Origin of the sequence: Microbispora cellulosiformans (assembly GCF_008728085.1) — a bacterium.
Classification (GTDB): Bacteria; Actinomycetota; Actinomycetes; order Streptosporangiales; family Streptosporangiaceae; genus Microbispora; species Microbispora amethystogenes.
Window position 1 is genome coordinate 343477 of sequence record NZ_VYTZ01000007.1, and the last position, 112487, is coordinate 455963.

104 protein-coding genes, 2 tRNA genes and 2 pseudogenes (2 of these 108 only partly in view) are annotated in these 112487 nt (G+C 71.6%); 49 read left to right on the forward strand and 59 right to left on the reverse strand.

Features of this window, described 5'->3' with window-relative positions:
- The 3 genes in view from F5972_RS21335 to F5972_RS21345 are tightly spaced (at most 7 nt apart) and all read right to left on the reverse strand, a layout consistent with a single transcriptional unit that may run on beyond the window.
- A protein-coding gene (locus F5972_RS21335; RefSeq protein ID WP_150935342.1) for an acyl-CoA dehydrogenase family protein crosses the window boundary here: on the reverse strand, nucleotides 1–1086 show its 5' portion. The gene continues 87 nt to the left of window position 1, outside the view; only the first 1086 of its 1173 coding nucleotides appear in the window; it begins with the start codon at nucleotides 1084–1086; its stop codon lies beyond the left edge, outside the window.
- A 7-nt stretch (nucleotides 1087–1093) separates the two neighbouring features.
- Nucleotides 1094–2311, reverse strand: a complete 1218-nt coding sequence (locus F5972_RS21340; RefSeq protein ID WP_150935343.1) for an acyl-CoA dehydrogenase family protein — start codon at nucleotides 2309–2311, stop codon at nucleotides 1094–1096.
- The gene (locus F5972_RS21345) at nucleotides 2312–3307 is read right to left on the reverse strand and encodes a phosphotransferase family protein (protein WP_150935344.1); all 996 of its coding nucleotides are present in this window, start codon (nucleotides 3305–3307) and stop codon (nucleotides 2312–2314) included.
- A 25-nt stretch (nucleotides 3308–3332) separates the two neighbouring features.
- Between F5972_RS21345 and F5972_RS38910 the strand changes: the two genes are divergently transcribed.
- Nucleotides 3333–4040: a GNAT family N-acetyltransferase gene (locus F5972_RS38910; RefSeq protein ID WP_263641847.1), complete on the forward strand. Its 708-nt coding sequence runs from the start codon at nucleotides 3333–3335 to the stop codon at nucleotides 4038–4040.
- Here F5972_RS38910 and F5972_RS21355 read toward each other — a convergent pair.
- Nucleotides 4015–4590, reverse strand: coding sequence for a TetR/AcrR family transcriptional regulator (locus F5972_RS21355; RefSeq protein ID WP_204284448.1), 576 nt, complete (start codon nucleotides 4588–4590; stop codon nucleotides 4015–4017). The genes F5972_RS38910 and F5972_RS21355 overlap by 26 nt on opposite strands.
- Before the next feature lie 70 nt (nucleotides 4591–4660).
- Between F5972_RS21355 and F5972_RS21360 the strand changes: the two genes are divergently transcribed.
- Entirely contained in the window at nucleotides 4661–5815 is a 1155-nt protein-coding gene (locus tag F5972_RS21360) for an FAD-dependent monooxygenase (protein WP_150935346.1), read from the forward strand.
- Between the two features lie 15 nt (nucleotides 5816–5830).
- Here F5972_RS21360 and F5972_RS21365 read toward each other — a convergent pair whose 3' ends face one another.
- The 3 genes from F5972_RS21365 to F5972_RS21375 form a co-directional block, all read right to left on the reverse strand.
- Nucleotides 5831–6724, reverse strand: coding sequence for a DMT family transporter (locus tag F5972_RS21365; protein ID WP_150935347.1), 894 nt, complete (start codon nucleotides 6722–6724; stop codon nucleotides 5831–5833).
- A gap of 161 nt (nucleotides 6725–6885) precedes the next feature.
- The gene (locus F5972_RS21370; protein ID WP_150935348.1) at nucleotides 6886–7806 is read right to left on the reverse strand and encodes a peptidase S1; all 921 of its coding nucleotides are present in this window, start codon (nucleotides 7804–7806) and stop codon (nucleotides 6886–6888) included.
- A gap of 149 nt (nucleotides 7807–7955) precedes the next feature.
- Complete coding sequence (locus F5972_RS21375) at nucleotides 7956–8312, reverse strand: VOC family protein (protein WP_150935349.1); 357 nt, start codon at nucleotides 8310–8312, stop codon at nucleotides 7956–7958.
- Between the two features lie 125 nt (nucleotides 8313–8437).
- Here F5972_RS21375 and secA2 point away from each other — a divergent pair, with 125 nt between their 5' ends.
- Complete coding sequence (secA2, locus tag F5972_RS21380) at nucleotides 8438–10720, forward strand: accessory Sec system translocase SecA2 (RefSeq protein WP_225311707.1); 2283 nt, start codon at nucleotides 8438–8440, stop codon at nucleotides 10718–10720.
- Nucleotides 10721–10744: 24 nt separating this feature from the next.
- Here secA2 and F5972_RS38275 read toward each other — a convergent pair whose 3' ends face one another.
- Together F5972_RS38275 and F5972_RS21390 are read right to left on the reverse strand one after the other, a co-directional pair.
- The gene (locus tag F5972_RS38275) at nucleotides 10745–11644 is read right to left on the reverse strand and encodes a hypothetical protein (protein ID WP_225311708.1); all 900 of its coding nucleotides are present in this window, start codon (nucleotides 11642–11644) and stop codon (nucleotides 10745–10747) included.
- 330 nt (nucleotides 11645–11974) lie between these two features.
- Nucleotides 11975–13525, reverse strand: a complete 1551-nt coding sequence (locus F5972_RS21390; RefSeq protein WP_150935351.1) for a cellulose binding domain-containing protein — start codon at nucleotides 13523–13525, stop codon at nucleotides 11975–11977.
- A 449-nt stretch (nucleotides 13526–13974) separates the two neighbouring features.
- On the opposite strand from F5972_RS21390, the gene F5972_RS21395 reads away from it, so the two are divergent.
- Complete coding sequence (locus F5972_RS21395; RefSeq protein WP_150935352.1) at nucleotides 13975–14859, forward strand: fructosamine kinase family protein; 885 nt, start codon at nucleotides 13975–13977, stop codon at nucleotides 14857–14859.
- Between the two features lie 2 nt (nucleotides 14860–14861).
- Here F5972_RS21395 and F5972_RS21400 read toward each other — a convergent pair whose 3' ends face one another.
- The gene (locus tag F5972_RS21400; RefSeq protein WP_150935353.1) at nucleotides 14862–16229 is read right to left on the reverse strand and encodes a lanthionine synthetase LanC family protein; all 1368 of its coding nucleotides are present in this window, start codon (nucleotides 16227–16229) and stop codon (nucleotides 14862–14864) included.
- 94 nt (nucleotides 16230–16323) lie between these two features.
- The gene (locus tag F5972_RS21405; protein WP_150935354.1) at nucleotides 16324–16728 is read right to left on the reverse strand and encodes a VOC family protein; all 405 of its coding nucleotides are present in this window, start codon (nucleotides 16726–16728) and stop codon (nucleotides 16324–16326) included.
- A gap of 332 nt (nucleotides 16729–17060) precedes the next feature.
- Between F5972_RS21405 and F5972_RS21410 the strand changes: the two genes are divergently transcribed.
- Both F5972_RS21410 and F5972_RS21415 read left to right on the forward strand, forming a co-directional pair.
- Nucleotides 17061–17486: a pyridoxamine 5'-phosphate oxidase family protein gene (locus F5972_RS21410; protein ID WP_150935355.1), complete on the forward strand. Its 426-nt coding sequence runs from the start codon at nucleotides 17061–17063 to the stop codon at nucleotides 17484–17486.
- A gap of 2 nt (nucleotides 17487–17488) precedes the next feature.
- Nucleotides 17489–18493 (forward strand): zinc-dependent alcohol dehydrogenase family protein, encoded by a 1005-nt coding sequence (locus F5972_RS21415; RefSeq protein ID WP_150935356.1) that lies wholly within the window; start codon nucleotides 17489–17491, stop codon nucleotides 18491–18493.
- On the opposite strand, the gene F5972_RS21420 is transcribed toward F5972_RS21415, so the two are convergent.
- Nucleotides 18480–19145, reverse strand: a complete 666-nt coding sequence (locus tag F5972_RS21420; protein WP_150935357.1) for a CBS domain-containing protein — start codon at nucleotides 19143–19145, stop codon at nucleotides 18480–18482. The genes F5972_RS21415 and F5972_RS21420 overlap by 14 nt on opposite strands.
- A 135-nt stretch (nucleotides 19146–19280) precedes the next feature.
- Here F5972_RS21420 and F5972_RS21425 point away from each other — a divergent pair, with 135 nt between their 5' ends.
- The 3 genes from F5972_RS21425 to F5972_RS21435 are packed head-to-tail and all read left to right on the forward strand — an operon-like array spanning nucleotide 19281 to nucleotide 23322.
- Entirely contained in the window at nucleotides 19281–20939 is a 1659-nt protein-coding gene (locus F5972_RS21425; protein ID WP_150935358.1) for an FAD-dependent oxidoreductase, read from the forward strand.
- Nucleotides 20936–22429, forward strand: coding sequence for an ATP-binding protein (locus F5972_RS21430; RefSeq protein ID WP_225311709.1), 1494 nt, complete (start codon nucleotides 20936–20938; stop codon nucleotides 22427–22429). The genes F5972_RS21425 and F5972_RS21430 overlap by 4 nt, the downstream gene beginning before the upstream one ends.
- 29 nt (nucleotides 22430–22458) lie before the next feature.
- Complete coding sequence (locus tag F5972_RS21435) at nucleotides 22459–23322, forward strand: NAD(+)/NADH kinase (RefSeq protein WP_191910251.1); 864 nt, start codon at nucleotides 22459–22461, stop codon at nucleotides 23320–23322.
- Here the strand turns inward: F5972_RS21435 and mgrA are convergent.
- From mgrA to F5972_RS21455, 4 genes are all read right to left on the reverse strand, one after another.
- Nucleotides 23319–24317 (reverse strand): L-glyceraldehyde 3-phosphate reductase, encoded by a 999-nt coding sequence (gene mgrA / locus F5972_RS21440; RefSeq protein WP_150935359.1) that lies wholly within the window; start codon nucleotides 24315–24317, stop codon nucleotides 23319–23321. The genes F5972_RS21435 and mgrA overlap by 4 nt on opposite strands.
- A 110-nt stretch (nucleotides 24318–24427) precedes the next feature.
- Nucleotides 24428–25204: an aminotransferase class IV gene (locus F5972_RS21445; RefSeq protein WP_225311710.1), complete on the reverse strand. Its 777-nt coding sequence runs from the start codon at nucleotides 25202–25204 to the stop codon at nucleotides 24428–24430.
- 46 nt (nucleotides 25205–25250) lie between these two features.
- Nucleotides 25251–25877, reverse strand: coding sequence for an alpha-ketoglutarate-dependent dioxygenase AlkB (locus F5972_RS21450; protein WP_150935361.1), 627 nt, complete (start codon nucleotides 25875–25877; stop codon nucleotides 25251–25253).
- A 29-nt stretch (nucleotides 25878–25906) separates the two neighbouring features.
- Nucleotides 25907–26539 carry a hypothetical protein gene (locus F5972_RS21455; RefSeq protein ID WP_150935362.1) on the reverse strand — a complete coding sequence of 211 codons (633 nt, stop codon included), beginning with the start codon at nucleotides 26537–26539 and terminating at the stop codon, nucleotides 25907–25909.
- 254 nt (nucleotides 26540–26793) lie between these two features.
- Between F5972_RS21455 and F5972_RS21460 the strand changes: the two genes are divergently transcribed.
- On the forward strand, nucleotides 26794–26997 hold the full coding sequence (locus F5972_RS21460; protein WP_150935363.1) for a hypothetical protein: 204 nt from the start codon (nucleotides 26794–26796) through the stop codon (nucleotides 26995–26997).
- Nucleotides 26998–27010: 13 nt separating this feature from the next.
- Here the strand turns inward: F5972_RS21460 and F5972_RS21465 are convergent, their stop codons facing one another.
- Complete coding sequence (locus F5972_RS21465) at nucleotides 27011–27259, reverse strand: hypothetical protein (RefSeq protein WP_150935364.1); 249 nt, start codon at nucleotides 27257–27259, stop codon at nucleotides 27011–27013.
- A 196-nt stretch (nucleotides 27260–27455) separates the two neighbouring features.
- Between F5972_RS21465 and F5972_RS21470 the strand changes: the two genes are divergently transcribed.
- The gene (locus F5972_RS21470; protein ID WP_150935365.1) at nucleotides 27456–28796 is read left to right on the forward strand and encodes a helix-turn-helix domain-containing protein; all 1341 of its coding nucleotides are present in this window, start codon (nucleotides 27456–27458) and stop codon (nucleotides 28794–28796) included.
- 22 nt (nucleotides 28797–28818) lie between these two features.
- Here F5972_RS21470 and F5972_RS21475 read toward each other — a convergent pair whose 3' ends face one another.
- The gene (locus tag F5972_RS21475; protein WP_150935366.1) at nucleotides 28819–29667 is read right to left on the reverse strand and encodes an oxidoreductase; all 849 of its coding nucleotides are present in this window, start codon (nucleotides 29665–29667) and stop codon (nucleotides 28819–28821) included.
- A gap of 98 nt (nucleotides 29668–29765) precedes the next feature.
- Between F5972_RS21475 and F5972_RS21480 the strand changes: the two genes are divergently transcribed.
- Complete coding sequence (locus F5972_RS21480) at nucleotides 29766–30668, forward strand: LysR family transcriptional regulator (RefSeq protein WP_150935367.1); 903 nt, start codon at nucleotides 29766–29768, stop codon at nucleotides 30666–30668.
- Nucleotides 30669–30672: 4 nt separating this feature from the next.
- Here the strand turns inward: F5972_RS21480 and F5972_RS21485 are convergent, their stop codons facing one another.
- Complete coding sequence (locus F5972_RS21485; RefSeq protein WP_150935368.1) at nucleotides 30673–31326, reverse strand: HAD family hydrolase; 654 nt, start codon at nucleotides 31324–31326, stop codon at nucleotides 30673–30675.
- Nucleotides 31327–31601: 275 nt separating this feature from the next.
- Between F5972_RS21485 and F5972_RS21490 the strand changes: the two genes are divergently transcribed.
- Nucleotides 31602–31799, forward strand: a complete 198-nt coding sequence (locus F5972_RS21490) for a hypothetical protein (RefSeq protein WP_150935369.1) — start codon at nucleotides 31602–31604, stop codon at nucleotides 31797–31799.
- Between the two features lie 55 nt (nucleotides 31800–31854).
- Here F5972_RS21490 and F5972_RS21495 read toward each other — a convergent pair whose 3' ends face one another.
- Nucleotides 31855–32475 carry a hypothetical protein gene (locus tag F5972_RS21495; RefSeq protein ID WP_150935370.1) on the reverse strand — a complete coding sequence of 207 codons (621 nt, stop codon included), beginning with the start codon at nucleotides 32473–32475 and terminating at the stop codon, nucleotides 31855–31857.
- 399 nt (nucleotides 32476–32874) lie between these two features.
- On the opposite strand from F5972_RS21495, the gene F5972_RS21500 reads away from it, so the two are divergent.
- From F5972_RS21500 to F5972_RS21520, 5 genes are read left to right on the forward strand one after another with little or no spacing between them, the layout of a single operon-like run.
- Entirely contained in the window at nucleotides 32875–33669 is a 795-nt protein-coding gene (locus F5972_RS21500; protein ID WP_150935371.1) for a hypothetical protein, read from the forward strand.
- 5 nt (nucleotides 33670–33674) lie between these two features.
- Nucleotides 33675–34397 carry a hypothetical protein gene (locus tag F5972_RS21505; protein WP_150935372.1) on the forward strand — a complete coding sequence of 241 codons (723 nt, stop codon included), beginning with the start codon at nucleotides 33675–33677 and terminating at the stop codon, nucleotides 34395–34397.
- Nucleotides 34398–34424: 27 nt separating this feature from the next.
- Entirely contained in the window at nucleotides 34425–35690 is a 1266-nt protein-coding gene (locus tag F5972_RS21510; RefSeq protein ID WP_150935373.1) for a hypothetical protein, read from the forward strand.
- A 10-nt stretch (nucleotides 35691–35700) separates the two neighbouring features.
- Nucleotides 35701–36261, forward strand: coding sequence for a TerD family protein (locus F5972_RS21515; RefSeq protein ID WP_150935374.1), 561 nt, complete (start codon nucleotides 35701–35703; stop codon nucleotides 36259–36261).
- Entirely contained in the window at nucleotides 36258–37307 is a 1050-nt protein-coding gene (locus tag F5972_RS21520) for a DUF475 domain-containing protein (RefSeq protein WP_150935375.1), read from the forward strand. The genes F5972_RS21515 and F5972_RS21520 overlap by 4 nt, the downstream gene beginning before the upstream one ends.
- On the opposite strand, the pseudogene F5972_RS21525 reads toward F5972_RS21520, so the two are convergent.
- Nucleotides 37294–38544, reverse strand: a pseudogene (locus F5972_RS21525) (RNA-guided endonuclease InsQ/TnpB family protein). The gene F5972_RS21520 and the pseudogene F5972_RS21525 sit on opposite strands and share 14 nt — an antisense overlap.
- 153 nt (nucleotides 38545–38697) lie before the next feature.
- On the opposite strand from F5972_RS21525, the gene F5972_RS21530 reads away from it, so the two are divergent.
- The 3 genes from F5972_RS21530 to F5972_RS21540 all read left to right on the forward strand — a co-directional run bounded on the left by F5972_RS21530 (nucleotide 38698) and on the right by F5972_RS21540 (nucleotide 41210).
- A complete protein-coding gene (locus F5972_RS21530; RefSeq protein WP_150935377.1) occupies nucleotides 38698–39300 on the forward strand; it encodes a tellurium resistance protein in 603 nt (200 codons plus the stop codon).
- A 129-nt stretch (nucleotides 39301–39429) separates the two neighbouring features.
- On the forward strand, nucleotides 39430–39984 hold the full coding sequence (locus tag F5972_RS21535) for a hypothetical protein (RefSeq protein WP_150935378.1): 555 nt from the start codon (nucleotides 39430–39432) through the stop codon (nucleotides 39982–39984).
- Nucleotides 39985–40040: 56 nt separating this feature from the next.
- Nucleotides 40041–41210 (forward strand): SGNH/GDSL hydrolase family protein, encoded by a 1170-nt coding sequence (locus tag F5972_RS21540; RefSeq protein WP_150935379.1) that lies wholly within the window; start codon nucleotides 40041–40043, stop codon nucleotides 41208–41210.
- 109 nt (nucleotides 41211–41319) lie between these two features.
- Here F5972_RS21540 and F5972_RS21545 read toward each other — a convergent pair whose 3' ends face one another.
- Genes F5972_RS21545 through F5972_RS21560 form a run of 4 tightly spaced genes read right to left on the reverse strand, consistent with a single transcriptional unit; the run spans nucleotide 41320 to nucleotide 47006 of the window.
- Entirely contained in the window at nucleotides 41320–42789 is a 1470-nt protein-coding gene (locus F5972_RS21545) for a hypothetical protein (RefSeq protein WP_150935380.1), read from the reverse strand.
- A gap of 20 nt (nucleotides 42790–42809) precedes the next feature.
- Nucleotides 42810–45737, reverse strand: coding sequence for a CHAT domain-containing protein (locus F5972_RS21550; protein WP_150935381.1), 2928 nt, complete (start codon nucleotides 45735–45737; stop codon nucleotides 42810–42812).
- Complete coding sequence (locus F5972_RS21555; RefSeq protein ID WP_150935382.1) at nucleotides 45734–46291, reverse strand: hypothetical protein; 558 nt, start codon at nucleotides 46289–46291, stop codon at nucleotides 45734–45736. Before F5972_RS21555 ends, F5972_RS21550 begins: the two co-directional genes overlap by 4 nt.
- A 40-nt stretch (nucleotides 46292–46331) precedes the next feature.
- Nucleotides 46332–47006: a Crp/Fnr family transcriptional regulator gene (locus tag F5972_RS21560; RefSeq protein ID WP_191910252.1), complete on the reverse strand. Its 675-nt coding sequence runs from the start codon at nucleotides 47004–47006 to the stop codon at nucleotides 46332–46334.
- A gap of 232 nt (nucleotides 47007–47238) precedes the next feature.
- Between F5972_RS21560 and F5972_RS21565 the strand changes: the two genes are divergently transcribed.
- Complete coding sequence (locus F5972_RS21565) at nucleotides 47239–49593, forward strand: M48 family metalloprotease (RefSeq protein ID WP_191910253.1); 2355 nt, start codon at nucleotides 47239–47241, stop codon at nucleotides 49591–49593.
- Between the two features lie 128 nt (nucleotides 49594–49721).
- Here F5972_RS21565 and F5972_RS21570 read toward each other — a convergent pair.
- Nucleotides 49722–49798 (reverse strand) — tRNA-Lys (locus F5972_RS21570).
- Between the two features lie 136 nt (nucleotides 49799–49934).
- On the opposite strand from F5972_RS21570, the gene F5972_RS21575 reads away from it, so the two are divergent.
- Nucleotides 49935–50297 (forward strand): PRC-barrel domain-containing protein, encoded by a 363-nt coding sequence (locus F5972_RS21575; RefSeq protein ID WP_150935385.1) that lies wholly within the window; start codon nucleotides 49935–49937, stop codon nucleotides 50295–50297.
- Nucleotides 50298–50425: 128 nt separating this feature from the next.
- Here the strand turns inward: F5972_RS21575 and F5972_RS21580 are convergent, their stop codons facing one another.
- A complete protein-coding gene (locus tag F5972_RS21580) occupies nucleotides 50426–51022 on the reverse strand; it encodes a nucleotidyltransferase (RefSeq protein WP_150935386.1) in 597 nt (198 codons plus the stop codon).
- Nucleotides 51023–51077: 55 nt separating this feature from the next.
- Here F5972_RS21580 and F5972_RS21585 point away from each other — a divergent pair, with 55 nt between their 5' ends.
- Together F5972_RS21585 and F5972_RS21590 are read left to right on the forward strand one after the other, a co-directional pair.
- Nucleotides 51078–51578, forward strand: coding sequence for a DUF1360 domain-containing protein (locus tag F5972_RS21585; protein ID WP_150935387.1), 501 nt, complete (start codon nucleotides 51078–51080; stop codon nucleotides 51576–51578).
- Between the two features lie 79 nt (nucleotides 51579–51657).
- Nucleotides 51658–52149 carry a DUF6328 family protein gene (locus F5972_RS21590; protein ID WP_150935388.1) on the forward strand — a complete coding sequence of 164 codons (492 nt, stop codon included), beginning with the start codon at nucleotides 51658–51660 and terminating at the stop codon, nucleotides 52147–52149.
- 437 nt (nucleotides 52150–52586) lie between these two features.
- Here the strand turns inward: F5972_RS21590 and F5972_RS21595 are convergent.
- Nucleotides 52587–52814: pseudogene (locus F5972_RS21595) on the reverse strand (LLM class flavin-dependent oxidoreductase); the annotation flags it as partial.
- Between the two features lie 120 nt (nucleotides 52815–52934).
- On the opposite strand from F5972_RS21595, the gene F5972_RS37405 reads away from it, so the two are divergent.
- Nucleotides 52935–53084, forward strand: coding sequence for a GPGG-motif small membrane protein (locus F5972_RS37405; RefSeq protein ID WP_165900798.1), 150 nt, complete (start codon nucleotides 52935–52937; stop codon nucleotides 53082–53084).
- A 136-nt stretch (nucleotides 53085–53220) separates the two neighbouring features.
- Here F5972_RS37405 and F5972_RS21600 read toward each other — a convergent pair whose 3' ends face one another.
- The gene (locus F5972_RS21600; protein WP_225311712.1) at nucleotides 53221–53949 is read right to left on the reverse strand and encodes a metallophosphoesterase family protein; all 729 of its coding nucleotides are present in this window, start codon (nucleotides 53947–53949) and stop codon (nucleotides 53221–53223) included.
- On the reverse strand, nucleotides 53946–54191 hold the full coding sequence (locus F5972_RS21605; RefSeq protein ID WP_150935389.1) for a BON domain-containing protein: 246 nt from the start codon (nucleotides 54189–54191) through the stop codon (nucleotides 53946–53948). Before F5972_RS21605 ends, F5972_RS21600 begins: the two co-directional genes overlap by 4 nt.
- A 482-nt stretch (nucleotides 54192–54673) precedes the next feature.
- Here F5972_RS21605 and F5972_RS21610 point away from each other — a divergent pair, with 482 nt between their 5' ends.
- Both F5972_RS21610 and F5972_RS21615 read left to right on the forward strand, forming a co-directional pair.
- Nucleotides 54674–55897, forward strand: coding sequence for a glycosyltransferase (locus F5972_RS21610; protein ID WP_225311713.1), 1224 nt, complete (start codon nucleotides 54674–54676; stop codon nucleotides 55895–55897).
- A 27-nt stretch (nucleotides 55898–55924) separates the two neighbouring features.
- Nucleotides 55925–56839, forward strand: a complete 915-nt coding sequence (locus tag F5972_RS21615) for a glycosyltransferase family 9 protein (protein WP_150935390.1) — start codon at nucleotides 55925–55927, stop codon at nucleotides 56837–56839.
- Between the two features lie 106 nt (nucleotides 56840–56945).
- Here F5972_RS21615 and F5972_RS21620 read toward each other — a convergent pair whose 3' ends face one another.
- Both F5972_RS21620 and F5972_RS21625 read right to left on the reverse strand, forming a co-directional pair.
- Nucleotides 56946–58064 carry a DNA topoisomerase IB gene (locus F5972_RS21620; RefSeq protein WP_150935391.1) on the reverse strand — a complete coding sequence of 373 codons (1119 nt, stop codon included), beginning with the start codon at nucleotides 58062–58064 and terminating at the stop codon, nucleotides 56946–56948.
- Entirely contained in the window at nucleotides 58061–59110 is a 1050-nt protein-coding gene (locus F5972_RS21625) for a glycosyltransferase family 9 protein (RefSeq protein ID WP_150935392.1), read from the reverse strand. The genes F5972_RS21620 and F5972_RS21625 overlap by 4 nt, the downstream gene beginning before the upstream one ends.
- A 204-nt stretch (nucleotides 59111–59314) precedes the next feature.
- Between F5972_RS21625 and rfaE2 the strand changes: the two genes are divergently transcribed.
- From rfaE2 to F5972_RS21645, 4 genes are all read left to right on the forward strand, one after another.
- The gene (gene rfaE2, locus F5972_RS21630; protein ID WP_150935393.1) at nucleotides 59315–60760 is read left to right on the forward strand and encodes a D-glycero-beta-D-manno-heptose 1-phosphate adenylyltransferase; all 1446 of its coding nucleotides are present in this window, start codon (nucleotides 59315–59317) and stop codon (nucleotides 60758–60760) included.
- A 10-nt stretch (nucleotides 60761–60770) separates the two neighbouring features.
- Nucleotides 60771–61019: a hypothetical protein gene (locus tag F5972_RS21635; protein ID WP_150935394.1), complete on the forward strand. Its 249-nt coding sequence runs from the start codon at nucleotides 60771–60773 to the stop codon at nucleotides 61017–61019.
- A gap of 10 nt (nucleotides 61020–61029) precedes the next feature.
- Complete coding sequence (locus F5972_RS21640; RefSeq protein ID WP_150935573.1) at nucleotides 61030–62022, forward strand: SDR family oxidoreductase; 993 nt, start codon at nucleotides 61030–61032, stop codon at nucleotides 62020–62022.
- A 74-nt stretch (nucleotides 62023–62096) separates the two neighbouring features.
- Nucleotides 62097–63926 carry a transketolase gene (locus tag F5972_RS21645; protein ID WP_150935395.1) on the forward strand — a complete coding sequence of 610 codons (1830 nt, stop codon included), beginning with the start codon at nucleotides 62097–62099 and terminating at the stop codon, nucleotides 63924–63926.
- A gap of 202 nt (nucleotides 63927–64128) precedes the next feature.
- Here F5972_RS21645 and F5972_RS21650 read toward each other — a convergent pair whose 3' ends face one another.
- Nucleotides 64129–64521 (reverse strand): ChaB family protein, encoded by a 393-nt coding sequence (locus F5972_RS21650; protein WP_150935396.1) that lies wholly within the window; start codon nucleotides 64519–64521, stop codon nucleotides 64129–64131.
- Nucleotides 64522–64575: 54 nt separating this feature from the next.
- A complete protein-coding gene (locus F5972_RS21655) occupies nucleotides 64576–64833 on the reverse strand; it encodes a DUF6458 family protein (protein WP_150935397.1) in 258 nt (85 codons plus the stop codon).
- An 85-nt stretch (nucleotides 64834–64918) separates the two neighbouring features.
- On the opposite strand from F5972_RS21655, the gene F5972_RS21660 reads away from it, so the two are divergent.
- Nucleotides 64919–65461, forward strand: a complete 543-nt coding sequence (locus F5972_RS21660) for a shikimate kinase (protein WP_204284402.1) — start codon at nucleotides 64919–64921, stop codon at nucleotides 65459–65461.
- 12 nt (nucleotides 65462–65473) lie between these two features.
- Here the strand turns inward: F5972_RS21660 and F5972_RS21665 are convergent, their stop codons facing one another.
- From F5972_RS21665 to F5972_RS21675, 3 genes are all read right to left on the reverse strand, one after another.
- Entirely contained in the window at nucleotides 65474–65941 is a 468-nt protein-coding gene (locus F5972_RS21665) for an ATP-binding protein (RefSeq protein WP_150935398.1), read from the reverse strand.
- Nucleotides 65942–66283: 342 nt separating this feature from the next.
- Nucleotides 66284–67282 carry an aldose 1-epimerase family protein gene (locus tag F5972_RS21670; protein ID WP_150935399.1) on the reverse strand — a complete coding sequence of 333 codons (999 nt, stop codon included), beginning with the start codon at nucleotides 67280–67282 and terminating at the stop codon, nucleotides 66284–66286.
- Between the two features lie 151 nt (nucleotides 67283–67433).
- On the reverse strand, nucleotides 67434–67673 hold the full coding sequence (locus F5972_RS21675) for a hypothetical protein (protein ID WP_150935400.1): 240 nt from the start codon (nucleotides 67671–67673) through the stop codon (nucleotides 67434–67436).
- Between the two features lie 370 nt (nucleotides 67674–68043).
- Here F5972_RS21675 and F5972_RS21680 point away from each other — a divergent pair, with 370 nt between their 5' ends.
- A complete protein-coding gene (locus F5972_RS21680) occupies nucleotides 68044–69219 on the forward strand; it encodes a cytochrome P450 (protein ID WP_150935401.1) in 1176 nt (391 codons plus the stop codon).
- A gap of 38 nt (nucleotides 69220–69257) precedes the next feature.
- Here F5972_RS21680 and nhaA read toward each other — a convergent pair whose 3' ends face one another.
- From nhaA to F5972_RS21715, 7 genes are all read right to left on the reverse strand, one after another.
- Nucleotides 69258–70607, reverse strand: coding sequence for a Na+/H+ antiporter NhaA (gene nhaA, locus F5972_RS21685; protein WP_225311714.1), 1350 nt, complete (start codon nucleotides 70605–70607; stop codon nucleotides 69258–69260).
- A 161-nt stretch (nucleotides 70608–70768) separates the two neighbouring features.
- Nucleotides 70769–70842: transfer RNA gene (locus F5972_RS21690), tRNA-Lys, on the reverse strand.
- A 73-nt stretch (nucleotides 70843–70915) separates the two neighbouring features.
- Nucleotides 70916–71488, reverse strand: a complete 573-nt coding sequence (locus F5972_RS21695; RefSeq protein WP_150935402.1) for a hypothetical protein — start codon at nucleotides 71486–71488, stop codon at nucleotides 70916–70918.
- A gap of 939 nt (nucleotides 71489–72427) precedes the next feature.
- On the reverse strand, nucleotides 72428–72814 hold the full coding sequence (locus F5972_RS21700) for an OsmC family protein (RefSeq protein WP_150935403.1): 387 nt from the start codon (nucleotides 72812–72814) through the stop codon (nucleotides 72428–72430).
- A gap of 4 nt (nucleotides 72815–72818) precedes the next feature.
- Complete coding sequence (locus F5972_RS21705) at nucleotides 72819–73883, reverse strand: HAMP domain-containing sensor histidine kinase (protein ID WP_150935404.1); 1065 nt, start codon at nucleotides 73881–73883, stop codon at nucleotides 72819–72821.
- Complete coding sequence (locus F5972_RS21710) at nucleotides 73880–74593, reverse strand: response regulator transcription factor (protein ID WP_150935405.1); 714 nt, start codon at nucleotides 74591–74593, stop codon at nucleotides 73880–73882. The genes F5972_RS21705 and F5972_RS21710 overlap by 4 nt, the downstream gene beginning before the upstream one ends.
- A 54-nt stretch (nucleotides 74594–74647) precedes the next feature.
- Entirely contained in the window at nucleotides 74648–74923 is a 276-nt protein-coding gene (locus F5972_RS21715) for a hypothetical protein (protein WP_150935406.1), read from the reverse strand.
- A 196-nt stretch (nucleotides 74924–75119) separates the two neighbouring features.
- Here F5972_RS21715 and F5972_RS21720 point away from each other — a divergent pair, with 196 nt between their 5' ends.
- On the forward strand, nucleotides 75120–75491 hold the full coding sequence (locus F5972_RS21720) for a phage holin family protein (RefSeq protein WP_150935407.1): 372 nt from the start codon (nucleotides 75120–75122) through the stop codon (nucleotides 75489–75491).
- A 101-nt stretch (nucleotides 75492–75592) separates the two neighbouring features.
- Entirely contained in the window at nucleotides 75593–76678 is a 1086-nt protein-coding gene (locus tag F5972_RS21725; protein ID WP_225311715.1) for a LacI family DNA-binding transcriptional regulator, read from the forward strand.
- A 3-nt stretch (nucleotides 76679–76681) separates the two neighbouring features.
- Here F5972_RS21725 and F5972_RS21730 read toward each other — a convergent pair whose 3' ends face one another.
- The 3 genes from F5972_RS21730 to F5972_RS21740 all read right to left on the reverse strand — a co-directional run bounded on the left by F5972_RS21730 (nucleotide 76682) and on the right by F5972_RS21740 (nucleotide 79879).
- Nucleotides 76682–77572 (reverse strand): carbohydrate ABC transporter permease, encoded by an 891-nt coding sequence (locus F5972_RS21730; protein WP_191910254.1) that lies wholly within the window; start codon nucleotides 77570–77572, stop codon nucleotides 76682–76684.
- Nucleotides 77569–78453 carry a carbohydrate ABC transporter permease gene (locus F5972_RS21735; RefSeq protein WP_225311716.1) on the reverse strand — a complete coding sequence of 295 codons (885 nt, stop codon included), beginning with the start codon at nucleotides 78451–78453 and terminating at the stop codon, nucleotides 77569–77571. Before F5972_RS21735 ends, F5972_RS21730 begins: the two co-directional genes overlap by 4 nt.
- 139 nt (nucleotides 78454–78592) lie before the next feature.
- Nucleotides 78593–79879: an ABC transporter substrate-binding protein gene (locus F5972_RS21740; protein WP_150935409.1), complete on the reverse strand. Its 1287-nt coding sequence runs from the start codon at nucleotides 79877–79879 to the stop codon at nucleotides 78593–78595.
- A gap of 230 nt (nucleotides 79880–80109) precedes the next feature.
- Between F5972_RS21740 and F5972_RS21745 the strand changes: the two genes are divergently transcribed.
- Nucleotides 80110–82011, forward strand: a complete 1902-nt coding sequence (locus F5972_RS21745) for an ABC transporter ATP-binding protein (protein WP_150935410.1) — start codon at nucleotides 80110–80112, stop codon at nucleotides 82009–82011.
- Nucleotides 82012–82135: 124 nt separating this feature from the next.
- Here the strand turns inward: F5972_RS21745 and F5972_RS21750 are convergent, their stop codons facing one another.
- Nucleotides 82136–82534, reverse strand: coding sequence for a MerR family transcriptional regulator (locus F5972_RS21750; protein WP_117408441.1), 399 nt, complete (start codon nucleotides 82532–82534; stop codon nucleotides 82136–82138).
- Nucleotides 82535–82732: 198 nt separating this feature from the next.
- Here F5972_RS21750 and F5972_RS21755 point away from each other — a divergent pair, with 198 nt between their 5' ends.
- From F5972_RS21755 to F5972_RS21770, 5 genes are all read left to right on the forward strand, one after another.
- Nucleotides 82733–84385 carry a pentapeptide repeat-containing protein gene (locus F5972_RS21755; RefSeq protein WP_191910255.1) on the forward strand — a complete coding sequence of 551 codons (1653 nt, stop codon included), beginning with the start codon at nucleotides 82733–82735 and terminating at the stop codon, nucleotides 84383–84385.
- A gap of 45 nt (nucleotides 84386–84430) precedes the next feature.
- Nucleotides 84431–85342 (forward strand): aldo/keto reductase, encoded by a 912-nt coding sequence (locus F5972_RS21760; RefSeq protein ID WP_150935412.1) that lies wholly within the window; start codon nucleotides 84431–84433, stop codon nucleotides 85340–85342.
- A gap of 104 nt (nucleotides 85343–85446) precedes the next feature.
- Nucleotides 85447–85581: a hypothetical protein gene (locus F5972_RS38915; protein WP_263641849.1), complete on the forward strand. Its 135-nt coding sequence runs from the start codon at nucleotides 85447–85449 to the stop codon at nucleotides 85579–85581.
- Between the two features lie 230 nt (nucleotides 85582–85811).
- Nucleotides 85812–87065, forward strand: a complete 1254-nt coding sequence (locus tag F5972_RS21765; protein WP_150935413.1) for an MFS transporter — start codon at nucleotides 85812–85814, stop codon at nucleotides 87063–87065.
- A 165-nt stretch (nucleotides 87066–87230) separates the two neighbouring features.
- A complete protein-coding gene (locus F5972_RS21770) occupies nucleotides 87231–91184 on the forward strand; it encodes a glycosyltransferase family 2 protein (protein ID WP_150935414.1) in 3954 nt (1317 codons plus the stop codon).
- Between the two features lie 1317 nt (nucleotides 91185–92501).
- Here F5972_RS21770 and F5972_RS21775 read toward each other — a convergent pair.
- Nucleotides 92502–93146, reverse strand: a complete 645-nt coding sequence (locus tag F5972_RS21775; RefSeq protein WP_150935415.1) for a TetR family transcriptional regulator — start codon at nucleotides 93144–93146, stop codon at nucleotides 92502–92504.
- Nucleotides 93147–93216: 70 nt separating this feature from the next.
- Here F5972_RS21775 and F5972_RS21780 point away from each other — a divergent pair, with 70 nt between their 5' ends.
- Nucleotides 93217–94497, forward strand: a complete 1281-nt coding sequence (locus tag F5972_RS21780) for a GH1 family beta-glucosidase (protein ID WP_150935416.1) — start codon at nucleotides 93217–93219, stop codon at nucleotides 94495–94497.
- On the opposite strand, the gene F5972_RS21785 is transcribed toward F5972_RS21780, so the two are convergent.
- The gene (locus F5972_RS21785) at nucleotides 94479–95375 is read right to left on the reverse strand and encodes a coiled-coil domain-containing protein (RefSeq protein WP_150935417.1); all 897 of its coding nucleotides are present in this window, start codon (nucleotides 95373–95375) and stop codon (nucleotides 94479–94481) included. The genes F5972_RS21780 and F5972_RS21785 overlap by 19 nt on opposite strands.
- A gap of 213 nt (nucleotides 95376–95588) precedes the next feature.
- On the opposite strand from F5972_RS21785, the gene F5972_RS21790 reads away from it, so the two are divergent.
- Nucleotides 95589–98678 (forward strand): M14 family metallopeptidase, encoded by a 3090-nt coding sequence (locus F5972_RS21790; RefSeq protein ID WP_150935418.1) that lies wholly within the window; start codon nucleotides 95589–95591, stop codon nucleotides 98676–98678.
- A gap of 160 nt (nucleotides 98679–98838) precedes the next feature.
- Entirely contained in the window at nucleotides 98839–100275 is a 1437-nt protein-coding gene (locus F5972_RS21795) for an aldehyde dehydrogenase (RefSeq protein ID WP_150935419.1), read from the forward strand.
- 234 nt (nucleotides 100276–100509) lie between these two features.
- On the opposite strand, the gene F5972_RS21800 is transcribed toward F5972_RS21795, so the two are convergent.
- The 4 genes from F5972_RS21800 to F5972_RS21815 all read right to left on the reverse strand — a co-directional run bounded on the left by F5972_RS21800 (nucleotide 100510) and on the right by F5972_RS21815 (nucleotide 103879).
- Nucleotides 100510–101265, reverse strand: coding sequence for an alpha/beta hydrolase (locus F5972_RS21800; RefSeq protein ID WP_225311717.1), 756 nt, complete (start codon nucleotides 101263–101265; stop codon nucleotides 100510–100512).
- A gap of 66 nt (nucleotides 101266–101331) precedes the next feature.
- Entirely contained in the window at nucleotides 101332–102186 is an 855-nt protein-coding gene (locus tag F5972_RS37410; RefSeq protein WP_191910256.1) for a hypothetical protein, read from the reverse strand.
- Between the two features lie 29 nt (nucleotides 102187–102215).
- Nucleotides 102216–103439 (reverse strand): NRAMP family divalent metal transporter, encoded by a 1224-nt coding sequence (locus tag F5972_RS21810; protein ID WP_150935420.1) that lies wholly within the window; start codon nucleotides 103437–103439, stop codon nucleotides 102216–102218.
- Nucleotides 103436–103879 (reverse strand): hypothetical protein, encoded by a 444-nt coding sequence (locus F5972_RS21815; RefSeq protein ID WP_150935421.1) that lies wholly within the window; start codon nucleotides 103877–103879, stop codon nucleotides 103436–103438. Before F5972_RS21815 ends, F5972_RS21810 begins: the two co-directional genes overlap by 4 nt.
- 302 nt (nucleotides 103880–104181) lie before the next feature.
- Here F5972_RS21815 and typA point away from each other — a divergent pair, with 302 nt between their 5' ends.
- Together typA and F5972_RS21825 are read left to right on the forward strand one after the other, a co-directional pair.
- Nucleotides 104182–106035: a translational GTPase TypA gene (typA, locus tag F5972_RS21820; RefSeq protein WP_150935422.1), complete on the forward strand. Its 1854-nt coding sequence runs from the start codon at nucleotides 104182–104184 to the stop codon at nucleotides 106033–106035.
- Nucleotides 106036–106172: 137 nt separating this feature from the next.
- Complete coding sequence (locus tag F5972_RS21825; RefSeq protein ID WP_150935423.1) at nucleotides 106173–106838, forward strand: superoxide dismutase family protein; 666 nt, start codon at nucleotides 106173–106175, stop codon at nucleotides 106836–106838.
- Between the two features lie 31 nt (nucleotides 106839–106869).
- On the opposite strand, the gene F5972_RS21830 is transcribed toward F5972_RS21825, so the two are convergent.
- From F5972_RS21830 to F5972_RS21840, 3 genes are all read right to left on the reverse strand, one after another.
- The gene (locus tag F5972_RS21830; RefSeq protein WP_150935424.1) at nucleotides 106870–107706 is read right to left on the reverse strand and encodes a polysaccharide deacetylase family protein; all 837 of its coding nucleotides are present in this window, start codon (nucleotides 107704–107706) and stop codon (nucleotides 106870–106872) included.
- A 34-nt stretch (nucleotides 107707–107740) separates the two neighbouring features.
- On the reverse strand, nucleotides 107741–108046 hold the full coding sequence (locus F5972_RS21835) for a hypothetical protein (protein WP_117408427.1): 306 nt from the start codon (nucleotides 108044–108046) through the stop codon (nucleotides 107741–107743).
- Nucleotides 108047–108193: 147 nt separating this feature from the next.
- Entirely contained in the window at nucleotides 108194–108769 is a 576-nt protein-coding gene (locus F5972_RS21840; RefSeq protein ID WP_150935425.1) for a helix-turn-helix domain-containing protein, read from the reverse strand.
- Between the two features lie 68 nt (nucleotides 108770–108837).
- Between F5972_RS21840 and F5972_RS21845 the strand changes: the two genes are divergently transcribed.
- Nucleotides 108838–109674, forward strand: a complete 837-nt coding sequence (locus F5972_RS21845; protein ID WP_150935426.1) for a DMT family transporter — start codon at nucleotides 108838–108840, stop codon at nucleotides 109672–109674.
- Nucleotides 109675–109745: 71 nt separating this feature from the next.
- On the opposite strand, the gene F5972_RS21850 is transcribed toward F5972_RS21845, so the two are convergent.
- A complete protein-coding gene (locus F5972_RS21850; RefSeq protein WP_117408425.1) occupies nucleotides 109746–110339 on the reverse strand; it encodes a sigma-70 family RNA polymerase sigma factor in 594 nt (197 codons plus the stop codon).
- Between the two features lie 290 nt (nucleotides 110340–110629).
- Between F5972_RS21850 and F5972_RS21855 the strand changes: the two genes are divergently transcribed.
- Nucleotides 110630–111700: a PLP-dependent cysteine synthase family protein gene (locus F5972_RS21855; RefSeq protein WP_150935427.1), complete on the forward strand. Its 1071-nt coding sequence runs from the start codon at nucleotides 110630–110632 to the stop codon at nucleotides 111698–111700.
- 25 nt (nucleotides 111701–111725) lie between these two features.
- On the opposite strand, the gene F5972_RS21860 is transcribed toward F5972_RS21855, so the two are convergent.
- Nucleotides 111726–112487, reverse strand: the 3' portion of a protein-coding gene (locus F5972_RS21860; RefSeq protein ID WP_150935428.1) for an MFS transporter. Its footprint extends 489 nt past the window's final position; the window shows 762 of its 1251 coding nt (coding positions 490–1251); its start codon lies beyond the right edge, outside the window; its stop codon occupies nucleotides 111726–111728.

Genomic DNA, 112487 nt, shown 5'->3' on the forward strand with positions numbered 1-112487 from the left:
CAGGATCTCCGAGGTGCCGCCCTCGATCGAGTTGCCCTTGGCCCGCAGGTAGCGGTAGCCCGCCTCCCGGCCGAGGAAGTCGACCGCCTCGGGGCGGCGGAAGGTCCAGTCGTCGTAGGCGAGGCCGTCCTCGCGGAGCAGCTCGACCTCCAGGCCGGAGAGCTCCTGGTGCAGCCGGGCGAAGGCGAGCTTCATCCCCGAGCCCTCCGGCCCCGGATGCCCGGCGGCGAGCTGCTCGCGCAGCCGCGCGGCCGTCAGGCGCATGACCTCCGACTCCACCCAGAGCCGCAGCAGCCGCTGGTGCAGGTCGTGGGTGCGCAGATCGGGCCGGGAGCGCCAGGTGTCGGCGACGACCTCCATCATGGTGCGGCGGACCGGCATGCCGCCGATGGCGACCCGCTCGTTCATCAGCGTGGCCTGCGCGACCCGCCAGCCGTCTCCGGCCTCGCCCAGCCGCAGCGCCTCGGGCAGGCGGACCCCGGTGAGGAAGACCTCGTTGAACTCGGCCTCGCCGGTGATCTGGCGCAGCGGGCGCACCTCGACGCCCGGCGCGTGCATGTCGCAGACGAAGTAGGTCAGCCCGCGGTGCTTGGGCACGCCGGGGTCGGTGCGGGCCAGCAGGAGACCCCAGCGGGCGGTGTGCGCGCTCGACGTCCACACCTTCTGGCCGTCCACGACCCACTCGTCGCCCTCGCGTACGGCGCGGGTGGCCAGGGTGGCGAGGTCGGAACCGGCGCCCGGCTCGCTGAAGAGCTGGCACCACACCTCCTCGCCGGTCCAGAGGGGACGCAGGAAGCGCCTCTTCTGCTCCTCGGTGCCGAAGGCGAGGATCGTGGGGGCGGCCATGCCGAGGCCGATGCCGATGCGGCCCGGCTGGTTGTCGGGCGTGCCCCTCAGCTCCCGGTCGGCCACCGCCTGCAGCTCCCGTGGCGCGCCGAGGCCGCCGAGTCCCTCGGGGAAGTGCACCCAGGCGAGCCCCGCGTCGAACCGGGCGCGCAGGAACTCCAGGCGGTCCACGGTCGCCGGGTCGTGCTCCGCGAGGAAGGCCGCGGCGCGCCGGGCGACCGACGCCTCATCCCATGTCACCAGAAGATCACCCCATGTGTCTCTTGAGCTCGCGGCTGGCCAGCGACCGCTTGTGGACCTCGTCGGGGCCGTCGGCGAACCGCAGGGCCCGTGCCCCGGCCCACAGCGCGGCGAGGGGATAGTCCTGGCTCAGCCCGGCGGCGCCGTGGGCCTGGATCGCCTTGTCCAGGATCCACTCCACGGTCGCGGGTGCGGCGATCTTGATGGCCTGGATCTCGGTGTGCGCGCCCCGGTTGCCGGCGGTGTCCATCAGCCAGGCGGTCTTGAGCACCAGCAGGCGCAGCTGCTCGATGCGCACCCGCGACTCGGCGATCCAGTCCTGGACCACCCCCTGCCGGGCCAGCGGCCCACCGAACGCCTCGCGCGACAGCACCCGGCGGCAGGTCAGCTCCACCGCCCGCTCGGCCATGCCGACGAGCCGCATGCAGTGGTGGATCCGGCCCGGCCCGAGCCGCGCCTGGGCGATGGCGAAGCCGCCGCCCTCCTCGCCGACCAGGTTGCCCACGGGCACGCGTACGTCCTCGAACACCACCTCGGCGTGGCCGCCGTGGTCGGCGTCGTCGTACCCGAAGACGGTCATGCCGCGACGTACGGTGAGACCGGGAGTGTCACGCGGGACGAGCACCATGCTCTGCTGCCGGTGCCGGGGCGCCTCGGGGTCGGTCTTGCCCATCACGACGAAGACCCGGCAGTTTGGGTTCATCGCGCCGGTGATGTACCACTTGCGGCCGTTTATGACGTACTCGTCGCCGTCCCTCCTGATGGAGGTCGCGATGTTCGTCGCGTCGGAGGATGCCACCTCGGGCTCGGTCATCGCGAAGGCCGACCTGATCTCCCCGGCCAGCAGCGGCTCCAGGTACTCCGCGCGCTGCCGCTCGCTGCCGAACTCCGCCAGCAGTTCCATGTTGCCGGTGTCGGGGGCGGCGCAGTTGGTCGCGGGCGGCGCGATGGCCGGTGACCTGCCCATGATCTCGGCGAGCGGCGCGTACTGGAGGTTGGTCAGGCCCGCGCCCCGCTCTCCGGGCAGGAAGAGGTTCCACAGGCCGCGCGCGCGGGCCTCGGCCTTCAGGTCCTCCAGCAGCGGCGGCGGACCCCAGCCGCCCGCCGCCCGGACCTGGGCCGCCTGCTCGTGGAAGGCGTGCTCGGCCGGGTGGACGCACTCGTCCATGAAGGCGAGCAGCCTGGCCCGCAGCTCCTCCGTCCTCTCGTCGAACGCGAAGTGCATTCAGACCTCCATGAGCCCGCGGGCGACGAGCGGGGCGACCTGCTCGCCGATCCCGGCGAAGCCCTCCCCCACCGTGAGGCCCATCGCATGACGGAAGTGGATGCCCTCGGCGATCACCGCGAGCTTGAAGCAGGCGAGGCCGGTGTACCAGCCGAACCGGGACAGGTCGCGCCCGGACGCCTCCCCGTAGTGGGCGGCGAGCTCGGCCCCCGCTTCGATCGGCAGGGGTGGCGCCTCACCTCCGGCCTCGCTCACCGCGCCGACGGCGCGGCCCGCGGCGGGGTCGAGCGCGGCGACCTCGCCGTACAGGAGGAACAGCGCCAGGTCGGTGAGCGGGTCGCCGAGTGTGGACATCTCCCAGTCGAGCACGGCCCGCACCTCGCCGCCGGCGACCAGCGTGTTGCCGAGCTTGAAGTCGCCGTGCAGGATCGCCGAACCACCCTGAGGGGGTACGTCGCGGATGAGGCGTTCGTACAGGTCGTCGAAGCCGGGGACGTCCCGGCTGCGGGAGGCGTCGAGCTGCCGCTTCCACCGGGCGGCCTGCCGCTCCAGGAAGCCCTCCGGCCTGCCGAAGTCGCCGAGCCCCACGCTCCCGGGAGCGATCGAGTGCAGCGCGGCCAGCACGTCCACCAGCGCGTGGGCGAGGGCGGGGGTCAGCGGCGGCTGCCCGCCCTCGACGTGCTCCATCACGAAGAAGGGCGCGCCGATCACCTCGGCGTCCCGGCACAGATGGAACATGAGCGGCACGGGGACCGCGGTGTCGCGCAGTGCGCTCATCACCTGGTGCTCCCGCGCCATGTCGTGGGCCGTGGCCAGAACATGGCCGAGCGGCGGCCGGCGCACGACGTACGTCCGCTCGGCGTCGCGGACGACGTAAGTGAGGTTGGACCTCCCGCCGACGATCAGCTCGGCGGTGAGCGGCCCCTCGGTCAGGCCCGCGCGCTGGAGGTGCCCGGCGAGGCGGGCGAGATCGAGGCCGGGCGGGTCGGCGTCCACCCCGTGAGCGTACCGACCAGCCGGTATGCGTGTCGACACGGCGCCGCGCAAGTGGTCCTCGCCGACGCCGCCGAAGTGGCCGTTCTCCGCGCCGTACGCCCTCGGTAGCGTCGGCCGCATGACCGCGAAGATGCCCGCGCCCGTCGTGCTCGACGGCCGCGTCGTACGGCTGGAGCCTCTCGCCCTCGGCCACGTCCCCGACCTGTACGCCGCCGGCCGGGACGACACGGAGGTGTGGCGGTTCAGCCCGCGGGTCTTCCCGGCTTCCGAGGAGGGGATGCACCGCCACGTGGCGGGCCTCCTCGCCAGGCCGCTGACCACCCAGTTCGCCGTGATCCTCAAGGCGACCGGGCGGGCGGTCGGCTCGACCGCCTACTGGGACGTCGCGGGCTTCGACGAGAGCGTGGAGGTGGGGTCCACCTGGTACGCCAGGGCCCACTGGCGCACGGGCGTGAACACCGACTGCAAGATCCTGCTGCTCGACCACGCCTTCGCTCTCGGGTTCAACCGCGTCGTGCTGCGGACCGACATCCGCAACCTGCGGTCGCAGGCCGCCATCGAGCGCATCGGCGGGGTGCGGGAGGGCGTGCTCCGCCGGCAGTTGCGCCGCCCCGACGGGACCTGGCGCGACAGCCCGCTGTACTCCGTCCTGGACGACGAGTGGCCGTCCCATCGCGCCCGCCTGGAGGGCCGGTTCGCGACGTTGCTCAGCTCCGGAGGAACAGGCTCATGAGGTCCTCGCAGGCCGCGCGCAGGTCCTCCGGGGACGGGGTGCCGCCCGCGCCCGCCACCGCGTCGAACAGCAGGCCCTCGACGTAGGCCACCATCTGCCCGCCCCGGCGTACGGGGTCGGGCGAGCCCGCGGCGGCCAGCATGGCGACGGCGGGCTCCCGGATGCGGCGGCCCAGCTCGTCGTACAGCCCGCGCAGCTCCGGCCGGCGGGTCGCCTCCAGCGCCAGTTCGTACCGGGCGACCGTGGTCTCCCGGTGCTCGGTCATCGCCGCGTACGCGAAGGCGGCGAGCAGGTCCGTCAGGTCGCCGGCGCCCCCCTCGCCGAACGGGAGGCCGGACACGACCGTGGAGAGCGCCGCCGCCTCGCGCTCCGACAGCCGGGCCAGCGTCAGCTCCAGCAGCGCCGCACGCGTGCGGGCGCAGTTCGACGTGGACCCGGGAGGGAGACCGGCGGCCTCGTCGACCGCCCGGTGCGTCAGCCCCCGCATGCCGCGCTCGGCCAGGATCGCGATGGCCGCGTCCGCGACGAGGACCGCCCGCTGACTGTTCACGGCCCCCATCGTACGGGCGCACTACAGGCGTAGTAGCCTCTAACTACATCTGTAGTGAGGGAGGCCGGACATGGCGCACGCGGTGGTGGCCGGCGCGGGCATCGGCGGGCTGACGGCGGCATTGGCCCTGGCGCGGAACGGCTGGCAGGTGACGGTGCTGGAGCAGGCGGCCTCGATCGAGCCGGTCGGCGCGGGGCTCGCGGTCGCGCCCAACGCGCTGCGGGCCCTGGACGTGATCGGGCTCGGGGACGAGGTCAGGAAGCTGTCGGCGATCCAGGGCGAGGCGGGCCTCCGGCGGCCGTCCGGCCGCTGGCTGTCGCGGACCACCGCCGAGGACGCCGCCGCCCGCTACGGCGACTCGACCGTGCTGCTCACCCGGTCGGCGCTGGTCGGCATCCTCGCCGCGCGCCTGCCGGAAGACGCCCTGCGGCTGGGCACCAGGGCCGAGTCGGCCGACCCCGGGACGGGCCTGGTCACCCTCACCATCCCCACAGGCGGCACAGAGACGATCCGGGCCGATCTCGTCGTGGCGGCGGACGGGATCCGGTCGCGGACCCGCGCGGCGCTGTTCCCCGGCCACCCTGAGCCCGTCTACACGGGCGTGACGAGCTGGCGGGCGATCGTCCCCTGCCCCGGAGCGGTCGGCGCGTCGGAGACCTGGGGGGCGGGCCTGGTCTTCGGGGTCATGCCGCTGGCGGGCGGCCAGGTCTACTGCTACGCCACCGCGCCGGTCGCCGCGGGCCTGCGCGCGGAGAGCGAGAAGGACGAGCTGATCCGCCTGTTCGGCCGCTGGCACGACCCGATCCCCGCGCTGCTGGCCGCCGCCGACCCGGACGCGGTGCTGCGCCACGACATCTACGCGCTCGACACCCCGCTGCCCGCGTTCCACTCCGGGCGGATCGCGCTGCTGGGTGACGCGGCGCATCCCATGACGCCCAACCTCGGGCAGGGCGCCTGCCAGGCGATCGAGGACGCGGTCGTGCTCGCCCGGCACGTCTCGCCGGGCAGCCCCACCCAGATCACTGGGGGGCTCGCCGCGTACAGCCGGGAACGGCTGGCCCGGACGACGCCGATCGTGCGGCGGTCGCGGCTGATCGGGCGGATCAGCGGCTGGCGCGATCCGCTGGCGGTCGCCCTGCGCGACGGCGCGATGCGTGCGGCGGGCCTGCTCGGCCCCGCGGTCGCGGTGCGCCAGTTCGACAGCGTCTTCCGCTGGCCCGCCTGAGAACTTCCCGAGGGGTCAGGCCGCCTCGGGCGTCACCGCGCTCACCGGCTCCTCGCGCGGGCCCGGCTCGCCGCGTACGACGGCGGGTTTGGAGTGGTCGGGGGCCAGGCGGCCCAGGGTGACCGTCCCGGCGATCAGCAGGGCGGCGGCCAGCAGCGCGGGAACCACCTTGTCGGGCCCGGTGGGCAGCGACTCGCCCAGCAGCAGGGCCCCCGCCGCCACCGACGTGAGGGGATCGACCACCTGCACTCCGGCGTAGGCGATCCCGAAGTAGCCCACGGCGTACGACTTCTGCAGCAGCACGATGGCGCAGACCAGCAGCACCGGGATGGCCAGGGTGAACCAGTGGACCAGCCGCCCGAGGTCCCCGTGGAGCCCGCCGCCGACCACCCGGACGAACGTGGACACGGTCGCGGTCACCGCGCCCGCGCCGACCGACATCAGCAGTGCCTTCAGCGGTCCCCGCAGCAGGCGCGCGGCGGTGAAGGTGACGGCGGCGACCAGGGCGACGCAGCCGATCAGCGCGAGGGCACCTCCGTCCGACAGCACGGGGGTCACGTTGTGCGCCGGGACCAGCAGCATCAGGCCGAGCAGGCCCACCGCCACCGCGATCGACCCGGCGATCTCGGCCCGCCGGGGGCGCCTGCCGTGCAGCGTGGCGGCGAGCGGCACCGCGAAGACCAGCGTCGCCACGCTCACCGGCTGCACGACGACGAGCGGGGCCACGCTGAGCGCCACGGCGTGCAGGGACGCGCCCGCGAAGCCGATCACCCCGCCGATCAGCCAGCGGGGCCTTCGCACGAGCGCGAGCGTCGCCCCGTCGCGCACGGCTTCGAACTGCTGCAGCGCCGCGCCCAGCGCGTACCCGAGCGCCCCGACGAGGGCGATCGCCACTCCCGCCCAGATCATGCGTGCCGGCCGGGGTGCCGGGAGCCGACGGTGTGTCCAGATATCACCACGCAAGTTTAGGGGGAGTGGGTCCGCGCCACGGGAACCCGCGACTCTCAGGACCGTGCCGGGCCCACTCTTCAAGCCCCCGTGCGTGCGGACCCCGGGAAGGCGCGGTGTCCTCAGTCGGTGCCGCTGGACAGGGCGAGGTCGACGACCTCGGTGTTCTCGGTCACCCAGGTGGCGGACAGCCCTCCCTCCTTGACCAGAGCCTCGCCGGTGGCCTTGAGGACTCCGATCCGATTGCCCGCGAGCGCGAGTTCGAGGACGTTCAGGTTCTCGGTGACCCAGGTCGCCGACAGGCCCCCCTCCTTCACCAGCGCCGTGCCGTCACCGCGGACGACGCCGATGCGGTCGCCGGCCAGGACGAGCTGCTTCACGGCCGTGTGCTCGGTCACCCAGGTGGCGGACAGCCCGCCCGCCTTGACCAGCGCGGCACCGCCCGCCCGGACCACGCCGACGCGGTCGCCCGACAGCGCGAGCTGCCTGACGTCGTCGTGCTCCAGCACCCAGCTCGCCGACAGGCCGCCCTCCTTCACCCAGGCCCTCCCATCGCCCCTCAGGACGCCGATGCGGTCGCCCGACAGCGCGAGCTGCTTGACGTCGTCGTGCTCCAGCACCCAGTTGGTCGACAGGCCGCCCTCCTTCACCCAGGCCCTCCCATCGCCCCTCAGGACGCCGATGCGGTCGCCCGACAGCGCCAGTTGCTTGACGTTGTCGTGCTCCAGCACCCAGTTGGTCGACAGGCCCCCCTCCTTCACCCAGGCCCTCCCGTCCCCGGTGAGGACGCCGATACGGTCACCCGCGAGCGCGATCTGGACGACTCCGTCGTGTTCCAGCACCCAGCTCGCCGACAGACCACCCTCCTTGACCAGGGCCTCGCCGCCGCCCTTGAGCACGCCGATCCGGGGCAGGGCGCCGGCCGCGCGCGACTGGGCACTCGCCGCGGTCGTGCCCAATCCGGCCGGTAGCAGGCCCGCCGCACAGGCGAGAGTCGCCCCGAGGAGAACCAGGCCGGAGCGGGTCGCCGAACGAGTTGTCATGAATGCCTCCGCATCGCATCGGGCGGGCCCCTCGCCCGCCAGGAACCGATCACGGAGAGACTAGATATGATCACGCGATGTAATCACGCTTCTTGCATCGTCAGGAGAGTCGGCCACACTGCGCCCGCTTCAGGACCACTGGGCCCGCTTCAGGACCTTTCGGGACAGACGCAGAAAAGGTGTCCCTCGGGGTCGGCGAGCACGACCCAGTCGCCCGGCTGGAACTCGGGCTTGGTCGCCCCGAGCGCGACGTACTCCTCCACGGCCCTGGCCACGTCGGGCACCCGGAAGTCGAGGTGGAACTGCTTGTCCGCGCCGGGCCAGGACGGCGCCTTCCAGTCGGGCACCCGCTGGAAGTAGACGGCCGTCGTGTCGTCGCCGATGCCGGCGTACTCGTCTTCGGCATACTGCACCGGCAGCCCGGTGATCTGGGAGTAGAAGTCGGCGAGCCTCTTCGGCTCGGCGCAGTCCATGGTCACGGCGATGAGCTTCGCGATCGTTGTCATACGGCCATGCTGCCGCGCGTACCTGTCAGGGAGTGTCAGGTACGCTCACCTGTCGCGCGCCCCGATAGTGGGACCATGAACCGGGCATGTGGAACCAGTCGGACCCAAGAGTCGTTGGAGCGGATGTGACGCGGGTAGGTCGATGGATCAGGCGGTTCCTGGAGAAGCCGGGAAGCGTCGATCTCGCCCCCTTCCAGCGGATCGCGGCGGAGGCGGCCGGGCGTGAGGCCGAGGCCGGCCGGCGCGACGAACTGCGCCCCGCCGTCGTCGACCCGGCCTGGGTCGGCACGGCCGACTTCTGCGCGGTGATGCGGGAGGCGGCCCGCCGCGCGCTCGGCCAGCGGCCGTACGACGTGCAGCTCGCGGGCATGCTGGCGCTGCTGGAGGGCCACGTCGCGCAGATGGCCACCGGCGAGGGGAAGACGCTGGTCGGGGCCATGGCGGCGGCCGGGTACGCGCTGCGCGGCGCCCGCGTCCACGTGGTCTCGGTCAACGACTACCTCGCCCGCCGCGACGCCGAGTGGATGGGCCCGCTCTACGAGACACTGGGCCTGACGGCCGGATGGGTCGCCGAGACCTCCACGCCGGAGGAGCGCAGGAAGGCGTACGCGTGCGACGTCACGTACGCGGCGGTGAGCGAGCTCGGCTTCGACGTGCTGCGCGACCGGCTGTGCACCGACCCGGCCGAGCTGGTCGTGCCGGCCCCGGAGGTCGCGCTCGTGGACGAGGCCGACTCGGTGCTGGTGGACGAGGCCCGGGTGCCCCTGGTGCTGGCCGGCGCGGCCGACGCGGGCACGGCCCTGCCCGAGATGGCGGCCCTCGTACGGCGGCTGTCGCGCGGCTACCATTACACGATCGACGAGGAGGGCCGGGCCGTCTTCCTCACCCCCAAGGGCATCGACACGGTCGAGAAGGCCCTCGGCGTCGACATCTACGAGCACCCCGGCGTGGTCACGCAGGTCAACCTCGCGCTGCACGCCCACACGCTGCTCACCCGGGACGTCGACTACATCGTCAGGGACGGCAAGGTCGAGCTCGTCAACACCTCGCGCGGCCGGGTCGCGGCGCTGCAGCGCTGGCCGGACGGGCTGCAGGCCGCCGTGGAGGCCAAGGAGCACCTGCAGGCGTCGGAGACCGGCGAGATCCTCGACTCGATCACCGTGCAGGGTCTCATCCACCGCTATCCCCGCGTGTGCGGCATGACCGGCACCGCCGTCGCCGTGGGCGAGCAGCTCCGCGAGTTCTACGACCTCTCCGTCGTGGTCGTCCCGCCCAACCGGCCCTGCGTACGGGTGGACGAGCCCGATCGGATCTTCGCGACCGCGGAGGACAAGGAGGGGGCGCTGCTGGACGAGATCGAGACCCGGCACGCCACCGGGCAGCCGATCCTCGTCGGCACGCTCGACGTCGCCGAGTCCGAGCGCCTGGCCGGGGCCCTGGCCGCCAGAGGCCTCTCCGCGACCGTCCTGAACGCGAAGAACGACGCCGAGGAGGCGCAGATCATCGCGCGGGCCGGACGGCGCGGGGCCCTCACGGTCTCCACCCAGATGGCCGGGCGCGGCACCGACATCCGGCTCGGCGCGGCCGGCCCGGGCGAGGAGGACCCCGGCGAGGAGGACGAGGTCGCCTCGCTGGGCGGCCTCTACGTCATCGGCACCGGCAGGCACGACAGCAGCAGGCTGGACGACCAGCTCCGGGGCCGGGCCGGGCGGCAGGGCGACCCGGGCGGCTCGGTGTTCTTCGTCAGCGGCCAGGACCCGCTCCTGACGGTCTACGCGCCGGACCAGTCGCTGCCGCCCGCCGACGCCGACGGCGCCGTACGGAAACCGGAGGCGCACGCGCTCGTGGCGCACGCCCAGCGGGTGGCCGAGGGCGTGAACCTGGAGATCCACCGCAACACGTGGCGGTACACCCGGCTGCTGGAGCGCCAGCGGGCGGAGGTGCTCGAACAGCGCGACCGGGTGCTGCGCGGCGACACCGGGGCGCGGGCGCTCGAGTCGGCCTGCCCGGAGCGTTACCGCGAGCTGTGCGAGACGGCGGGCGAGGAGGTGGTCGAGCGGGCCGCCCGGCAGATCGTGCTCTACCACCTCGACCAGTGCTGGACCGAGCACCTCGGCTTCCTGTCCGACCTGCGCGAGGGCATCCACCTGCGCGCGCTCGGGCGGCTCAACCCGCTCGACGAGTTCAACCGCGAGTCCGTCCCCGCCTACCGGGCGATGCTGGACGAGGTCGAACGGCTCTCCCGGGAGACCTTCGAGAAGGCCGACGTCACCCGCGATCTCGCGGACCAGGGCCTGAAGCGGCCCACGGCGACCTGGACCTATCTCGTGCAGGACAACCCGTTCGGCTCCGAGTGGGACCGGGTGTTCAACCGGGTGGCGGGAGCGCTCCGGGGCCGTAAAAGGTAGACCCCGCCCCTCCCGCCCCGGTCCCTATCGGGCCTCGTCGCCGCTCGACCGGCGGGTGACCCGGCTGTGCACCACTTTCGCGCTCACCGCGACGAGCGCGCACACGACGATCGCGGCGGAGACGGCCGGAGCGGCGTCGTCGCGGCCGGACGGATCGCCGGTGGCGGACACGGGCGTGACCGACTGGACCGACGCCGTACCGGTCGTGGCGGCGGCCGCCGGGGTCTCGGCTCCGTCCGCCCGTGCCGCCGGGGCCGCGCCGCCCGCCGCGTCCTGCCCGCCGGCGAAGGGGGCCATCGCCGCCGCGGCGGCCTCGGCCTGGGCGGCGGGAGAAGCCGGCCCCTGAGCCGACTCCTGAGCCGACTCCTGAGCCGGCTTCTGCGCCGGGGCCTCCTTGGCAGCCTGCGTGGAGGCGGTCGTCTGCGACTCCCCGGAGGTCCCGGAGGCGGCGTCGGATGCCTCGGAAGGGGCGGGGGCCGCGGTCGGGCACGGAGGCGGCGGCGCGGCCTTGTCCCGCACGCCGTACGCGCCGGTGGAGAACGGCTTTGGCGCGCCCGTCTTGCCGCGTCCCTCGCCCCATTCGGTGATGACGTACTTCACGGGGATGTGGCCGAGCCCGCCCGCGCCCTCGACGGTGAGCGAGCCACTGTCCCAGGTGCCGCCGGTGAGGTCGGCGAACGTCTTGCCGTCGAGGTCGAGCATCACCCCGCTGCTGGAGGGGACGCCGGGGCCGCGGTCGCCGACGAAGAAGTCGGCTTTCTTGCCCTGGTAGATCACATAGCCCTTGGTGCCCATGGGCCAGCTCGGGCTGGCCGCGAGGCCCTTCTGCATCGGCTCGCCCGAGGCGGGGGCTCCGGTGTCGCCGTTGATGCCCGAGCCGTCGTCCCAGAAGTAGGACGCGGTCGTCTTGCCGGTGTACAGCACCGTCCGGCCGTCGGCCGTGGGACAGCCGACCTCGGGGACGGCCGGAGCTTCGGCCGCCTCGGCGGCGTGTGCGGGGAGGGAGACCGCCGCGAGGGAGACGGCGGTCGCGTGCTGCTGATGGGGGTCCGCGTAGCTGGAAATGGGGGATCTCCTGACTGGTCACGGTTGGGTAACCGGACACTAAACCAGGAAGACCCCAAATCTCGACATTAAGGACGAAAGTTTTACTTTCTGGACGAACACCCCATCGCGCGGCAAAGTCAGATGTGGACGTGCCCTCCTCCCAGAGGGCCGGAGCGGGAGGAGGGCACGCGAGGCACGAGAAGAAGATCAGGACGACAGCAGGCGGGATCGCAGTCCGGCCCCGAACCCGGTCGGTGTCCCGTTGTAGTCACTGATCAGGGACGGCCCGGTGGAGCAGTCCCAGGTGTTCCAGGTCCAGCCGAGGTAGGACAGTCCCTTGGCGTCGAACCAGTTCATGACCTGGTCGATGAACCCGTGGGAGCACGTGTTCTCTCCGATCTCCCCGGCGACCAGCGGAACCTGGGCGGCCACCGGCGCGAGCTGGCTGTCCCAGCACGAGGCGCTGACGCAGGAGTTGAAGTTGTACACGTGCCACGCGGCGGCCAGGTTGCCCCGCGAGTCGGTGGGCTTGTACTGCAGCCACTGCGTCAGGTCGTTGGAGTAGGCCAGGCCGCCCAGCAGGATGATGTTCGTCGCGCCGGTGGCCCGGACGGTGTTCACCAGCGACTGGAACCCCGCGACCTGGTAGGAGATGCCGGGGCAGGTGCCGCCGTCCCGCCAGCAGGTCCACCCCGACGTCGCGCCGCCGGTCGCCCGTTCCGGGTAGGGCTCGTTGAACAGGTCGAACACGACCTCGTCCCGGCCCTTGAACGCGTTGGCGACGCCGGTCCAGAACTGCGGCGCGTACTGCGCGTCCGGCATCGGCTTCTGGCAGGAGGCGTGCACGTCGGAGCAGCCGGAGGAGTTGCCGGTGTACTGGCCGTAGTTCCAGTGCATCTCGACGATCGGGGTGATGCCCTTGGCGACGAGCCGGTCGACGTACGACCTGACCTCGTTCTGGTAGGCGGCGCCGCCGTACGACGCCTGGATGTTGCTCAGGCCGAGCCAGCACTCCTCGTTCAGCGGGATGCGGACGGCCCTGACCTTCCAGGTCTTCATCACGTCGATCGCCGCGTTGTCGACCGGGCCGTCCCAGACGCCGCGCCCCTGGACGCACATGAACTCGCCGCCCGAGCGGTTGACCCCCAGCAACCGGTACGCCGCGCCGGTCGAGGCGTTCACGATCTTGTTGCCCGACACCTTCAGCTTCGGCGCCGCGCCCGTCTGCGGGCTGGGCGACGCCGAGGGGCTGGCGGAGGGCGACGGACTGGGCGACGGACTGGGTGACGCGCTGGGCGACCGCGTGGGCGAGGCCGACGGGGACGCGGAGGGGGACGCCGAGGGCGACTGCGGGGTGCCGTTGCAGGAGACGCCGTTCAGCTTGAAGTCGGACGGCGCCGGGTTGCTCCCGGACCAGGTGCCGTTGAAGCCGACGCTCGTCGACGCGCCGGCGGCCAGGGACCTGTTCCAGTCGAGCGCGGCCGCCGTCACGGCGCTGCCCGACTGGCTCCAGGTCGCCGACCAGCCCTGCGCGACCTTCTGGCCGCTGTTCGGGAACGTGAACGTGAGCGTCCAGTCGTTAACCGGATCACCCAGGTTCTGGATGCTGAGATTGGCGGACATGCCGCCCTGCCACTCGCTGGCCGTGTAGGTCACCTTGCACGCGACGGCGGCCTCGGCCGCCGTCGTGTGTCCCAAGGCGAGCCCGCCCGCGGCCACCAGGCCGAGAACGGTGAGGATGACGCCTCTGCGCCGCATGGTCCGTCCTTCCGTGTCGCCCGCTCCGCCGTCGGGGCGCTCGCGTCACCGGTCGTGCCTCCCCACCCGTCGAACGGGTCCGGACCGGCGGCGCGCCCCTCCGGCGCGCGGAGTGAGAAGACCGCAGCGAAGCGTCGTGAACTCGACCGGTTCAGTCAAAGGTGACGGAGGGGCCGCTCCGCCGACCTGCGTGGACGCGGACCACGGGGGTGAAATTTTCACCTGGGCGGCGGGCCCGAGAGAGGGCGCTCTCCCACGGCGCACGACACCGTCCAGCGGCACAAGTATCGTCCAGGTCGGAGGTGGCGGCCTTCCGGGCCGGGGCGGCCGTACGTATGGTTCACCCGCAGCGCCTGAGCCTCCCGGGGGGGCCAGGGTGCGGTGACAGCGGCAGCGGGCCTGGATGGAGGTCCTCTCGTCCGCGCCGGCCGGCAGACAGGAGCACACCCGTGACAGACGCGACGTCCCTCCTGCTCGAACGCCTGCACGCGGCCGGTCTGACCGACGTCGTCGCGGTCGAGCCGGCCACCGGAGGCCTCGCCGCGATCGCGGGACTCGCGCGCCGCGGTGACGGCACGCCGGTGTTCGTCAAGGCGTTCGGCGAGCCGCCGTCGGACGACGCCTTCGCCGCGGAGGCCGAAGGGCTCACCGTGCTCCGCGCGACGGGCGGCGTCGCCACGCCCGAGATCATCCTCGCGGACCGCGACCTGCTCGTGCTGTCCGCGCTGCGGCCCCGGCCGGGCACCGAGGCCTTCTGGGAGCAGCTCGCGCATGCGCTCGCCCACCTGCACACCACCACGCGGCACTCCCGGTTCGGGTGGCATCGGGACAACTGGCTGGGCCGTCGCCGGCAGGTCAACACCTGGGACGACGACGGGCACGAGTTCTTCGCCCGGCACCGTCTGCTGCGCTGGCTCGGCGAGCGTCGCGTCCAGGAGGCGCTCGACGCCGCGGACCGGGCGGCGCTGGAGCGGCTGTGCGACCGGCTGCCCGAGCTGCTGCCGGTCGGGCCCGCGTGCCTGACGCACGGCGACCTGTGGGCGCAGAACATCATGGCCACTCCCGGCGGGCGGCCCGCGCTGATCGACCCGGCCGTGTCGTACACGTGGGCCGAGGTCGACCTGGCCCACCTGTGGACGACGGCGCCGCCGCCCGAGGCGCACGTGTTCTTCGAGCTGTACGCCGAGCTGACCGGGCTCGACCACGGCTGGCGCGAACGCATGCCGATCCTCCAGCTGCGCCAGCACCTGGCCGTGATCGCCCAGTTCGAACCCGACTGGGGCGCCGCGGATCTCGTGCGCGCCACGCTCGCCCCGTTCCGGCGGCGGCCCTGAGATCAGGCGTCGCCCTCGCGCAGGACGGCGGCGGGGACCGGGATCGCCGGGAACGGGTTGTCCGGCAGGAGGATCAGGCGGCGCGGGCCGCCCCCTGCCATACCCCCCGTTGCGCCCGAAGCGGCGTCCTCGGTGGCGGCCTCGGTGGCGGCGAGGTGCAGGAGCGCGGTCCCGATCCCGGCGGCGCCGACCATGTAGCCGGTGTCGGCGGTGAACTCCTCCGGACGCAGCCGGCGGTACGCCTGGTACCAGCGGAAGCCGTCCGCCTCGTCCCCGGCCGCGCGGCCGATGAGGTCGGCGGCGAGGGTGCGGGCGAAGGCGAGGTACGGCTCCCGCCCGGTGGCGGCGTACAGGCCGGTGAACAGCTCCAGGAGCCCGGCCGTGCCGCAGCACAGGCAGGCCACGTCCCAGTGACCCGGTGGGGTGTGCTCCGGCAGCCCGCTCTGCACGATCCCGTGGGCGAGACGCTCCACCCAGTCCAGGTCGCCGGGGTCGCCCGTGACGCGGTGCAGCTCGTGGAACATCCGGGCCACCCCGGCCGCGCCGGAGCAGAAGCCGAGGTAGTGGAGGCGGCGCCCCTGCGGCAGGTGGTGCGGGACGCGGGCGCACCTGTCGGTGACCACGCTGACCGTGCGGACGAAGTCGGCCCCCCGGCGGGCCGCCGCGAGGAACCGCGCGTCGCGGGTCACACCGTGCAGCCGGGCGAGCAGGAACGCGGCGCCCGCCGTCCCCGACAGGAACCCCGGCGTGACGGCGTCCACGGGCAGGTCGGGGCAGGCCTTCCCGCCGAAGCGGTGACCGGGCACGGCGAGGGCCGCGACGCGCCCGCCCGCCTCGACGGCCACCTCCTCGTACGCCGACACCCCGAGAAGGCCCGAGGCGTGCAGCAGCGCGAGCACGATCCCCCCGTCGCCGCGCAGCGCCGGGTCCCCGGTCCAGCCGGCGCCGTCGTCGAACCGGCGGACATCGCGCACCAGGCCGTCGGCGACGGCGTGGGCCGCCTCGTGGACCTCCTCGTCACCGGTCGCCCAGCCGGTCTCGGCCATCGCGAAGAGCATCCCCGCCCGGCCGTGGTAGAAGGTCGGGTCGCGCTGCTCCCGCCACGTCGCGGCGAGCCGCCGCGCCCCCGCGAGCGCGTCGTCCAGGTACGTCCGGTCACCCGTGGCGGCGGCGGCCTCCAGGAAGAACAGCACGACGCCGGCCGCCCCCGCGTACAGGGAGGAGGTGCTCCCCGCGCCGGCCGACCGGCCCCGGGGGTCGGGATTGGCCAGCCAGTGCCGTCCGAGGGCGTCGTCGACGGCCGCCGACCTCACCCAGCGCGCGGCCATGACGGCGGCGGTGGTCGGCGTCTCACATGGCCAGGTACTCATCGCCCGATTCTCCCACGAATCCGGTAGGAAATTAAGGCTACCGTCTCCCAGTAGAAGCCTACGGCGAGGTGAGACCCGATCACACTCATCCTGGTCAGGTGGGATGCGGGGTGAAGGAACGGGGATCGCGCCGCAGCGGATGACCCTCGGGGATCTCGACGAGCACGATCGGCAGACCGTCGGGATCCTCGATCCACATCTCCACCAGCCCCCACGGTTCCAGCCGTGGCGGGTGCGACACCCGCACCCCCGCGGCGGCCAGCCGGTCGTGCTCCGCCCGGACGTCGCGGACCTGCAGCCACAGCGCCGGGCTCTCCCGCCCGCCGCCGCCGTGCGAGGAGATCTCCAGGAATCCGGCCCCGAGGAAGAACACCACCCCGGGGTCCTCGGCCGGCCCGAACTCCCGGCTCACCGCCAGGCCCAGGACGTCCCGGTAGAAGCGGCGGCTCGCGGCCCGATCGGCGGAGCGCAGGAGCACGCGGCCGCTCAGCACCTCCATCAGGGCCTCGTCAGGCGATCGGCGTGTGGTCGTCCGTCCGGTCTCATCGCGGTGTCCTTTCCACGGGGCCTCTCTCCGTGGCACTCCCCGGCGGGAGCCACGTGACGGTGGTGCCCATCTGGGGCATGCGACTAAAGGAGGGATTACGGCAAACGACGGCCAAGGGAGGAGACGCGGCCAGGGGCCTTTCGTCCCCCGGAACGTGACGGACGGCGGTGCCGCCGCCGGCCCCCGGTGCGGAATGCTGGTCTGGTGCCGGCCGTGTTGCTGATCGCGTTGCCGGTCGCGCGCCGAACGAGGCAGTACGAATCGACTGTGAAGAAGAGGAACGCATGAGTGAGAACACCGCACCCGCCGGCCTGCCGCACCTGGAGAAGCTGGACCGCGACGACTGCCTGCGGCTGATCTCCCCCGGCGGCGTGGGCAGGATCGCCTTCACCCACCCCGGCGGCCCGGTGATCCTGCCGGTCAACTACACGGTGGAGCAGGGCGCGGTGCTGTTCCGCACGGCGCTCGGCGGCCCGATGGACGCCGACCTGCGCACGGGCGTCAACGGGGCCGACTTCATGGTCGCCTTCGAGGTCGACCGCATCGACGAGAGGACGCGGGAGGGCTGGAGCGTGCTCGTCCGCGGCGGGGCCCACCACGTGACCGGCGACGTGCACAAGGAGGTCGAGACCTGGGCGGGCGGCGAACGCCCCCTCTACATCCGGATCGTGCCGGTCGAGATCAGCGGCCGGCGTATCCAGCACGGCTAGCCGTGGACGCCTGGGTGGTGGCCCGGCCGGGGCCGGTCGCGACGCGACCCCTGGAGCGGGCCGAACTGCCGGACCCCGTGCCCGGACCGGGGGAACTGCTGGTCCGCGTCGAGGTGTGCGCGGTCTGCCGCACCGACCTGCACCTCGCCGAGGGTGATCTTCCCCCGAGACGCCCGCGTACGGTCCCCGGGCACGAGGTGGTGGGACGGGTGGCGGCCCTCGGCCCGGACACGGCGGGGCCGCCGCCCGGTTCACGGGTGGGCGTGGCGTGGCTGCGCTCGACCTGCGGCCGGTGCCGCTACTGCCTGCGGGGCGCGGAGAACCTGTGTCCCGCGTCCGCCTACACGGGCTGGGACGCCGACGGCGGCTACGCCGGACTGCTGACCGCCCCCGCCGCGTACGTCTACCCGTTGCCGGAAGACGTCCCGGCCGAGACGCTGGCGCCGCTGCTGTGCGCGGGAATCATCGGATACCGGGCGCTGGCCCGCGCCGATCTGCCCCCGGGCGGCCGGCTCGGGATCTACGGCTTCGGCGCCTCGGCGCACCTGACCGCGCAGATCGCGATCGCCGAGGGCGCGACCGTGCACGTGATGACGAGGTCGGCGGCGGCCCGCGACCTCGCGCTCCGGCTGGGCGCGGCCTCCGCCGGGGGCAGCTCCGACCCGCCGCCGGAGCCCCTGGACGCGGCCATCCTGTTCGCGCCGGTGGGCGACCTCGTGCCGGTCGCCCTCGCCGCGCTCGACCGGGGCGGGACGCTCGCGGTCGCCGGGATCCACCTGACCGACATCCCGGTGCTGAACTACCAGCGCCATCTGTTCCAGGAACGCACGCTGCGCAGCGTCACCGCCAACACCCGCGAGGACGGCCGGGAGTTCCTCCGGCTGGCGTCCCTCCACCACCCCCAGGTCACGACCACGCCCTACCCCTTCGCGGCCGCCGACCGGGCCCTGGCCGACCTCGCCGCCGACCGGGTGGAGGGGGCGGCCGTCCTGCTCATGGACGGGTGACGGGCGGGATCACCCGGCCCAGGTCGTCGACCTCGTACGAGACGTCGGAGTCGACGTCGACCACGCCGTCGACCCGCCAGACGGCCTCCAGCAGCGCCCTCAGCTGGGACCGCCGCTCCACGCTGCCCTCCAGGTAGACGATCCCGTCCTCGACCCGCAGGGAGCACCGCCCCGTGCAGGGCCCGATCACGTCGAGGACGTCCTCGTGGATGTCCTCCGAGGAGCGGCAGAACACTCTGATCAGGTCGGACTTGCGGACCAGCCCGGTGATCCGCCCCGTGACCGCGTCCACCACCGGGAGGTCCTTGATCCGGTTCCGGTGCATGAGCCAGGCCGCCTGCCGCACCGGGGTGTCCTCGGTGACCGTGATCGCGGGAGTGCTCATGAGATCGCGGACCCGCCGCCCGGCCGCCTTCCTCCGCTCCCGGTGGCGCGAGGGCCCCTCGAAGAGCAGGTCGCCCATCCGCCGGTCCATGTCCTTGAGCAGCAGGTCGTCCTCGCTGACCATGCCGAGCACCCGCCGGTCGCCGTCCACGACGGGGACCGCTCCGACGTGGAACCGGCACATCGCGGTCACCACCTCGCCGAACGAGGCGTCCGCCTCGACCGCGACCACGAACCTGTTCATGACGTCCCGGACGGTCATGGGCATGGTGTATTCCTCCCCGTCCCTCCTCAGACTTCGTCATACCCACCGGCGGTGCGAGCGGCGAACGTCCTCGCGGCATGGGACCTATGGCCCACCGGGGACGAACCGGATTTTGCCCAACGCCAGTAACGTGGAGAGGTGCAGAACGCCGCGATCCTCACCGTCGACGACGATCCCTCTGTCTCGCGTTCGGTGGCGCGCGACCTACGCCGCCGGTACGGCGACCGCTACCGCGTGATCCGGGCGGAGTCCGGGTCCACCGCGCTGGACGCGCTGCGGGAGATCAAGCTGCGCGGCGAGCAGGTCGCCGTGCTCCTGGCCGACTACCGGATGCCCGGGATGAACGGCATCGAGTTCCTCGAGGCCGCCATGGACGTCTTCCCGCTGGCCCGCCGCGTGCTGCTCACCGCGTACGCCGACACGGACGCGGCCATCAACGCGATCAACATCGTGGATCTCGACCACTACCTGCTCAAGCCGTGGAACCCGCCGGAGGAGAAGCTCTACCCGGTGCTGGACGCGCTGCTGGAGGCGTGGCTCACCACCCCCGCCGTGACGATGCCGGAGACCAAGGTCGTCGGGCACCGCTGGTCTGCGCGGTCGTTCGCGGTGCGCGACTTCCTGGCCCGCAACCTCGTGCCGTACCGCTGGCTGCGGGCGGACGAGGCCGAGGGCGCGCGGCTGCTCGCCGCGGCCGGCCTGGGCGAGGCCGACGTGCCGGTCGTGATCACCACGGACGGCAAGGCCCTGGCCCGGCCCACGGAGACCGACCTCGCCGCGCACGTCGGCATGGCCACCACCCCCGCCTCCGACCTCTACGACCTCGCCGTGATCGGCGGGGGCCCGGCCGGGCTCGGCGCGGCGGTGTACGGCGCGTCCGAGGGCCTGCGGACCCTGCTGGTGGAGCAGCGGGCGACCGGCGGCCAGGCCGGGCAGAGCAGCCGGATCGAGAACTACCTGGGCTTCCCGGACGGCGTCTCGGGCGCCCAGCTCACCGATCGTGCCCGCAGGCAGGCCCAGAAGTTCAACGCCGAGATGCTCACCACCCGCGAGGTCGTCGGCCTCGAACGGCAGGACCCGGTCACGCTGCTCCGGTTCTCCGACGACACGGCCGTCGCGGCGCACACGGTGGTGCTGGCCACGGGCGTGTCGTACCGCCTCCTGGACGCCCCCGGCCTCGCCGACCTGACCGGCCGAGGAGTCTTCTACGGCTCGGCCGCCATCGAGGCCCCGAACTGCTCCGGCGAGGAGATCTACATCGTCGGCGGGGCCAACTCCGCGGGCCAGGGGGCGGTGTACTTCTCCCGCTTCGCCCGGAAGGTGCACATCCTCATCCGGGGCGACGACCTCACCCGGTCGATGTCGCGCTATCTCATCGACCAGATCGAGGGGATCGCGAACATCGAGGTCCACCCGAACACCGAGGTCGTGGGCGGCGAGGGACGCGACCACCTGGAGCGGCTGACCCTGTGCGACCGGAGATCCGGCCGGGTCGCCACGGTGCCGACGTCGTGGCTGTTCGTCTTCATCGGCGCCGAGCCGCGCACCGACTGGCTCGGCGACGTGGTGGCCCGCGACGGCAACGGATACGTGCTGACCGGCTCCGACCTGCTCGCCGACGGACTCCGCCCGGCCGGGTGGGCGCCGTCCAGAGACCCCTATCACCTGGAGTCGAGCATGCCGGGCGTCTTCGCCGCCGGCGACGTGCGGGCCGGTTCGGTCAAGCGCGTCGCCTCGGCCGTGGGCGAGGGCGCGATGGCGGTCTCGCTCGTCCACCGCTACCTGGAGGGCCGATGACAGAGACGCCGACGACCGGGACGCCGACGACCGGGACGCCGACGACAGAGACACAGATGACAGAGACGCTGCCGCCGCGGGAACTGCGCACGCTGTTCCTCTTCGAGTCGCTGGACGACGGCCAGCTCTCCGCCCTGTCGTCGGCGGGCCGGGTGGAGACCCGCGCCGCCGGCACTCTCGTCTACGGCGAGGGCGAGCCCGCCACCTGCTTCTTCGTACTGCTCAGCGGCACGGTCGCGATGAGCAGGCGGGTGCAGGGCGACGAGGTCGAGGTGAGCCGCACCTCCCAGCGCGGTGTGTACGGCGGCGCCACCCAGGCGTACATCAGCGGCGAGCAGCACCAGCTCTACCTGAACTCGCTGCGCGCGGTCACCGACGCCGAGTTCTTCGTGCTGCCGGCCGAGGTGATCGCCGAGTGCGTGCGCGAGTGGTTCCCGATGGCGATGCACCTGCTGGAGGGGCTCTTCATCGGCATGCGCGCCACCCAGACGGTCGTGGGCGAGCGGGAGCGGCTGCTCGCGCTCGGCTCGCTGTCGGCCGGGCTGACGCACGAGCTGAACAACCCTGCTGCCGCCGCCGTGCGGGCCACGTCCGCGCTGCGCGGGCGGGTGGCGGGCATGCGGCAGAAGCTCGCCATGATCGCCGACGGGCGGCTGGACGGCAGCCAGCTGCACGATCTGGTGGAGCTCCAGGAGGACGCGGTCAAGCGCGCCGCGTCCGCCCCGGAGCTGTCCCCGCTGGCGCGCTCCGACGCCGAGGACGCCATCGCCGACTGGCTGGACGACCACGACATCGTCGGCGGCTGGGACCTCGCGGCCACCCTGGTGGCCGGGGGCGTCGACGTGGAGTGGCTCGACCAGATCGCCGGCGCGGTGGGCGAGGAGAACCGGGAGCCGGCGGTGCGGTGGCTCACCTACACCATCGACACCGAGCTGCTGATGGGCGAGATCGACGACGCGGTGAACCGGATCTCCAGCCTGGTCGGCGCGGCGAAGCAGTACTCCCAGCTCGACCGGGCCCCGTACCAGACGGTCGACGTGCACGACCTGCTCGACGCGACGCTGACCATGCTCCACGGCAAGATCCCGCAGGGCGTGCGCACGGTCAAGGAGTACGACCGGTCGCTGCCGCCGATCCCGGCGTACGCGGCGGAGCTGAACCAGGTGTGGACGAACCTGATCGACAACGCGCTCTGCGCGATGGACGGTGAGGGCACGCTCACCATCCGCACCTGGCGGAAGGACGGGCACCTGATCGCCGAGATCGGCGACACCGGGCCCGGCATCCCGCCGGAGGTCCGGCCCCGCATCTTCGAGCCGTTCTTCACCACCAAACCCGTCGGCGAGGGCACCGGCCTGGGCCTGGACATCTCCTATCGGATCGTCGTGAACAAGCACCACGGGGACATCAGGGTCGAGTCCACGCCCGGGGACACCCGGTTCCGGGTCGTCCTGCCCATCACCCAGGCGCCCCGGGACGACGGGCGGTAGGGGGCCGGACGCCCCGTACAGTGAGGGGCATGGGCATGGTCAGCACCGTCGGTCTCGTCCTGCATCCCGAGCGTGACTCGAAGGAGGCGATCGACACCATCGTCGAGTGGGCGCGCAACCGGGGCTGCCCGGTGCTGGGCCTGCCCGACGAGGTCGGGCGCATCGACTGCAGCGCGGTCGCGGTGGACGCCCAGACCCTGGTGCGGCAGGCCGACCTGCTGGTCAGCCTCGGCGGCGACGGCACGATGCTGCGCACCATGCGCCTGATCGCCGGGCGGCCGACGCCCGTCCTCGGCGTCAACCTGGGCCGGCTCGGCTTCCTCGCCGAGATCGACGTCGCGGACCTCGCGCCCGCGCTGTCGGCGATCGACGAGCACAGGTACACGGTCGAGCCGCGCATGGCGGTCCGGGCGGCCCTCCCCGACGGCCGGACCGTGACCGCCTTCAACGACATCGCCCTCGTCCGCATCCCCGGCGACGGGCTCGCCGCCGTGTCCGTCTCGGTCTACGGCGAGCCGTTCGTCCGGTACGCCGCCGACGCGGTGATCGTCTCCACCGCCACCGGGTCGACGGCGTACAGCTTCTCGGCCGGCGGACCGATCGTCTCCCCCACCGTCGAGGGCTTCATCGTCGTCCCGGCCGCGGCGCACACGGCGTTCAACCGGGCGCTCGTGCTGTCCGCCGACGAGGAGGTGACGCTCGACGTGCTCCCCACGAGCGGACAGCTCGCGATGGAGGTCGACGGCACGATCGGCGGCCACCTGTGCCCGGGCGACCGGCTCACCGTGACGGCGCTGCGCGCCGCGGCCCGCGTGGTGCGGCTCGGGACGACGACCTTCTACGACCGGGCCCGCCGCAAGCTCCGGGTGAACGGCAGCGCCGAGGTCGACTAGCGCAGTAGCCCTTCGATGTCGGCCAGCTCCTCCGGGGTGAGCGGCGGCGCGGCCAGGGCGGCGGCGTTCTGCTCGAACTGCTCCACCGAGCTGGCCCCGACCAGCACGGACGTGACCCGCCGGTCGCGCAGGATCCACGACAGCGCGAGCTGCGCGAGCGACTGGCCGCGCGCCTGGGCGATCTTGTCGAGGCCGCGCAGGGTGTCCAGCAGCCCGGGGGTGAGCCGGTCGCGGGTGAGGAAGTGGCCGATCGCCATCCGCGAGTCCGCAGGCACCTCACCGTCGAGGTAGCGCCCGGTCAGCAGGCCCTGCGCCAGCGGCGAGTAGGCGACGCAGCCCGCCCCGGACCGCTCCAGGACGTCGAGCAGCCCGTCTTCCACCCAGCGGTCGAGCATCGAGTAGCGCGGCTGGTGGATCAGGAGCGGGGTGCCGAGGTCGCGCAGCACGGCGGCGGCCCGCTCGGTCTCCTCCGCCGAGTAGTTCGAGATGCCCACGTAGAGCGCCTTGCCCGAGCGCACCGCCGTGTCGAGGGCGCCCATCGTCTCCTCGATCGGAGTGTCCGGGTCGGGGCGGTGGGAGTAGAACACGTCGACGTAGTCGAGGCCCATCCGGCTCAGCGACCGGTCGAGGCTCGCCAGCAGATACTTGCGCGACCCCCACTCGCCGTACGGGCCCGGCCACATGTCGTAGCCCGCCTTGGTCGAGACGAACAGCTCGTCGCGGTAGGGCCGGAAGTCGGCCCGCAGGTGGCGGCCGAAGTTCTCCTCCGCCGAGCCGTACGGCGGGCCGTAGTTGTTGGCCAGGTCGAAGTGGGTGACACCGAGGTCGAAGGCGCGGCGCAGGACGGCGCGCTGCACGTCGAACGCGTGCCCGTCGCCGAAGTTGTGCCACAGGCCGAGGGAGATCTCGGGAAGCAGCACGCCGCTCCTTCCGCTGCGCCGGTACGGCATGTCGTCGTACCGGGCGGGGGCGGGGACGTAGGGGTGCGGGATCATCCGTGACCTTTCGCTCGTGCGGCCGGGACCGGTCCTTCACCGGCGCCTTCTCCAGGACTACCAGGAAACCGCACGTGTCAACGGCCGCCCACCCCTGGGGGCCGCCCGCCCTAGATCGGGTCCCAGGGAACCGCCTCGTACACCTCGGACAGCGTCCGGGCGAAGTCGTCGTCCACGGGGAGGATGACGTCGCCGATCCGCCCGACGGGCGCGAGGCCGCGGGAGTTGGCCACGAAGACCGACCGGTACGCCGGCAGGTCGGCCAGCCGCACCGGCCCGTGCCGCGAGCCGATCCCGGCCGCCGGAAGGCGGTCCTCCAGCAGTGCCATGGTGACGCCGCCGAGGCTGGGCGCGTCGGGCCACAGGACGGACGAGCCGTCGAAGAAGCCGATGTTGGTGACGCCGCCCTCGGCGACGGTGCCGTCCGGACCGGTGAGCAGGACGTCGTCGAAGCCCTCGCGCTCGGCGACCTTCCGGTGGTAGAGCTGGCCGAACCCACCGACGTGCTTGACGTGCGCGACGGGCCGCTCGTACGGCACCGGCTTCAGGCTCTGCCACCCGGACGGCGGGGGCGCGGGCGGCAGCACGGCGACGAGAAGGCTCGCCGCGCCGCGGTCCTCCGGCCGGTAGGCCACCACCCGCACCGAGGCGTCGCGTGCGTCGTCGGCCAGAGCGTGCCGGACACGCTCGCGCACCAGGTCGCCGTCGAGGCCGGCGCCGAAGAGCTCACGGTTCGCGGCGTCGAGCCGGGCGAGATGCAGGCCGAGCCCCCGGGTGCGCCCGTTCCTGACCTGCAGGGCGGTGAAGTGGCCGTAGTTGACGAGTGCGGGATGCCATAGCGCCTCGGCCGTGGGTGGGCGGCCGTCGATCTCGACCCGGAGGAACACGATCTCCACGCTACAGGGCCGCCGCCGGCGGGGAAGGGGGCACCCTTCAGCGGACGCCCCGGGGGCGGAACTGCACGCTGATCCGGGCGCCGGTCACCGTGGCCGACTTCGGGACCGCGTGCTCCCAGGTGCGCTGGCAGCTTCCGCCCATGACGATGAGGTCGCCGTGGCCCAGTTCGTGGCGCAGCGCGGTGCCCCCGCCGCGCGGGCGCAGCAGCAGCGGGCGCGGCGTGCCGAACGACAGGATCGCGACCATCGTGTCCTCCGCGCTCCCCCGCCCGATGGTGTCGCCGTGCCAGGCGACGCTGTCCCGGCCGTCGCGGTAGAGGCACATGCCCGCCGTCACGAACCGCTCGCCGAGTTCCTGCTCGTAGTGGGCGTTGAGCAGGTCCCTGGCCTCGGCCAGCACCGGGTCGGGCAGCTCCTCGCCCTCGTCGTAGAACTTCAGCAGCCGGGGCACGTCCACGACCCTGTCGTACATGTGGACGCGCTCGGCGTGCCACGGGACCCCGTCGCGCAGCCGCTCGAAGAGCGCGTCGGCGCCCTGGACCCAGTGCCGCCGTACGTCGACCCAGGCGCCGCGCTCCAGCGGCGTGCGCCGCACCGAGGCGCCGAGCGGTCCCATATGAACATCTTCGCCCCAGTCCAGTAGTGAGGCCTGAAAAGCCGTCATGACTTCATTGTATTAGAACAACCATTCGATCATGATCGGCTCGCCCGCCACAGGGCGACCGCGAGCCAGACACCGCCGATCGCCAGCAGCAGGCCGTGAGCGATCCGTACGGCCGGCGAACCGAAGAACTGGGGGATGAACAGCACCATCCCCACGGCCATCAGGGCGCCGCTCCACCGGGGCAGGACCCCCGACCGTCCGGCGGCGACGGCCGCGAGGACGGCACCGGCGCCGAGCAGCACGAGTCCGGCCGCGAACATCGTGATCGCCACCGGACCGAAGCGGAACTCGTCCACCAGCGCCAGCAGCGTGACGTCACCGTCCCGCACCGCCCGCGCGCCGATGACGTGCAGCCCGAAGTCCTCCGCGCCGTAATACGGCAGGGTGAGCCCGGCCCCGATCCAGGTCACCACCGCCGCCCGCAGGGCGAGGGGCCGGTCGAGCACCAGGTAGAGGCCGAGAGCCCCCAGCGCGAGCAGGACGAACCCGACCATTCCGAACAGGTGGGCGGCGACCCAGGCAGGCGACGCCATCGTCGCGGCCCCGGACAGCGCCGTCTCGTCCCCGTACGGCCGGACCAGCGGATAGAGGAGGAACAGGACTCCGGCCACGAGAAAGGACAGCCCGGTCAACCGGGCACGAGCAGGCAGGACGGCGTTCATGGGGGGCTCCATCGGCAAGCAGAGTTTGAGACATCGCTCCGTTTCGAGAGCAATGCTCTCTCTTGCGACCGCCGATGTCAACAAATCCCACCGCTCCCACCTCCCGCTCCTCGACGCCGTACGGAAGGAACTGCGTCGGCAGACGGGACACAATGCGGACGAGAAGGAGATCGAGCGCCTCCTCCAGGCAGAGGTCCTTCGCGCCGATTTCCTCCTCCGAACAAAGGCGCCAGGACAAGCGGAGGACTGGGCGGATGGACCTGTTGCAGATCAAGTTCTGGGAGGCGGGCGACTACCGCCCGGGCACGAAGGGGGGAGAACGCCGGTGCAGTTGGGGCGGGTCGTCGTGCCCGTCACCGGCGGAGTTCACCGTCACCGATCGTGCAGGCGCCAACAACGGCGCCTGCGCGGCCCACGTCGTCGACTACATAAGGGACCGCCTCCGGCACGGCCGCTGACCGCGCCTTGTGATCAACCGGTGGGGGCGGAGTCCGCGACGATGGGGGCGAGGGCTGCGACGATATCGGCGGTCACCTCCTCCTGGGCGGTCAGGGCGGCGGCGAGGCCCTCGGGGTCGTCGGCGTCGAGCGTCATCGCGCACCCCCTCCGGATGGCTTCCAGGTCGACCGCCCCGCGCCTGGTGGCCCACCAGCGGCCGGCGTCCGACCGCCAGATGATCCAGCCGGTGTGGACCCGCGCGATGTCCTCCAACGTGGTCATGTCACCCATCTCCAACGGCTGCTCGCGGAAGTGGGCCAAGTCAAGCGCGTCCGCGAGGGCGGCGGTATCAGCCAGGGGACGTCCAATCACAGCCAGTAGCCGCGCGAACACGGAAACTCCCGTAGTGTCAGCGTGTCACGCCGACGCAGCGTGCACGCGGTCGCGCGAGAAGCGGTCATGCGAGGAGGGGTGCGACATGCCGGCCAGCCACCGTCATCCGCCGAATCGCCGGCTCGCATGGGAACGCCTGCAGCGCGGGTGGTCCTACGAGGAAGTGTGCGAACGCATCCGTACGGCCATGCGGTCGTGCGGGGAGAAGGACACGGGCCTGACGGCGAACACCGTCCGCCGGTGGGAGACCGGCGAGCGGTGGCCGGACCCGCGCTACCGCAAGCATCTCGTGACGATTTTCGGTATGTCCGCGAGCGAACTGGGACTGCTCACCCCCGACGAGATGGCCATGCGGCCGGTGACGGAGGTGGTGGACGAGATTGGGAGGCTGCTGAGCATGATCACCGCAGACGGCATCGACCGTTCCACGTTCCTGCGGAACCTCTTCGGCGCGGGCGTGCTCGCCCCGCTCCTCGGCGAGGGCGGAGAACGTCTCCCGGCGGCGGTGGAGCGCGGGCGCGGGGTCGACGCCGAGTCGGCCGAGGCGTTCGCCCGGGTCGTCGACCGGCAGGCCGCGCTCTACTGGACCTCGCCCCCGGAGGAGATCTTCCAGGCGTCGGTCGCCCACACCCGGCTCGGCACGAGCCTGCTGCGCGCCGCCCCGGAGGGAGCGGTGCGGCAGACGCTCGCCGAGGCGGCCGCGCGCTCGGCCCTGCTGTCCGGCCGGGTGGCCTTCTTCGATCTGGAGGAATGCCACACGGCCGCGCGGCTGTTCCGGCTGGCCCTGTCGGCGACGCGCGAGTGCGGAGACCATCCGCTCGCCGCCGCCGTGCTCGCCCACGCGGCGTTCGTCCCCGGCTTCGGCGGCCGCCGCTCCGACGCCCTCGGGTTACTCGACGCGGCGTTCGCGCACGCCTGGCACGGCGTCGGCCCGCTGACCAGGGCGTGGCTCCACTGCGTCGCCTCGGAGATCACCGCCCGGTGCGGTGAGCCCAAGGAGTGCATGCGGCACATCGACCGGGCCGACCAGATGATCGACACGAGGGGGGAAGACCCTCCCTGGCTGGACTTCTTCGAGCGCGCCCGGCTCGACGGCTTCGCCGGATACAGCGCGCTCACCGCCGGCCAGTACGAGGAGGCGGCCCGCCGGCTGCGTACGGCGCTCGACCACCTCGGCCCGAACGGCGGCAAACAGCGCTCGGTGCTGTTCGCCGACCTCGCCGCCGCGCACGCCCCGGCCGACGGCGACCAAGCCGCCGAGCACCTCAGGCGGGCCGTCGACGCGCTGGAGGAATACTGGTACGCGATCGGCCACGAGCGCGTCCTCGGGGTGCTGGACGCGCTGCCGCCCGCGGCGGCGACGCGGCGACTCGGCGAACGGCTGACGGACCTCTGCCGCGCCAGGCTCCCCGAGCTCACGATGTGACCATGGCCCGCGCCGGCCAGGATCAGCCGTCACCCCGAAAACCTTCGAGGCTCGTCGCCCGGCTGAGCTTCTCCCAGCGGTCCAGGTCGCCGCGGAGCATCTCGTGGTGGGCCCGGATGGCGTCCACCGCGTCGTCGCCGAGGGCGAGCCGCAGCGGAGGATCGTCGTGGCCGAGGACCTCGAGGATCGCCTGCGCGGCCCTGGCCGGATCTCCCGGCTGGGTGCCGTCCATCCCGTCCACGGAGGCCCTGGTCGCCCCCGTGGACACCCGGTAGGCGTCGATGGGCTCCGAGCGGTGCATGCGGTGTCCGCCGAACTCGGTGCGGAACGCGCCCGGTTCCACGATGAGCACCCGTACGCCGAAGGGCGCGACCTCGGCGGCGAGCGCCTCCGACAGCCCTTCCAGGGCGAACTTGGCGGCGCAGTAGGCGCCGAACCCCGGCATGCTGAGCTGCCCGCCCATCGAGCTCATCTGCACGATCGTCCCGCTCCCCTGCCGGCGCAGATGCGGCAGGACCTCCTTGGTCACGGCCGTCGCCCCGAAGAACATGACCTCCATCAGCGCGCGCAGGTCGCTCATCGACAGTTCCTCCACGGCTCCCACCGACCCATGACCGGCGTTGTTCACCACCACGTCGATCCGGCCGAAGGCGGACAGGGCGCCGGCCACCGCCGCGCCGATCGACGCCGCGTCAGTGACGTCCAGCCGGGCGACGCGCACACGGTCGCCACCCGTCTCCACCAGGCCCGCCAGCGTCTCGACGCGCCGGGCGGTCGCCACCACCCGGTCCCCCGCCGCCAGGGCGGCTTCGGCCAGCTCCCGGCCGAAACCCGCCGAGCATCCGGTGATCAGCCACACCCGTCCGGTCATGGTCCCACTCCTCGTGTCGTGATCAGTGGGACCACTCTGGGCCGCGCGGGACCGGCACGGCCAACACAGGTTCCCTGCAGCGGTTACAGTCAGAGCCTGTGACTCCCGAGCTGCGCCATCTGCGGTACTTCGTCGCCGTGGCCGAGCATCTGAGCTTCACCGTCGCCGCGCGGGAGCTGCACATCGCGCAGCAGTCGCTGTCGCAGCAGATCGCGGCGCTCGAACACACCCTCGGCGCACGCCTGTTCGACCGCGACACCCGCGGCACCCGCCTGACCGAGATCGGCCGGGTCTTCCTGCCCGAGGCACACGCGGTCCTGGACCGGGCCGACGCCGCGCTGCGGGCGGCCCGCCGCGCCGTGCGGGGGGAGACCGGCAGGCTCCGCCTGGCCTTCCTCGTCTCGACCGCGAACTACATGATGCCGCCGGTCGTCCGCGCGTTCCGGCAGCGGTACCCGGACGTCGAACTCAGCGCCGAGGCCGTCGGCATCGCCGACCTCGTGGCGGGCCTGCGCGAGGACCGGTACGACGCGGCGTTCACCCGTCCGCCGCTCGTGGACGATCTGGAGACCGAGGCGCTGGTCTCCGAGCCCGTCTGCGCGGTCCTGCCGACCGGCCACCCGCTCGCCGGACGGCCCGGGCTACGGCTCGCCGATCTGGCCGCCGAACCCTGGGTGCTCACCTCGCGCGGCTCCTGGCCGCCCTGGCACCGCAAGTACGACGACGACTTCCGCGCGGCCGGCTTCGAGCCCAGGGTGGTGCAGCGGGCCGACGGCGTGCCGAGCCTGCTCGGCCTGGTCGCGGCCGGAGTGGGCGTGACCAGGCTCGCCCGGTCGGCGCACAGCCTCAGGCGTACGGGTGTGGTGTTCGTGCCCCTGGCCGGCGACCGGGCCGAGACCGTCGTCGCCTGGTCCGCCACGCGTGACCGTCAGGTCGTCCGCAACCTCCGCGCCGTGGCCGCCGAACTGGCCTCTTCGATCGACCTCACCGAGGCGGGCTGAACCGTCAGTCGCCGTTGTGCTTGCGGACCAGGGCGGGTAACTCGTCGAGCGAGTCGACGTGGAACAGGCACGCCCGGGTCACCGCCTCGTCCCGGAGGACGTGACCCCAGGGGCCCCGCCGTACGAGGGCGGTGCGCAGCCCGGCCCGCTGGGCGGGCCGGATGTCGTTGTCGAGCCGGTCGCCCACATAGAGAACCGACTCCGCGGGGCAGCCGGCCTCCGCCACCACGCGCTCGAAGAAGGCCGGGGCGGGCTTCTCCACGCCCCAGCCGTCGGAGGTGCCGATCACGTCCACGGGCAGGCCGAGGGTACGCAGGATGCCTTCGGCGCGGGAGGTCTGGTTGCCGGCGAGCCCGACGCGCAACCCCATCTCCCGCAGCTCGGCGAGGCACGGCCGCGCGTCGGGGTAGAGGTTCTCCTCGCCGAACGTCTCGGCGTGCCCTTCCCGGGCCCGGCGCTCCCGCTCGGCGTGGAGGTCGAACCCCGGTTGGAAGTGCTGGAAGGTCTCCCGGTAGTCCCCGCCGCGGGCGATGACGGCGCCGAACACGGCGGAGAAGGTATGGCGTGGCACCCCGAGCCAGTCGGCCCAGGTGCCGTACTCCCGGGTCTCGTCCACGAGGGTCTCCCCGACGTCGAAGAAGACGGCCTCCAGCCGCATCGGCACCTCCAGTCACTCGCGTTTCGAGAACGATACGCGGACGCCGGGGCTTCACTGCCCTCGGACGAGAACCGGAAGCATCACAGGGCGCTGCGGGTGGTGGAGGACGCCGGCGGCTGGGTCCTGCACGAACTGCTTGGCGCCTGAGACCACCATGAGGTCGTCTGACCATTTACTTCGAGGAATCGACCAGATTAAATCTTTATTTCCGGATCGATGGTGGTCTGGGTCACAAGCAGTGGCGTGCCAGAGCGTACGAGGAGTGGTGCCCGGTGATGCTCGCACTGGTGAAGCGGATGGCCTGCGCTCTCGGCCGGGGATTCGTACGGCTCGGGCGATACTGGGCCGCCCAGTTCGGCGTCCCCGGCGCCGTACTGTGGTCACATGAGCCCGACCCGGTACGGGAGATGAGCGAGGCCGAGCACTGGGACTGGTCGATCCCCTACCTCTGGTACGAGGCCTCCCAACACTGACGCGGGCCGTTCCGGCGCGGCCGGTGGCCGGGCGCGGAAGCACCGCGGCAGGCGGTCAGGCGCGGTGGCCGCTGATCTCCGCCTGGTAGCGGATCTCTCCGAAGCCCGCACCGCCGTACCCCACGATGTCGACGGTGCCCGAGAGGTCGCCGCCGTCGTCGATCGTGATCGACATCTGCCCCGACACCGGGGCGTAGAGCCCCGCCGCCAGGCCGGATCCCGCCGTGAAGTTGTTGCCGAGCGTGGCGGCCACCCGTTCGTCCGGCCGTACGGTGACCGTCTGGCCGTCCGTCTCGACGTACGCCAGGTCGATGTGGGCGGCGGAGGCATCCGGATCGCACCCGGAGTTGCTGCCGAGCCGGATGGCGCCGGCCTCCGGCCGAGCCGCCGGGAAGCCCGAGACAAGGCAGACGTCCACGACGTTGACCTCGTTCGTCGTGCCGACCTCGGAGATCGTGTCCAGCACGCGCACCGTCCCCTCGCGCTCGAAGTCCGCCTGCCCGGCGGCGCCCGTGATCGTCACCTCGTAACTGCCACCCGCCAGGCTCGTCTCCCCGGTCTCCCCGGTCTCGCCGTCCTCGCTGTCGTCGTCCTCGCTGTCGTCGTCCTCGGGCGTCTCCGTCTCCGTGGTCTCCGATTCGCCGGTCGCCGGGGCCGTGATCTCGGGTAAGGCCACCGCGGACGCCGACGCGGCCGGTGACGCGCCGTGCTCCTCCGAGGAGCAGGAGGACAACACAAGGGTGAGGACGAGAGCGAGAGCCCCTCGGGCCGATGTCGCTCCTCCTCGTCCGTTCCGAGCACAGGTCATGACCGGGGCCTCCTCGTTCACACGTACCGTCCGACGGCCGGTCGGTCCTATCGGCCGGATCGGTCCTCCAGCATGCGGCGGCCGAGATCGGAGGACCCCTGATAAAGGCGGGTTGTCGCGCGCGCGGAGCCGGCGGGCCGCGCATCGGACTGTCCCGGGACCGCCGGAACCGAAAACCGGATTTATGGGGTGTCTCGCACGCCTGCCTCCCGCACCCTGAGACCTGATCGAGCCAGACGGCACCGTGAAGGGAGGGGTCACGGCCAAATGGCGAAGGAAGCGGACCCGGGTCAGGCTGGAGAGGCCCACGAGGTCATCACCTGTGAGAAGGCCCGGCGAGCCGGCGTGGCCGACGGAGAGAAGAAGGCGTACTACAAGATCTTCATCGAGGACCCCGCGTTCGAGCCTCCCGCCGTTCAGCGCATCTACAAGCAGTTCGACTTTCGGCAGTCGGAGCTTCTGAACGAGCGGGCGAAGGCGCTGGGGCTGATCGAACGGCAGGCGCAGGGCGCGCTGGTGACCCTGAGCCAGCAGGTCAGCGAGGTTCAGGCGATCAGCGCCGGCCTCAACCCCGACATCCTCGCGTTGGAACGCGCCAGCGTGCCCCACCGAGGCGAGTCGTGGGACGAGGTGAGGTTCCTGACGCCGGAGGAAGCCGTCCGGATGCGGCTGGAGCAGAAGATCCGGAAGCACAACGCGGACATCGAGGGTCACGTGACCCTGCTGACCACCGCGGACAACAACTGGCTGCAGACCTGGTCGCGATACCAGGAGGAGGCACGCAAGGCGCTGCACGCGGCCGAGACCTTGGTCAGCTGCTATCTGGGCGGTCTCCTGAGCACCCACGAGAACGCCGGTGAGATCGCCCGGAGGTGGCGGCCCCGGCGGTTCGAACTGCGCGACGACTGGTTCGAGGACCCGCGGGCCCGGCTCCGGGCCGCGATCCCGAGAGGCGTCCGCGACACCGCCGACCAGGCCTGGGAGCAGTGGCTCGACCTGTGGCGGCGTGACATGAACCCCCGCTCGATCGAGAGCGGCGACCACCACCACCCGGATCGGTGAGCACCATGAACACTCGTCCCCGGCGCGCCCGCGCGGCACTCGCGGCGCTCGCCCTCGTCACCCTGCCGGCCGCGGGCTGTTCCTCCGGCGACAGGCAGACGGCGTCCTGCGGCGTCGTCATGGACATCACCGGATTCCGCGGCTACCAGGTCTCGAAGTCCATCGTCGACCGGAACCTGCCCGGGTTCCTGGACGGCTGCGGATGGGTGGCCTACGCCGCGATCACCGGAAACTCCGAGGGCTCGCCGTGCCAGGAGGCGCCCATCCCGCTCTACGCCGACACGAAGAACGAACTCACCGACAAGAGAGTCCACCAGAAGCTGCTCCAGGAGGCCGCGGCACGCGCCGAACGCCTGCGGACCTGCGGCCAGGACGACGCCAAGGGGTCCGACGTCCTGGGCGGGCTCCGCGTGATGGCCCACCGCCTGGCCGCCGCGCCCGACTCCGGCGGGGGACGCAGGATCGCCGTGTTCAGCGACCTGATGAGCAACACGGGGGGTCTCGACCTGAGCGCGTGCGACGTCGGCGGCGAGTCGGCCCGTACGAGCATCGTGACCGGGTTGAAGGCCAAGGAGCTGATCGCCGATCTCGGGGGCTCGGCGATCGACGTCTACGGCTTCAACCTGCTGTCCGAGCGCCGGCCGGAATGCGTCCCCCCGCTCGAGTCCCTGTGGAAATCGATCTTCGCCACGGCCGGCGTCGGCGCGTCGAGCCTGACCATCCACTAGCGATCCCCGCTCCCCGGAGGAGTCTCCATGGCCGTGAAATCTCTCACCCTCACCCGACAGGACGTGCATGACATGACCGTTCCCCCTACCTGGTGGCGGCCCGCCCGGGTCCGGCTGCCCGACTGGGCCGCGCTGCGGAGCCGGGCGGAGTCCAGGGGCGCGACGGACGCCGGAAGCAAGGCTCTCGACACGGTCACGATCAAGACGCAGGGCTTCGAACCGCAGCATCTTCTCGTCCTCGACGCCGAGCGGCAGCTGGCCCTCGAAGATCTCAACGCGCAGTTCCAGGAGCAGGAGCTGGCCGCACGGTCCGCGCAGGCGGCCCACGTGAAGCGCTCCGAGGCCGTCAGGGAGCAGTACGTCCGCGACCGCACCGCCTACGAGATGGCGCTCGGGCGGGTGGAACGCCTGGAGCTCGGGCCGTCCCAGTGGGTGGGAGACGGCAGGCCCAGCTCGATCGCGCTTGGCGGGGGCTGGCGGGAGATGCTCCGCCTGTGGGGGGTGCCGGCGCTCCTGCTGCTCGTGCTGCTCACCATCGAGGTCCCCATCTACTACGCGACCTTCCTCGCCTGGGGCGACACGACGATCATGACGTACGCGCTGGCGGTGGGCGCGATCTTCGTCTTCGTCTTCGGACCGCACATGTACGGCCGCAGCTTCCGCGAGTGGCAGGAACACCGCGGGCGGCGCAGGCACCGGGCCGAGGACGACGAGGAGGGAGAAGACGGCCGTGGACGCCGGCGCGGCCTCGCCGGCCGTCCCGTCGTCCTGTTCCTCATCCCGGTGATCTGGCTCTCCGCCATCGGCGCGGTCGTGTCGCTCCGGCTGGTGGCGATCGCCGGTACCACCGAGATCACGCTGTCGGGTACGACCATCACGATCCCTCCTGCGACCGAGGGCTGGAAGCTGGTCGCCACCGTCGTCCTGTTCCTGGCCCTGATGATCTTCACGGCGCTGATCGCCACCGAGCTGGGCCGCCGTACGGGCAACCCGAACGACCGGGATCTGAAGGAGCAGCGGATGAAGCTGCAGCGCGCCGCGCAGGCCCTGGAGATCGCGCAGGCACGTCAGGAGGAGTCCGACAGGTACGGTGCCGAGCTCGGCGACTACCTGGCGACCCTCAAGCAGAAGCGGGACATGTACACGGCGCAGATCGACGGCGGCTTCGACCACGTGGAGACCATCTACATGGACGCGCTCATCGGCGCGCTCGACGACCCGGACGCCTCACGGTACGGGCCGGCGATCCTCGACCGGCACCAGCGCCGTCATTACACCCAGGCGGATTCCTGAAGGACGTCAGATGAGTGTGAACCTCTCGAAGGGCGCCGACGCCCCGATCCGCGACCTGACCAGGATCCTCGTCGGTCTCGGCTGGAAGGCCGCGGGCGAGGACGCCGACCTCGACGCCTCGGCGCTGCTGGTGAGCGGAGTCGGCCGGGTGCTGAGCGACAAGCACTTCGTCTTCTACCACAACCTGACGAGCCCGGACGGCTCGGTCGAGCACACCGGCGACGACCGGACCGGATCGAGCGGCGGAGACTGCGAGGTCATCCGGGTCGACCTCGCGGAGGTCCCCGGCCGCTGCGCGCGGATCGTCTTCGCCGTGTCGGTCTACGAGGGCGAGGTCCGTGGCCAGACCTTCGGCCAGGTGCGCGACGCGTACATCCGGGTGGTCGACGAGACGACCTCCGCCGAGCTGATCCGCTACGACCTCACCGAGGAGGCGTCGGCGTACCCCGCCGTGGTCTTCGGTGAGCTCTTCCTGCACAGCACGGGGTGGCGCTTCCGGGCGATCGGCGAGGGCTACAGCGGTGGGCTTCGCGCCATCGCGACCGTCTTCGGTGTGGACGTGGCCTCGTGATCCTCCACATCTTCCGCTGGCCGTTCGGCGTGACGGCGTCCGGCCTGCTGGTCGCGCTCGTGCTCGGCGGGCCGAAGGCGTTCGTGCTGGTGGCCGTCCTGGCGATCCTGGAGATCTCGCTGTCGTTCGACAACGCGGTGGTGAACGCGCGGGTGATCGAACGGATGAGCCCGCTCTGGCAGCGGATGTTCCTCACGGCCGGCATCGTGATCGCGGTGTTCGGGATGCGCCTCGCGTTCCCGCTGCTGGTCGTCGGGATCACCGCCCGGATGAGCCCGGGCGAGGCGATCGGGCTGGCGCTGAACGACGCCGCCCAGTACGGCAGGCGCCTGCACGAGGCGCACCCGCTCATCGCGGCGTTCGGCGGCGTGTTCCTCCTCATGATCTTCCTGGACTTCATCTTCGAGGAGCGCGAGTTCGCGTGGCTGGCCTGGCTGGAGCGGCCGCTCGCGAAGATCGGCAAGCTCGACCAGCTGTCCGTCGTGGTCGCCCTGGTCGTGCTGGTCGCGACCACCACCTACCTCGCCCCGGAACCCGGGCCGGCGCTCGCCGCCGGAGCTCTGGGAATCGTCACGTACCTGCTGGTCAACAGCCTGGGGAAGCTGTTCGAGGCGGAACAGCGGGAGGAGGACCCGCGGCGGCGGCCGGGCCCGGCCGCCGCCGCGGGCCGGGCCGGCCTGTCCCTCTTCCTCTACCTGGAGGTGCTGGACGCCTCGTTCTCCTTCGACGGGGTCGTGGGCGCCTTCGCGATCAGCGACGACCTCCTGGTCATCGCCCTCGGCCTGGGGATCGGCGCGATGTACATCCGCTCCCTCACGATCTTCCTGGTCCGCCGGGGCACGCTGGACGAGTACGTCTACCTGGAGCACGGCGCCCACTGGGCGATCGGGGCGCTGGCCGCGATCATGCTGATCGGCCTCGGCCGTTCCGTGCCGGAGATCGTCACCGGCCTGGTCGGGCTCGCCTTCATCGGTACGGCGATGGCGTCCTCGGCCCTGCGCAACCGGCGCGAGAACGCCGTCCTGAGGAACGTCACGCACAGTTGACATCCTCCCCTCCCTGAAGGGAGGGGATTCCAACCCTCACAGGTTGGTCTTCCTGTTTCACTGCCGGTCGCCTCGTCTGAGAGGGCTCTCGTTGAGGTCTTACACCAGCTCCACAGGCGTTTCACCTCTCCGCCAGCCCGGCGGCGAGGATGTTCCTGGCGGCGTTGACGTCCCGGTCGTGGACCGCGCCGCAGGCGCACTCCCAGGTCCGGACGTGCAACGGCATCACGTCTTGCAGGGTCCCGCAGGCCGAGCACAGCTTCGAGCTGGGAAACCAGCGGTCGATCACCACGAGTTCCCGCCCGTACCACCGGGCTTTGTACTCCAGCATCGAGCGCAGCTCCCGCCAGGAGGCGCCGGAGATGGCGCGGGCGAGGCAGTGGTTCTTGACCATGGCGCGGACGGTCAGGTCCTCGATCACGACCGTTTGGTTCTCACGGACGAGCGAGGTGGTCAGCTTGTGCAGGTGGTCCCGGCGCCGGTCGGCGATCCGCACGTACAGGCGGGCGACCTTCACCCTGGCCTTGGCCCGGTTCGCGCTGCCCTTGGCTTTGCGGGCGAGCGCACGCTGAGCCCTGGCCAGCGCGCGCCGGTCGACCCGCTCATACCGGGGGTTGGGGATCTTCTCACCGGTCGACAGGGTGACCAGGGCGGTGATCCCCGCATCCACACCGACCGTCTTCCCACAAGGATCGAGGGGGCGGATCGTCTCCTCCACCAGAAGGGACACGAACCATCGCCCGGCCGCGTCCTTGCTCACCGTCACCGTGGACGGCTCCGCCCCCTCCGGGAGCGGACGCGACCACACGATGTCCAGCGGAGCGTCCATCTTCGCCAGCGTGAGCTGCCCGTCGCGGTAGCGGAACGCCGAGCGGGTGTATTCGGCCGACGCCCGCGACTTCTTCCGCGACTTGAAGGTGGGGTACTTGGCCCGCTTGGCGAAGAAGTTCGCGAACGCCGCCTGCAGGCGCCGCAGCACCTGCTGCAACGGTACGGAGGACACCTCGGCCAGGAACGCCAGCTCTTCGGTGCGCTTCCACGCCGTCAGCGCGGCCGAGGACTCCGCATAAGAGACTCGGCGGCCTTCAAGGGTGTAGGCGCGGGTGCGTACTTCAAGCGCCTTGTTGTACACCAGGCGCACACACCCGAACGTCCGGGCAAGCTCAGACGCCTGCTCGGGAGTGGGATAGAAGCGGTACTTGTAAGCCCGCTTCACCGTCTGCGCCACGCCGCACATCATGCCACCCGATCAGCTGACGATCGCGTGACTTCGCACAGCGGTTCGCCTTCCGGCGAAACGCCTACCCCGCCCTGCTCCCGCAGGCAGTCCGATTCCTCCCCCGCCTAAAAGCGCGGATTTCCTCGGAGGCTTTGATGAGAGGTGAAGACGGTGCCGGACGACTACAGAGGGCCGGACGACTACAGGGTGGTCCTCACCAAGGAAGCGCCGAGGATGTCGATCCCGCGCGGAGGCGGCCAGATGCGGATCAACCTCGACTGGAGATCGTCGGAGACGTTCCCCGTCGACCTGGACCTGTGCTGCCTGTGGGAACTGGCCGACGGCAGCCGGGGCTGCGTCCAGGCGCTCGGTGACAAGTTCCGGGTGCCGAAGGACGGCGCCGATCCGGTGATCATGCTGGATCGGGACGAGCGATGGGGCGGCAGCGGCGGCGAGAACATGATCGTCGACATTGCGCAGGTGCATCTGATCCGCCGGATCCTCGTCTTCGCGCACATCTTCGACGGGGTGCCCAACTGGGCCGCGGCCGGGGCGGTCACCACCGTGTTCCCGGTCAGCGGCCCGCCCATCGAGGTCGCGCTGGACGACGCCAACCCGCGGGCCCGGGTGTGCGCGGTCTTCATGCTGCACAGGGTGGGCGAGGAGCTCGGCATCCGCCGCGAGATGCGCTACTTCAGCCGGGGGCACCGGGGCATGGACGCGGCCTACCAGTGGGGCCTCACCTACCGGGCGGGGCGCAAGACGTACCGCTAGGGAGTCTCTGACCTGTGCCCGGCGGGCGAAGCGAGGAAGCGTCCTCCGGCAGTTCACAGCGGAGTCATCCGATGATCACACAGGTGGTATTCGATCAACCTGCCGCGTCGCCGATCGCACGGAGGACCCGTGGTTCGCAGGTTGATCACCATAGTCGTCGCGCTGACGATGCTCACCCAGCTCGGCTTCGTGCCGGGGGCGGAGGCCGCGACGACGCGGATCACGCTGGACTTCCAGCTGCCCGAGGGCTTCGACCGGGCCGAGATGACCGAATGGGCGTCCGAGTTCAACAACCGCAACGACCTGCTCAGCGACTCGATCCAGGAGGAGATCGCACGGAGCAAGGCGGAGATGCCGGGCTCCGAGGAGTTGGAACCGCGCGATTTCGACGGCTTCTTCACCGTGACGAGCACCGGCGTGTCGGTCACGATCGAGTCGGACGTGCGGAGCAGTGACCTGAGCTGGTGGGAGGAGACGCTCCTGTGGGTCGGCGTCTACGCCGGGGGCCTCATTCTCCGGGCCTCGTGCCTGATCACCATCCTCCCCACACCACTCGCGCCCGTCGCCAAGGGCCTGTGCGCGGCCCTGCAGATCATCGTGACCAAGAGCATCATGGGCGCGGTCTTCCTGGTCAGAGCCGGGGAACGGCCGACTGGAACGCCTGGGGCAGGCTCTTCGCGCTGATCGCGTGTGAGGCCGTCACCGCCGTCATCTGGGAACAGTGGCTCGGCCCGTTCTCCGTGAGCAACAACTGGACCGCCGTCTTCCAGAAGATCGGCAACGGCTTCGGGGCCATCGCGGACAAGGTCAGCGGCTGGTGGGGCGGATCCGTGAACTTCTTCAGGACGCTGCGGGGCGCGCTGGCCGCACGTGGCCCCGAAGTCCAGAACAACCTGATGAACCGGGCGATCGAGCTCGGCTGGGCACCCCGGACGACCGCGCTGCGGGTACTGCCGCTGGGCGACTCGATCACCCACGGCGTCGGCGGGTCTCCCGGAGGCGTCGGCTATCGCGGCCGCCTGTGGAGCGAACTGCAGGACGACACGAGCACGCTGGACTTCGTCGGTTCCGTGGACTCCGGGCAGGGCAACATCCCCGACACCGATCACGAGGGTCATCCCCGCTGGCAGATCAACCAGATCGACAACCTGGTGACCTGCACGATCCGCCGCTTCCGGCCCAACGTCGTCGTCCTGCACATCGGGACCAACGACCTGAACAACGACGTCGACGTCGCTACGGCACCCGCCCGGCTCTCCAAACTGATCGGCGACATCGTCACCGCCGATCCGTTGACGACCGTAGTGGTCTCCAGCCTCGTGCCTTCGACGAACGGCACGACCAACGCGCGGATCGCGTCGTACAACTCCCGGATCCCGGCCATCGTCAGCGACTTCCGCAACGAGGGCAAACGGGTCCGGCTGGTCGGCAACGGCGATCTCGGTCTGACCGCGGCCGACATGAACGACTCGCTCCACCCCAACAACAACGGCTACCGCAAGATGGCCGACGCCTACCACCGGGTGATCAAGACCGCCATGGCCGACGGCACGATCACGCCTCCGCTTCCCGGGGACTCCGGGGAGTGCGTCCCCGCGCCGGCCGAACCCGCGCCGCCTCCGACCGACCCCCCGCCGGGCACTCCCACCCCCGACGGCTGGAACTGGGCCGGCGAGATCGCCACCGGCGCCGCCCCGCGCGAGCAGGTGCGCTTCGCCGACCTCAACGGCGACGGCCGCGACGACTACCTGGTCGTCGACGACCAGGGCGGAGTCAGAGCGTGGTTCAACAACGGGGCGGGCGGGCCCACGGTGAACCCACCCATGCCGGCCGACCCCGACCAGGGCGACGGCGGCATGGGCACGCCTCCAGGTGGTCTCCCGCTCTGCGTCGCCAACCGGTGCCCGTGACCATCGGTCCGCGGCGCGGCCGGGCGAGGGACACGGATGAAGGGGACCTGAGCGCCCCGGTCACCCGGGGTGCTCAGGTGTCCCCGGCCTTCACCGGCCGGGGAGCGCGTCAGGAGTCCCTGGCTTTGCGAACGGGAGGCGGCACCAGGATCCACGCGGTCTCCTCGAAGCCCTTCTCCGGCAGTTTCGCACTGACCTGCTGGAAGTCGTCGGGGTCCAGGTCGCCGCTCCCCTGGGCGACGACCTCCATGAAGACGGAGTCCGAGACGGCGACGACCATCGTCGCGGTCTCCTCGTTCGCGAGCGCGGCGCGTACGGACGGCGCGTCGAGCACGCGGTGGACCGCGATGACCGTGCGGCCGACGTAGCCGTTCGCGCCGCGCCGGACGGTGCCCCGGCACATGGCGACCCGGAGCCGGAGCATCGCGTCCCTGTTCAGCTCGGCGTTCACGTCGTGCAACTCCAGTCGCAGCGCCCGCACGAGGTCGGGGATGACCCGCCTCTCCTCGATGTCCGCCGGCAGCACCGCGAACTGACCGTCGCCCTGCTCCTGCAGGTCGACGCGCGACTCGTCGATGCCCGCTCGGCGCCGGGCCGCCGCCAGCACGGTCACCAGCCGCTCCTGCGCCCGCAGAGCGGCCTCGTCGTCGGTGAACCTGCTGTACTTCTCGATGTCCGTCGCCACGCACAGCCGCACAGTGGCGACGGAGGTGGTGGCGACGGAGGTGGCGGCCCCGCCGGTCCTCTGCCGCGTCCCCTCATTCGCCCCCGCCTGCGGCCTCTCCGGCGCGGGAAGCGGCTCGCCGAAGGTCTCGGCCGTCGCCAGTGCGGCGTCCAGGAGATCCGAGCGCGTACGGCGGACCCGTGTGATCGTGGTGCCGACGACGAGGCTGCCCGCGAGGTCCGGAACGTCGCCGGGCAGTTCGAGCAGCACGCGCAGGCCGTACGACCGGCGGGTCAGCGGACGCCCGGGCTCGGCCGAGAGGGTGAACCCGAACGACGGGCGCCGCTCGCCGAAGACGCGCGGCACCGGGTCGCCCGGCACGTCGCGCAGCCGGTTGAGCAGCCGCCGGTACCGCCCTTCCACGCTCCTCGACGCGCCCGGCGGCGCGGCCGTCGATACGGCCGGCGCCCCGGTGCCCGGCCATGGGCCCACGACATCCTCCGGCACCGTCTCGCTCACCGCGAGACGCAACGCGACCGCGTCGTCGTCGACGAGGCGCACCTCGAACCGCACTCCCGTGTAATGGCGGTCGGGGGGCAGCTCCTCCAGGTCGAACGCGAACAACGCCTCGTAGTGCCGTACGCCCATGGTCTCGGCGCGGTCGCGCAGCACCGGGGAGAGCCACTCGTCCGGCACCCGGTAGACGAAGGGCCGGGCGATGTCCACCCCGGACTCGCGCGGGCGCTGTGTCCCGTGGCCGAGCAGGTGCTCCGCCCCGTACAGGTCGGAGCGGGCGAGCAGTTCATCGGAGGGGAAGCCGTCCGGAGCGTCGGCAGGCGCCTCGGACAGCGCGTCGGACGGAGCGTCGCCGGCCTGCCCGTGCGAACCGGGGAGGGCGGCTGTCTGGTCGGTCATCTCGGTGTCGCCTCTCTTGCCTACGCCGTGGGAGCCTCGCCCGCGGCGCGCGTGACGGAGCCCAAGCCGAAGAACGTGAACGCCGCCCACAGGTGCGGCTCCTGCGCGGTGACCCGCTGAGCCGAGGCGGCCCGGGCCTGCGCGTGCCGGAGAGCACTCACCGGCTCCAGCCCGTCGAGCAGCCAGGACTCGTGGAAGTCGGTCATCAGGTAATGGCCGGCCTGCTCGCCGACCGGATAGAGGGTCGTGATCAGCCCGGTGGGCCCGGAGGTGAGGAACGCGCGGCTCAGTCCGATGACGCCGTCCGCGGTCGTCGTTCCGCCACCGGTCTCGCAGGCCGCGAGGATCACCAGGTCGGCCGCGAGGCCGAGCCCGGGCACCTCCAGGGCGCGCAGGTACCCGTCGTGACCGGCGGAGGGCGCCAGCACGAGGTACGACATCATCGGGTCGCTGTGGTCCTCGGTGACCGCGCGGCCGTGGGTGCCGAAGTACAGGACCGTCCCGGTGCCCGCGACCTCGTGCAGGGTCGCGGCGGTGGCCTTCTCCCCCGTGTACAGCCGGACGGGTTCGCCGTACACGCCGGTGATCTCGCCGAAACGTTCCTGCGTCCAGTCGAGTTGCGACCCCTCGGGGAGCGGGCGCGGATTGACCAGCGCGACCAGTTCGGGAGGGGCGTTCGCGGGCCGTCCCGGGCGCGGCGCGGTCAGATCGGGGATCATGGCCAGCGCGGGCAGCACCCGGATCGCGTGGCGCTGGACGAGGTACGTCCCGGACGCGTCGCGGAGCGCGGCGAACGGCACGTGGAACAACTCGAGGTGCGGAACGACCGTGACCGGTTCGTCCGGATCGGCGGGCAACAGACCGGCCGGGACGACGTCCCACAGAACCTCGCCGAGCCGGCGCAGCGCGGCGGCCATCGCCGCACGCGACGCCGCGTCGTGCCGCGACATCCGCGCGAGCCGGCCGAACTCCTTCACCGTCTCCTTCAGCCCGGCCCGGTCGACGCGGCGGGTGACCCGCGTGAGCGGGCCGCCGCGCGGCCAGACCCAGACGGTGAGCAGGTCGCCCGCGAGGAAATACTCGACGACGACGGCGTCGTGACGGGTGAGGATGCTCCGCAGCCCCTCCCGGCTCACCGGCGGGGCGCCGCCCAGCCCCCGTGCCGGCTCGCCCGGTGTGGCCCGGTTCGCGCGCAGCGTGTCGGCGAAGGCGCGGGCCCGGGCCATCTCGGAGGCCACCAGGGCGTCCTCGGAGGCGTCGAGATCGAGCAGCAGCGTCACCATCCGCTCGTAGAACGGCAGGGCCTGATCGGTTGAGATGATCTTGTCCCAGTGGGAGTCGAGCAGGGCACGCCATATCTCGACGTAGCCGGCGGTGAGGCCGGCCGCCTCGCGGGCCTGGTCCCTGACGAACCGCGCCGCGGCCGCGGGGGCGGACCGGGCGAGTCGGTCACGCATGAGGGCGAGCACGTCGGCGCCGCCGCGTGCGGAGAGCAGCACCAGTTCGCCCGCCGACCCGGGCTCGGGCGCCCCCTGGGCGGCCAGCCTGTCCGCCGTCTCCCGCAGCGCGTCCTGACCGGCGGCCAGGGCGCGGTCCACGCACTCCGCCGACGACTCGATCGTCTCCGGGTCGTCCGACGGCGATCCCGTCGAGCGCAGCACGCCGTACACGGTCTCGGCCGCCACCGCGCATTCGGCCGCGGCGGCGGCGAGGCCGGAGGGTGACGGGCCCGCGCCCGCCAGATCCGCGATCCGGCGCGACGACTCACGCAGCGGTTCGACCGTCTCGCGGAGGAAACGGAGCGTGTCGAGCCAGGGCGTGAAGGCCCCGGGCCCGAGCGTGACCTGACGCCGCACGTCCGCCGCGGCGACCAGCGCCTCGGGCAGGACGGCGAAGCGGGATCCGGCGAACGCGCAGCGGATCCGCGCGTCGCACAGCCCGAGCAGGTCGATCACGCGGCCGGTGCTCGTGGACGCCTCGCCGCCCGCGTGGAGCTCGGCCGCGCGGTCGAGGATCGGCGCGGCCTGACCGAACCTCCCGGCGGCCAGCAACTCGATGCCGAGACGGCGCAGCGCCGCCCCGTCTCCCGCCCCGAAGAGTGTCAATGGGGGCGCGTCCTCTCTCGCGAGGACCACGAGCTCCCATCCGGCGCCCGGAGCGGCCGGGGCCAGGCCGACGGCGACGTCCGGGCCGCGAGCCAGCCGGAGGAACCCTCCCCCGTGCTCCGCGAACGCGCTCGCGGAGGAGACGGTCACGGTCGTGCCGTACGCCGGACCCGCGACGACCCGCCACCGGCCCCGGAGCGACGCGGCGTCGAGCAGCGTACGGAGGTCCTCCACGGAGGCGAGCCGCGGGGGCGTGACCGGCTCCACCGTCCCGGGGCGTGGCTCGCGGGCCGGAGCGGACGCGACACCGAAAGCCGGACCGGACGCGCCATTGACAGCCTGAGCGGACGCGACACCGAAAGCCGGACCGGACGCGCCATCGGGAGCCGGAGCGGGCGCGACGTCGGGAGCCGCCACGGCGCCGGGCCTCGGCACGCGGCGGTGTCCCCTGGGCGTGAAGCGCTGTCTCACGCGGGCGACGACGGCACTTCCCACCCGGCCGTGGCCCGTGTAGACGGCGTCGAACCACCAGCCGCCGGCGTCCTCGGAGAGGTATCCGTCCAGGGTCCCCGTTCCGTCCGGCCACGAGGCCGACACCAGCGGGAAGGGCCCGTCCGCCCGCCAGGAGCCAGTCAGCGGCTCCTCCGACGCCAGGCGCGCCTCGGCCGCGCCGCCGGGACGCAGCCACAGCTCGCCGTGGGCGAACAGCCGGTGCAGGAAGGAGTCCCGCGGTCGCGGCGGCACCTCTCGCCACTCGGCGAGCCGCCCGTCCGTCCGGTACACGGGCTCGGCGAGCAGGACCGCGGCGGGCTCGCCGGTGAGCACCGCTCCGTCCCCGCTCACGTCGCCTCGCCGTACGCGTAGACGTACGCCGGGACGTGCCTGCCCTGCGTGGTCGCGGTGACCCTGCGGAACTGCTCCCGGTGCAGGCCGGCCGACTCCGGATAGGCCAGTTCGTCGAGGAGCCGGGCGCTGAGGATCAACGCCAGATCGTGCTCGGCGCTTTCCAGCAGGGCCGTACGCAGGTCGTCGCTGCCGCATAGGTCGCGGGCGACCCGCACCGCCTGTCCGTCGAACCCCTCGTCGGTCAGCCGGACCAGCCCCTGGTGGAAGGCGATCCGGCAGCGCAGGCGGTGCGCGCCGGTCAGCCGCCGGTTCCGCCGCCACAGCGCGTTGCGCATCTCCCGGCTCAGGTCGGAGACCACGCGCGCCTCGTTGACCCCCGAGCTCAGCACGAGGAGGAGACCCGACGACAGGACCTGCAGAGTGATCTGGTCGACCCCGGCCGCGGCGCTCGCGCTCTCGACGACCTCGGCGACCAGGGAGTACGGATGGTCCACCGGGCCTTCGGCCTCCACCACCGCGCACAGCCGCCGCACCGGGTCCGATCCGTCCATTCGTCCTCCGCCCCCACAGCCGGCCACACAGCCGTCCTCGTCAGTCCTCCTCACTGTGGGGTCCCGGCGGCGGCCAAACTCCGTATTCAGACGGGATTTCGCTGATTCCCGCCGCATCGCACAGAGCCTGCCTGTCTCTGATCAGGATCCTCCCGTACCGCGTCTCGATCACCTTGCGGGCCTTGAGCTCCCGCAGGATCTTGTGCACGCTGTTCTCCCGGGAGCCGATCATGGCGGCCAGCTCCTGCTGCGTCAGGGACGCGATCAGTACGCCCTCGCGCGTCGCCTCGCCGTACCGGGTGGCGAGGTGGAGCAGCATCCGCACCGCGCGGACGGGCACGGGGGAGGTCCCGAACTCGATGCGCTGCCAGGTGGAGTGGCGCAGTTTTCCCGCCACGGTGGCGTTGACCGCGAGTGCCGCGCCGGGATGCCGGACGAGGAAATCGAGGAAATCGCGCTGCCCGATCCTGCGCACGAAACAGGGGCCGACCGTCACCACGGACGCCACCCGGGGGCTGCCGTCGAGCGCGGCGAGTTCCCCGACGAGGTCTCCCCCCGCGCGGATCGCGAGCAGGGCCACCTTGCCGTCAGCGCTGTTGCTGACGACCTTCACGTAGCCCTGGATGATGAGGAAGACGTGCCTGGTCCTCCTGTCCCCCTCCATGACGATCGTCTCTCCGCTGGCCACCTGGAGCGGATCGCCGGCCGAGAGCATCTCGTCCCGCGTCGCCGGATCGAGAGAGCCGAGAAAGGTATTGGGAGGCCATGACCCCACCCGCCGGGGGCCGTGTGGAGGTTCTGGCGTCGATGCGGCCATTTACGCTCCCTGGATTCACCACGGGATCAGAGTTTTTCGATTTATAGCGCAAATTCCGCGAAAAGGCTGGATCGTTCCCAAGAAACAATGTCACGATCTGTCCGCGTCGCCTCGATCCCGTGGAGGACCCGTGGACACGGTCGCATTCTGGTCCAAACGCCTCGCCGAACATCTCGTTCCCGCCGAGGCCGCCTCGGCCGGACGTGTGGGCGAGGCCTATGTGGCCGGTGGCCGACGGCGCCGCGACCTCCTGCGCGCTTCCGCCGCCGAACCCGGGGGCTTCGGCGGCGGCGGCGCCGGGGAACTGCCGATCATCCTCGACGCGCTCCGCGTCGTCTCCGGCGACCTGCTCGGCCTGCTGGCCTCCCATCCGCTGGTCAATCTGCTCATGCTCCTGGCTCTCCGTTCAGGGCGGCCGGCCGCCGGCTTCGGCGTCCCTCCGCGAGTTCCCCAGCCCGGTCCCGCTTCCGCACCCGGCCCCACTTCCGTATCCGACCCCGCTCCCGTGCTCGACCAGGCCATCGCCGGGCTCCGGAACCGGCTGCTGGCGCAGGGCGTCGCCGGCGACCGCGCGGAGTCACTCACCTACGACACCCTCAAGCTGGTCTTCCAGCAGGACCGCGAGCCCGCCGAGATCGAGGCGTTCCTCCGGGCGCTTTCCGGCAGCCCTCCCGCGGGGCCTCCGGCCGGGCCCGCGACCACGCGGGCGCTCGCCCGAAGTGGCGGCGGCGCCTCCGACTGGCTGCTGCCGCCGTGGCTCTGGTTCTACTTCCTCGGGGTCCTCGCCCCGGGCGTGCCCGGGGCGCTGGACGGCCTCCGGCAGGACGCCGACGGCATGACGGTGCTCGTCGGCTCCCTGCTGACCAACGTCCAGCGCGGGGCGATGGCACTCCTCACCGCGACCGGAGCCCTGGAGTTCCTCCCCACCCTCCTCCTGCTGACCGGGATCGCCGGAGTGCTGTTTCCCGGGGCGCGCGGGCGATGGGCCGAACGCCGGCACCGGCTGCGGCCCAGCGACGACCCGGCGATCGAGGCGATGACGGCCTTCGTCCGGAGCCACGCCCCCGCCGCCGGCATCCGCCTCGGCGAACGGCACGACCGGCTGGCCCGGGTCTATCCGGTCGGCTGGCGGGAGGCCCGCGTCGCGGTCTACCCCCCGCTGGTGAGCCTGTGGAGCCGGGACCGGGAGGCGGCCCAGGCCGTGCTGCTCCACGAGGTCGCCCACCTGCGCCAGGGAGACCACCTGATCGTCGGTCTCGCCGGTCCGTTCGCCTGGGTCGTCAGGATGTGGGGCGTGGCCCTCGCCGTGCTCACGCCGGTGTCGGCGGTGTATCTCGTCGCGGGCGGCGTCGGAGGGTCGTCGCTGCTCACGGCCGTCCTGAAGGTCGTCGCCGCGCTCCCGATCACCCTGATCCTGCCCGTGGCGGGCCTCTGGGCCGCCGAGCTCAGCGCGGACCGTTACGCGATGAGCGCCGTCGGGCCAGCCGCGCTGGCCCGCGCCCTCGGCCCCGCCCGCCCGCGGGCGCACGCCGTCCGGCGTGCCCTCGCGCTGCTGAGCCATCCTCCGCTGCGGCTCCGTCTGTGGGCCGCGCGCCTGTGGCCCGGCGGCACGGCGGCCCTGGCCGCTCTCTGGCCCCTGGCGGTCGTGGTACGCATCGCCGCGATCGTGGTCTTCGAGCTGGTCGCCCTGAACCTCACCGGGTTCTCCTTCGGCGAGTCGGCGCGGACGGTGATCGGATGGCTGCCCGAGCAGTTGTCGTCGGCCCGGACCCAGCTCACCGAGGTCACCGCCCTCCTCGTCGCCTGGCCCCTGATCGCCCCGCTCTGGCTGCGCGTCTGGACGCCGGTCCGCGCGTCCCGGCAGCGCTTCGCGCCCTACCTGGTCTCGGCCCTCGTCCCCGGCCTGCTCGCCACGGGAGGTCTCGGGGCCGGCCCGCCGAAGGAGATCGGCTCCGGACCGGCCGGTCCGCTTCCCACCGCCACCACGACTGCCGTGGGGGCAGCCGTGGTGACCGCCACCGCGCCGCAGGCGACGGCGGAACGGACCGGCCTCGTCGACGACCGGCCGTGGGCGGGCCAGGAGCTTCCCGTCGACCTGCGCGTCCAGGCGTACCGGAAACTCGAACAGCACGGCGACGACCCGGAGTGGCGGAGCGTCGCGGCGGGGTGGCTCGGCGCGGGCGTCTGGCGGGCCGAGCGGGACGGACGGCTCGCCTTCTCCGACCTGGCGAGGCGTCCCGGCCTGCGGCCGGCGGAGGGCGCCTGGCTGCGGACCGGCGACACGGTGACCTTCTGGCTGCCCGTCGAGCGGGACGCGGCGGGCGAGACGATGACCATGGAGATCAACGGGACCATCGACCTCAGCGGTGGCCAGGCGGTCATGGACGCGCTGTGGGCGCGCAAGCTCGACGGCTCCGCGGCGGACCTGGGCTCCTTCACCGCGCTGGAGCTCACCGCCGTCCTCGACGTCTCCACCGCGCCCTGACGCGCGGGGTCGTCGGGCTGTACGGGACAGCGGGCGCGAAACGGATCAGCGCGCCCCGGCCGGAGCCGGGACGCGCTGATCCGAACACGTCGAACGCGGTGGTGAACCGTGCTGGTGAACCGCGGTGGTGGTGCGCCGCCAGGGACTCGAACCCCGGACCCGCTGATTAAGAGTCAGCTGCTCTAACCAACTGAGCTAGCGGCGCCCGCACCACAAGAGTAGCGGCATCCGGAGGCGTCCCGCGCCACGGCGCGGCGGGGCCCTGTCCTGCTCTTACGTCGTCGGGGTATTCCCATTCCGCGCTCCGGGATAGGTGAGTGACGACGAAGGGAGACTTACCCATGACACCGGATCTCTGGTCGTATCCCGACACCGTTTACGGCACCGGAGGGCAGATGGACATCGTCGGGTACGACGTCCAGGCCGTGGACGGGAAGATCGGGTCCGTGGACGAGGCCACCTACGAGGCCGGCCAAAGCTACATCGTCGTCGACACGGGCCCCTGGATCTTCGGGAAGAAGGTCATGCTCCCCGCGAGCGTGGTGAAGAGCATCGACCGCGAGGATCGCAAGGTCTTCGTCAGCAGGACCAAGCAGGAGATCAAGAACGCACCGGAGTACGACGAGGCGGCGGTGATGCAGCCCGAGTACCGGGACCGCCTGGCCGACTACTACGGGCGCTTCCCCCACAGCGAGACCCTGTGACGGCATGACCGAGTGACCGCGTGACGGAATGAGGGGCCGCGCCGCGACGGCGTGGCCCCTCACCAGGTGTGCGCCCGGCCCCTCCGCCCGGCCGGGCGGACCCGCACGTCAGACCGGTACGGCCGACTTCATGGCCAGGTGGTGTCGGATGTCGGATTAGTAGGAGCGACGATGCGCAGTTTTTCCAGCAATGTGACAAACGTCGAGGCGTACGGCGACGGGGCCACGACCGACGCGACCCTGTCCCAGTCCACCTGTTCGCGCATCGCCCGGACCATCGGCAGCAGCGAGCCGTAGTCGCAGGCGTGCTCGGACAGCGGCATGATCCAGGAGATCACCAGGTCGGTGGCTTCGAGGACGGGAAGGCTCAGCGCGGCGACGTTGATCGGCTCGGCCCGGGCCAGCATGGCCTCGGTGACGGGCCGTTCGGCGAGCGAGAAGATCAGATCGACGAGCACACCCTCCTCGTCGAACGCCTTGACCAGCCAGTCCTCCGGTGGTCTCGCGGTCCGGAAACCCAGGCTCTCCAGGGTCTTCAGCGCGAGCGGGACGTCTTCCTCCAGCAGAGCGAAGTCGACGTCGTGCAGCGATGGCGCGGCGCCCCTCGCGTATCCGGCGCAGCCCCCGGCCAGGGCGAAACGCACCCCGGCCTCCTTGAGCCCGGAGCCGGCGCGCTTGAGCGTTTCGAGAATCGCGTCGGTGACTTCGTGACTGTGACTACCCACTCACGTCGCTTGCCCAGCAATGTTCGCCGCAAACAATCGGGGGTAGGGCGCGCTCATGACCGAGACCCTGCAGGAGATCAAGCGCGCCTACGAGGGCGGGGAGAACCGTCCGCTCTCCTCGTACACACGGGTTCTCGCGGTGTACGGCGGGGCCGTTTCCGCGTTGCTGGCCACGGCCAGGCTGACCGGCCGGAAGCCGCCCGAAAAGATCAGCCCGATGGACCTCGCGCTTATGGGGCTGTTCACGCACCGGCTCTCACGGACACTGGCCAAGGACCCGGTGACCAGCCCGATACGCGCCCCCTTCACCCGCTACGAGGGCGTCTCCGGCCCGGCCGAGCTGAGCGAGAAGGTCCGCGGTCACGGGCTGCAGCACGCCGTGGGCGAGCTGCTGACCTGTCCGTTCTGCCTGTCCCAGTGGGTGGCGACCGGCTACGCCGCGGGCACGGTGTTCTTTCCCCGGCTGACCCGGCTCGCGGGCGCGACCATGGCGGCCGTGGCGATCTCCGACTGGCTCCAGTTCGCCTACGTCCGGCTCATGAAAGCCGCCGACTGACATCCTCCCATCCTTGAAGGGTGGGGACTCCATCCAATCCTCCCCCGCCTGAAGGCAGGGGTTCCCCCGGAGGATTCTGATGAGCGAAGTGCTCGAACCGCTGGAGAACGCCGATGAAAGCCCGAAGGAGCGGGTCGACCGCGAGCTCGGCGAGCTGCTGCAGGGTCTCCGGGTCGCCGCGACGGGCGTGCAGGTGCTGTTCGCGTTCCTGCTGACGCTGCCGTTCTCCTCCGGTTTCAACAAGATCGACACGACCGGGAACTGGTTGTTCTACATCGCCGTCATCAGCGCGGCCTTCGCATCGATCTGCACGATCGCTCCGGCGACCCAGCACCGCATCCTGTTCCGGTCGGGGCTCAAGGAACTGCTGCTGCGCCGCGCCAACCGGCTGGGCGTGGCCGGGGCGCTGTCCCTGGCCGTCGCCATGGCCTGCTCCACCGCTCTGGTCGTGGACGCGCTGACCAGCGCGTGGCCCGCCGCGGTGGTCGGGACGGGAGTGGCGCTGCTCTGCGCCTGGCTGTGGTTCGTCCAGCCGCTGCTGTCGCTGCGCCTCGTCAGAACCGACGCCTGAAGACGGGCTGATGGAGCGCGGCCGGCGGTCCGCCGCGGTCGCGCTCCACGTCGTACGGGCGGCCTACCGGCCGTCCTTCAGCCCATCATGTCGCCCGCCCGAGCGGTGCGGATGTACCCGTCGCCCAGCCGACCAGCGAGCTCGACCGACTTTGGCCCGAAGCCCGAGATTTGACGCGCTCCCCGGCATGGAATGCCAGAGATTCAGCCTGTGCCGCGGGCGCGGCACTTCTGTTGCTTCCCGCTTCAGCGACCTGTGCCACCGAAGTGGTTTCACCTGGTCTCCACAGGCTTTTGAACCCGCAGGTTCCGTTCCCGCCCGTCCGGCGGTACCTGACACGCTCACGCTACCGGACGCCTGTCCGCCTTGACGGCGAATCCGCTTTTCCTGCCCCGCTTCCCCGTGGTACGTCACCAACTCGCCCGTCCACAGCTCCCGGTGATCGGGCAGGTGACCGCGGTCGTCACCGGCAGTGAGGTGGCCTGCGAGACGGCCCCGATGACGGATCACACGAAGGAGCTGTCCCCCTGCTCGTCCAGCCAGGGGTGATAGTGGTCGGAGATCCACAGGGCCTCGAACCCGGCCTCCTCGGCCATTTTCGCCTGCCGTACGAGCTCCTTGGGATCGTGCTCCTCACTCGACAGAAAATATCCGAAAGTGGCCATGTATCCCCACATGCCCGAATCAGGTCAAGCAAACGTAACAATGTGCGCTATGGCCGCAAATTCAATCGGGCCCAGGACTGGATGATGTTACGTGCCCCCTCGCGAGGGCAGTGGAGGGCCATGGCTACTCTGCTTTGGATCATCGCCGTGGTACTGGTCATCGCCGGGATCTACGTCATCCTGGCCCGTCGGGACATCCTCTGGGGGATCGTCCTCATCGTCCTCGGGTTCCTCATCGGCCCCGGGGGTGTCAGCATCTTCAATCCCTAGCCGCGTACACCCTGATCTGGCGTCTTCGACCTGGCACGGAACGGCGACCGGTTGCGCAACCGGTCGCCGTTCCGTGTCCGGCGGGCGTCCGCCGGGCCCGCCGTCCACTTGTCGGCGGCGACTCGGCGGCGGCCGCTCAGCAGTCGTCGCCGTTGAGGCAGTAGACGGTGTAGGCGTGCTTGATGACCGGCAGGGCCACGTTGCGCACCCGGATGCCGCCCGGGGTGACGCCCTTCTCCGTGCCCGCGTGCGCGTGCCCGTGGATGAACAGGTCGGCGCCCTCCGCGTCCGCCGCCTCGGCCAGCATGTAGCTGCCGAGGAACGGATAGATCTCCGGAGGCTCGCCCATCAGCGTGTCCTTGACCGGGGAGTAGTGGCTGAGCACGATCTTGTGGTCGGCGTCCAGTTCCTTCAGCGCCCGCCGCCATCTCTCGGCGATGTCCTTGGTGTGCCGGACGAACGCCTTCGTCTCCGGCTCCCCGAACTCGCTGGCGCACTTCCCGGCGAAGCCGCCGCCGAAGCCCTTGCCGCCGGCGACGCCCAGCCGTACGCCGTCGACGGGGACGACGGCGCCCTCGTCGTCCAGCACGGTGATGCCCGCGTCCCGCAGGAGGTCGACGATCTCCTGGTTGTGGTCGGAGTGGTAGTCGTGGTTGCCGAGCACGGCGACGACCGGAATCGGCAGGCCGCTCAGCTCCTCCGCGACGACCCGGCCCTCGGCGATCGTGCCGTGCCTGGTGAGGTCGCCCCCCACGAGCAGCACGTCGGCCCGGCGCTCGATGCCCTCGATCTTCTTGCGGTAGTGGCCGCGCAGGTCCTCGCCCAGGTGGATGTCCGCCACGGCGGCGATGCGCAACTCCCTCACAGGTGTTCCTCCTCTCCCGGCTCCCGCACCTCCACCAGAGTGATCTCGTTGTGGACGTGCAGGCCCGGAGCCGCTTCGCGGGCGACGTTCTCGATCTGGTGCCGCCGCTCGTCGCAGGACACCTGCCCGCGCAGGTAGACCTGCTCTCCCCGGACGTCGACCCGGATGCCCAGCTCGGTGGTCCGTTCGTCCTCCGCGAGAGCCCGCTGCACGCGGGCCGCGACGTAGTGCGGCGTCTCCATTTCCGACCCCCTAAGCCTTTTAGATGAGCGCTGCCCTGGCCTCCTCCGGCGAAACCCACTGGCCTTCCTCGGCGAAAGCACTGGTTTGGCGGGCCCCCGAGGGGTTATGGTTGTCGATATTCCTGGTGCCTAAGACGCAGGTACCTCCTTGGCGTGAGCATGCCATGTTGGAGGACCGTCTTGGGACCGTGCGACCTGTCTTCCCCCCGCCCTGAAAGAACCGCCGCGGGCACGGAACACATCGGTGTCGGCACCTGGCTCCCCCGCCTCTCCGACGGCTCCCACGCCGCGGCTTTCCTGACGGCCGCCCCCGGCGCCGCACATCCAGCGTGCGCTCTGCCGCTCACGGGCCCAGGGCCCGCCCTCCGCCCCTCGCCCGCAAGGGCCCGCCGTACGCGACCGCTTCCTGACGCGCCGCCGGTCACCGGGCCCGTTCACCTGGACTCCCTGACTCCCGAGCCGGGTACCCGCCACTGCCGCTCATGGAGGAACCCCCAGTGAAGATCGCCATGGTCTCGGAGCATGCCAGCCCACTCGCCACGCTCGGCGGGGTCGACGCGGGCGGCCAGAACGTGCACGTCGCCGCGCTCGCCCGCGAACTCGCCCGAGCCGGCCACGAGGTCACCGTCTACACGCGCAGGGACCGCGAGGACCTCGCGGAAACCGTCGCCTTCGCCCCCGGTGTGGACGTCGTCCACGTTCCCGCCGGGCCCGCCTCCGAGCTCCCGAAGGACGAGATCCTTCCCTGGGTTCCCCACTTCGGAAAATGGCTGCACGACCGGTGGCTGTTCGACCGGCCCGACGTCGTGCACAGCCACTTCTGGATGAGCGGCCTCGCCGCGCTCGCGGCGGCGGAGAAGCTGCGGATCCCCGTCGTGCACACCTACCACGCGCTCGGGAGCGTCAAGCGGCGCCACCAGGGCCCCGCCGACACGAGCCCGCGCGACCGCGTGGACGCGGAGGCCGAGATCGGGCGGCGCGTGGACGCCGTCATCGCGACCTGCGGCGACGAGGTGGACGAGCTGATCCGCCTGCGGGTGCCGCGCCGGACCGCGCGGGTGGTCCCCTGCGGGGTGGACGTGACCGCCTTCAATCCCCACGTGCGGCCGCTGGAGCGGCCGGGCCGCCCGCGCCTGCTGTCGGTGGGCAGGCTGGTGCCGCGCAAGGGCGTGGAGACGACGATCCTCGCCCTGCAGTACCTCAGGGACGCCGAACTGGTCGTCGCGGGCGGCCCGCCGGCGGCCGAACTGCACCGCGACCCCGAGGTCACCCGGCTGCGCTGGCTCGCCGCCCAGGCGGGGGTCTCCGACCGGGTCCGCTTCCTCGGCCGGGTCGAGCGGGAGAAGCTTCCCGCGCTGATGCGCTCGGCCACCGCGGTCGTGTCCGTCCCGTGGTACGAGCCGTTCGGCATGGTGGCGCTGGAGGCGATGGCCTGCGGCGTCCCGGTCGTCGCCTCGGCCGTCGGCGGGCAGCGGGAGACCGTCGTCAACAACGTGACCGGCGTCCTCGTGCCGCCCCGCCGCCCCGCCGTGCTGGCCAGGGCGCTGCGCCGGCTGATCGACGACCCGGTGCGGCGCACGGCGTACGGCATCGCCGGAGCGGACCGCGCCCGGGCCAGGTACAACTGGAGCCGGATCGCCGGCGAGACGCTGGCCGCCTACGACCAGGTGCTGCCCGCCCGTCACCTCGACCGGAGCGCGTCGTGAGCCGCGTCGCCCCCCGGAGGTGAGCCGGTGACGTCCACGGCCCTCGTGCTGCGCTCGGACGGGATCGAAGGTCTGCTCAGCGTGGTGCCGGCGCTGCGCGCCCTGCGCCGGCACGGGCTGCGGGTCGTCCTCGCCTGCCCGCCGGAGCTGAGCGAGCTGGCGGCGCTCACCGGCGCCGTGGACCGCATCCTGCCCGCCCGCGGGCTCGCGCCGCTGACGTGGCCCGGGCCGGGTGAGGAGGACTCGGGGCATCCCCCGCTCCTGCCCGACCTCGCCGTGAACCTGCACGGCCGGGGCCCGCGCAGTCACCGCGTCCTGCTGAACCTGCGGCACGAGGGCAGGGGCGTCGACCGCCTGTGGGCGTACGCCAACCGGGACGTGCCCTGGGTGAGGGGGCCGTGGTGGCAACCGGGCGAGCACGAGGTGCTGCGCTGGTGCCGCCTGCTGCGGTGGTACGGCGTGCCGGCCGACCCGGAGGACACGACCCTGCCCACGCCGCTGACGGCCAGCCCGGCGCCGGGAGCCGTCGTGATCCATCCGGTAGCGGGCGGCACGTCGCTGCGCTGGCCCGCGGAGCGCTTCGCCACGGTGGCGCGGCGGCTGTCGGAGGACGGCCTGCCCGTCGTGATCACGGGGAGCCTGCGCGAGCGGCCGATGGCGCTGCTCGTGGCGACCCGGGCGGTGCTGCCGCCGCAGATCGTGCTGGCGGGCCGCACGTCGCTGCGGCAGCTGTGCGCGCTGGTCGCCGGGGCCCGGCTGGTGGTCAGTGGCGACGTCGCGCTGACGCGGCTCGCCGCGGCCTACCGGACGCCCTCGGTGCTGGTGTCGCCTCCGGACGGCCCCCGGCACCCGGTGCTGCACGAGTCCGGCGACGCCGGCGCGATCTCGGCCACCCAGGTGATCGACGCCGCCGTACGGGCCCTCGGGGCGGGGGTCCGCTGACCGCCGCCCCGCTCGACGTGCCGCCTCGCCCGACGACGTGCGAGGCGTCCCCAGACGGAACGGTGGAGGCGGCCCTGTCGAGGCGGCTCCGCGAAGTGCCAGGCGATCAGGCGGCCCGGCGGCCCGTACGGCGCCGGCGCCGCGTCGACCGCTGCCGTCCCGATCGCCGGGACGGCGCCTTGCGCAGGAGCTCGATGACGGCCTGCTCGACCGGTCCGTGGGTGGCGAGCCCGCCTTCGGCGTCCTCGGCCAGCCGTTCGAGCGGGATGGTCCGGCCCTTCTCGTACAGCGCGACGAGACGCGGGTCCACGTAGGAGGCGCGGCACACCGACGGGGTGTTGCCGAGATACTCCGACACCTCCTTCATGACCCTGGACACCGCGCGCTTGCGGCCGGCGCCGCTGCGCACCGGCCGGGAGACGGCGAGCCCCACGGCCGCGAGCACGGTGGCGTGCCAGGTGCGGAAGTCCTTGGCCGACACGTCGGTGCCGAAGGCGTCCTTGAGATAGGCGTTGATGTCGGCGCTGCGCACGTCGACCCAGGCTCCCTCGCCCGTCTCGCCGGCCGTCTCGTCGGCGCGGTAGCGCAGCAGTTCGCCGCGGTGTCCCTTCGACAGCGCGGTCAGGACCCCGCAGACCTCGGCGTCGTCGAGCACCTGCTCCCGCTCCTTGCGGCCCTTGGCGAGATAGCGGCACACGACCCTGCCGTCTCCGCACTTCACGTGCGAGGTCTTGAGCGTGGCCAGGCCGTAGGAGTCGGTGTACTCCTCGCCGCCGACCCGGAAGAAGCCGATGTCGAGCATCCGGGCGGCCGTGGCCAGCACCCGTTCGCGGCCCAGCCCCTCGCCGCGCAGGTCCCGCGCGACCCGTTCCCGGAACTCGGGGAGCCGCTCGGCGATCTCCAGCACGTGGTCGAACTTGGCCTCGTCCTGCTGCCTGCGCCACTCGTCGTGGTAGCGGTACTGCCGCCGGCCGGCGGAGTCGGTCCCCACCGCCTGCAGGTGGCCGTCCGGACGGGCGCAGATCCAGACGTCGGTCCAGGCCGGCGGTATCGCGAGGGCCCTGATCCGGAGCAGCGCGGCGCGGTCGCGCACGGGCCGGCCGGAGGCCCAGGTGTAGCTGAACCCGCGCCCCCGGCGGCGGCGCCTGATGCCCGGCTCGGCCGGGTCGCTGGGCCGCAGCTCGACGGGCGGCGCCTGGAGCACCTCGGCCGCGGCCGTGCTCATCGCAGCAGGTCCCAGGCCTGTTCGAGCACGTCGTCGACGCCGACGTCGGCGACCCAGGAGACGTCCCGGTGGCCGCACTCCCGCATGCCGTCCTTGGTCGCGCCCGCGCCGCAGACGGGGCAGCGCGACGTCCAGGAGATGAGCGGCCGGTGATGACCCCTGCTCAGCGGACCCCAGTTGATCATGTTGCCGCACCAGTAGACGCCGACCGTGGGCGTGCCGGTCGCCGCGGCCAGGTGCCGTGGCCCGGTGTCGTTGGAGACGAGCAGGTCGCAGGCGGCGTACAACGCGGTGAGCCCGCCGAGGGACAGCTCCCCGATCACGGCTCTCGCCGGCGCCTGCATCTGGGCGACGACCTTCTCGACGAGCTCGCGCTCCTCCTCGACGCCTGTCACCACCACGGGCCGCCCGAGCCGGTCGGCGACCTCCGCGAACCGCTCCGGGGGCCAGCGCCTGCGCCGGTCGCGCGCGCCGGGATGGATCGCCACGAGGCCCCGCGGCACCTTTCCCAGCGTGCGGTTGAGCTCGGCCCAGTCCTCCCTGACGACCTCGACCCTCGGCTCGATCTCGCTGGTCGCCGCGCCGAGCAGGCCCGCGACCTCCAGATAGCGCAGCGTCTCGTGCTGGTAGTGGACGTACGGCACCCAGCGGTCGAGCGGTTCGGCGTCGGGGGTGCGCAGCCCGGCCGTCAGCCGCGCGCCGAGGCGGCGGATGAACGGGTTGGAGTTGCGTCCGCCGCCGTGCATCTGGACGGCCAGGTCGAACCTGCGCTCGCGCAGGTCCTCGTACAGCTCCTCGGGGGCGGCGGTCCCGTCCGCCGGGGAGGAGACGCCGGAGATGGGCGGCAGGGGCACGACCTCGTCCACCGGTCCGGGGCGGCCCCGGAGGAACTTCGCGTGCCACTCGCGCCCCAGCAGGGTGATCTTCGCCGCGGGGTACGCCCGGCGCAGCGCCCCGATCGCGGGCAGGGCCAGCAGCAGGTCGCCGAGCGCGTTGGCCCGCAGCACGGCGATCCGCTCGACGCCTTCGACGAGCAACGCGCTCATGGGCACGGACCGCCTCTGGTTCCCCGCGTCCTCTCCTCGTCCATCGGGCACCCCCGTTCCGTCCGGCCCGCCGGCTGACCACCGGCGGGGCGCTCGTGTGGACCGGTCTGCTCCCGGTTACCCCCGTGCCGGCCTGCCAAACCGGCCGGCCGGGCCTGACGTGACTGTTGTTTTCCCTGCGTCCGCCGGGGTAGCCGCCCTGGTATGACGGAAGAGACGCTGGGCCGCTTCGGTGAAGTCACAGCCGTCGTCGTCGGGGACGTGATGCTCGACTCGTGGCTGCGGGGGCGCACCAAGCGGATGGCCCAGGAGGCCCCGGTCCCGGTCGTGACCATCGAGCGGATCGAGGACCAGCCGGGCGGCGCCGCCAACACGGCCGTGAACCTCGCCGCCCTCGGCGCACGGGTCCACATGGTCGGCGTCACCGGAGCCGACCCCGCGGGAGCGACGCTCAACGCGACCCTGGGACGGCTCGACATCGAGGGCCTGGTCATCGTGCGGAGCCTGCGCACGCCCGTCAAGCGCCGCGTGCTGACCGACGGCCAGATCGTGGCCCGGTACGACGAGGAGGACGACGCGCCGCTGCCCGAGGCGGCCGAGCGCGAGCTCCTCGACCAGATCGCCCGGCTGGCTGCGCACGCGGACGTCATCGTCGCCTGCGACTACGGCGGCGGCGTCTGCACCCCGGCCGTACGGCGGCTGCTGTGCGATCTCAGCGTCGGGCAGAGCGACGGCTCCCGGGGGGCGCCGGTCCTCGTGGTGGACGCCCACGACGTCGCGGCCTGGCGGGAGTGCCGCCCGAAGGCCGTGCTGCCCAACTACGCCGAGATCGTACGGCTGCTCGGCGAGGGCGGTGACGACGACCGGGTCGCCTTCCTGTCCGCGCGGTCGGAGGAGATCGTCGAGGCCACCGGCGCGGAACTGGTGGTCACCACTCTGGACGGCCAGGGGACGCTCCTGCACCGGCGCGGCCGCGAGCCGCACCGCACGTTCGCGAGCCCCGCGCCCGACACGATGAGCATCGGCGCGGGCGACACGTTCACCGCCGCGTTCTCCCTGGGCCTCGCGGCCGGGGCCGGCCCGGAACGGGCCGCGGACATCGCGCAGGCGGCCGCGAGCGTGGTGGTGCGCCGTCCGGGCACGGCCGTGTGCACCCGTGAGGACCTGGCGCAGGCGCTGCGGCCCGACGTCGCGCTGCCGCCCGGGCGGCTGGCCGCCTGCCTGGAGCGCGAGCGCGCCGAGGGGCGGCGCGTCGTGTTCACCAACGGCTGCTTCGACGTGCTGCACCGCGGCCACGTGGCCTGCCTGGAGGAGGCCGCCCGGCTGGGCGACGTGCTGGTCGTGGCGGTCAACGGCGACGCCGGGGTGGCCCGGCTGAAGGGGCCGGGACGGCCGATCAACCGCTGCGAGGACCGGGTCGCGGTGCTCGCCGCGATGGCCTGCGTCGACTACATCACCGTCTTCGACGAGGACAGCCCGGTCGAGCTGCTGCGGATGGTCCGGCCCGACGTGTACGTCAAGGGCGGCGACTACCACCCCGACCTGCTGCCCGAGGCCGACCTGGTCAGGGAGCTCGGCGGCGAGGTGCGGGTGCTCGGGTACGTCCCGGACAGGTCGACGACCGCGATAGTGAACCGGATTCGAGGGTAGGGGGCCGTTCATGACCGAAGAACAACGTTCGCCGACCGGAAAGCCCATGGTCGAGGCGACCCCGATGGACGTGATCTACGTCCGCATCGGGTCGTTCGCTCTGGTCTTCTGCTTCGCCGTACTGGTGCTCTCCTTCGTCGGCCGCCTGTGGTGGCTGACGGGGGTCGTCCTGGCGATCATGGCGGCCATCGGGGCCGCCATGCTCTTCGCCGTGCGCAAGCAGAGGAATCTCGGCGGCGGGCCGCAATCGAGAGGATGACGAGGTGAGCCTGCGGGACAAGGTCGTGGTGGTGACCGGGGCGAGCGGCGGGGTGGGCCGCGCCGTGGTCAGGGAGCTCGGAGCCGAGGGCGCGAAGGTGGCCCTCATCGCGCGCGGGGAGGCGGGCCTGGCGGGCGCCGCCGTCGACGTCGGAGCCGAGGGCGGGACCGGGAAGGTCTTCGCGGCCGACGTCTCCGACTACGACCAGGTCCGCGCGGCCGCCCAGCAGGCCGAGGCCGAGCTCGGTCCGATCGACGTCTGGATCAACATCGCGTTCACGACGGTCTTCGCGCCGTTCCTCCAGATCACCCCGGAGGAGTACGAACGCGAGACCAAGGTGACCTATCTCGGCTACGTCTGGGGCACCCGGGTGGCCCTGGAGCTGATGAAGCCGCGGGACAAGGGCGCGATCGTGCAGGCGGGCTCGGCCCTCGCCTACCGGTCGATCCCGCTGCAGTCGGCGTACTGCGGGGCCAAGCACGCCATCAGCGGCTTCACCGAGTCGGTGCGGACGGAGCTGCTCGCCGAGGACTCCGGCGTGAAGATCACGATGGTGCAGCTGCCGGCGCTGAACACCCCGCAGTTCGACTGGGGGCTGAACCGCATGCGGCGCCATGCCCAGCCGGTGCCGCCGATCTACCAGCCGGAGGTGGCGGCGCGGGCGATCGTCCACGCCGCCGAGCACCCGGAGCGGAAGGAGTACTGGGTCGGCGGGATGACCGCGGCCACGATCATGGGGCAGCGGGCGGTGCCCGCCCTGCTCGACCGCTACCTCGCCAGGACCGGCGTCAAGTCGCAGCTCACCTCCGACAAGGCGCCGACCGGCATCTCCAACCTGTGGGAGCCCGCCGACGAGGACAAGGACTACGGCGCGCACGGCGGTTTCGACCGGCGTTCGCACAGCCGGAGCGTGCAGGTGTGGCTGTCGCAGCACCGCCGCCTGGTCGCCGCCGCCGCCCTCGGGGCCGCCGCCGTCGCCGGTGTCGGCCTGAGCCGCCGCTGACGGGAAAGCACTGATATATCGGGTACGCCCCATTTCTGGCGATATGAAGGGGCGTACCCGGGTAGTCGAGGACGATGGACGAGCTTGACTACCGGTTCCTGTGCGAACTCGCGTCCCAGCTCCGGGTGGACTCGGTGCGGGCCGCCGCTGCCGCCGGCTCGGGGCACCCCACGTCCTCGATGTCGGCCGCCGAGCTGATGGCCGTGCTGCTCGCGCGGCAGCTCCGCGTGAACGTCGAGAACCCGGCCGACCCGGCCAACGACCACCTGGTCTTCTCCAAGGGGCACGCCTCCCCCCTCCTGTACGCCATGCTCAAGGCCATGGGCGTCGTGTCCGACGAGGAGCTGCTGACCTTCCGCAGGCGCGGCAGCCGTCTGGAGGGGCATCCGACGCCGGATGTGCCGTTCGTCGACGTGGCCACCGGTTCGCTGGGATTCGGCCTGCCCGTCGGCGTGGGGCTGGCGCTGACCGCGCGCCGGCTGGACCGCCTCCCGAACCACGTGTGGGTGCTGTGCGGCGACAGCGAGCTCGCCGAGGGATCGATGTGGGAGGCCTTCGAGCACGCCGGGCACGAAGGGCTGAACAACCTCACCGTGATCGTCGACGTGAACCGGCTCGGCCAGCGCGGTCCCACCCGGCACGGCTGGGACCTCGGCGCGTACGCCGCCAGGCTCGGCGCCTTCGGCTGGCACACCATCGAGATCGACGGCCACGACCCCGGCCAGATCGACTACGCGCTCGCGGACGCCCGGGCCACCCGGCGCCGCCCCACGGCCATCATCGCCAGGACCTGCAAGGGCCGCGGGGTGTCGGCCGTCGAGGACCGCGAGGGCAAGCACGGCAAGCCGCTGGCCGACGCCGAGCAGGCTCTCGGCGAGCTCGGCGGCCCCCGCTCGCCGCTGACCGTGCCGATGACCCCGCCCGCCTCCCAGGGCGCGCCGTACCGGTACGCCGGCGGCCCGCTCGTCCTGCCGAAGTACGAGCTGGGCGACGAGGTGGCGACGCGGACCGCCTTCGGCGACGCCCTGGCCGCGCTCGGCACGGCCCGGGGCGACGTGGTCGCGCTCGACGGCGAGGTGGCCGACTCGACGAAGCTGGAGACGTTCGCCAAGGCGCATCCGGAGCGCTTCTTCGAGTTCTACATCGCCGAGCAGCAGATGGTGGCCGCCGCGACGGGCATGCAGGCACGCGGCTGGACCCCGTACGTCGCGACCTTCGCCGCCTTCCTGACCAGGGCGTACGACTTCGTCCGGATGGCCGCGGTGAGCCGGGCCGGGCTCTGCCTCGTCGGCTCGCACGGCGGCGTGTCCATCGGCGAGGACGGCCCCTCCCAGATGGGCCTGGAGGACCTCGCGGCCTTCCGCGCGGTGCACGGCAGCACCGTGCTGTATCCGTGCGACGCGAACCAGACGGCCCGGCTGGTCGCCGACATGGCCGGCCTGGAGGGCATCCGCTATCTGCGCACCACCAGGGGCGAGACCCCCGTGATCTACGGCCCGGACGAGGAGTTCCCCGTGGGCGGGTGCAAGGTCCTGCGCACCGGTGGCCAGGCGACGATCGTGGCCGCGGGCGTCACCGTGCACGAGGCCCTGGCCGCGGCCGACCTGCTCGCCGGGGACGGCGTCTCCGTCACCGTCATCGACGCCTACTCCGTCAAGCCGCTCGACTCGCCCGAACTCGTCGCGATGGCCACCGCCACGGGCAGGGTCGTCACGGTGGAGGACCACTGGCCGGAGGGCGGCCTGGGCGACGCCGTGCTCTCGGCCCTCGCGGAGAACCCGGTGCCGGTGCGCAAGCTGGCCGTGGCGCGGATGCCCGGAAGCGCGGGCTCCGCCGACCAGCTCCGGGACGCGGGCATCGACAGGACCGCCATCCGGGAGGCCGTCCTCGCCCTGCTCCCGTAACGCCGCTGGCGGTGGGCGGCGAGGGCGCGGGCCGTCGGCGTCCGGGCGGGTGGTCCGCGACGCGCCTGCCGTGCTGCGGCCTAGCCCGGAGACCGGCCGGCACGTCGTGCCCCCGGTGAACGCGGCCTCGACCTGGTGCCGTACACGTGAGAGCGCCGCCGGCGGCCCCTTCCCAGGGGCGGTCGGCGGCGCACGGCAGAGGTCAGCGCGCCTTGGCGGTCGCTCTGCGGTTGGCCTTCTTGATGGCGTCCACGAGTTCGTCCTTGGTCATCTTGGAGCGGCCCGGGATGCCGAGGCGGGTGGCGACGTCGTACAGGTGCTGCTTGGAGGCGTTCGCGTCGACGCCCTCGGCCGTCTTGCCCGGCTTGGGGGTGCTCTTCTTCGCCTGCTCGTCCGACGGCCCGCGCCCCTTCTTCTTCTCCCAGTGGTCGCCCACCTTCTCGAAGGAGTGCTTGAGCGCGGAGAACGCCGTGCGGTGGGCGCGCTCGCCCTCGCCGTACGTCTCGACGGCGGAGTCGTGCGCCTTGATCCAGGTCTCCTGGGCCTCCTTCGGCGAGCGCTCCAGGGTCGAGGGCAGTTCCTTACGTCCCGGCATGTCCAGGCCTCCCTTCAGACCAGCAGAAGTCGGGCGGAGGGGTCAGATGGAGTCTTAGATGGGGTCGTCGTAGCGCCGCTCCTCGTACACCCGGCGATGGGTGGCGGTGACGTCGACGGGGGCGGCGGCGGTGACGGTGGTCCGGCGGCGCAGCGTCGTCATGCGCCAGATCCCGAAGAGCAGCCCGGCGAGGCCGCCCACCATCAGGATCACTCCGATGACCTGGATGTCGAGACCCGCGAGCGTGAAGTCGACCGCCCAGGTGAGGATGGCCCCCAACATGATGAGGATGATGCTTCCGGCGATGGTCATGGCTTCCTCCTTCGCCTTCTGCTCTATCCTCTCCACGGATTCCAAACGTCGCATGCCGGCGGGAGTATGGGGCAGCATGGCGAACATGACCGATACCCCCGTCGTGGTCATGGGACTCATGGGCGCGGGCAAAAGCACCGTCGCACGGCTGCTCGCCGCCGCCCTCGACCGCCCCATGCGCGACAGCGACGCCGATCTCGAAGCCAGGTACGGCACGACCGCCGCCGTGATCGCGGCGGATCTGGGCCCCGACGAGTTGCACGCGCGCGAGGCGCTGGTGCTGCGCGACGCGCTGACGGACGACCGGTCCCCGGTGATCGCCGCCGCGGCCAGCACGGTCGAGGACCCCGAGACGCGCAAGGCGCTGGCCCCCGCGTTCGTGGTCTTCCTCGACGGCCCGCCGGAGGTCCTCGCCGAGCGGATGAAGTCGAGCCCCCACCGGCCGCATTTCAAGCCCGACCTGGTGCGCATGCTGACCGAGCAGCGCGACCTGCGGCTGCCGGGCTTCCAGGAGGTGGCGGACCTGACCCTCGACCCCGCGGCGCACACGCCCGAGGAGCTCACGAACGCGGTGCTGGCCCACCTGGACGGGGCGCGGGTCTCCGGAGGAGCGCCCGAAGGACGGTGAGGCGGTCGCTCGTCAGCAGACAGCGATGCGCGACTGGTGCGGAACGACGGGCAGCAGCGACCGGCTGCCCGTCCCGGCCAGGAACCAGACGGTCTTGCCGCCCCGGCCCGAGGCGGCCACGCCCCAGTCGTCGGCGAGCTCGTCCACGATGAGCAGCCCGCGGCCGCTCACCGACTCCGGGTCGGCGTCGCGCTGGGACGGCACTCCGTCTCCCTGGTCGAACACCTCGCCGTACACCCAGCAGCCGTTGCTGCCGAGCCGGAGAGTGAAGACGTTACCGCCATGGCGTACGACGTTGGAGGCGAGCTCGCTCACGATCAGGCAGCAGTCGTCGACCAGCGCCTCCAGGCCCCATCGGCCGAGCTCACGACGTACGAGGGAACGCGCGGTCGCCACGCTCGCACCGACGGCGGGCAGGAGGCACTCGGCGGTCCAGACGGGGGCCGGGTCAACCGGCGCGGCACCGAAGGGGAGAGACACGCGCGCCTCCTTAAGGCTATGGGAGCGCTCCCACGACTCAAGATACGGTACGCAACGTGGTCATGTGAATTCAAAGAAACAAGATTGTTTCCGGTCAATGCCCGATCTGTGATGCGCACAGAGATCGCGGCGGCGGCGTGACCGGCCTCCGGGCGCCGTCGCCGCAGCTAGGGGTGTGGATCACGGGAGCGCGGGGCGGCCCGCCGCCGCGCCAGCGTCCTCACCGGCCGCACGAGTGGTCATGAAAGTAGCTGAAATCAACCACATCCGTCTCTTCCGTTTGGCGCGGACCGGAATCCGCCGTGCCCACTTGGAAAGCGCAGGGCCCCTCCGGACGGCTGGTCAGGCCCCCGCCGCGGGCAGGGCGGTGATCCCCCACCGGTGCGCGGCCCGCTCGCCCGGGGCCAGGCGCAGCAGGCACTCCCCGGTCGCGAAGGCGTTCGGCGGGCAGCTCATCGGCTCGACCGCGACCCCCGAGCGCCGGTACGGCGCGGCGAGCGTGTCTCCGGTGAAGACCTGGAGCCACTCGATGCCCGGCCCGCCCCACAGCTCCACGCCCCGGGAGGCGTCGGCGGTCCTGAGACGCGCCCGCACCCGGCCTCCGGCGTCGCGCTCCAGGTTCGTGAAGGGGGTGTCGAGCACGACGCCACCGATGCGGCGTCCCGCCCGGAAGTCGTACTCGGTGCCCTCGACCGTCCGGCGGCCGACCGGGATCTGCTGCTCGTCCACCGGCGCCCACTCGGCCGCGGGCAGTTCCAGCACCGCCTCGTCCACGGCGCCGTGTCCGGTGTCGTGCTCGGTGCCGTGCCCGGTTTCCGGCGCGGCGTTCTCGGCGAGCGTGAGGTAGGGATGCGCGCCCATGCCGTACGGCGCGACGCCCTCCCCCACGTTGACCGCCGACACCTCGACCTCCAGGCCCGCCTCGCCCAGCGCGTACGACGCCGTGAGGTCGAGCACGTGCGGATAGCCGGGCTGGGGGAACAGCCGCAGCCCGAGCCTGACCGCATCCTCGGCGGCGTCCAGGACCGTCCAGGGCAGCACGCGGGTGAAGCCGTGCGCGGCGTTGCCGGTCCGCGGCTCGGTGATCGCGAGCTGCCTCGTCTCGCCGTCCGCGTCGTACCGGCCGTTCCTGACCCGGTTCGGCCACGGGAGCAGCAACTGCCCGGCGCCGCCCACGGGCGGCTTGCCCTCCGGGTACGACATGACCAGCGGCCGGTCCCGGAACGTGAGGGCACGCAGGCCCGCGCCCACCTCGGTGACGACCGCCCGGTAGCCGTGCGCGGCGATGACGTGCTGCGTACCGGTCGGGGGGACGGGTCGGCGGACCTCCGGTTCAGTCATGAACCCGATCTTCCCACCCGTTTTCCCGATAATCCCGCCTCACCGGCACCTGCCCGCGCGCGTCCGCACCCGGCCCGCACCCGGCCCGCAACCTGCCCGGCCCGTCGCCGGCGTCACGGCTGTCACCGGCTGTCACCGGCTGTCACGGCTGTCAGGAGGAGGGGAGCGGCTGGCCCGCCAGTCCTTCCTGGACCATGAGAAGCGCGCGCAGTTCCTCCGCGCTCTCTCCGCAGGCGGTCATGATCAGGCCGCGGTCCATCTCTATCCTGGACAGCGACCGCGTCATGCGGGTCGCGTACCAACGTCCGGCGTCGCTTCTCCAGACCGACCAGCGGCCGGCGTACTCGCTGCTCAGTTGTCTGTACGCAGCGTCCTCGGCGGAGAACCGCACTCGTCACCACCTCCAGGCTCGGTGCCGGGAGACAACGATGTGCTCATCCGGACACGATTGGTAGTGAGAGGCCATCTCCCCCATCCGGAGGGCCCGCCACCGCGGCCCGGGCGAAGATCTCCCCCCGGCTGCGGTGACTTCACCACCAGTTGATCCCGGTTCCTCCCGTCCCATCCGTCCCATGCCTCGCCCGGGCGCGACGCTGACGTTCCGCACTGACGTTCTGCGGCGGAACCCGGAGGAACGGGATGTGGCCTGAGGCAAACGTCCGCTCTCCTGTCACACCGGACACGCTTTTACTACCTTGTCAATCATGCGGTCAGGGGGGAGATTCGAGTGGTCCACTCCCATGCCGAAGGGAAGGCCGCCCATGCCCGAACTGCCACGACTGCCGTTCGATCGGCCGGACATACTGGATATTTCTCCGTATTTCGGCGAGCTGCGCACCAGCGCGCCGATCGCCAGGGTCCGAACCCACACCGGTGACGAGGCGTGGCTCGTGACCGGCTACGACGAGATCCGGCAGGTGTTCGGCGACGACAGGTTCGGCCGCTCCCACCCCGCCCCCGAGACGGCGGCCCGGATGTCCAACAACGTCCTGCTCGGCGGCCCGACCGGCGACTACGCCACCGAGCGGATCATCCACAAGGAGATGCGGCGCCTGCTGTCCCCCGCGTTCTCGGCCCGGCGCATGCGTGCCCTGTCGGACGGCGTGCGGACGCTCGTCGGGAACCTCCTCGACGTGCTCGCCGAGCAGGGCCCGCCGGCCGACCTGCACGCGGGGCTGTCGCTCCCGCTCCCCATCCAGGTGATCTGCGAGCTTCTCGGCGTGCCGTACGAGGACCGGGACAGGTTCCGGGCCGTGGCCGAGGCGATGACCGACCTCACCGACCTCGCCCGCTCCGCCGACGCGCAGATGGAGCTGAACGCCTACACCTACGAGATCGTGAAGGCCAAGCGCGAGAACCCCGGCGAGGACGTCTACACCGATCTGGCGAACGCCTCGCTGCCGGAGGAGGACATCGCCAGGATCGCGGGCGGCCTGCTGTTCGCCGGTCACGAGACCACGGTCAACCAGATCGACTACGGCGTGCTGCTGTTCCTGCGCAACCCCGCCGAGCGCGACGCGCTGCTGCGCGATCCCTCCCTCCTCGACGCCGCCGTCGAGGAGATCATGCGGTTCGGCGCGCCGAGCCAGCACGGCCTGATCCGTTACGCGCACGCGGACGTCGAGGTCGGCGGGGTGCGCATCCGCGAGGGCGAGCTGGTGGCGCTGGCGATCCACGCGGCCAACCGGGACGAGCGCGTCTACCCCGACCCGGAGAAGTTCGACATCCGCCGGCGCGATCCGCGGCCGCACATCGGCTTCGGCCACGGCCCGCACCACTGTCTGGGGTCTGGCCTGGCCCGGATCGAGCTCAACGCCGTCTTCGGCGCCCTGTTCGCGCGCTTCCCCACACTCGCGCTCGCCGCGCCGTACGAGGAACTGGAGGCGCGGAGCGGCACACTGACCGGAGGGATCGACGCGCTCCCCGTCACCTGGTGACCCGTTCTACCTGGTGAGCCGTTCTGTGTGGCGACCCGTCACCCGGTGGGCGCGGCGGCGGCCCGTGCCTCGGCCCGGTCTTCGGCTTCGGCGAGCCGGCGGTAGACGCGGTCACGCAGGCGCAGGATCACCGTGGCCAGTAGCGCCGCGCCCAGCGACCCGGTCAGCACCGCGACCTTGACCTGGCCGTCCCAGGTGGACCCGACGCCGAACGCGAGCTCGCCGATGAGCAGCGACACCGTGAACCCGATGCCGGACAGGATCGCCACGCCCACGATGTCCACCCAGGCCAGGCCGTCGTCGATGTCGGCCCGGGTGAACCGCGCGACGAGCCACGTTGCCGCCGTGATGCCGAGCGGCTTGCCGGCGACGAGCCCGGCGACGACGCCGAGAGGCACGCCGTCGGTGAGCAGTCCCGGCAGGCCGCCGGGGCCTCCGAGCGCCACCCCGGCCGACAGGAAGGCGAACAGCGGCACCGCCACTCCGGCGGAGAGCGGCCGGAACCGGTGCTCGAAGTGCTCGGCCGGGCCCGCGCCCTCCCCTGCGCCCTCCTCGGGGCTCTTCCTGGCGCCCTCGCCGGTGGCCTCTCCGGTGGTCCGGTGGACGGGGACGGTGAAGGCGAGCAGCACGCCGGCCACCGTGGCGTGTACGCCCGACGCGTGCACCAGGGCCCAGGTGACCGCGGCGAGCGGCGCCAGCAGCCACCACGCGCGCACCCCGCGCCGTACGAGCACGGCGAACAGGCCCAGCGGGAGCAGCGCCGCGAGCAGCGGGAGCGGCGCCAGGTGCGAGGTGTAGAACACCGCGATGATCGCGATGGCGAGCAGGTCGTCGACGACCGCGAGGGTGAGGAGGAACGTGCGCAGGGCCGACGGGAGGTTCCTGCCCACCACGGCGAGCACCGCCAGCGCGAAGGCGATGTCGGTGGCCGTCGGCACCGCCCAGCCCCGCAGCGCGCCATCCATGCCGGGGTTGAGCAGCGTGTTCACCAGCAGATAAAGCAACGCGGGCACGACCACGCCGCCGACCGCCGCCACGACCGGCACCGCGGCCCGCCGGGGATCGCGCAGGTCACCCGCGACGAACTCGCGCTTCAGTTCCAGCCCGGCGACGAAGAAGAAGATCGCCAGGAGCCCGTCGGCGGCCCAGGTCGCGAGGCTGAGGTCGAGGTGCAGGGCCCCGGGTCCCACCCGGACCGACCGCAGCGTCTCGTATCCGGCCGACCAGGGCGAGTTGGCCCACACGAGGGCCGCGAGCGCGGCCACCAGCAGCAGCGCGCCGCCGATGGTCTCCTGTCGCAGGATGTCGGCGATCCGGCGGGTCTCGGTCCAGGACCCGGGTCCGAGAAGAGGGGTGCGGCGGAGAGGCGTACGGCGGGGCGTGCTCATGATGCTCCGTTTCCGGGGTCGGGTCGGCGACAGCCGACCAGACTTCCCGGCACCCCATACGCATCTTAGACAAACCGGGCAACCCGTGCGGACACCGGCCCGGAGCGCAGGACGAGTCAGGCCCGGCATCCGTTCCGGATGCCGGGCCTGATCACATGGTGTGCGCCGCCAGGGACTCGAACCCCGGACCCGCTGATTAAGAGTCAGCTGCTCTAACCAACTGAGCTAGCGGCGCCCGCGATGTCCGTAACCATAGCAGTCCCGCGCAGGTCGCGCACATCGCCGGATGCGGGGGCACCCAGGCCGAGTCAGCCTCGCCAGGCGCCGCTGGAGAAGGGAGCGGGCTCGCCGCGCAGGCCCGGCCCGTCGCCCCACTTCGTGATGACGTACTGGATCGGGATGTGGCCGGCGCCGCCGCTGACGGTCAGCGTGTTCTCGTTCCAGGTGGTGCCGGTGAGCTCGGCGAAGGTCTTGCCGTCGATGTCCAGCATGACGCCGCTCTCGGAGGGAATGCCCGGTCCGCGGTCGCCGATGAAGAACTTGGCCCTGCGGCCCTTGTACATGATGTAGCCCTCGGTGCCGAGCGGCCAGCTCGGACTGGCGAACAGGCCCTTCTGCATCGGCTTGCCGATCGCCGGCATTCCGGTGTCTCCCTGGCGGCCCGACGCGTCGTCCCAGAAGTACGAGCCCGTGGTGGCCCCCGCGTAGAGGACCTCCTCGTGCATGGGGACGATGCTGGAGAGGTTGACGGCTTCCCCGACCGGCGGCTCCGCGGGCGCGGGGGCGGCGGCCACGAGTGACGTGACCAGCACCGCGGCGCCGGCGAGCGTGGCCACGGCGGTGACCCGTCGCTTGCCACGCAGGTCGGACAGAGTCTTCATCAAGGCTGGGGATCTTTCGTGAGACGACAGTGGATGGCCATGCGTCATCAAGGGACCCGCGCTACGGCGGGTCGCGGTGACGGGCCACGTGTCCGGGCGGGACAGATCGACCACCCGGAGGCGTGTGCGCTGAAGCTATGGCGATCGGCCGGAAGGCCGTCGTGAGTCAGACGTGGGATCCGAAGCGTCCTGGGCCGGAGATCCGGGCGGGGTCGCCCACCGTGATCTCCTCCCCAAGTCCAATCCAGCCACCGGTCGGCGGCAACAAATAGGACACTACAGGACGAGTCAGGATGAAGCAAAGTAAACCCGGCATACCACGCGGAAGATCTACGTGTCCGCTTGTTTAGTCGACGGCGACGTCGGCGACGCCGGGCATCCCGGGCGATCCGCCGCGGGCGCTTCTTCATGAAGGTAAAGCGCCGTGACCCCCGTCCGGCGTCGCGCGGCCGTCGCGAGGCGGCGGAGAGGAGGAGCGCAAAGGCGCGCACGAGCCGGCGGTCGTGGAGGGCAGGCGACAGGCCACACGACCGGCGGGCGACCAGACCTGCTGGTGAGGCAGAGCCTGCTGGTCAGGCGGGTCGGCGGGCGGGGAAGGGACCGGGCGGGGGCGCGTGGGGTGGAGGCGGCCTCTCTGACGGGCCGGGCGGTCGGCGCTTCGCACGAAACCAGGCCAGGCCGGGCCGGAACATGCCGGAGCCGGGCAGTCCCCCAACTGCCCGGCTCCGGATCAAAGCGGTTCCGCCAGGAATGCCCTCCCCAAAGGCACCGGCGGGTCCCCCGCTTTCCGGACGCGGTTCCCCCATCCGCGTCCTTATCGAAAAAGTCTGTCGCCCTCTCCCGAGGACCTGCTTCAACAGTACAAGCCCGCTTGCCATGAAGTCGTCATAAGCAGGTCGGCTTTCGGCCTGCATCCGGGCGGGCCCCACCCGCCCCGTGCTACTCGCCGAGCACCAGCCTGACCTCGGTGCCCCGCTGCAGAGACCGGCTCACCGTGCAGTGCCGTTCGTGGACCCGTCCGGCGACGGCCTCGAAGACCTCCCCCGAGTCCCCCGGCGGCAGTTCCACGTCGTACGTCACGGTAACGGACCGCAGCAGGGTCGGGCTCTCCTTTTCCGCCGAGACCTCCACGGCGAGCCGCGCGAGCCGGTGGCCGCGCTTGGCGGTGAGCGGCTCGACGGTCATGATGTTGCATCCGCCCACGGCCGCCAGCAGCAGCTCCACCGGGCTGAACAGCCCGTCACCGGAGCCCATCACGATCTCCGCGCCGCTCTCGTTGCGGGCGACGAAGCCGTCCTCGGTCCGCTCGACGCGTACAGAGCCCATACTCCTACCCTACTGGCAGCGCCAGCCGTACGAGCGTGCCTCCACCGGGAGCGGGACCGGCGGAGACGCTGCCGCCGTGGCTGTCCACGACCTGGCCCACGATCGCCAGCCCCAGCCCCGACCCGGGCAACGCCCGCGCCGAGGGCGCCCGGTAGAAGCGGTCGAAGACGTGCGGCAGGTCGTCCGCCGCGATGCCGGGGCCGTGGTCGCGTACGGTCAGCACGCCGTCCCGCAGGGACACCTCGACCCGCCCGCCCCTGGGGCTGTACTTCGCCGCGTTGTCGAGCAGGTTGCCGACGGCCCGGGCGAGCCGGTCGGGCACGCCGCGCACCACGGCGGGCTCGACCGACACCGAGTAGGCGGTCGCGGGCCAGTGCCTGGCCGCCCGGGCGACCTCCCGGGAGACCAGCTCGTCGAAGCGCACCTGTTCCACGAGTACGGCCGGCTCCTCGTCGCGGGCCAGTTCGACCACGTCCGCGACCAGCGCGGTGAGCTCCTCCAGCCCGCTCATCACGGCCCTGCTCGCCTCGTCGCGGTCCTCCTGGGGCAGGTTGCCCCTGATCAGCAGTTCCACGTTGGTCCGTACGGCGGTGAGCGGCGTGCGCAGCTCGTGGGAGGCATCGGCGACCAGGCGTTTCTGCGACTTCGCGGAGCGTTCGAGGGCGTCGAGCATGGCGTTGAAGCTCCGGGCGAGGCTGCTCAGCTCGTCGTCCCCGGACACCTGGATGCGGGTGGTGAGATCCCTGGTCGTGGTGACCCGCCCCGCGGCGTCCTTGAGCGCGTTCACCGGCCGAAGCGCCGCCCGGGCGGCCAGCCAGCCGAGCGCCCCCGACAGCACCAGCCCGCCCACCGCCACGGCGACGAAGGGCCAGCCCAGGTCGTCGACGTCCGCGAGGGCGGCCAGCACGCCGCGGGGAGGAGGGTCGCCATAGCCCTCGTACGTCCCGTAGTGGTCCCTCGCCCACTCGACCCGGCGGCAGGTGATGAAGTAGGCGGCCACGATGACGACGATCACGCTGACCGCGGCGGCCAACGCCGAGGCCATCGCGAGCCGCCAGCGGAGCTTCACCGCTCCTCCCCCGCCGGCTCGCCCATCGGCTCCGATGCCGGCTCCCTGAGCGCGTACCCCAGGCCGTGCACGGTGTGGATCAGCCGGGGCTCGCCCCCGGCCTCCGTCTTCCTGCGGAGGTAGCGGATGTAGACCTCCAGGGGGTTGGAGCCGGGCCGGAAGCCGTAGCCCCAGATGCGCTCGTGGATGACCTGCCGGGTGAGCACCTGGCCGCCGTTGCGGATCAGCAGGTCGAGCAGGGCGTACTCGGTCCTGGTAAGGTCGATCAACCGGCGCCCCCGCCGGGCCTGCCTGCTGTCCGGCAACAGGACGAGGTCGGCGAAGCCCGCCTCGGCCGATGGCGCGGCGCGGCGCAGCAGGGCCCGCACCCGGGCGAACAGCTCCTCCAGCGCGAACGGCTTGACGAGGTAGTCGTCGGCGCCCGCGTCGAGGCCGGCGACCTTGTCGCCGATCCCGTCCAGCGCGGTCAGCATGAGGACCGGCAGCCGGTTGCCGTCGCCCCGCAGCGCCCGGCAGACCTCGATGCCGTCCATCCCCGGCATCAGGACGTCGAGCACCATCAGGTCGGGCGCCGAGCCGCCGATCACGTCGAGGGCGTCGAGGCCGTCGCCCGCGGTCGCCACGCCGTACCCCTCCACCCGCAGGGCCCGCGCGATCGCGTCGCGGACCTCGGGTTCGTCGTCGACCACCAGCACCTGTGTCTTGACCACGCCGTCATTGTGACGTGGGGAGATGAGAGGTTGCTGAGCAGGGCCGGAGCGCGCTCAGGCGTCGGGGTGTCTGGACAGGTAGTCGACGTAGACCGGCCGGAGCGCGTCGCCGAGCTCGCCCTCGCCCGCCGCCATGGCATCGCTGAGCAGCGCCGACACCCTGCTGAGGTCGTTCGCGGTCTCGTCGGTGTTCCCGCTGGCCGCCTCGGCCGCCGGGATGACCTTCAGCAGATCCCACAGGAACCCCAGGTCACCGTGTCGTACGGCGTAGTGCACGGCCCGGTCGTGCAGTTCCTTCGCGGGCAGCGACTCCAGCTCTTCCACGTCCATTCGGTCTCACCTCCGCAAGGAGGGTTTCCCCGATGTTTGCCGCTTATACCCGGCGCCGGGAGAAAGGCGTGCCGGGGACCGGCGCCCGCCGCTTCGCCGCGCCCGATCGGGGCGGGGGAACCGGGCGTACGGCTCCGGCCGTTCCCCGGACACGGAAACCGCGCACTCTTTGCCGCCCCGTGGAAGGATCGTGGACGTGAAGGTCATACTCAAGATCGTTGTGGTGGCCGCGGCCCTGTGGGCGTCCACCAAGCTGGTGGACGGCATCACCGTGAGCGCAGGCTCCACCGCCAAACAGATCGGCACCCTCTTCGCGGTCGCGCTGATCTTCGGCCTCGTGAACGCCGTCATCAAGCCGGTCATCAAGACCATCGGATGCGCGTTCTACGTGCTCACGCTGGGCCTGTTCGCCCTCGTGGTGAACGCCGCGCTGCTGCTGCTGACGAGCTGGCTCGCCGAGCAGCTCGACCTTCCCTTCCACGTCAGCGGATTCGTCGCCGCCTTCTGGGGCGCCATCGTCGTGGGAGTGATCAGCTGGGTCCTCAACATGCTCCTCGGCGACGACTGACCCTCAGCGTCCCGGCGCGCGGTTTCCTACGAAGCTGGCCACTTCGCGTGGTGCGGATTGACAACGTTGTCCGGGGTCGTGGAATGGGAGATGATCCCTGCGTGGGAGACACGAGACGCGGCCGCCCGACCATGAACGACGTGGCCGCCGCGGCCGGCGTGGCGCTGAAGACCGTCTCCCGCGTGGTCAACGACGAGCCCGGCGTGAACGCCGCGACGGCGCTGCGCGTGAAGGCCGCGATCGACCGGCTCGGCTACCGCCGCAACGACGGCGCGCGGACGCTGCGCCGCGGCCGTACGGCGAGCATCGGCCTGGTCATCGAGGACGCCGCCGACGTCTTCTACTCCAGCCTCAGCCGGGCCGTCGAGGAGACCGCGCTGCACCACGGCTGTCTGCTGTTCACCGGGTCGTCCCAGGAGGACGCGGCCCGGGAGCGCGACCTCGTGCTCGCCTTCTGCGCCCGCCGCGTCGACGGGCTGATCATCGTGCCCGCCGGGACGGACCACACCTATCTCGCCCCCGAGTTCGAGGCCGGGACCAGGGCGGTGTTCGCCGACCGGCCGCCCGGCGCGGGCTGCGAGGCGGACGTCGTCCTGTCCGACAACGCGGGCGGGGCCCGGGCGGGCGCGGCGCATCTGATCGCGCACGGCCACCGCCGCATCGCCTTCCTCGGCGACCTCCCCCGGATCTTCACGGCCGCCGAACGGCTGCGCGGCTACCGGGAGGCGCTGGCCGCCGCGGGCCTGCCGTACGACGAGGCCCTGGTGGCGATGGGACCGGCGGACCCGGCGCGGTTGCGGGCGGACCTCGCCCGGCTGCTGCGGGCGGCCGACCCGCCGACCGCGCTGCTGACCGGCAACGGCCGGACCACGGTCGAGACGCTGCGGGCGCTGGCCTCGATCACCGGCTCCGCGCCCGGGGCGACGGCCGGCGCCTTCGTGGAGGGCGCGTGCCCCGGCCTCGGCGGCCTCGCCCTGGTCGGGTTCGACGACTTCGAACTGGCCGACCTGCTGGGCGTGACCGTGGTGGCGCAGGACCCCGCCCGGCTCGGGCGTACGGCGGCCGACCTGCTGTTCCTGCGCCTGGCCGGGGACGACGGCCCGGTCACCCGGTTCGAACTGCCCACCAGGCTGATCCCGCGCGGCTCGGGCGAGCGCCCTCCCCCGCCCCGCCGGGACCACCCCTGAACGTCAGCCCTTGAGCGCGCCGGCCATGAGGCCGCGCATGAAGAACCGGCCGAGCAGGACGTACACGACCATCGTGGGGATGGACGCGAGGATCGCCGCGGCCATCTGCTGGCTGTACGGCGTCGTCACCGCGCCCGCGATGTTGTTGAGCATGACCGTGGTCGGCCACGAGGTGGGCCCGGTGAGGAAGACCGCGAAGAGGAAGTCGTTCCACATCGAGGTGAACTGCCAGATGATCACCACGGCGAACGCCGGGCCGGAGACCGGCAGCACGATCGACCAGAGCGTGCGCAGCATGCCCGCGCCGTCGACGCGGGAGGCCTCGATCAGCTCGTCGGGGATCGTGACGTAGTAGTTCCGGAAGATCAGCGTGCAGATCGGGATGCCGTACACCACGTGGGCGAGGACCAGGCCCGGGATGCCGCCGTAGAGTTGCACGCCGAGCGCGTCGCCCACGTCCACCATCAGCTGCACCAGCGGGATCATGACGCCCTGGTACGGGATGAACATCCCGAAGAGGAACAACGTGAACAGGACGTCGGCGCCGGGGAAGCGCCATTTGCTCAGCACGTACCCGTTCAGCGACCCGAGGGCGGCGGAGATCAGCGATCCGGGGATGGCGAGCAGGAAGCTGTTGACGATGCCCGGTTCGAGCTTCTCCCAGGCGACGCTCCACGCCTCGGTCGTCCAGACCTTGGGGAGGTTCCACGCCTGGGCGGGATCGGCCTCGCTGAGCGGCTTGAAGCTCGTGACCAGCAGCACGTAGACCGGGATCAGGAAGACCAGGACGAACAGCAGCAACAGGACGAGCCGGACCCACGTGCCGGCCCTGCCCTTCTCGCGGGCCGGGGCGGGCGCCGTACGCGGGGCCTTCCCGGCGACGTGGGCGGTCACGAGCGGTTCCCCTTACGGGCGTTCCAGATCAGGTAGGGCACGACGAAGATCACGACGGACAGCACGATGTAGGACGCGATCGTCGCGCCCTTTGCCGGGTCGTGCGAGTCGTAGACCGCCGTCCACATGAACGTCGCGGGCACATCGGTGATGATCTGCTTGCCCGACACCGCGACGACGAGGTCGAAAACCTTCAGCGAGATGTGGCCGAGGATGATCAGCGCGGAGAGCGTCACCGGGCGCAGCATCGGCAGCACCACGTGCCGGTAGACCCCCCACTCGCCGCAGCCGTCCACCCGGGCGGCCTCCCGCAGTTCCTCGGGAACGCCGCGGAAGCCGGCGAGGAACAGCGCCATGATGTATCCGGACATCTGCCAGACGGCCGGGATCGCCATGGCCGCCATCCCCCAGTCGGGATCGCGGAACCACTGCCACTGCAGGAAGTCGAGCCCCATGTAGTGGAAGAGCCGGTTGAGGCCCACCGCGTGCTCGCCCGTCGCGCTGTTCATCAGCCACCGCCACACCACTCCGGTGGCGATGAAGGAGACGGCCATCGGGAACAGGTAGACGGCGCGGAAGCCGCTCTCCGCCCGGATGCCCTTCTCCATCAGGAACGCGAGGAGCCAGCCGAGGACGAGCGCGCCGGCGACGAAGACCACGGTGAAGACGATCGAGTGCCGGACCGACAGGCCCCAGCGCTCCTCGCTCCAGATGCCGGTGAAGTTCTCCAGCCCGACGAACCTGCCGGGGATCTCCGCGATCTCGTTGTGCTTGTCGGTCATGGCGAGCTTGAGGTTCCAGCCCAGCAGGCCGTACACGAAGACCGCGATGAGGATGATCGACGGCGAGACCAGGAGCAGCCCCGGCAGCCATCTGCGCACCCGCGTCACTTGCGCCTCTCAGAAGTCAAGCACGGCCCACGCCGCGCCGGCCGGAGCCCGGCGTCGGTCACGGCGTGGGCCGTACGGGGAGATCAGCTCACCGGCCGCCTGTCACCGGCCGCCGTTCACTGGCCACTGTTCACTGGCCGCTGTTCTTGGCCGCCGCGACCAGCGCCTGCTGGAGCTTGGCGACGTCCTTGTCCTGCTGGAACAGGCCGACCGCGTCGGTGATCGCGGTACGCCACGTGTCGTTGGCGACCACGCCGTGCTGGATCGAGCCGGCCAGCTTGTCGCCGGCCCACTGCTCCAGGCTCCAGGACAGGTAGTCCTTGTAGAGGGACTGGTCGGCGTCCTTGCGGGCGGGGATCGAGCCCTTCAGCGGGTTGAACGCGTCCTGGCCCTCCTTGCTGGCGGCCACCTTCAGCCACGCGATCGCACCGTCGCGGTTGGGCGCGCCCTTCGGCAGCGTGAAGCTGTCCGACAGCCACATGAACGTGCCGTCCGTGCCCGGCGACGCGGCCCAGTCGAAGTCCTTCTTCGACTCCTTGCCGAGACCGCCCTCCGGCGGGTTGTGGAAGTAGCCGTAGGCCCAGTCGCCCATGATGTTGAAGGCGGCCTCGCCGTCGGCGACCTGCTTGGCCGCCGGCTGCCAGTCGTCCTGCGGGGTCCCGGCGTACGACAGGATCGTCTTGAAGTTCTCCAGCGCCTTGGTCACGTTCGCGTTGGACCAGTCGGAGCTCGCCGTCCACAGGGCGTTGTAGGCGTCGGTGCCGAGGGAGCCGAGCAGCACGGACTCCAGCAGGTGGACGAGCGTCCACTGCGAGCCGATCGACAGCGGGATCTTGCCGCTCTTCTTGACCTTCTCCAGGTCGGCGACGAACTCCTCGACCGTCTTCGGCGCGCCCGAGATCCCGGCGCCCTTGAGGACCGAGGGGTTGAACCACAGGACGTTCGACCGGTGGATGTTCACCGGCACGGAGTAGACCTGGCCCTCCACCGTGATCTGGTCGATCAGCTGCTGGGGCAGGACGTCCTTGAGCTTCAGCTCGTCGTACAGGAAGTTCAGCGACTCCAGCTTGCCGCTCTTGATGTAGCCCTGGAGTTCGGCTCCGGCGTGCCCCTGGAAGGTGTCCGGAGGCTGGTTGGCCTGCAGCTTGCTCGACAGCAGCGCCCTGGCCTGGTCGCCCGAGCCGCCGGCGACGGCGGCGTCGAAGAACTCGAAGTTCGAGTTCTCCTTGGCGAAGATGTCGCGCATCGCCTTCAGGCCGTCGGCCTCACCCGGGCCCGTCCACCACGAGAAGACCTCGACCTTCTTGTGCGCGGCAGGGCCGCCCGCGGTGTCCTGCTTGTCACCGCCGCCGCACGCGGAAAGGGTCAGCAGGCCTGCCACCGAGACCGCGACGGCCGCCATCCACCGTCGTCTCATCGCAACATTCCCTTCAGGCTTTTCGCGAGGATTTCGGGCTCCCCGAAGACACATATGGCTGACAACGTTGTCAGCACAGCCCATCCAGCCACTTCCACGGGCACGTCGTCAAGTTTGTCCCGATAACGTCTCTGCATACGGAGCTTGGCGGCCTGTTAGGGACGTGCGTCAAAGGGAGAGCCGCGACCAGAGCCCGCGAAATTGTCGGCGCGGGCGCACACACTGCTGGCATGACGGTCACACAGCAGGGGGGACATGACCATCTGTCCGAGGACGACCTACCGGATCTGGAGGAGATCGAGTCGCCTCAATGGGCCCGCCACTACGGCACGATGGCGGGGCTCAGTTTCCTGACCGTGGCCCGGCGGCTGCCCGGCCTGATCCGCCAGGCCCTCCGCATCGCGTGGGAGGCGAGCCCCCGCGACACGGTGGCCACCGTCGCGCTCAACGTGCTCGGGGGCGTCCTCACCGCCTTCGGCCTGCTCGCCACCACCGGCGTCCTGACCGCGCTGCTCCAGGAGGGCCCGACTCCCGACCGGGTCCGGGCCGCGCTGCCGAGCCTGCTGCTCGTGGGCCTCGCCGCCACCGTCCGCACGGCGGTGCAGGCCGGTGCGGGCTGGGCGGAGTCGCGGCTGTCGCCGCAGGTCAGCCGCATCACCGAGCGGCGGCTCTACACGCTGACGAGCCGGGTCGAGCTCATCTGCTACGACGATCCGGAGTTCCACGACGCGCTGCAGCGGGCCCGCATGCGCGGCATGGTGGCCGACTCGATCGTGAGCACGGCCATCGACACCGTGTCCGCGGTGGTCGGGCTCGCGGCCGCGGCAGGCGTGCTGGGCGTGCTGCACCCGGTGCTGCTGCCGCTGCTCCTGCTGGCGGTGCTGCCCGACGCCTGGGCTGCGGTCCGGTCGGCCAGGATGCGCTACACGACCAATCTGCAGCTGATCTCGGCCCACCGCCGCAAGTGGATCATCGAGGAGCTGCTCGCCGACAAGGACACCGCGGCCGAGGTGCGCACGTTCACCATGCGCGGCTTCCTGCTCCGCATGTTCGACACGGTCGCCACAGGCGAGCAGCGGGCGATGCTCGCGCTCGCGCGCCGGCAGACGTTCACGAGGATCCTGGGCGAGGCGCTCGGCGGCGTCGGCCAGGGCGTCGTCTACCTCACGCTCGGGGTGCTGCTGGTGATCGGCGCGGTGCCGCTCGCGGTGGCCGGAACGGCGGTGCTCGCCATCCGGACCGGCCAGGGGTCGCTGGCGAACCTCCTGTTCTCGACGAACCGGCTCTACGAGGAGGGCCTCTACTTCACCGACTTCCTGGACTTCACCGCCCGCGCCGAGGCCAGGATTCCCCCTCTCCGCGAGCGGGAGGCCCCGGAGCGCTTCGAGCGCATCACCGTCGAGGACGTCACGTTCACCTACCCCGCCACGCCGGCCCCGGCGCTGCGCGGGGTGTCGGCCCGCGTCGAGCGCGGGGAGGTCGTGGCCCTCGTCGGGGAGAACGGCTCGGGCAAGACCACCCTCGCCAAGATCCTCGCCGGGTTGTACGAACCGGACGGCGGCCGGGTGCTGTGGGACGACGTCGACGTGACCGAGGTCGATCCCGACAGCCTGCGCCGCAGGATCGCGGTCATCGCACAGGACCACACTCGGTGGCCGCTGACCGCCCGCCACAACATCACGATGGGCATGGAGCGGGGCGAGGGCGAGGTGGTCCGCGCCGCCGAGGTGGCGGGCGCCGACCAGGTCATCGCCGAGCTGCCGCTCGGCTACCGCACGCTGCTGGACCGCCGGTTCAAGAACGGCCACGAGCTGTCGGGCGGCCAGTGGCAGCGCGTCGCGGTGGCGCGCGGCTTCTACCGGGACGCGCCGCTGCTGATCTGCGACGAGCCCACGGCGGCCCTCGACGCCCGGGCCGAGCACGCGTTGTTCGACCGGATCAGGCGGCACGCCGACGGGCGGACGGTGCTGCTCATCACCCACCGGCTCGCCAGCGTCCGTTACGCCGACCGCATCTACGTGCTCGACCACGGCCACGTCCGCGAACACGGCACCCACGACGAGCTGATCGCGCTCGGCGGGCTCTACGCCGAGCTCTACAACCTCCAGGCCGAGGCCTACCGCGCCTCCTGAGCCGGTCTATCGACCCGTGTGCCCGGCCCCGCACGAGCGGGCCGGGCATGGTCTGGCCAGGCCGGTCAGCCACCCGGGCGCGCGGCCGTCCGCCCGGCGGCGCGTAGGAGTGGCGGACCGGCCGTCAGGAGGCCTGCTCGCAGTCGGGGAGCATGGCGCGCATGGTGAGCACGTCCTTGTAGTACTGCATCTTCCGCTGCACCCCGCCCTGCTTCTGGCGCAGGTCGGCGATCTGGGCCTCGACCTTCCGGTCGTGCTCCTCCAGCAGCGCGATGCGGTCGGCGATGGTGTGCTCGCCCTGCCGTACGAGCGCGGCGAAGCGCAGCATCTCGGCGATCGGCATGCCGGTGTCCCGGAGACAGCGGACCATGCCGAGCCAGCTCACGTCCTCCTCGGTGAAGCGCCGCTGGCCCGACGCGTTCCGGCCGATCGGCTCAAGCAGCCCGATCCGTTCGTAGTAACGAAGGGTGTCGAGGCTGAAACCGGTCTCCTCGACGACCTGCCCAGGTGTGTACACGGCCACGCCATTGATCCTGTCACAGCGGATGCCGTACCGCCGCGAACGATGGTGCCTGTAGGCGGTTCGCAAGCGAATCGCAAACAATTCCCCTTATAACAGGTGCTGTTCAACGCCTTTCCGAGGGACCATTCCCGGCGGGCGGCGCGTCCCGAGGGAGACAGTGAGACAGAGATGCCCGGCCTTCCCCGCCTAATCGCCGGCATGGCACTCGCCGCCGCCGTCCTGCCGATGGTCCCGATCTCGCCGGCCTCCGCCGCGCCGCTCCCGTGCCGTCCCGGCAGCGGCCCGAAACTGGCCGGGCGCGATCTCACCCGGGCCGCGCTGCCCGCCGACCTGTCCTGCGCCGACCTGCGCGGCGCCACGCTGGACGGGCTGTACGTACGCGTCCCGCTCGCCGGAGCCGACCTGCGGGGAGCGTCACTCAAGGGCACCCACCTCGGGAACGCCCAGATGGCCGGGGTCAGGCTGGGCAAGGCCGACCTGTCGGAGGCCGAGCTCTACTACGCGGACCTGCGGGGCGCGGACCTGCGCGGGGCGACGATGGACGACTCCTTGCCGTACGGCGCGCACCTGGAGGGGGCCGACCTCAGCGGGGCGACCCTGACACGGGCCAAGGCGTACTCGGCGCAGTTCGACGACGCCAAGCTGATCGGCACGGACCTCACCGACGCCGACGTCTACGGCGCCGACCTGCGCCGGGCCGACCTCACCCGGGTGAAGGCCCCGAAGGCCCGGCTCTACGGCGCCACCCTGATCAAGGCCGTGTTCCGGCGGGCGGACCTCCGGGACGCGCAGCTGTACCAGTCGGTGATGGACGGCGCCGACTTCCGGGGCGCCGACCTCGGCGGGGCCGACCTGCGGGACGTGCGCGGCGCCCGGCTGGCCGGGAGCACGGGCGTGCCGAAGGCCCTGCCCGCTCCCGGCGCGGCGTGCGAGCCGGGCGAGGGCCAGCACTACGCGGGGTGGGACCTGACCACGGTCACCGACTTCCCCGGCGACCTGAGCTGCGCCGACCTCACCGGCGCCAAGCTGGACGGCCTCAACCTGGGCAGCGTCAAGCTCAACCGGGCCATCCTGCGGAACGTCTCCGCGGCCGGGACGACCTTCCGCTCCCTCAAGGGCGCGGACCTGACCGGCGCGCACCTGCGACGGGCCGTGCTCGGCAGCGCGGACCTCACCGGGGCGAACCTGTCCCGGGCGGACCTCTCGGAGGCCGAGCTCAGCAGCTCCACCCTGACCGGGGCCACACTGACCGGCGCAGACCTTCGCGGGGCCGAGATGACCAGCGTCACGGCGGACCAGGCCGACTTCACCGCCGCGCGGATGGACCGAGCGCAGCTGGGCAGCGGCAGGCTCCGGGACGCGGTCTTCCGGAAAGCCACGCTGACCGACGCCAGCCTGCGGTCGGCCGAACTGCGCGGCGCGACCTTCCAGGACGCCGAGGTGACCGGCCTGGAGGTCGACTACGCGGAGGACGCCGACCTGTCCGGGTCGACCAGCAGGCTCGGCGCCGGCTGGTTCGTCTTCTTCGGCATCGCAGGCCTGGTCGTCTTCTGGCTCGTCCTCGGGCTGGTCGTCCGCGGAACCCGGCGGACGAAGGCCGTCAGGAAGCAGGCCGCGGAAACGGCCGTCCGGTTCGCGGACGCGCGGCACGTCCAGGAGGAGAACGTGACGCGACTCGGCGAGGAGATCGACACGGCGGCGGACAGAACCGGCGAGGTCGACTGGAACGCGGCCCTGGACGCCTACGACGCGGCGAAGGAGGCTCTGGCGACCGCCCACGACATGAGCGACCTGCAGGACGTCGAGACGATCGTGGCGCGCGGGCGGAAGGCCCTCACCCGCCGCCGGTGAAAGCGGCTTGCGCTGGAGTGCGCTCCAGGCGGCAGCCTGTTCGGCATGAGAATCGCTCTGGGGACGATCCCCTTCGGGACCACCGTGGACGAAGAGACCTCTTTCGCCATACTCGACCGCTTCGTCGAAGGCGGCGGAACGATCCTCGACACGGCCAACAACTATCCCTTCTGGCTGGACGGCGCGACCGGGGACGAGAGCGAGGCCACCATCGGCCGGTGGCTCGCCTCCCGCCGCAACCGGGACGCGGTGGTGATCAGCACCAAGTGCGGCGCCCGCCCGTCCGTGCCCGGCGCCCGTACGCTCGACGCCGCCGAGGGCCTGTCAGCCGGTGTCGTACGGGCCGCGATCGAGGGCAGCCTGCGGCGCCTCGGCACCGATCACGTGGACGTGTACTGGGCCCACGTCGACGACAGGGCGACGCCGCTGGAGGAGACGGTCGCCGCCTTCGACGAGGCGGTGCGGGCCGGCCAGGCCCGGGAGGTGGGCGCGAGCAACCACGCCACCTGGCGGCTGGAGCGGGCCCGCGCCCTGGCGGCGGCGCGCGGCGGCGCCCGGTACGGCCACGTGCAGCTCCGCCACTCCTATCTCCGTCCCCGCCCCGGCGTACGGCTGCCCGAGGGCGGCCACACCCTGGTCACCGAGGAGTTGCTCGACTACGTGCGCTCCGAGGGCGATCTGCGGCTGTGGGTCTACTCCTCGCTGCTGGCGGGCGCGTACACGGCCAAGCCGCTGCCCGAGCACTACGACCACCCCGGCACCACCCGGCGGCTGGCCGTGCTCGACGAGGTGGCGGGCGAGATCGGCGCGACGCGCAACCAGGTCGTGCTCGCCTGGCTGCGGGCGCAGGACATTCTCCCGATCGTCGGAGTCAGCTCCGTCGCCCAGCTGGAGGAGATCATGACCGACGTGAAGCTCGACGCCGACCTGCTCTCCCGCCTCGACGCCCCCGCCTGACAAGTAACCCCCGGCGGCGGTTTCCCACCGATCCCGCCGCCGGGCCGCTCAACCGGCCACCCCAAACCATCCGCCTCGGACGCCCGGTTGAACGAGCCTTGTCCATGGCCGTCGGCTTGCGCGGCCTGGACAAGGACGTGGTGGCCCAGCGGGCCGGGCGCGTGCTGGTCGCGGGGGTACGGCTCGGCGTCGTGAACGCCCTGGGGGCCGTGCCGGCGATGGTGCTCCCGGCCTCGTGACCGGCACGCTGTGTTACCGGCGTTTCGGCCTGCTCGCCGAGCGGCGGCTGCGCTCACACGGACCCGAGCTGCTGGACACCATGCGGACCGGCCGTAAGCCGCGGACGACGGTGAAGTCCCGCTTCGAGCAGTTACCCGGTCGCCGCCGCCTTCGTCCTGCTCGGGCTGGCGATGTACGGCACGGGCGCGTGGGTCGTCAAGCCGCAGGCCCCTCGATAAGGTCGTCCGCCATGTCGACGCATCCAGACGCGGGACTGGGACGGGACTTCGCGTGGCTGTGGGGGGCCTACGCGGTGAGCTCCCTGGGGACATGGCTGGCCCTGGACGCGTTTCCGCTGATCGCCATCCTGGCTCTGCACGCCGGCGCCGCGCAGGTGTCCCTGATCGCCGCGGCCGGCGGAGCGGCCGGCGCCCTGCTGGCCGTGCCGCTCGGCCCGTGGATGGAGTTCCGGAGGAAGCGGCGGCTCATGATCCGTGCCGACCTGGTCCGTTTCCTGACGCTGCTGACCGTGCCGGTCGCGTACGCCGCCGGCGTGCTGACGTACGCGCACCTGCTCGGCGTGGCCGTGGTCGTCGCGCTGGCCGACATCGTCTTCGTGGGGGCGAGCGGAGCCCACCTCAAGGCCCTCGTGCCCAAGAGCCACCTGATGGAGGCGAACGGCCGGTTCGAGACGGTCATGTGGACGTCGACCGCCGTCGGCCCACCGGCCGGCGGCGCGCTCATCGGGATTCTCGGGCCTGTCGTCACGATCGCCCTGAACGCGGCCAGCTACCTGCTGTCCGCGCTGGGCATCCGCGCGATCGCGGCTCCGGAGCCGGCTCCGCCCGCCCGCCGTACGGGCGCCTCGCGCCGGGCGGAGATCGCCGAGGGGTGGCGGACGATCGTCGCGGACCGCGGGCTGCGGGTCCTGTTCGCGAACACGGTGCTCGTCTCCGGGCTCATCATGGCGACGGCTCCGCCGCTGACCTTCCTGATGCTGCACGATCTCGGCCTGACTCCGCTGCAGTACGGGCTCGCCTTCGGCGTTCCCTGCCTGGGCGGCGTCCTGGGCTCCAGGATCTCCCGTCCGCTCGTCCGCAGGTTCGGGCAGCGGACGATGCTGCTGACGTTCGGCGTCGCGCGGGTGCCCTGGCTCCTCGGACTCGCGTTCACGGGAGCGGGCCCGGCCGGGCTGGCGCTGATCATGCTGGTCGAGTTCGGCCTGATCACCTGCATGGGCGTCTTCAACCCCGTCTTCGCCACCTACCGCCTCGAACGAATCGCGGACGGCAAGGTGGCGCGGGTCCTCACCGCCTGGACCATCACCTCACGGACGACGACCGCCGCGCTCACGGCCCTGTGGGGTGTCCTCGCCGGCCTCGCCGGCGCCCGTACCGCGATCGCGATCGGCGCGGTGCTGCTCGTCGCGACGGCCGCGATACTCCCGTGGCGTACGCCGTCCCACGACGCCACACCCGTCCTCGCCGCCTCGCCGGCCGACTGACGCCCGCCTTTTCCTCTTTGTCTGAACATTCGGTTACTTCCTGAGCTACCAGTGCGCTCGTGGTGCAATCGGGGCAAAATTGCAGACCAGCGCACGAGAACCGTGCGTACCGGCATTGGGGCGCACTTCCGGCGTGAGCTCTCGTCAAGGCAAGGAGGGCCGGTCGTGGCTCCGAGGTCCACGGGGACGACAGGCGCGGGGCCGCATCCGGCGACGGCGCCGCTGGGCGCGTCCCGCCGCAGATCGCAGGGGCCCGTACGGGGACGGCGCAGGCAGTGGGGGCACGACCGGCGCACCCAGGCGATGCCGATGGTGCCGCAGCCGGCCAGTGACCGGCGGATCGCCCTGGCCCGTCTGTCGATCATGCTGACCGTGACGGCCTGGCTGGCCTACCTCGTCACGTGGTTCTTCCAGGACTTCTTCGACCCGCGCTACTCCTCCGTGGTCGCGCGGTCCGAGGCGATCCTCTATCTGCTCATCGTCACGATGCTGACGATTTCCGCACTGGCCTATCTGATGGCCCGGCTCGGCTTCTTCTATCGCACCCGCAGTCATCACCGGGCGAGCCGGGCCATTCTGGACCAGTTCTTCGAGACCACGCGGCCGACGCTCACCACGATCATCCCCTCCTACCAGGAGGAGGCCCGGGTCATCCGGACGACGATCCTCTCGGCGGCGCTGCAGGAGTATCCGGACAAACGCGTCGTCCTGCTGATCGACGATCCGTACGTGCCCAAGACGGCCAAGGCGCGGGAACAGTTGCTCGCGGCGCGGGAGCTGCCCGGCCAGATCATGCGGCTGCTGGCCGCCCCGGCGGCGCGCTTCACGCACGCGCTGGAGACGTTCGAACGTTCTCTGGAACGTGACACAACGCCCGACGCCGGTGCGGTGATCACACTCGCGGGCCACTACGACGCGGCCGCGAACTGGCTGGAACACCTGGCCATGGACCAGGAGATCACCGACCACACCGACGCGTTCTTCGCCAACGAGGTCGTGCTCCGCCTGGCGGACTCCCTCCGGGAGATCGTCTCGGCCCTGCGCGCCTCTGCGATGGAGAACGCCGTACTGGACGGGGCGCAGATCCGGCGGCTGTACCGGCGACTGGTCTGGATCTTCCGCGTGCAGGTCACCAGCTTCGAGCGCAAGCGGTACGTCTCGCTGTCGCACGAGCCCAACAAGGCCATGAACCTCAACAGCTACATGGGCCTGCTGGGCGGCACGTACCGCGAGGTGCGCACGGTCAGCGGCCTCGCGCTGGTGCCGTCGAGCCCGGAGACCGGCCAGGTGCGCATCCCCGACCCCGACTACGTGGTCACCCTGGACGCCGACAGCGTGCTGCTGCCCGAATACTGCCTGCGCCTGGTCCACCTGCTGGAGCAGAGCGAATACCGCACCATGGCCATCGCCCAGACGCCCTACAGCGCGTTCCCGGGCTCGGCCACCCGGCTGGAGCGCATCGCCGGCGCCACCACCGACCTGCAGCACATCGTGCACCAGGGGCTGACGTACTACGACGCCACCTTCTGGGTGGGCGCCAACGCCGTCATCCGCAAACGGGCCCTGGACGACATCCGCGAGACCTCCTACATCGGCGACTGGGAGATCCGCCACTACATCAAGGACCGGACCGTCATCGAGGACACCGAGTCGACGATCGACATGGGGGTCCACGGCTGGCGCCTGCTCAACTACCCCGAACGGCTCAGCTACAGCGCGACCCCGCCCGACTTCGGCTCGCTCGCCATCCAGCGGCAGCGGTGGGCCAACGGCGGGCTGCTCATCATCCCCAAGCTGTTCCGCCAGTCGCGGGCCCGCCGGGAGAACGGGGAACGCACCCGGTTCAGCGAACTGTTCCTGCGCTGGAACTACATGGCGTCCATCTCGTGGAGCTCGGCCAGCCTGTTGATCCTGCTCGCGTTCCCGTTCAACTCGACGCTGATCAGCCCGCTGCTCGGGCTGATCGCTCTGCCGTACTTCGTGGCGATGGCCGGCGATCTGCGGTACTGCGGTTACAAACGCCTCGACGTGTTCCGCATCTACGGCTTCAACCTGGTCCTGCTGCCGGTGAACCTGGCCGGCACGCTCTCCTCCATCGTGCAGGGGATCACCGCGTCGAAGGCCGCGTTCGCCCGTACGCCGAAGGTGCACGACCGCACGGTCGCGCCGCCCACCTTCGTCGTGACGCCGTACCTGCTGGCCGGGCTGGCGGGCTACACCTTCTACACGGCCTACCAGCACCACCTCGTGGTGAACATGGCGTACGCCGGACTGAACGTCACCCTCGCCTGCTACGCCATCGTGGCCTTCATCGGGCTGCGCAACTCCGTGGTCGACGCGTGGATCCACGGGACCGGGCTGCTCTACCGGCCGGCGGAGAAGCGGCGGCGTTTCCGGCGTGCGAAGCGGGGCGTCCAGCCGGCCAGGCAGGAGACCGACTGGCGGTCGGTCCTGGAGGTGGGCTTCACCGAGCAGCCGAAGGCGCCGGCCTTCGCGGGCTGGGCGGCCGAGTCCGCCGCCGTGGCCCCACCGGTGGGGGCGCCGGGTGGTCCCGTCGAGGTTCCCCCCGACGCGCCCGCCGCGGGCGGGGGCGGGCAACCGGGCCGGAGGCTGTCGTTCCTCCGGGTGCTCGCCGCCGTCACGCTCGTGGCGGGATGCGGGTACGGCGGATACGTCGGCGTCCAGGCGAAGCTCGACACCGTCGGGGTGGTCCCCGGCCAGACCTGGTTCGCGCCGTACGTCGACGTCACCCTGACCCCGACCTACCAGTTCCAGAACCCGCAGGCCAACCCGGCCCGGCAAACCGTGCTGGGCTTCGTGGTCGCCGACCCGGCGATCCCCTGCGTGCCGAGCTGGGGAGGCGTCTACCGGCTGGCCCAGGCCGACCGGTCGCTCGACATCGGCTCGCGCGTCGCGCAGATCCGGCAGAACGGCGGACAGGCCATCGTGTCCTTCGGCGGCCAGCGCAACACCGCCCTCGACGTCGGCTGCACGTCCGTCACCAGGCTCACCACGGCCTACCAGTACGTGATCGACCAGTATCACCTCACCGCCATCGACCTCGACATCGAGGGCCCCGCGCTCGACGACACGCAGGCCCGGGAGCGCCGCGCGGCGGCCGTCGCCGCGCTGCAGAAGGCGGCCGACACCGCGAAGCGCAAGCTCAACGTCTGGCTGACCCTCCCGGTCGACACGTCGGGGCTGCAGGACAACGCCCTCTCGGCCGTCTCCGCCATGCTCCGCAACCACGTGTCCATCACCGGGATCAACGTCATGACCATGGACTTCGGCCATGCGGTGAGCGACGGGAACGGCCTGCTGCCGTCGGTGAAGGACGCGCTCAACGCCACCCACACGCAACTGGCCGACCTACTGCCCCGCTACGGCGTCCGCCTGACCTCCGCGCAGATCTGGCAGCGCATCGGCGCCACCGTGATGATCGGCCAGAACGACGTCCAGGCCCAGCGCTTCACCGTGGCCGACGCCCAGGGCCTCAAGACCTTCGCGAGCGGCACCGGACTCGGCCGGATCTCCATGTGGTCGCTCAACCGGGACCGCCAGTGCGGCGCCTCGTTCGCCGAAAGCGGCGTGCTGTCGAACACCTGCAGCGGCACGGCGCAGAAGGACCTCGGGTTCTCCGAGATCTTCGGCCAGTTGAAGGGCCAGGAATCGGTGCAGCCCCCGGGCGCGAAGGTCCAGGCCGTCTCCCCCGACAAGGACCCGGCGCACGCGCCGTTCCCGCGGTGGTCGCCCAGCGCCTCGTACCGGCGGGGCTACAAGGTGGTGCAGGACGGGCAGATCTATCAGGCCAAGTGGTACAACGCCGGGCAGGACCCGGCGGCGCAACTCCAGTATTCCTGGCAGTCGCCGTGGGAACTGCTGGGCCCGGTCCTGCCCGGAAGCCGTGGGCCCGTCATCATCCGCCTGACCCGCGAGAAGTTTCCAGCCTGGGACCTGCAGACCCTCTACAAGCCCGGCACCCGGGTCCTTCACCGAGGCCTGCCGTACCAGGCCAAATGGGTCAACCAGGGCGTCAGCCCCGCCGCCGGCCTGTCCGGCGACACCCCGGATTCCCCCTGGAAGCCCCTCTTCCGAATCGCCGGCGAACCAGTCAACTGAACACTCTCGTACGACACCCAGGGGCGGAGGCGGTTTCCGTGCTCCGCGCCGACGCTCCCAGAGGGCTCGATCCCATCGGGGATCGGTCTGCTTGGGGTGCCCCGTCCGAAGGAGATGGGACCAGCCTTCAGCCACGCGGCGATCAGCGAACCGCACTGTCCACGGATTCGGCGTGGGACGCCATCACCCCGGCCCGCCATCACGAACTCTCAACTGGACGAGGGACCTCGGAACCGTCGCCAGGGAAGGGACCCCGCAGTTCCCGGGCCAGTTCCGGATCACTCCACACCACAGCAGTCGATCGCCAGGCCGTCAACGCCCGCGCGAACGGGAGCGGCTCTCCCGTGTCCGCTCCGGCGATCAGATGGCTGAGCAGCTCACTCACGCAGGCCGGACGCCTCGGCCTTCGCCTGATCGGCCTCACCGCCATCAGCGCCATGGAGGCCCCGCCCTCCGCCGCCTGACCATGGCACCTGGACTGGCCCGCCTACCATCCGCCCCGTACGGCAGGCGGTCCCTGGCTCGAAGGACTTGACAGGCAGTGAGAGCTGAATACTATTAGTGATGCGTAGCCCACTCGGGGTTACGAAGTGAAGCCGGGTTAACCTCCGCAGGTGGTGGCCCGGCTTTCGCGTGTTCAGAGGTCATACAGGCTCACAGCCCACGTATGAAAGGACTTCCCCCAAGCCGATAGTTCTGGGGTCCTCGCCTCGCGCAAGTGCCCTCGCCGTACTGCTCACCACTACGTCGGCCGCCCAGAGGAGAGGCTCCTTCGCGACTGCGGCATGCCCGTACTCGAAACGTGGCGGCCGACCAGCCAGACCGCCCAGAACCCGGCGGTCGTGTCTGTCCTGATTCACCTCACGCTCCGCAAGCACGACGGAGCGAACCTGAGGCGACAGTTCTTGTACCAGCCAGGTGAGGGCCCTGGCACGGGCCGCCTCTTTGCGCTTGGGTCGATCGAAGCGACATCCCTATATCCTCGCCGTGATCGGTAGAGACCGAACCTCTCGGATCATCTCAGTGCGGGTTCGCTCGTCTTCCTGGCACCAGTGCGGCGTCCGTGCAGTTGGGACCACGGAGCACAACCGGCTGCGGACCTCCTCACTCAGAGCAGGAGTGGCGAGCACGAGTCCGATCACGTACAAACGCGCATCGGTGTGGATCGACTCGTCGATGAACCCGGCCGTGGCCAATCCAGAGAAATGCATAGAGTAATCATGCCGCAACTCTCAGGAGTCGACGCGCCTTCAGGGTGTACAGCCCCCGCTACTTCGGCTTCGGGCCCCACGTTCTTGAGAATGCATGAGCAGGCGCCTAGCGAAGGTGGTCGGAGAGGTAGCGGCGGACGAGGCGTTTGCATTCGGCGATGAGGTCGGGGTCGCCGTCCGGGTGGGCGCGGAAGGCCAGCTTGAGCACGGCGTCGGCGGCCTCGACGGCGACCACGAAGGCGCGGGACAGGCCGTCGCCCGGCACGACGCCGAGCACCTCCACCGTCATCGAGCGCAGCCGGTCGGCCACGATCACGTTGTTCTCCAGGGCCTCGTCCAGCATCCGCTGGGTGCCGGGCAGGGCCGGGCCGCCGGGGGCGGCGAGCACCTCACCGAAGTCCACCACCCCGAAACCGGGCATGGTGCGCTTCATCCGGACGAACTCGTCGATGCCGAGGTCGACCGCGCCGGCCCAGTCGGAGAGGCGCGCGTCCGCCAGCAGGGTCGCCATCCGGTCGAGGTACGCCTCCAGGTTCCGCAGCGCGAGCGCGCGGACCAGGCTCTGCTTGTCCGTGAAGAACTGGTAGAAGGTGCCGATCGGCACCCCGGCCCGGCGGGCGACCTCCTTGGTCGTCAGCGCCTCGTACCCCACCTCGTCGAGCAGCCCGGCGCACTCGTCCAGCATGCGCTCCACGCGCTCCTGGCTGCGGCGCTGGGCGGGCCGCCGGCGCAACGTTCCCCCTGTGGTCATGACGCCATTGTCTCCCGCCCACCGGACGGCTACGTTAACGCGAGTAACACTCATGATAACGGGAGACGGCATGTTCCTGTGGGGTACGGCGACGGCGTCCTACCAGATCGAGGGGGCCGTCGCGGAGGACGGCCGGGGCCCCTCCGTCTGGGACACCTTCTCCCATACGCCACACAAAACGCGTGACGGACACACCGGAGACGTGGCCTGCGACCACTATCACCGGTACGCCGAGGACGTCGCCCTGATGGCCGGCCTCGGGGTCGGCGCCTACCGGTTCTCGATCTCCTGGCCGCGGGTCCTGCCGACCGGTCGGGGCCGGGTCAACCAGGCCGGGCTGGACTTCTACGACCGTCTCGTGGACGCGCTCCACGAGAAGGGGATCACCCCGGTCCCGACGCTCTTCCACTGGGACCTGCCGCAGGCGCTGGAGGACGAGGGCGGCTGGCTCGACCGCGACACGTCCCGCTATTTCGCCGACTACGCCGCCGTCGTGGCGGACCGGCTCGCCGACCGGGTCTCCATGTGGATCACGCTGAACGAGCCGTTCGTCCACATGGTGTACGGATACGCCCTCGGCATGCACGCCCCCGGCAGGACGCTCATGCTCGGCGCGCTGCCCGTGGCCCACCACCAGCTGCTCGGCCACGGCCTGGCCACGCAGGCGCTGCGCGCGGCCGGAGCGCGCGACGTGCTCATCACGAACAACTGCACGCCCGTCTGGCCCGCCTCCGATTCCGAGCAGGACCTCGCCGCCGCCGAGGCGTACGACATCCTGCACAACCGGCTGTTCAACGACCCGGTCCTCACCGGCGCCTACCCCGACCTGTCGGCGTACGGCGTCGAGCTGCCCGTGAAGTCAGGCGACCTGGAGACGATCGCCCAGCCGCTCGACGGCCTGGGGGTCAACTACTACATGCCGACGCGGATCTCCGGCGCCGGCGGGGGCGACCTGCCGTTCGAGTTCGAGCCGATCTCCGGTTATCCCATGACGGCCTTCGGCTGGCCCGTCGTCCCCGGCGGCCTGCGCGAACTGCTCGAATCCCTCACCGTCCGGTACGGCGACGCGCTCCCGCCCGTCTACGTCACCGAGAACGGCTGCTCGTACGACGGCCTGGACGACCAGGAGCGGATCGCCTACCTCGACGGCCACATCCGGGCGATGCGGGAGGCGGACGCGGACGTGCGCGGCTACTTCGTCTGGTCGCTGCTGGACAACTTCGAGTGGGCCGAGGGCTACCACCAGCGGTTCGGCCTGGTCCACGTCGACTTCCAGACCCAGAGGCGTACCCCGAAGGCGTCCTACCACTGGTTCGCGGACTACCTGAAGGATCAGAGCACCGACACGTGAACGTGGTCGTAGTGGTTGGCGGTGATCCCTCCGCGGTCGGACATCATCCGCCACCCGGCCCCGGTGCGCATGTCGTAGAAGCGCTGCTGCCAGATGATGTACATGATCCCGTACTGGCTCGCGTGCTGGATGCACCACTGGGCGAGGGCGTCGCCCCGCTCCTTGGCCACCGCGTCGGGCATGCGGCCGCCGCTGCTCATCATGAAGTCGCAGGCCCGGCCCTTGCCGTGCTCCCCCGGGTCGCCCGGCCGCAGGCAGCCGACGCTGAACGGCATCGGGAACTGCGACATGATCGCATTGCGGACGGTGACCATGCGCTGGGTCAGGCCGCTGCCGGCGTCGGGGGTCTGGAAGCCGTACTTCGCCATCAGGGTCTCGATCTGGCGCCGCTTCGCCTTCAGCTCCTTGATGTGGCGCTGCAGCTTGTCGATCTCGCCGTCGGCGTCGCGGGCCGCCTTCCGCTGCTTGGCGACCAGCTCCCTGAGGCCGTTCAGCCGCTCCGACTTCGCGTCGCCCAGGTAGGCCAGAGTCGACAGCGAGCTCAGGTCGCCCGACACCGAGAAGAGCTGTGAGGCGTCCATGCCGCCGCTCATGTAGGAGGTCTGGGCGAACCCGGTGACCGCCCGCTGGGCCGCGAGCAGGTCCACCTTCAGCTTCCCGACCTTGGCGGACGCCTTCTTGGCGGCCAGCTCCGCGTCCTCCAGGCTGAGGATCTCCCCGCGGTACTCCTTCTGCAGCGCGGCGGCCTCCTTCGTCAGCTTGGCCAGTTTGGCCTGCTGGCCGGGCTCGGCCGAGGCGGTGAACACGCCCGAGACAGAGGGTGCGGCGAGGAGAGCGGTGGTCACCACCGCCAGCCTGGCCCAGCGTCCCGACCGCACGTCGACCTCCACTCGGATTCGGTCCGAAACTATAGGAGACGATCTATATGTCTGCTACCGGAACAGGAGAAACTGTTGGGTTCAAAGCAGACAATCGTCGGGTTCCGCGTTCTGTGATCGATTCGAGACTTATGCGTCTCCTTACTGCACTTGAACGCGGATTGACCCCGGCGGAGATTCGGGAGATCGCCACCCCTCACGAAGGGCTCATCGATGTCCCGACGAGTGATCGTCTCGACCCTGGCCGCCGTGGCTCTCGGCGCGGCGCTCCTGGCGCCGGCAGCGCCGGCACAAGCTGTACCGGCACAGGCCGGCCAGGGCGACCCGCTCCCGCCTACGGACCAGATCGACCTCTACCAGCTCGACAGCGCGCCCGGAACCGCGGCCACGCTGAACCAGAAGGGCTTCGACGTCGTCCAGCAGCACCCCTCACGCGACAACACGGGTGACAAGGAGCACGTCGAGCTGACGGCGACCCCCGCCGACGTCAAGAAGCTCCAGATCCTCGGCTACCGGCCCCAACCGGTACGCAATCCCCAGGGCCAGACGCAGCTGCAGGCGGCCAGGGCGCAGGCGGCCGCCGGATACACCGTCTGGAGGTCCTACTCGGAGAAGGGCGGCATCGCCGACCAGCTCAGGGCCATCGCGGACGCCAACAAGGACGTCGCGAAGCTGGAGTCGATCGGCAAAACCGTCCAGGGTAAGGACATCCTCGCCCTCAAGCTGACCGCGCTGGCCCGGGTGCTGCCCGACGGCCTGAAGCCCGCCGTGCTCTACTCCGCCACCCAGCACGCCCGGGAGTGGATCGCGACCGAGGTCGACATGCGGCTGCTGAAGTACCTGGTGGCCAACAAGGGCAAGTCAGACGTCGCGAAGTTGCTGGCCACCACCGAGGTGTGGTTCGTGCCGGTGGCCAACCCCGACGGCTACGACTTCACCTTCACCGAGGGCAACCGGCTCTGGCGTAAGAACCTCCGCGACAACGACGGCGACGGCGCGATCACCGGCGTCGACGGGGTCGACCCCAACCGCAACTACCCCACCAAGTGGGGGTACGACGAGGAGGGCTCCTCCAGCGTCCTCAGCAGCGAGACCTACCGTGGCACCGCCCCGGCGTCGGAGCCCGAGACGAAGGCCATGGACGGCCTGCTCAAGCGGCTCCGCTTCAAGGCCCAGGTCAACTACCACTCGTACGGCCCGCTGCTGCTCTATCCGCAGGGGTGGCAGGTCCAGACGACGACCGCGGACGACCCCGTCTATCTGGCGCTGACCGGGACCGACGAGAAGCCCGCGATCCCCGGCTTCGACCCCGGCGTCGGCGCCGAGCTCTACACCACCAACGGCGAGACCACCGACCACGCGCACAAGGCGTACGGCACGCTCGCCTGGACGCCGGAGCTGGAGGAGGGCTGCGACGGCTGCGGCTTCGTCTTCCCCGACGACGAGGCGCTGGTGCAGGCCGAGTTCGAAAAGCAGCTGCCGTTCGCGCTGGACGTCGCGAAGTCGGCGCCGAACCCGGCCGAGCCGGTCAGCCACCTCGGCAACACGGTCCCCGACTTCGTCGTCGACCCGTTCGACGTCGGCTACGGCACCGACCAGGTCGTGCAGGTCGACGCCAAGCGCAAACTCGGGCCCGTCCTCCTCAACTACCAGATCAACGGCGGGCGGACGAAGATCGCGCCGACGAGCGAGTGGAAGGGCGGCGAGCGGTACGGCGAAGGCTACGACACCTACTTCCACCAGCTCAGGGGCACGGTGAAGGGCGCCAAACCCGGTGACCGGGTGAAGGTGTGGTTCACCTCGCTCCTGAAGAAGAGCGACGACTTCACCTACCGGGTCTCCACGGACATCGGCGGGAAGGTCCTGGTCGTCGCGGCGGAGGACGTCACGGGGATCAGCCCCGCCCAGGGCGCGACCGAGGCGAAGTACGCCGCCGCCTACGTCAAGGCGCTGACCGGGTCCGGCTACTCCTCCGACGTGTACGACGTGGACAAAAACGGCCGGAAGGCACCCCACCCACTCGGGGTCCTGAGTCACTACAAGGCGGTCATCTGGGAGACCGGCGACGACATCATCCCCCGCGCGGCCGGGCAGCCGGGCGGCACCGCCGCCAACCTGGCCGAGGAGCTGGAACTGGCGTTCCGCGACTACCTCAACGAGGGCGGCAAGCTGCTCGTCACCGGCAAGTACGCGTTGTACGCCCAGAACGTCGACGGCGCCTACTGGTACGAGCCGGACTATCCGGCGCAACCCGAGTGCACGACGCTGAGCAAGCCGCCGTGCCTGGCGCTCAGCAACGACTTCGTGCAGTACTACCTCGGCGCCTACACCTTCGTCGAGGGCGGCGGCCAGGACGCGGACGGCGCCACGGTGCCGCTGAAGGGCACGAGCGGCGCCTTCGCCGGGTTCCTCGGCACGCTCAACGGCGGCGACTCGCCCGGGAACCAGGACAACACCTCCGCGTTCGTCACGACCTCGTCGGTGCTGCCGGTCGGCCGGTTCCCGCAGTTCGCCAGTTCGGCCCCGCTGAAGTGGCAGTACGCCGGGGGTTCGCCCTTCGCGCCGCACACCGGCGCGTGGGACGTGCAGAGCGGCCAGGCCGACCAGTCGTACAAGCGGCTGACGAGGACGATCGACCTCACCGGCAGGACCAGTGGAGAACTGTCGTTCTGGACGTCGTACAACACCGAGCCCGACTGGGACTTCCTGACCGTCGAGGCCCATACCGTCGGCCAGGACGACTGGACGACGCTCCCCGACGCCAACGGGCACACCTCGGACGAGCCCGGTGAGAGCTGCGCCAGCGGCTGGGCGGACCTCCACCCGTTCACCGCCCACTACCAGACGTACGACGGCGCCTCGTCGTGCACGGCGACCGGCACCACCGGCGCGTGGCACGCCGCCTCCGGCCCGTCGAACGGCTGGCAGCAGTGGACGATCGACCTGACGGCCTACGCGGGCAAGCAGGTCGAGGTGTCGATCTCCTACATCAGTGACTGGGGCACCCAGGGCCTCGGCGTCTGGCTGGACGACGCGACGGTCAAGGCCGACGGCGCGGTCGTCTCGCAGACCTCGTTCGAGGACGGCCTCGGCGGCTGGACCGTCGCGGGCCCGCCCCCGGGCTCGGCGGAGGCGCTGAACGACTGGACGCGCAGCGACCAGACGCTGGAGGACGGCGCGGGCGTCACCACGAAGGACACGGTCTACTTCGGCTTCGGCGCCGAGGGTGCGACGACCCAGGCCATGCGGACCGACCTGGTCCGCCGGTCGATGCGGCACCTGCTCGGGCCGGCCCTTCCGTAGGGCTCCCGCCGGAGAACCCGTGGCCCAGTCCTCGCCGTACGGCGGGGGCCGGGCCACGGTCGCGCCCGCACCGACACCGGCGCCGGCTCTTGCCAACACCGAGCAGAACATGATTCGGTCTCCGTGTGTGGTCAAGCGCGCGCCCGATCGGGAGGCAGGCATGCGGCAGCACGACACGCTGTTCGTCGGCGGCGACTGGGTGACCCCCGCCGGCACGGGCACGATCGAGGTGGTCTCCCCGCACAGCGAGGAGGTCGTCGGCCGGGTCCCGGACGGCACCGCGGCCGACATGGACCGCGCGGTCGCGGCGGCCAGGGACGCCTTCGACAACGGGCCGTGGCCACGGACGACGATGGCCGAGCGCGCGGCGGCGGTGGGACGGCTCGCGGAGATCTACGAGGCGCGCCAGGCCGAGATGGCCGAGCTGATCACGCTGGAGATGGGCGCCCCGATCACGTTCTCCCGGCTCGCCCAGGCGCCGCAGCCGCTGGGCATGCTGAAGTACTTCGCCGGTCTCGGCGCCGCGTTCCCCGTCGAGGAGGAGCGGCCCGGCCTGTTCGGCCCGGTGACCGTCCGCCGTGAGCCGGTCGGCGTCGTCGCGGCCGTGGTCCCCTGGAACGTCCCCCAGTTCGTCACCATGAGCAAGCTGGCCCCGGCGCTCGTCGCGGGCTGCACCGTCGTGCTCAAGCCCGCCCCCGAGACGCCCCTCGACGCCTACCTGCTCGCCGAGATGATCCACGACGCCGGGATCCCCGCCGGGGTCGTGAACATCGTCCCGGCCGGCCGGGAGGCGGGCGAGCACCTCGTCTCCCACCCGGGCGTCGACAAGGTCGCCTTCACCGGCTCGACCGCCGCCGGCCGCCGGATCGCCGCGATCTGCGGCGAGCGGCTCAAGCGGTGCACGCTGGAGCTGGGCGGCAAGTCGGCGGCGATCATCCTGGACGACTGCGACCTGTCCTCGGCGATGGGCCTGCTGACGATGGCCACGCTGATGAACAACGGCCAGGCGTGCGTGGCGCAGACCCGCGTCCTCGCCTCCCGGGCCCGGTACGACGAGGTGGTGCAGGCCGTCGCCCACATGGTGACGAGCCAGCGGGTGGGCGACCCCGCCGACCCGGCCACCGGCATCGGCCCGCTCGTGGCCCGGCGGCAGCAGGAGCGGGTCGAGGGCTACATCAGGGCGGGCGTCGAGGAGGGCGCCAAGCCCGTCGTCGGCGGCCTCGACCGGCCGTACGACCGGGGCTGGTACGTCGCCCCCACCGTCTTCGCCGACGCCACCAACGACATGCGCATCGCCCGTGAGGAGATCTTCGGCCCGGTCCTCACGGTGATCCCGTACGAGGACGAGGCGGACGCGGTGCGGATCGCGAACGACAGCGACTACGGGCTGTCGGGCTCGGTCTGGACCGGCGACGCCGAGCACGGCATGGAGATCGCCCGCCGGGTGCGCACCGGCACGTACGGCGTCAACACGATGCACACGCTCGACCCCAACACGCCGTTCGGCGGGTTCAAGGCCAGCGGCCTCGGCCGCGAGCTCGGCCCCGAGGGCCTGTCGGCCTACCTGGAGCACAAGTCCATCGCCCGCCTGGGCTAGCGTCCCTCCGGCCCGGTGCGGCACGCATGCCGCACCGGGCCGGCAGACAACTCAGCGCGCCCCCGCGACGCTGTGTCTCCCGCTTCGCCATCGGGGCGCTCGCATCCGGCAGGTCATGCCGGAGGCGTGCCATGAACGCTGCCCTCGTCGTGCTCTGGTCGCTTCGCTCCCGCGCACTCCTCGGTCCAGACGCCGGCGCGCCCCTCAGGCTCGCTCTGGTCGTATAGACGACCCTTATGCGGGTTTGGTTCGCGAAATCCAGTGACCAATTCTGCGGACCAGGTCGGGGGTGGCCGCGGCCTCGGCGTGGCCGTAGCCGGGCTCGATCCACAGCTCCTTCGGCTCCCCGGCGCTCTCGTAGAGCTGGTAGGCGTGTTCGACGGGGAAGAACGGGTCCCGGTCGCCGTGCACGATCAGCAGCGGCGTGGGGGCGATCATCGCCACCGCCTCGTGCGGCGGGAGCGGCACGGGGTCCCATCCCTCCACCGCGATCCTGGTCCGCTTGGCCAGCCGGACCGCCAGCCGCCCGTGCCAGCGCTCGATCGCCCAGTGGACCTGGCGCATGGGCTTGGTGCCCCGGTAGTACCAGCGGGCCGGGCCGCTCACCGCGACCACCGCGTCCACGCCCCGGTGCAGCGCGGCGTGCCGTACGGCCACGGCCGCGCCCATCGAGAAGCCGAGCGTGACGATGCGGCGGTAACCGATCGAGCGGGCGTGCTTGACCGCCGCGTCCATGTCGAGGACCTCCAGGTCGCCCACGGTCGACCGGCCGCCGGAGCGTCCGTGGCCCCGGAAGTCGAACGACACCACACCGCCGAACCTCGACAGGACGTGCACGATGCGCCGGGTGTCCGGCCCTCTCCACGTGCCGGTGAACCCGTGCGCGACCACGACGCCGAGATCGAGAGATCCGTTGGGCGTGTGCGCCGCGTCGATGCGGACACCGTCCGCGGTGCGCAGCATCGCTCCGTAAGCAGCAGCGAGAGCCATGCCTACGACCTTATTTCCCCCATCTCACTTCTCTCCCGCATGCCGCCTCCGCGCGACGGGGACACGTCACAGATCGGCGGTGGTGCGCAGCCGCTCCCAGGCGACCCCCAGCCTGACCTCCTCGTCGTCGAGCGACTCGATCTGGTCCCACTCGGCGTACCGGATCTCGCCGTGCATCCGCCGCACGAGGGCGCCGAGCAATGACGGCCGCCACAGCCCGGGACCACGCTCGTACCCGAAGAGCTGCCCGGCACGCCGCCGGGCGATCAGCAGACCGGCGAGCCGGAAGGCCTGCCGGACCTCCGCGAGCAGGGGCCCGTCCTGGACGAGGCGGATGTCCACCGTGTCGCCGGCGACCTCCCCCGACGGGCCGCGGACCGTACGGCCGAGCAGTCCGCCGAGCCGCATGGTGCCCGGCCTGTCCTCCCCTCTCTCCCACATGCTGAGGGTCCTCTCCGGCGCGCCCCGCGCGCCGCCCTCCGGAAGATCCCGCGCCGTGCCTTCGGGAGCGTCCCGCGCCGCGCCTTCTGGAGCATCCTGCTCGGGCGTGCCCGCCGCTCCCGGGATCCTGTCGACGACGTTCCTGGCCAGCCAGCGCTCCAGGGCCAGGTCCTGTGGGTGGCCGGCCACCCGCACGGCGCTGCCGACGTCGGTCACCAGACTCATGTCGACGCGGTACGGCCCGGGCCGCTCCTCCCCCCGGAAGAGGCGGTCGGTCTCCGTCATCAGCCATCCCGGCAGGCCGCCGAGCCGTGGGCCGAGTGCCAGCGGCCCCGACAGGATCGCGGTGACGTACGGCCGGTCGCCGGGCCGCACCTCCAGGTCGTCCACCTTGCACAGCAGGCGGTCGTCGCTCTCCCTGACGACCTGCCGGTCGAGCAGGTGCAGGCGGGCGTGCAGCACCCGCGCGTGCTCGTTCACGGTTCCCTCACCTCCTCCCGGCCGGGTCGTCACTGGCCCGCCTTCGTCGCGATCATCAGGGGGATGGCCGCGAGCGCCACGACGAGCAGCAGCACCATGTAGAGACTGCCCAGCACGTTGCTGAATCTGCCGTTGACCTTTCCCCCCATGTAGTCGGGATCGTTGGCGATCATGAGGACCGGCAGGTAGGTGAGCGGCAGGGCCGCGGCCGAGAAGACCAGCGAATACTCGGTCACCTTGATCGGGTCGATGGTGGTGAGGATCAGCGCGGTCGCGACGATCACCGAGGCGAGCACGGTCACGTGGAACCGGGCGGCGCGGCCGGGCACCACGTACTTGCCCCACTGCCAGCCGAAGTACTGGCTGAGCGAATAGCCCGACGACAGCGCGGTCTCCAGCGTCGCGCCGAACGTGGCCGCGAACACCCCGAGGATCACCATGCCGAGCCCGATCTTGCCCAGTCCCTCGGCGACCGGCAGCACCATCTGCCCGAGCGAGTCGGGCTCGGCCTCGACCGGCATGAACACGGTCGCCGCGCACGCCGCGATCGCCAGAGACAACGCGCCCCCGAGGGGGAAGCCGACGAACACGTTGGCCCGCGCGGTCACCAGGTCGCGGCGCGTCCACCTCTCCTCGACGCCTCCCGAGGAGAAGAAGAACACCTCGTACGGCGTCATCGCCCCTCCGAGCAGCGCGATCGCGTAGTAGAGGTAGGTCGGCACGCCCTCGTCCTGCGGAGGCCGGGTGAGCTGCGTGGTCAGCCCACCCCAGTCGGGCCCGAGCTGCCACAGCGCCACGATGAACACGACGAGCGCGAGCCCGGCCAGCCCGAAGACGCGTTCCATGGTCTCGAACTTCACCCGCCACATGACCAGCCAGGCGACCAGGGCCACCGGCGGCACCCACAGCAGGTAGTTGAGCCCGGTCACCAGCTCCAGCGCGAGCGCGGAGCCGCCGATCTCGGCCGCGAGCGTGAGCACGTTGATGAAGAACGACGCCCCGAGGTTGACCAGTCCGGCGCGGGGGCCCATGCGCTCGCGGACGAGGTCGAAGACCGGCCGCTGCGACACCGCCGCGATCCTGCCGGACATCTCGGCGAAGACGCAGATCCCGACGATGCCGACGATCACCACCCACGCGAGGGACATCCCGAACCTCGCCCCCACGACGGCGTTGGCGACGAGGTCGCCGATGTCCACGAAGCCGCCGAAGGCCGTCAGGATGCCGAGCGTGACCGCGACGAGCCTCTTCATCTGTGCTTCTCCGCGAAGTCGCTCAGCTCGCCCGCGAGCCTGTCCAGCTCACGTGTGACCGCCGCCGGGTCCTTCACCCCGTCGCGGCGCCACTGGATGAGCAGGTCCTCCACCTCGGTCTCGGCCTCCTCGGTCAGGCGCAGCACCTCGTCCCTGACCCGGTCGGAGGAGTCCGAGGGCGGTTGCACGCCGCCGAACTGGTCGTTCACGCTGCTCAGGTCCTGCACCGCCTCGGTCAGCACCACCTCGGCGTACGGCCCGGTCATCCGGTCCCGGTACGCCACGACAGAACGGGCGAACCGCACGGCCGAGACGGCCGACTCGGCCGTCTTCCCGGCCTTGAGCGCGTAGTCGTGGTCGTCCCACGCGGGACTCACGCAGGCGGACAGCAGGAGTGCCGTCAGGAGGGCGAGCGATGCCAGCCGGGCCGACGAGATCATGTGCGCCGCCGCAACAGGAGGTAGGCGAGGACGAGGAGCGGCACGAGCAACTCCGCCCAGGCGATCAGCAGCACGAGTCCTTCATCCGTCACAGGGGATTCACCTGCCCGGACGGCAGGCCTTTACGCGGGTTGGAATGCGGGCCGCGGCGCAGGCGTTGAGATCGAGGGTCCCGGAGCCGTCGGCGCGTGGTGGCGATCGGGATCAACTAAACTGGTATGGCCGCGTCTTGCGGCTGCTGTGCGTCTCGCTTCGGTCCCGGGACGCGGACGACACCCGACGAACCAGAGCGAGACTTCCCTATGCCTATGAACACCCGCGACGACCTGCGGAACATCGCGATCATCGCGCACGTCGACCACGGCAAGACCACGCTGGTCGACGCCATGCTCTGGCAGTCCGGCGCGTTCCGGGCCAACCAGGACGTGGACGAGCGCGTGATGGACTCCAACGACCTGGAGCGCGAGAAGGGCATCACCATTCTCGCCAAGAACACCGCCGTCCGGCACGGCGGCATGACGCTGAACATCATCGACACCCCCGGCCACGCCGACTTCGGCGGCGAGGTCGAGCGCGGGCTGTCGATGGTCGACGGCGTCGTGCTCCTGGTGGACGCCTCCGAGGGCCCGCTGCCGCAGACCCGCTTCGTGCTGCGCAAGGCGCTGTCGGCGAAGATGCCGGTCATTCTGTGCATCAACAAGGTCGACCGGCCGGACGCCCGGATCGCCGAGGTCGTCGACGAGGTGTACGAGCTGTTCATCGACCTCGACGCCACCGAGGAGCAGATCGACTTCCCGATCGTGTACGCCTCGGCCAAGGCCGGCCGGGCGTCGCTGGCGCGTCCCGCCGACGGCGGCATGCCCGACTCGGACGACCTCGAGCCGCTGTTCGAGACGATCAAGCGGACGATCCCGGCGCCGGTGTACGACCCCTCCGCGCCGCTCCAGGCGCACGTCACCAACCTCGACGCCTCCAGCTACCTGGGCCGGATCGCGCTGTGCCGCGTCCACCACGGCACCATCCGCAAGGGCCAGCAGGTCGCCTGGTGCCGCACCGACGGCACCGTCCAGCGCGTCAAGATCTCCGAGCTGCTGATGACCGAGGCGCTGGAGCGCAAGCCCGCCGAGGAGGCCGGGCCGGGCGACATCATCGCCATCGCCGGCATCCCGGACATCATGATCGGCGAGACGCTGGCCGACCCGGACGACCCGCGCCCGCTGCCGCTGATCACGGTCGACGAGCCGGCGATCTCCATGACGATCGGCACCAACACCAGCCCCCTGGTGGGCAAGGTCAAGGGCGCCAAGGTCACCGCCCGCCTGGTGAAGGACCGCCTCGACAAGGAACTGGTCGGCAACGTCTCGCTGCGCGTCCTGCCCACCGAGACCCCGGACGCGTGGGAGGTCCAGGGCCGCGGCGAGCTCGCCCTGGCGATCCTGGTGGAGCAGATGCGCCGCGAGGGCTACGAGCTGACCGTCGGCAAGCCGCAGGTCGTGACGAGGACGATCGACGGGAAGCTGCACGAGCCGGTCGAGCGCCTCACCGTCGACTGCCCCGAGGAGTACCTGGGCGCGGTCACCCAGCTCCTGGCCGTCCGCAAGGGCCGCATGGAGCACATGACGAACCACGGCACCGGCTGGATCCGGATGGAGTTCGTGGTGCCGTCGCGCGGCCTGATCGGCTTCCGCACCGAGTTCCTCACCGAGACCCGGGGCACCGGCCTGGTCCACCACGTCTTCGACGGCTACGAGCCGTGGTTCGGCGAGCTGCGTACCCGCAACACCGGTTCGCTGGTCGCCGACCGGGCGGGCCAGGTCACCGCGTTCGCCATGATGAACCTGCAGGAGCGCGGCACCCTGTTCATCTCTCCCAGCACCGAGGTGTACGAGGGCATGATCGTGGGCGAGAACTCGCGCTCGGACGACATGGACGTGAACATCACCAAGGAGAAGAAGCTCACGAACATGCGCTCCTCCACCAGCGAGGAGACCGAGAAGCTGATCCCGCCGCGCGTGCTGTCGCTGGAGCAGGCCCTCGAGTTCATCCGCGACGACGAGTGCGTGGAGATCACCCCGCAGACCGTGCGTATCCGGAAGGTCGTCCTCGACTCCTCCAGCCGGGGCCGCGCCGCCGCCCGCGCCAAGCGAGCCAACTGACCTCGTCGGCCGATCACCCGGCCCGCGACGCAAAGAGCGGGTAAACGACGGGCATGGACGGCGTCGTTCCTCCTCCTCGGCTCGGCTCGCCGTGCTCTGCTGTCGGATGCGTCAAGCGTCTGAGGAGGACAGCGACCATGCCTCGCCCACCCCGTTTCGCCCCACCGCGTGTCGCCCTGGGTCTCCCGCTGGGACTCGCGCTGGTGCTCACGCTGCCCGGCGGCCTCGCCCTGGGACGGGCCGGCACGGCCGTCCCCCGGGCGTCCGCCGCTTCCGCGGCATCGTCACGCGCCGCCGAGACGGCCGCCGCCGTCGTCAGGGACGCCACCGGGCGCGTCCTGGGCAGCGTCCGGTTCGAGCGGTACGACCTGGAGAAGACCAGGGTCAGCGTCAGCGTGCGGGGGCTCGAGCCGGGGTTCCACGGCTTCCACGTCCACGCGGCGGGTGTGTGCGACCCGCGTGCCGTCGACCGGGCCACGGGCACGGCGTTCTCCAGCGCCGGGAGCCACCTCGGCCCGGGCACGCACGGTGCGGGGGCCGGGGACATGCCTCCGCTGCTGGCCGCGGACGACGGAACCGCCTCCGCCTCGTTCGTGACCGACCGGTTCACCCTGGAGGACCTCGCCGACACCGATGGCAGCGCGGTCGTGGTGCACGCCGGACCGGACAACTTCGCCCACATCCCGAAGAGGTACTTCCACCGCCCCGACTCCATGGGCGCCACCGGCCCCGACCTGACCACCCGCAAGACCGGCGACGCCGGCGCGCGGATCGGCTGCGGCGTCGTCAGACCGCGCGCCTGACCCCGCATGCCACGTCAGCGGTTGGTGCCCGTCAGCGGTTGGTGTACGTCTTCCCCGGTGCGGGGCTGCCGAGCAGTTCGGAGACGGTCACGTACGTGAAGCCCTTGCGGTCGAGTTCGTCGAGCAGGTGGGGCAGCGCCTGCACGGTCGTGGGATGGATGTCGTGCATGAGCACGATGTCGCCCGGCTTGGCCGCGGCGCTGCGCTGGGCGATCACCGTCGGGTTGCGGTTGAGCCAGTCGAGGGTGTCGACCGCCCACAGGATCTGCGCGAGCCCCTCCTGCTTCGACTCCTCCTCCACCGACTTGTTCGTCGCGCCGTACGGCGGGCGTATGAGCCGCATCCGCACGCCGGTGACCGCGCGCACGGCCTCCTGGGTCCGCTCCAGCTCGCGCCGCATGGCCTCGGTCGAGAGGCCGGACAGCGAGGCGTGGTCCCAGGAGTGGTTGCCGAGCTCGTGCCCCTCCGAGGCCATGCGGCGGACGAAGTCCCGGGTCTCCCCTGTGATCATCTGGCCGAGCATGAAGAACGTGGCCCGGGCGTGATGCGCGGCGAGCAGGTCGAGCACGTGCCCGGTGTACTCGGCGGGCCCGTCGTCGAAGGTCAGCGCCACGCACCGGTGCTGCCGGCAGTCGACCTGCCGGGGCGGCGGCACCGCGGGCAGGCGCGGCCCGGGCGCTCCCCGCTGCGCCCCGGCGAGCCGCCAGCGCAGCAGGTCGGCGTCGAACCGCCGCACCGGCCCGAAACGGAAGTGTGGCGCGACGGCCCGCACCGCCTTGCGCTCGGCGCCCCGCAGCGGGGGCGCGGACCTGTTCTGGGCGCATCCGGCGAGCAGCGCCAACGACAGCAGCACGTATCCGATCCGCATCCGACCCCCCGGAGCAGGCGGGGGGCCACGAACGTCACGGATAGCCGCCGGCGGCTCCCCCCCGCAGAACTCTGTCCAGCTCCTCCCACCAGGGCGGCACGTCCGCCTTGAGTTCGGCGTGTCTGCGAGCCACCCGGACGGCGCACCCTGCGGGATCCGTACCCAGGTGCCGGCACTTCACGGCACCCTCGCGCCAACGGTAAAAACCGTCACGGAAGGTCACGACGAGGCCGATCCACACCGAGAGGGTAGCCTCGTCGCCGATCTCGTACGCGTCGGCCACCCCGAGCGCGGCGAGTTCCGCGCGAAGTTTTTCCACCGCGACCCGCGACTCACTCACCGGACACCGCCCCCCGCCCACCAGACACGCACAAAAAGGGATGTACCCAAGCTTGAGGCGGCGCTTTCCGATTCATTCTGTAATCATCGGCCACGCAGCGTCACCGCGCAGCCCTTACTAGTGAGTCATGTGGCCCCGGCGCACTGCTCAGGGTGAGGGGTCTCTGGGTTCGGTGACGACCATCACGAACCGCAGCGGCGCGTCGCCCTCGTTGGCGTACCGGTGCGGGCGGTCGGCGCTGAACACGACCGCGTCGCCGGTTCCGACGACGTGGCTCCGGCCGTACACCCCGAGGGTGAGCCGCCCCTCCAGCACGGTGAGCATCTCGCGGGTGCCCGCGGGGTGCGCGTCGCCGTCGTGGTGCTCGCCCGGCGCGAGGCGCCAGTCCCACAGTTCGAGGATCGCGGGCGCGTCGGTCCCGACGAGCAGGCGGGCCGAGCCTCCCCCGGGCTGCTCGAACGTCACGACCTCCGACTCGTGCACGATCCGCACGACCGGCGTGTCGGCGACCTCCACCAGGCGGGCCAGGGTGACGCCGAGCGCGTCGGCGATGCGCGTGAGCGTGTTGACGCTGGGGTTGGTCCGGCCCTGCTCGATCTGCACGAGCATGCCGCGGCTCACGTTCGACCTGGCCGCGAGTTCGTCGAGGGTCATCCCCCGGTGGGCCCGCTGGCCGCGCACGTTCGCGGCGATGGCGGCGGTGATCGTCCCGGGCTCAGGCATGGGTCAATTATATTGGTCTAACATTGCAGTCCATTGCACTATCCGTGAAGTCTCCTTGGGGGTTGGTCGTGACGGCGATCACGCTCGCGACCGCATGCGCGGTGATCTTCGGTACGGCCGACTTCTTCGGCGGGCTCGCCACCAGACGCTCGAGGGTGCTGGCCGTCGTCGTGCTCTCGCAACTGGGCGGCATGCTGCTGGTCGTCGCCCTGCTCCCGATCCTGCCGGGGCACGCGAGCACGGCGGCGCTGCTCTGGGGGACGGCGTCGGGCGTCGCCGGGGCCTTCGGCATCGTGCTGTTCTACCGCGGCCTGGCCACCGGCATGATGTCCGTGGTCGCCCCCACCACCGCCACGACCGCCATGGCGGTCCCGGTGGTCTTCGGCCTGGTCACCGGCGACCGTCCGTCACCCCTGGCGCTGGCCGGGGTCGCGCTCGGCCTGTTCGCCGTGCTGCTGGTCAGCCGCGAGCCGGGCGGCGGGGCCGGCCGCCCGAGGCTGGGCCCGGTCGTCGCCGCGCTGGTGTCGGGCGCGGGCTTCGGCGGGTTCTTCGTGCTGCTCAAGCTGGCTCCGGCCGACTCGGGGGCCTGGCCGCTGCTGGGGGCGAGGCTCGCGTCGATCACGCTCGTCGCCCTGCTCGCCCTCGCCACGCGCAGGGGCCTGCGCCCGGCGCCGGGCTCCCTGAGGGTGACGGTCGTGGCCGGCGTGCTCGACATGGCCGCCAACGTGCTGTATCTCTTCGCGGCGCAGCGGGGGATGCTCACCCTGGTGGCGGTCCTGGTGTCGCTCTATCCGGCGAGCACGCTGCTGCTGGCGAGGTACGTGCTGGGCGAGCGGCTGAGCCCCGTGCAGATCACCGGCGTCGGCTTCGCGCTCGGCGCGATCGCCCTCATCGCCGCCGCCTGAACCACCCCGCCAGGGGGCCAGGACTCAGGCAACACAGCCAGGCGGCACAGCCCGGCTCGGAGAGGCCGGGCTCAGGCGGCGCAGGCGGGTTCGGGGACCCGGACGACGCCCTCCTCGCGGGCGTAGCCCTCAAGCATTCCGCGCAGCTGCCGGCGGCCGCGGTGCAGGCGGGACATGACGGTGCCGATCGGGGTGCCCATCCGGTCGGCGATCTCCTTGTAGGCGAACCCCTCGACGTCGGCCAGGTAGACCGCGACCCGGAACTCCTCCGGCAGGGCGCGCAGGGCGTTCATCACGACGCTGTCGGGGATCAGGTCGAGCGCCTCGGTCTCGGCGGAGCGCAGGCCGGTCGACATGTGCGACTCCGCCGCGGCGAGCTGCCAGTCCTCGATCTCCTCGGCGGCCGACAGCTTGGGCGACCGCTGCCTCTTCCGATAGTCGTTGATGAAGTTGTTGGTCAGGATCCTGTGCAGCCACGCCTTGAGGTTCGTGCCCTCGCGGAACTGGTGGTAGGAGGTGTAGGCCTTGGCGACCGTCTCCTGGACCAGGTCCTCCGCGTCGGCGGGGTTGCGCGTCAGGCGCATGGCGGAGGCGTAGAGCTGGCTCGTCACCGGCACGACCTCACGCTCGAACCATGTCTGCCGCTGCTCGTCGGTCGAGATCATCTCTTCCCCCTACGGAACTTATCCCCCGTTACCCGTCCGGCCCGAACACATGCGAGGACGACCGTTCATTGTTCTGCCAAGGACATCGTGCCGGTCGGGGCCTAAGCACGCCGTTAGCTCGTCCGGAGCGGTCATTCCTCGTCCCTCAGCCCCATCGCTCAGCGCCGTCGCTTCCGGGGGCCGGTCCCACGCGGCCAGGTCACGCGCAGGCCGAACAAGTCTCATTAGCGTAACACTGAAGGCTCAATCCGGCGTAAAATGTGGCGGACTTCACTGGCTACAGTGGCGCCATGAACCACCTGGACCGGCATGACGCCGCGACACGGGCATGGGTGGCCGACGCCATCCAGGCCGTCGAGGCCGACGCCAACCGAAGCTGTGACACTCATCTCCACGCCTTCCCGCTCCCCTCGCACTGGGGTGTCGACCTCTATCTAAAAGACGAGTCGGTGCACCCCACCGGTTCACTCAAGCACCGTCTCGCCCGGTCCCTTTTTCTGTACGGCCTCGCCAACGGCTGGATCGGCCCCAGCACGACGATCATCGAGGCGTCCAGCGGGTCGACCGCCGTGAGCGAGGCGTACTTCGCCCGCCTTCTCGGCCTGCCGTTCATCGCGGTGATCCCGGCGGGCACGTCCCCGGAGAAGCGGGAGATCATCGAGTTCTACGGTGGCAAGTGTCACCTCGTGGACGACCCCAGGGCCATCTACGACGAATCGCACCGCCTGGCCGCCGAGACCGGCGGCCACTACATGGACCAGTTCACCTACGCCGAACGGGCGACGGACTGGCGGGGCAACAACAACATCGCCGAGAGCATCTTCCAGCAGATGGCCCTGGAGCGGCACCCGGAGCCGGCCTGGATCGTGGTCGGCGCGGGGACCGGCGGGACCTCGGCGACGATCGGCCGCTACATCCGCTACCGCCGCCACCAGACCCGGCTGTGCGTGGCCGACCCGGAGGGCTCGGCGTTCTACCCGTCCTGGGTCTCCGGCGAGGAGCGCGACGGCGCCGGATCGCGGATCGAGGGGATCGGCCGGCCGAGGGTCGAGCCGTCGTTCCTGCCGACGGTCATCGACCGGATGTGCCAGGTCCCGGACGCCCTGTCGATCGCGGCCATGCACTGGGTCAGGGAGGTCACCCGCCGGGAGGTCGGCGGCTCGACCGGCACCAACATCGCGGCGGCCGTACGGATCATCGGGGAGATGCGCGAACGCGGCGAGCGGGGCAGCGTGGTCACCCTGATCTGCGACGGCGCGGAGCGCTATCGCGACACCTACGGAAGCCCGCGCTGGCTCGCCGGGCAGGGCATCGACATCGGGCCGCACCTCGCCGGCCTGCGCGCGTTCCTCGCGAGCTGACCGGCGCCCGGCCCGCCGACGCTCCTCACCCGGATGCGGGCTCGAGGACGGCGTCGCGCAGCGGGGACCGGGACACGGCCACCGACAGCAGCAGCCAGCTCACGCCCACGAAGGCCAGGATCACGTACGTGTCGTGCAGCGCGTGCTCCAGCACGCCGGTCACGATCGACGCGAGGGGAATGGAGGCGAACCCGAGCATCCGGGTGGTGGCGAGGACCCGGCCGAGCAGCCGCTCGGGGACGAGCCGCTGGCGGAGCGTGAGCGCGGACACCCCCACCACCCCGGCCGCGGCGAACTGCGCGAGCCACGCCGCCCCGATCGCCACCGGGCCACGCGCCGGGACCAGGCAGAGCACCGCGAGGCCGCCCACGGCCATCGCGGCCGTCAGGAGCGTGCCCGGCGGGTGGCGCCTGAGCAGGCGACCGGCCGCCGCGGCGCCGAGGACCGCGCCCATCCCCTGCATCGCGTACACCACGCCGATCTGCGCCGGCGTGAACCGGTGATATTCGGTGAGGTAGAAGACGAGGTCGGCCAGGGCCAGCCAGATCGTGAAGTTGCCCGCCATGGCCAGCAGGGCGCTGGACAGGACGATCCGGTTCTCCCCGAACAGGTAGCGCAGTCCCTCCCGGATGTCACCGAACACCGATTTGCGGGCGGCGGCACGGCCGGGGCGTGCGGCCGTGCGCCCGATGAACAGGATCAGCAGCGCTGACACGAAGAACGTGCCCGCGTCCAGGAAGATCGCCGTCTGGTAGCCCAGCGCCATCACGACGGTAGCGCCGATCAG

What these genes read in the sequence shown, in the direction of transcription:
- F5972_RS21340 (WP_150935343.1), bottom strand. Translation starts at nt 2,311, where the DNA reads ATGCACTTCGCGTTCGACGAGAGGACGGAGGAGCTGCGGGCCAGGCTG.
- F5972_RS38910 (WP_263641847.1), top strand. Translation starts at nt 3,333, where the DNA reads ATGCGTGTCGACACGGCGCCGCGCAAGTGGTCCTCGCCGACGCCGCCG.
- F5972_RS21360 (WP_150935346.1), top strand. Translation starts at nt 4,661, where the DNA reads ATGGCGCACGCGGTGGTGGCCGGCGCGGGCATCGGCGGGCTGACGGCG.
- F5972_RS21365 (WP_150935347.1), bottom strand. Translation starts at nt 6,724, where the DNA reads ATGATCTGGGCGGGAGTGGCGATCGCCCTCGTCGGGGCGCTCGGGTAC.
- F5972_RS21370 (WP_150935348.1), bottom strand. Translation starts at nt 7,806, where the DNA reads ATGACAACTCGTTCGGCGACCCGCTCCGGCCTGGTTCTCCTCGGGGCG.
- F5972_RS21375 (WP_150935349.1), bottom strand. Translation starts at nt 8,312, where the DNA reads ATGACAACGATCGCGAAGCTCATCGCCGTGACCATGGACTGCGCCGAG.
- F5972_RS21390 (WP_150935351.1), bottom strand. Translation starts at nt 13,525, where the DNA reads ATGCGGCGCAGAGGCGTCATCCTCACCGTTCTCGGCCTGGTGGCCGCG.
- F5972_RS21400 (WP_150935353.1), bottom strand. Translation starts at nt 16,229, where the DNA reads ATGAGTACCTGGCCATGTGAGACGCCGACCACCGCCGCCGTCATGGCC.
- F5972_RS21405 (WP_150935354.1), bottom strand. Translation starts at nt 16,728, where the DNA reads ATGGAGGTGCTGAGCGGCCGCGTGCTCCTGCGCTCCGCCGATCGGGCC.
- F5972_RS21410 (WP_150935355.1), top strand. Translation starts at nt 17,061, where the DNA reads ATGAGTGAGAACACCGCACCCGCCGGCCTGCCGCACCTGGAGAAGCTG.
- F5972_RS21420 (WP_150935357.1), bottom strand. Translation starts at nt 19,145, where the DNA reads ATGCCCATGACCGTCCGGGACGTCATGAACAGGTTCGTGGTCGCGGTC.
- F5972_RS21430 (WP_225311709.1), top strand. Translation starts at nt 20,936, where the DNA reads ATGACAGAGACGCCGACGACCGGGACGCCGACGACCGGGACGCCGACG.
- F5972_RS21435 (WP_191910251.1), top strand. Translation starts at nt 22,459, where the DNA reads ATGGGCATGGTCAGCACCGTCGGTCTCGTCCTGCATCCCGAGCGTGAC.
- mgrA (WP_150935359.1), bottom strand. Translation starts at nt 24,317, where the DNA reads ATGATCCCGCACCCCTACGTCCCCGCCCCCGCCCGGTACGACGACATG.
- F5972_RS21450 (WP_150935361.1), bottom strand. Translation starts at nt 25,877, where the DNA reads ATGACGGCTTTTCAGGCCTCACTACTGGACTGGGGCGAAGATGTTCAT.
- F5972_RS21455 (WP_150935362.1), bottom strand. Translation starts at nt 26,539, where the DNA reads ATGAACGCCGTCCTGCCTGCTCGTGCCCGGTTGACCGGGCTGTCCTTT.
- F5972_RS21460 (WP_150935363.1), top strand. Translation starts at nt 26,794, where the DNA reads ATGGACCTGTTGCAGATCAAGTTCTGGGAGGCGGGCGACTACCGCCCG.
- F5972_RS21465 (WP_150935364.1), bottom strand. Translation starts at nt 27,259, where the DNA reads ATGACCACGTTGGAGGACATCGCGCGGGTCCACACCGGCTGGATCATC.
- F5972_RS21470 (WP_150935365.1), top strand. Translation starts at nt 27,456, where the DNA reads ATGCCGGCCAGCCACCGTCATCCGCCGAATCGCCGGCTCGCATGGGAA.
- F5972_RS21475 (WP_150935366.1), bottom strand. Translation starts at nt 29,667, where the DNA reads ATGACCGGACGGGTGTGGCTGATCACCGGATGCTCGGCGGGTTTCGGC.
- F5972_RS21485 (WP_150935368.1), bottom strand. Translation starts at nt 31,326, where the DNA reads ATGCGGCTGGAGGCCGTCTTCTTCGACGTCGGGGAGACCCTCGTGGAC.
- F5972_RS21490 (WP_150935369.1), top strand. Translation starts at nt 31,602, where the DNA reads ATGCTCGCACTGGTGAAGCGGATGGCCTGCGCTCTCGGCCGGGGATTC.
- F5972_RS21500 (WP_150935371.1), top strand. Translation starts at nt 32,875, where the DNA reads ATGGCGAAGGAAGCGGACCCGGGTCAGGCTGGAGAGGCCCACGAGGTC.
- F5972_RS21505 (WP_150935372.1), top strand. Translation starts at nt 33,675, where the DNA reads ATGAACACTCGTCCCCGGCGCGCCCGCGCGGCACTCGCGGCGCTCGCC.
- F5972_RS21510 (WP_150935373.1), top strand. Translation starts at nt 34,425, where the DNA reads ATGGCCGTGAAATCTCTCACCCTCACCCGACAGGACGTGCATGACATG.
- F5972_RS21515 (WP_150935374.1), top strand. Translation starts at nt 35,701, where the DNA reads ATGAGTGTGAACCTCTCGAAGGGCGCCGACGCCCCGATCCGCGACCTG.
- F5972_RS21545 (WP_150935380.1), bottom strand. Translation starts at nt 42,789, where the DNA reads ATGACCGACCAGACAGCCGCCCTCCCCGGTTCGCACGGGCAGGCCGGC.
- F5972_RS21555 (WP_150935382.1), bottom strand. Translation starts at nt 46,291, where the DNA reads ATGGACGGATCGGACCCGGTGCGGCGGCTGTGCGCGGTGGTGGAGGCC.
- F5972_RS21560 (WP_191910252.1), bottom strand. Translation starts at nt 47,006, where the DNA reads ATGCTCTCGGCCGGCGATCCGCTCCAGGTGGCCAGCGGAGAGACGATC.
- F5972_RS21575 (WP_150935385.1), top strand. Translation starts at nt 49,935, where the DNA reads ATGACACCGGATCTCTGGTCGTATCCCGACACCGTTTACGGCACCGGA.
- F5972_RS21585 (WP_150935387.1), top strand. Translation starts at nt 51,078, where the DNA reads ATGACCGAGACCCTGCAGGAGATCAAGCGCGCCTACGAGGGCGGGGAG.
- F5972_RS21590 (WP_150935388.1), top strand. Translation starts at nt 51,658, where the DNA reads ATGAGCGAAGTGCTCGAACCGCTGGAGAACGCCGATGAAAGCCCGAAG.
- F5972_RS37405 (WP_165900798.1), top strand. Translation starts at nt 52,935, where the DNA reads ATGGCTACTCTGCTTTGGATCATCGCCGTGGTACTGGTCATCGCCGGG.
- F5972_RS21605 (WP_150935389.1), bottom strand. Translation starts at nt 54,191, where the DNA reads ATGGAGACGCCGCACTACGTCGCGGCCCGCGTGCAGCGGGCTCTCGCG.
- F5972_RS21610 (WP_225311713.1), top strand. Translation starts at nt 54,674, where the DNA reads ATGGAGGAACCCCCAGTGAAGATCGCCATGGTCTCGGAGCATGCCAGC.
- F5972_RS21620 (WP_150935391.1), bottom strand. Translation starts at nt 58,064, where the DNA reads ATGAGCACGGCCGCGGCCGAGGTGCTCCAGGCGCCGCCCGTCGAGCTG.
- F5972_RS21625 (WP_150935392.1), bottom strand. Translation starts at nt 59,110, where the DNA reads ATGAGCGCGTTGCTCGTCGAAGGCGTCGAGCGGATCGCCGTGCTGCGG.
- rfaE2 (WP_150935393.1), top strand. Translation starts at nt 59,315, where the DNA reads ATGACGGAAGAGACGCTGGGCCGCTTCGGTGAAGTCACAGCCGTCGTC.
- F5972_RS21635 (WP_150935394.1), top strand. Translation starts at nt 60,771, where the DNA reads ATGACCGAAGAACAACGTTCGCCGACCGGAAAGCCCATGGTCGAGGCG.
- F5972_RS21645 (WP_150935395.1), top strand. Translation starts at nt 62,097, where the DNA reads ATGGACGAGCTTGACTACCGGTTCCTGTGCGAACTCGCGTCCCAGCTC.
- F5972_RS21650 (WP_150935396.1), bottom strand. Translation starts at nt 64,521, where the DNA reads ATGCCGGGACGTAAGGAACTGCCCTCGACCCTGGAGCGCTCGCCGAAG.
- F5972_RS21655 (WP_150935397.1), bottom strand. Translation starts at nt 64,833, where the DNA reads ATGACCATCGCCGGAAGCATCATCCTCATCATGTTGGGGGCCATCCTC.
- F5972_RS21660 (WP_204284402.1), top strand. Translation starts at nt 64,919, where the DNA reads ATGACCGATACCCCCGTCGTGGTCATGGGACTCATGGGCGCGGGCAAA.
- F5972_RS21670 (WP_150935399.1), bottom strand. Translation starts at nt 67,282, where the DNA reads ATGACTGAACCGGAGGTCCGCCGACCCGTCCCCCCGACCGGTACGCAG.
- F5972_RS21680 (WP_150935401.1), top strand. Translation starts at nt 68,044, where the DNA reads ATGCCCGAACTGCCACGACTGCCGTTCGATCGGCCGGACATACTGGAT.
- nhaA (WP_225311714.1), bottom strand. Translation starts at nt 70,607, where the DNA reads ATGAGCACGCCCCGCCGTACGCCTCTCCGCCGCACCCCTCTTCTCGGA.
- F5972_RS21695 (WP_150935402.1), bottom strand. Translation starts at nt 71,488, where the DNA reads ATGAAGACTCTGTCCGACCTGCGTGGCAAGCGACGGGTCACCGCCGTG.
- F5972_RS21700 (WP_150935403.1), bottom strand. Translation starts at nt 72,814, where the DNA reads ATGGGCTCTGTACGCGTCGAGCGGACCGAGGACGGCTTCGTCGCCCGC.
- F5972_RS21715 (WP_150935406.1), bottom strand. Translation starts at nt 74,923, where the DNA reads ATGGACGTGGAAGAGCTGGAGTCGCTGCCCGCGAAGGAACTGCACGAC.
- F5972_RS21740 (WP_150935409.1), bottom strand. Translation starts at nt 79,879, where the DNA reads ATGAGACGACGGTGGATGGCGGCCGTCGCGGTCTCGGTGGCAGGCCTG.
- F5972_RS21745 (WP_150935410.1), top strand. Translation starts at nt 80,110, where the DNA reads ATGACGGTCACACAGCAGGGGGGACATGACCATCTGTCCGAGGACGAC.
- F5972_RS21755 (WP_191910255.1), top strand. Translation starts at nt 82,733, where the DNA reads ATGGCACTCGCCGCCGCCGTCCTGCCGATGGTCCCGATCTCGCCGGCC.
- F5972_RS21760 (WP_150935412.1), top strand. Translation starts at nt 84,431, where the DNA reads ATGAGAATCGCTCTGGGGACGATCCCCTTCGGGACCACCGTGGACGAA.
- F5972_RS38915 (WP_263641849.1), top strand. Translation starts at nt 85,447, where the DNA reads ATGGCCGTCGGCTTGCGCGGCCTGGACAAGGACGTGGTGGCCCAGCGG.
- F5972_RS21765 (WP_150935413.1), top strand. Translation starts at nt 85,812, where the DNA reads ATGTCGACGCATCCAGACGCGGGACTGGGACGGGACTTCGCGTGGCTG.
- F5972_RS21775 (WP_150935415.1), bottom strand. Translation starts at nt 93,146, where the DNA reads ATGACCACAGGGGGAACGTTGCGCCGGCGGCCCGCCCAGCGCCGCAGC.
- F5972_RS21780 (WP_150935416.1), top strand. Translation starts at nt 93,217, where the DNA reads ATGTTCCTGTGGGGTACGGCGACGGCGTCCTACCAGATCGAGGGGGCC.
- F5972_RS21790 (WP_150935418.1), top strand. Translation starts at nt 95,589, where the DNA reads ATGTCCCGACGAGTGATCGTCTCGACCCTGGCCGCCGTGGCTCTCGGC.
- F5972_RS21795 (WP_150935419.1), top strand. Translation starts at nt 98,839, where the DNA reads ATGCGGCAGCACGACACGCTGTTCGTCGGCGGCGACTGGGTGACCCCC.
- F5972_RS21800 (WP_225311717.1), bottom strand. Translation starts at nt 101,265, where the DNA reads ATGGCTCTCGCTGCTGCTTACGGAGCGATGCTGCGCACCGCGGACGGT.
- F5972_RS21810 (WP_150935420.1), bottom strand. Translation starts at nt 103,439, where the DNA reads ATGAAGAGGCTCGTCGCGGTCACGCTCGGCATCCTGACGGCCTTCGGC.
- F5972_RS21815 (WP_150935421.1), bottom strand. Translation starts at nt 103,879, where the DNA reads ATGATCTCGTCGGCCCGGCTGGCATCGCTCGCCCTCCTGACGGCACTC.
- typA (WP_150935422.1), top strand. Translation starts at nt 104,182, where the DNA reads ATGCCTATGAACACCCGCGACGACCTGCGGAACATCGCGATCATCGCG.
- F5972_RS21825 (WP_150935423.1), top strand. Translation starts at nt 106,173, where the DNA reads ATGCCTCGCCCACCCCGTTTCGCCCCACCGCGTGTCGCCCTGGGTCTC.
- F5972_RS21830 (WP_150935424.1), bottom strand. Translation starts at nt 107,706, where the DNA reads ATGCGGATCGGATACGTGCTGCTGTCGTTGGCGCTGCTCGCCGGATGC.
- F5972_RS21840 (WP_150935425.1), bottom strand. Translation starts at nt 108,769, where the DNA reads ATGCCTGAGCCCGGGACGATCACCGCCGCCATCGCCGCGAACGTGCGC.
- F5972_RS21850 (WP_117408425.1), bottom strand. Translation starts at nt 110,339, where the DNA reads ATGATCTCGACCGACGAGCAGCGGCAGACATGGTTCGAGCGTGAGGTC.
- F5972_RS21855 (WP_150935427.1), top strand. Translation starts at nt 110,630, where the DNA reads ATGAACCACCTGGACCGGCATGACGCCGCGACACGGGCATGGGTGGCC.